This is a genomic window from Salmonella sp. 2020_1459, from assembly GCF_043847915.1.
Lineage (GTDB): Bacteria > Pseudomonadota > Gammaproteobacteria > Enterobacterales > Enterobacteriaceae > Salmonella > Salmonella enterica.
Genome location: NZ_JBCMFA010000001.1, coordinates 283,611 through 398,953, shown reverse-complemented (window position 1 = coordinate 398,953; position 115,343 = coordinate 283,611). Strand labels below are relative to the sequence as shown.

Genomic DNA, 115,343 nt, shown 5'->3' with positions numbered 1-115,343 from the left:
ATAATGGTGTCGTCATAATCCAGGGAAATGAGCGACAAAATGGCATCTTTTGCCAACGGGTGCGCAGAGCGAATGAAAGATTCGGTACAGCAGGTACATTCAAGACCATGCAGCCATATCACTGGCGTACGCGGTTTATTCTCCAGGGCATAAGCTATCTGAGGAATCATCGAACTGCTCAGGCCTAAAGACGTTGCGGTAAGGCTGCAAAACTTGAGGAAGCTACGCCTTGTCACGCCGTGTCTACGCATAACTTGATAAAATGTATCTTGTGTTTGCATAACGTTTATCCCAAACCACTATAGTTAGTGTGGGCATCATATGTTGCATTTCTTGTCTTTCTCAACGTGTTTTAGTAGCAATTATGTTTCTAATTCGTAACAACTGATTACATGTGTGCTACTCACATTACTCAAAAACATAAATTAATTTAATGTTATTGGTGATGTGGAGTAAATATAGCGTTGTGAAGATATCTCTTAATGTTGATAAGAAACCGTGTTTTTTATTTATAACATGATGGGATTTTTTTAAATGGTCACACGGATAACGCGTTTCATGTTAGTTCGCTGTGTTTAACTCTCCTTTAAACCCGTCAGTTAAATTTATTAGCTTGTAAAATAAGATCACAATTAATTACGTGCTGCATAACCATTGATAGGTTTAATTTAATATATTCATCCAATCCATTTTACAAACAAGGAGAGCATGATGAAAAAAAGTAAAGCAATTTTATTTATCGCTCCGGCGCTGTTTTCATACGCCATGGCTGCACAGGCCTGCACAACCCTTGCTATTCAGGATAAACAAGGCGATATTTTTCATGGGCGTACGCTGGAATATATGCAGGATTTACCCTCATGGTTAACGTATTACCCGGCGGGAACACAGTTTGATAAAAAAACGCCGGATGGCAGCCAGGGGATAAGCTATCAGGCGAAGTATCCGATACTGGCCATTACTTCCACCATTACTGATGGCGATAGCAGAGACATACTTGAAGGCATGAATAGCGCGGGATTGTCATTTAGTGAAAACATGATCATGAATGCGCAGTTGCCGCCATTGCCTGCGAGTGAATATAAACAGGCAATTCCTGTCACCTCGTTGGGAGAATGGGCGCTGGCCCGTTTTGCTACTGTCGGCGAGGTAAAACAGGCAATAAAAGAGGGCAAATTCTGGTCACCGGAACTGCATCGGTTTGGCGATCTGAAATCGCCATTTCATTATGCGTTTTACGACAAGAAAGGAGGAAGCATTGTCGTTGAAGTGGAAAATAGCAAATTCCATGTCTATGACAATCCCACTCGCGTGATGACAAATGGTCCCGCATTCCCCTGGCATCTGACAAATCTGAATAATTATACGCAATTAACCAATGTGGACCGCTCTTCAGGCACACTGGGCGGGATAAAAGTGATGCAGCCTGATAGCGGGATTGCTATTGCAGACTTGCCATCGTCCGATACGTCGGTTTCCCGTTTTATACGCGGCGTTTATTACACCACATATGCGCCGCAAGCGACATCCGCCCACGATGCAATGAATACGCTTGCGCATATTATGAGCCGTTTCGATCGTCCGAAAAATATTACGGTTGATTATATGGGGAGTGAAGGGGAAGGCAACGCCACCCGCAAACCGGTCTCAGAATATACGGTCTGGACAACGCTGTCTGACTTAACGCACGGTGAGATGATGGTGCGCGGCTACAATGATATCAACTATAAAACTTGGTCTCTTTCTCAGTTTAAGAACGCGACAGCGCCCGTGTTCGAGAAAATCAACGTCAAAGGATAAATAGCTCATCTCGGTTTAGTTTCCCCGGTAGTCTCGGCGAAGGTAATGGAGGCTACCGGCGGTTGCTTCTCTTTATCATGCACGGTAATTAATTATCACGATCACCAGCGCCAGGATGGTATGCTAAATCCATTCAAAATCCCCTGGATATGGATTGGAGGGCGCATGGTTATACCTGAGGTCAGGCAGGAGAGGCTCTATCAGAAGATAGCCAACCTCATCATTAAGCTGATCAATGATAATATTTTTCCACCGGGAACTTTTTTACCGCCAGAACGCGAACTGGCAAAACAGCTTGGCGTGAGCCGCGCCTCCTTGCGAGAAGCCCTTATTGTACTGGAGATCTCGGGATGGATCGTGATTCAGTCCGGTAATGGGGTTATCGTTTCAGATAAAAAACACCTTGCCAGCGACTATACCATTGAAGAAATTCTCTCTACTCGCGAGCTGGTCGATAGCCATTGTGCGCGCTTAGCCGCACAAAACGATAACGTTGACGTCATCAACCAAATAGAGGCGATTTATCATCGTATGGATCAAGCCATTAACGATAATAACGTCCACGGCTTTTACTCGCTGGATAAAGAGTTTCACCTTGCGATCTCTGAGGCCAGCCGTAACCGGGTGTTGTTCGATATGTCCCGTATGTTATGGGAACAACGGATTAATATCCCTTATGCCGGGCTTGATGAGCAGTCTGGAGACAGAAATGTTTTACTTAATCTCAACAAACAACATAAAGCGATAGTGGATGCGATGCGCCAGTCTGATGCTGACAGCGCCTATGAGGGATCTCTGGAACATTTACGCTATGTGAGAAAGATTGTCGGCGGCTAAGTTTGTCGGTAAATAACACCGCATGGCGGATATGCCATGCGGTGGAGCTTGCCGTAAATCAATGGAAAACAGCATTAATCTTTAAGTAGCGCTCCGGATAGCGATCAAGTTCTTTAACTGCATCAGGGATCTCATCAAGATTGACGACCTTACTGACAACATCTTGCGGATTAATCTCCAGCGTTGACAGCATGCGTAATGCCTCATCAAATTCACCGGCACTGGTGCGGGAACCGCGTAAATCCAGTTCTTTGTAGGTGATCAGGTTCGTCGGCAGCGACGTTTCCTGTTTTGGCCATCCGGTAAACGAAATACGACCAGCAAACGATGCTAAATCAAGCGTATTTCGAATAGCGCTATTTGCGCCGGAAGCTTCTATCACGACCTGCGCCATGGTGCCGTGGGTGATATTTTTAATAGCGTCGATAACCTGATCGTCAGCGGCGTTCAGAACATAAGGAACGCCAAGCTTTTGCGCATAGCGTAGCCTTTCTTCCACAATATCGATCAGAATAGGCGTTGCCTTGTAATGACGCGCGCTTAATGCCGCCATAAGACCAATGGCCCCCGCGCCGATGATGGCAACATATTCCCCAGCCTTAACGTTTGCCCGATGCAGCGCGTGCAGAGCGATGGTCAGCGGTTCTGCCAGCGGCGCCATTTCAGAAGGCACATTATCTGGTATTTTATGAATTAAATGTGCGGGATGAGTAACCACCTCCTGCATTGCGCCATCGACATGCACGCCAATGACGTTTAAATTTTCACAACAATTAGTTCTGCCGACAGAGCAAGGGTAGCAGTGACCACAATAAATATAGGGGTCAACAATTACGCGGTCACCTTCTTTAATATTGTCCGGCATTCCGGCGCCTTCCTGAAGAACAATTCCGGTCACTTCATGCCCAATAATTCTTGGGTAAGTAACCAGTGGGTTCGTTCCACGAAAAGCCCCGATATCCGATCCGCAAATGCCTGCAGCATCAACCTTAATTAATACTTCATTTTTTTTCTTATGGGGATAATCCACCCAGCGGGTTTCAACTTCACCAGGCTTATTAATGAACACAGCTTTGACTTTCATTGGCTTTGAATCCTTTACTTTTTACAAACACGAAGACCAACAGGCTTGAAACGATAGCGATAGCACCAGCCAGATAGAACGCATAGTCATATTTACCGCTAAATTGAACGATAAAACCGGTGACAAGCGGACCGATAATACCGGATATATTAGCCAGGCCATGCATGGCTCCTCCGACGCTCCCTACCTTATCTTTATGAACAACATCCTGAATAACCGCCCAATAAATTGGGCCTGTTAAATAGAGCAGAAAGAGTGAAACTGACATGAGCGTAATTGCGCTACCAATAGTGCTAACGGTACCGGAAACGGCAACACATACCGCCGCGCCTGCCAGACATACGCCCAGAATAAGTCGACGTGAGAGCAGAGCATTACCGGTAATCCGATAAATTACATCAGAACAGACGCCGCCGAGTACCATACCAATGGCGCCGATGACCCAGGGAATTACCGTGGCGATACTAATTTCTTTAATATCGAGATGTAACGAATGGTTCAGGTAACTTGGGAACCAGGTCAGGAAGAAAAAAAGAATATAGTTGTAGCTGAAAAAAGCCAGAGTTGTCGCCCATACCATTGGTTGTTTCATGTAATAGCCGAGTGAAGGCGTAGCCCGGCCATCATCAGATAAAATAACGTCCTCATGATTTTCAAAATCAATGCGTTCTTCCGGCGCCAGGCGTTTACTCATTGTTGGCTTATCGCTAACGATAAAGTACCACAGTAGTACCCAGACCAGGCCAAATAAGAAAATAATGCCAAATGCGGGGCGCCAGCCTAAGGATAACGCCAGCAGGCCCACTATCGGCCCGGACACCGCGCCGCCGAGCGGGGAACCGGCGCTAAAAATTCCGATCGCCGTGGCAGACTCCTTTCGGGAAATCCAGTTATTGATGATTTTATTTCCGGCAGCGCTGACCGGTCCTTCAGCCATACCGAAAAGAACGCGCACGATAAGCATTGTCCACAATCCGGTGACTAAACCAGTTAAGCCACAGAATACAGACCATAGTAACGCTGCGATGAGAAAAACCGTTTTTGGCCCAACTTTATCGCTGGCCCAGCCACCAATAAAATTAAACAGGGCGTATCCGATAAAAAATGCGCTGAAGATCATCCCCATCTCCGCGGCGTTAAATCCTAACTCCTTTTCGATCAAGGGGGCAGTTATCGACAATGCTGAACGATCCATATAGTTGAGCATGTAAACTATAAATAGAAGAAAAACGATAAACCATCCCATTGTTTTTCTTTTCATGATTAATCCTCTTATTGTGGTCTAGCGGCCTGACCACAATATTTTAAGGTTATTTTCAAATCACCTCTCTTGTGGTTAGAACGTGATCAATATAACAAAAATTTATCGCAGAGGATTTTTATCCATCGCAAGTGCGATGGATAAAGTTCTTTAAAATCATACAATTAATTGAAAATTCAATCGAGACTATCGTTTTCCCCTAATCCACGCCCCGGTAACGTTTGACATGCAGCGTTAACAGAAGGTGGCGCTGTCTGTGGGTATTTTTCATCGGGCGTAATATAAACCTGACTCGTGGCGACATAGCCATCATTAAAAGTGGCTTCGATATAGGTAGCTTCCCAACCTGTCTTCGGTTCATTTAACGTAATACTGATCTTATTGTTGGCGGGAATATCTATTGTAAGCGGCTGATAGCGGATGCCACAGGCATAACGAAAATCACGCGCATTTGGATTGTTGGCTGTCCAGCGAACGACTTTTACCGGCGCTTCTGAGAAATAGACCGTAAGAAGATGGTGGTGAATAAGGCCGATCAACTGTGGTAATGTTTTTTTACTTTGAAACCTATTAATAAATGGAACGAGGCTTTCTTCAGCGAACTGGTTAATTGAGTAGTGGTTCATATTAGGCACTATACGTAATGATTTTACGCCAGGAAGTTTGCTATAATAAAAGCGAGTGTTGTCTGGTACGAAAAAATCATCGCCACTTGCATTAATAATATATTTCGGTATTGCAAGGCGGGGTTGATAAATAGTATTGAGATATCTTAACGGATCTATTATTTGCCTTAGTTGGGTAAATGTGGGGGATTTTATTTTCTCATCTATGCCTTGCTGGTAGTAGGGGTAGAATGTAATGGGCCAATTTCCACCGTATGATTGATAAATATGCTCAAGTGAAGCATCAATATCAAGTAGATCAATGGCGAAGGGAACAATTGCTTCAACATCAGGATCGGCGATAGCTGACAACCAGGTGGTCCACCCACGCTTTGAAATACCTGTAATGATAAAGGAATTTATATTCCATTGCGTTAACTCCTTTTTTGCTAATCTCATCGCTTGCGATAGGGCAGTGACCATAGGAATATTTAAAGGCATTAACTTACGTTGCTCCGGCGCTTCCATAAATAATGCCCAGCTTCGGGAAACGCTTTCGTCCTCTTTCAGTGGTTTTTTATCATCCTGAAAGGTTAAATATTGGTTAGGTATATCACTCACTGATATTACGATGGTATTCGTATCACGGGAGATGCTTGCCAGTGTTTCCTGGGGGAAATCACCGGGTTTACCAGTGATTTGTACGCCTTTATCATAATTAATTCCGTTGTTTACAACCACCAAAGCATGGTGCTCTTTTGCCGTTTCAGGGATATAAATATCAACGTTATGTCGCCATTGCGCAGGGGTTACCATGTCATCTGGCGACCAGTGTTGCGATAATAATTCATAGTGTCTGACTACCACCTGTGCTAATGGAGCTGTATTAATCAAGGTATATTTTAGCGATGTGCCTGAAATCTGCTCCCGGTAGTCGGGGAGAACATGAGACAAATCACACTCCGGGCTGTTTCGACAAAAGAAGATGTTGTTATGAAGTAGTGTATAAACTTTTGTAGAAATGAAAAACAGTACGATAACAACGAGATATGTTTTTTTCATGCTTTCCCCGCGCTTTACAAGGGCAAATGCCAGCCAGCATAATTTCCATAAATACCTCTTAAACATTCAATATAAGTACAATACTTTTGATAAATAAGGGAAGAAGTGAACAATAATGTTTGTGACGTTGTCACATTATTCTGTTTCTGGTTTCACTATTAGCACTGAACTTTTTGAAAGGTAAATCATTGCCGTCACCAGACCAATAATGGCGACAGAGATAGCTATACCGATCCAGACGCCATACAGAGCATAACCCAGGACAAATCCGCCCAATACGGGGGATATAAAATCAGCGATTGCGATTAATGCCTGCGCCGTTCCGATGACGATACCTTGTCGGGCAGGCGATACATGGACGGACAAGGCGGCAAGATAAGTGGGTTTGGCTAGCGCATCAGCGATGCTAATACAAACGATAGCAAAAACAAGCACAGGTATGGTCGTGGCGATACCCGCAGTGAGAAATCCAGTACAAAGAAGGGCGAAGATGAGGATAATTAGCTTTCGCTCCGAAAAATATTGGCTCACCCAACCTAACAGAAATAGCTGAACGAAAATATTAATAACCCCGTCCGCCATTAACAGATAGCTTAACGCTTTTGGCCCAAAGGGAAGCCCATTCCAGATGAAGGTGTCAGAAAGAAAAACAGGTAATTGTGAAGAGTACATGCCATAGGCGAAGAAATGACAAAGCATTACGATGATTAAGACGCGAAGGACAGGCATCTTTAAAATAGCGCGGGCAGAGAACGCCGCTATTTTATCTGTGGTACGTGATGTTGTGGAAGGGTCTTTTAACCCCCAAATCGCGACCAGGGCAGACCCAAGGACAAGTATAAAGGCGGCGTAGATCGGCGCGCTCAGACTGATACGCGATAACCACCCGGAAACGCCTGCCCCGACAATACCGCCTAAACCAATGCAGCCTGTGAGGATACCGATTGCCTGACGCCGATTTCTGACGTGCGTACAATCGGCAATATAGGCTGCGGCGGCTGACAAATTCCCGGCGCTAATGCCAAAAAGCGTGCGGGCGAGCAGGATAAACAGGATACATTGCGCGTTGGCGAGTAATAGTAAACTTATCGCCGCAATAGCCAGCGTGACAATCAATATTCGCTTGCGGCCAACGCGATCGGAAAGGTGGCCAATCAGGGGCGCCGCACAAAATTGGCTAAAAGCTTCAGTGGCGATGATGATTCCAATGATAAGCGGCGAACCGCCCATCTCGCGGATATAAAAAGGCAGTACCGACATTACAGCCGCTGTACTGGCGGCGTAAAGGCCGACAAGCAGGAAAACAGGCAAAATACGCCGCTTGTTGAGCGGGGTGATAGTTTCGCTGTCGGTGTTCTCATAGACATTAGTATTCATCTTTAATCCCTATGGCAAAACGAGAGAGATAATTTTCAATATCGTTGCTCTGTTTGCCGTGAAAGAATGCGCCGACATAGCCATCGGGTCGAATCACCACGCATTGACCCGGCGCCAGATGATAGGATTCCCGGAAGTGCCCCAGGGTATCGATGAGCTCGTCCTGCTCGCCAATGTGATGAATACGCAGTCCTCGCCGCGCATCGATGACCTTACCGTGGGTTTCGTAGGCCAACAGATTCCAGTCCGGACCTTGTAGTAACTGAAATAATCGTAATGATTGGCCGCCGGCGCCCAAAAGAGGAGCATCCGGAGCTCTTTCTCCCGCTTGTAACCCATGCTGACGTTCGGGCAACGTGTGGGCTAAGGGGGAGTCGGTATACTGGATGTCAAGTTGTTGAACGTCGCGTTCTCGTTTGATGCCACCCTGTTTTTGAGAGTCAAGTAATCGGGTCGAAAGGTGGAGCAGTGATTCGGCTACCGGGCGGCGTTCCTGTTCATAGCTATCGAGAAGCTCTTCTCCTGCGCCCCGCAGCGAGGCTGCCATTTTCCACCCCAGGTTATAGGCATCCTGGATGCTGGTATTTAATCCTTGCCCACCCGTCGGCGGATGCACATGAGCGGCATCACCGGCTAAAAATACCTTACCCACACGGTAATGTTCCGCTATGCGCGCATTCATCTGGTACTTCGATACCCAGGGAATCGAATGGATGCGAACATCCGTCCGCCCGATTCGTTCAGTAAGAAAAGCCGTGAGCACGTCGGCTGAGAAATTCTGCGAGTCGTCCGGGGCCAACAACGCCTGGATTTGAAAGAGCTGCGTGCCGGCGAGAGGGCAAATCGTTATCATCCGCGCCATATCGCCATCGTTAAAATGGTGCCATATATCCCGGTTCAGACCGGAAAGCGAAGCGTCAGCCACAAGCGCATGGATTCCCAACGTACGGCCGGGGAAGCTGACGCCTAATTTTTTTCTGACAAAGCTTCCGCCGCCATCCGCGCCTATCAAATAATGCGCGATGATGACCTCTTCTCCAGCCGGCCCGGCAACATACGCGGTGACCGTGCGTGAGGTTTGCGCAAAATGTCGTAATTCGCAGCCGAACTCCACCCGATGTCCCCATGCTTTTAATTGCTCCCGCATAATCGTTTCTGTCACGTTCTGTGGAACCATCAATGGCAGATGGTAGGGTTCGGCGTGGGTCGGTTTTGTATGATGCGCAATATCTGAATCTACATAGCTTCCGTCATGACGGTAGGTTCGTAATCGGGGATAGAGCCCGCCGGCGGCGACCACTTTATTGAGTATCCCAATATCCTCGAAGATTTCTTGCGTTCGCGGCTGAATACCTTTACCGCGGGAACCGGTAAAAGGCGTCGTTCTTTTCTCAATCAGGCGAAATGAGACCCCGTGACGCGCCAGTTCGATGGCTAAAGTAAGCCCGGTAACGCCAGCGCCGCAGATCAGTACATCTGTAGTGGTGTATGTTGTCATCGTCTCTCCAATATGTGTATTATGCACATAAGAGGAGACATGCTATGTCAGAAAATAAAAATGTGCAAGATACACATATTTCCGAGCAAATGAAGGCGCTTCACGGTGCGTTGATTCGCGTGGTGAGCGCGCTCAACCGGCCTCGTAATGATGAGAAATTAATTGCAGAGGCGGGCATTCAACTCGATCGCGCGCTATTTTCGATCCTTATTAGTATCGAACGTTTAGGGCCGATTGGCGTTGTTGAGTTAGCCGAACGTGCCGGTCGTGATTATACGACGGTAAGCCGACAGATCGCCAAACTGGAGAAGCTGGGGTTGATAATACGGCAGCATAATGCCATCGATCGTCGTATACGCGAGGCCGTTATCTCCCGTACAGGAAAGGCGATGACGGAGCGTATAGACGCTGCGCGAGAGCAAATGGGCAAAGTTGTTTTTAAAGACTGGCCTCAGGATGAACTTGATGTCTTTGTTCGGCTAATGCAAAAGTTTGCCGATGCAATGGATAGCGATGCTTCAATGCCGGAATAAGCAAAAGAAAAGGGCGGTCAAATCCGATCGTCCAGGCTAATATCGGTATCTGACATTGATTAAATAGCCAGCAAAGTAAATATAACAACAACATTTATCGAGTTAATTTTCACCCTTTGAAAGGCCAACGTATACTGCAGAATACGGCTATATAACAATCGCCGTATCAATGGTTTTTCAAAGGGTAAATATATGCTTACCGAAAAATATGATTTTCGCATTACCGATCAGATGACTATCCCACTCAGACCTCATTGGATAGCCAATGATTCATACAGGGAAAAGTGTAAAATGCTTGTCCTCAACCGGAGTAAAGGGGAAATTCATAAGGTAGACTTTAGTAAATTAACAGATTATATCAAAGAAGGTGATGTAATCTGTTTTAACGACAGTACTATAATAAACCATATGTTTATCTGTAAAACAAGACAGAATAGGTTAATTAAAATTGTTTTAGAGGGATTTTTACCAAATAATAGAGTAATTATTTCCGGACTTTTAAAAGAAAGGCTTAACGCGAATGATGTTTTCTATTTGGTTGATAACCCTGAAATTTCCATTAAGATAGAGCAAAGGTTTAGCGAGGAGAGCCAGTACCGGGCCGTCGTGGAAAATCATGAGGCCTTAATTTGCTATTTAGCCAGTCATGGTGAGCGTCTTGATGAGTATGTGGACTCCAGCTTGTTTTATAAATATCCAGATGCTTACCGTTCCGTTTTTTCTAAAAAGTATGGTTCTTTGGAAATACCTTCTGCCGGCATTCATTTTACCTGGGATCTTATCCAAAGAATCAAAGATAAAGGTGGGTTAATATCCTTCATCACTTTACATGTTGCATCAACAGAAATGTTGTCCAACAGAAAAATACAAACAAAATGTGTAGAGGAAGTGACTATCCACGAAGAATACTACGAGGTTCCGCAAGCAACAGCGGATATCATTAATACTGCGAAGCAAAATGGCGGACGTATTTTTGCCGTAGGAACTACCGTTACACGATGCCTGGAGTCCGCGTATTCGAGGGAGCACAATTGCCTCAAAGCAAGTTCTGGCTGGACTGCGCTTTATATACATCCAGGTTATCAACTGAAAGTGGTTGACTGCCTGCTAACGAACTTACATCAGCCAAAAACGACGCATATGGTGTTAACCGGTCAGTTTGCTGGGGTTGATCTACTCATGAAGGCCTATGCCTCAGAAGATATCCAGTCATGTCAGTTCGATATGTTTGGTGATTGCATGTTAATCATACAGGATGAAGGGCAGGGATGAATAAAATAAAACCGGTACACATAATGCTACCGGTTTTACCGAGAATAAGCATCAGGGGATTCGGGCAATAACCTTTATTTCAAAATCAAAGCCGGCCAGCCAGGTAACGCCAACAGCGGTCCAGTTAGGATAAGGGGGAAGGGCAAATATCTCCTGTTTCACCGCCATCACGTCGTTAAGTTGTTGCTCTGGATCGGTATGGAATGTGGTGACATCCACTATGTCATCGAATGTGCACATAAAAGAACTGAGCCTGTTTGTCGTATCGCTTGACGGGAAAGAGAGCATTTCCTGAGTGATTAGCTTCTGTGCCGTGTCATTTTGTAGACGGCATCATTTTCACGCTTTCCAACACCAATGACAGTTACCGTGATAATTTCATCTTCGACGCTGTACACCAGCCTGTATCCTGCACCACGCAGCTTAATTTTGTACTGATCCTTTCTTCCATGTAATTGCGAAGCAGGAACCCGAGGGTTTTCGAGCCGTTCCCGTAGCTTTTTTTTAAACTGTTCCTGTATGGTATGACCCAGTTTTTTCCACTCTTTTAGTGCAGATTCGTTAAATGCCAGCTTATAAGTCATCAATGTTGACCTCAATGACGCGTTCATTCGCACGCTCATCGATAATACGACCGAGTTCTTCATCCTCAAGAATATCCATAAGATGAGCATAAAGTGCCGGAGGCACACAGTAGAAAGCCGGTTCATTACGGTTAAGAATGGCAACTGGAGCGCCATCTCCGGCATTGAAAGTTCCCATTGGATCACGTTTCAGTTCTGTAATGCTTGCTGCAGTAGTCGTTAAAATTTGAAATGCCATAATTTACCTCCTGGTTGATGACTAAATATAGCACCTTTAATAGTACTAATAAAAGCATCCTTCACGAAGGGGATTCAGCTCCAGCCCGGTCAGTGATGCGGGCAGCTGACGGTTTTTTCAAGGCTAAGTTCAGATGTCCAGAACCTAACTTATGACCACTGAAACCGGCGTCAATAACTCGCCAACCCTTATCAAGCGTGATGTAACAACCGAAGTCAGCCTTGCAGATGGTGATATTATTTTACTTGGTGGCCTTGCTGAACAGTCGGATGGATTATTCTGGCCTCTGACGTGTCGCAGATTGCAGATCGTACAGTCAGGGATTACAACCGTATTGCCAGAGGAAGCGATAAAATATGGTAAGTGATACTCTTGAACAGCGGATTTATGAACTGGTAAGAAGCCATGATGGAATTTACCTTTTTAAGAAAAAAGAACTGACACCGTCAACAGATTTGGATTCAGATCTACAGCTGGAAGATGATGAAGTACTGGCATTGATGGATGATTTTTTTACGACATTCAATGTAGATAAAGGGAATTTCTCGATCACAACATACTATCCGCCAGAACCACCGCTAAAACATTTGCTTAATCCGTTTCGCAAAAACGATATTCCTCAGGTGCCGGATTTCACGATAGGTATGCTCATTGCGTCTGCCAGGGCTGGTTGCTGGTTGTATGACTGATTCACGCTGGGGGCTGCTTTCCGCCCTCCGTCATTATTGTCAAGGCTAAGTAGAAATGTCCGCCTGCCAGCAAAGTTCAAATGTCCTCTAACAATCTTGGGAGCAGAATCACACAGGCGACAGTAGCTTGACGCTTATGTTCTGCTAGGGAAATATGTTAGTAAGTTATATTGTTAATATGCCCTAACAAGTTATAGAGCCTTACGCTCTATAAAGATATATATTGAACGCTAAAATAATGGACTATTAGGTGACACCATGCCCACTTATAAACAAGTTGTGAACCATGTTAAGAAACATGTACTGTGGAAAGATGAGTATTTTGAACGCTATTATCGGCTCAATCCTGAACTGGTTCAGAAGCGTTTGGATAAAATTTATCAAGCTGAAGATGATCTAATGGTGCTTATCAGTACTCAATTATTTTGTTTCTTGCAGGCTAATGACGCGCTCAATTTTGATGGTTGCTATAAAACAGGGAAAGCAGATAACTCATTGCTTTGTACTAATCTTGCTCTATGGAGTATCGGGCTAGCTTGTGATCATTTTGATATTCGGGAAGAGCGGGGACATACCACGAAGTTTAGCGAGCAGGGAGAGAGTTGGTTAACACTATTCGCCTGCAATCAATTCTCTTTAGTTCCCTATTGCTATCCGGCCATTCAGCGCGGGTTTCAAAGCGGCGTATTGAAAGAAATTGTTCCGTTTTATCGTGAACAGAAATTGGGCATCCTGGCGATGGAGATAATGGCGCGTGAACGGGGGGATACAATCAACTGGGAAGCAATGCAAGTGCGTGTTGATCCTGTCTATCTGGACTTTTGCCAAAACATTTTATTGTCATCAGATGATGAACTAGTCCGCACCGGATTGATTACGCTATGTGATAAGCATCTTGAGTGGACTGATTTTCATAATAGCGATAAGCGTTGTTGCTTGACTGGCTATGAAATTCAGCGTCAGGATCTATTACTCTGGCCATTTGAATATCAGGCGGTAAAAAACTGGCGAGCACGTCAAGGGTTAAGTACACCAATGATTGAACATCCATTAATGAATAGCCCGATGACGACAGCGAATTGTCCTGACTTTTCGCAGTGGCAGCGTCCAGAGTGGTTCAATCCGTTAGTTGATTTTTTGGCGCAGCGCAGGCCTGAGCTGGCATTTTTACGACATCTCTTTATTTAAGTGAGCGATTATTGTCCAGTTTTCTCTGGGCCTGGCGCACAACTCCAAGCACATGACCCAGTCTTTTATTATCAACAACTGCGACGGGGTCCACCTCCGACAACCGGTCGAAGGTGGAATAGGGGAGCAGAACGCCATTCAGCCGCAGTTCCTTATGCCCGTCAGGATAATGCCAGACTTCGATATATTTACCGATGGCCCGGCGACTGTGCTCGCTGTCCTCAATCTGTGGATTCAGATTTCACAAACAGCAGGTGCATCAGGCGACTGGTGGCATAGTCAACATAGACCAAAGCAGTACAGGGTCGACCCCGGCTTTCAAACCAGTGGTGGTCGCAGCCATCAATTTGTATCAGCTCGCCAGTACAAGGCCGCCTGTAACTAGGCTGATGAATTTTCGGCGCGCGTTATCTGCGAGGGATCCAGATTCCGGCTTTTATCATGAGGCGTCGGATAGTTTCCTTGCCAAGAACCAGACCGTGAACTTCCTCCAGATTTTCCAGCGCCAGCGTGGGGCCAAAATCACGGTAGTGCTCCCGGATTATACAGAGTGCCTGATCTATCAGTGAAGTTGGCAACAGACGGTTACCAACGCGGCCACGACTATGGTTGTTCATGCCAAGTGGTCCGAGTTGGCGATAACGTTTCAGCAGCCGTCTGCAATGGCGTGGCGTAATGCCGAGCATCTCAGCAGCCTGACCGGGATGTAAATTGCGGTCGATGGCATCCTGAAGGATTTTGAGGCGGTTGATTCCTTTCACGGTGAACATCCCGGCGTCATGTATAGCCATAGAAAACGCCTCATCAGGAAAATGCGAGTCGTTGTCTAGACATGCAGATCTGAGAACTATAGCCTGGACATTCCTATAAATGAGCCACAAATAGACATTAGCATTGAGCCTCTACAATGTTGATGCGCATAATGTATATTATGTTAAATACACCAGAACAATTAAAAGACATGTTAAGCCGGCTGGATTCGTGCATGTCAAAAAACTTCTGGCCCATAAGTTTGATCCCTTCCCTGCCGTGACGCTGCGCGAATTCTGTTGATTTGCACCCGCTATCCTGCACACTATTTCACGCAGCACACGCCGCGCAGGCATAAAAAAACCGGCCATTGTGTTCGGTTCGTCATTGTCAGTGTGTCAGTCCAGGATGAAATCGTCGCGCAGCGCATCAGCGAGCGCCCACGGCATTTCAGACGGAAAACTCTTTTCACGCGCTGCAGATAACACGGCATCGCCGTAGGACTCATTAGCGTCGCGCCTGGCATGACCTACACATGCGTAACCGTATCGCCTAGCCTGTTTGTTTTTGTATACGACGCCGCCGAACATCCAAAAAGGTTGCGAAGAATTAGTTCGCGTATTCATCGACTGGCTGTGCGAGGTTTTTGGTCCGGATGCACATCTCTGATAACGCTCTTTCGTGCATATCCGACCTGACTATTGTTACTTTATCAGTAATTCTGTTTTAAAGATTGGATGGTTTTTCGTAACAATAAAGAGGCTTAAGATCTTCTTCAGATTAATTAACTACCACAGTCGCCTAAAAGGCTGGCTGAAAATTTGTTCGAAGGAGATCACGTCATGAAGTACAACCGTATCTGCCAGATCCTGGGTATTGAAAAACCTGTTATACAAGGCCCATTGTCCTGGCTTACCGATGCAAGACTGGTTGCAGCCGTAAGCAACGCCGGTGGTTTGGGTGTGCTTGGCCCAAATGCGGGCTTAACAGCGGAAACTGCTGTATCAACGCCTGAAGAAACAGCAGAAAAGCTGCCTACTGCCCTACGCTTCTCTCCATAGAACACTTGTCTTCAGTATTTGGGCGCGAAAACTATATGATATTTACAGTTCCATCGGGTGTGCGCTAAGCTCTTTTCGTCCCCCATTGGGACCCCCTTTTGATTTCTTGTTGAACTTTTGCAGTTGCCAGACCGCAAGATGTTTTAACAAATCAAAAGGGGTTTTAATAACTGGCTAAAAGCTGAAAGCTTTCCAGAACCCCCAGCCTGGCTGGGGGGGTTCCATAGACAATAAAAAAGCCGCATGAGCGGCTTCTATCGTACGTACAGTCCAGTACTATGTCAGATCAGGATGAGGATTTAATTTTATTAAATTGCGTCTGGATACTGGTAACGACCCGATCCATCTGTTCTCTGAAATAGTCTGCTTCTTTCTTACTGCTGCTTTTATCCCGCACATAGGTCCTTGTTTCAAAGCTGCAACTCAGGTAATTATCCGCCTTACTCTTCCAGGGAGGGAGGCTTTCCCGCGTAAGATATAGCTTGATCCTTCTGTCATAACCCTCTCCCTCTATGCCTGTTTGAAGATAGAGCGGTGCCCAGTCTGTTGTGAAGTGCTTGTCATTACTCTCCACGAATTTTGCGTTGAGTCCGGCTTTCTTCAGCGCTGCCGGCAGATATGTCACATAAAGGTTATCGATAAACCCTATTTTTCCGACAATAATGATGTCGCTTATCTCCTTACGCTGGAGGTCCACCGTCTCCGGCTCAAAATCAGACGGGTGAAACAGCAGCCCCATCAGGGTGGTAAAGTCGGATGTAGTTTCGTACAGGATACCCTCCGGTTTTTGCTCCCGAGGAAGATAGGTCTTTTCCTTGAGCAGCCCCGCGTTCTGCAAGGCCCGTACTGCCTGCATCGCCATGCCGCTGTCCAGACCGGTCAGTGCCAGCTCCGCCTCCTCAAATGAGGCGGTACCGCGCACTGGTACCGTTTTTCGGATTTTAAGCTCCCGGGCAAACGCTATCTGATAGCAAGTTAGCGAGCTCACCAGACGGATAAAGTGGTAGCGCAGATCGTCCGGCATGACACTGAGGGGAGTACGGCCCAGTGATACGGTCAGGCGGGTATAGTATTCGGTTTTAGCGGTCTCATCGTCGGCCGCAAGTTTACGAATCACCGGGATCACGTCCTCCTCCCGGAATTCCACGGTGTCGTTGTACTGTTCGTCCCGGACCACACCCAGTACGTAATCCTGAAGGCGTCGCTGCCGTTCTCTGTTCTCACGATCTATCAATCCCTGCGACAGTTCCTTCGCCGCGTCGATGACAGGGCCAACAACAGGAATACCTTTTACCGCCAGCATGCCTAGCTTCCCGAATGCTTTCGTTACCGTCATCTCATGGCCAATAGTTCTTAACTCGCCAGTGCCGCGCTGTATAGCTGTGGCTAGTTCCCCGCGCTTTGCAGAGGGTAATTGATTGTCAGACGTTGTCATATATTTCCCCCGGAAAAACTGTCTTCCTTGTTTTCATCATGTTACTCCTCAGATAATTCGCCGGCGTCCAGGTCGTTATGATACTGACAATACACTGGAAAATCTGACGGTCAAAGCAGCAACCGGGGAAAAACAGTGGCCAGTTAGCACAGCGTTTGCATGAACTGGTGGATAGTTCGGGGAATCAGCGGAAGACCCCCTATTCTCAACCATCTCCTCATAGGCTTTCCTGAACAATGTGATTGTTTGAGTAACTTTACGACAATTGCTTCAAAAACTATCAAATGCCAGACTTCCGCTACCAGACGGTATACACAGTATTACTATTTCTTTTTATATGCCCCATACAAAAGCGATACGGGTGTTTTTTCTAATATCTGGATTTCATTTTTATGTGCTTTATGTTCACTAAAAATATCTGCCAGACTTTTACCTCCAAAGGCCAGGCCAATTCCCGTTGCTGCTGCTGAAAGTAATGTCAATTGCGGCATGGCAAGTGAAGCTATACCTAACGTGGCTGTTCCTGCAAAAATTAATCCAGATGAGATCTTTTTTTTCTTTGAATTCTTAATGGCTGATTCATGCGACTTTCCATACTCTTCGACCACATTGATTAAATGTTTTGAAAAATTATTTGCCGCATCTTGCATTTGATCTGGTGTTTTTCCTTGCAAGTCATGCCTTGAGATTCTTAGTTCATGCCTTAAGGATTCCAGTTGACCTCTTTCTCTAATCTTTTTTAATTCCAGATCGGAAAGCGCAGTAAGGAATTTTACTTCCGCGGCTGAAAGGCCCATTGTAATCGCTTGCTCTTCAGAAGAAAGAGGATTTAATTTACCATAATCCTTGACCAACTGCTCCGTAGTCCATTCATGTAAAAACATATGGTTACTATAAATAACCGGATCAATGCCTAATAGTGTTGCCGATAATTGAGTTGATCGTTGTGCATAAATTGCACCTTCAACCTTACCCAGTAAGGTTGCTATAGCTGACGGCAGATCGTAATCCAGAAGATCTACCTCTCTTGTTGTAAAACTCTTTAAATCTGTATCGTAAACCCAGACTTCTTTTTCGATGTTATTGAAATTATTAAGCAATGTTTTTAATAATTCTTTATTTGTTAGGATCTTCTGGAATGTTTCTTCATTTCTCCCAAAGTGCTCAAGAAACGCTAAATAAGTAGCGTAATCCATTTTTCTATCTTTAAAAAAGAGCTGGCTTAGAAAAGCGGCAGATTGTTCATGATTGCGTTCTTTATCAAAATCCAGTAATTCAGGAACGATTAGAAAAATTGGATAATCATCATCAATAGTCATAAACGGGATGGCGCGAAATAGATTAGAAACATGTTCAAGTAATACCAACCTGCGCATGCGGACATAACTATTATCTGGTGGCAATGACAAAAATGAATGCAGAGAGCTAAGAGAAGGAAAATGTAATGGATCAACCATTATGATGCTATCAAAATAAATCCCCAGAGATCTAAGGTGATTAGATATGTTATAACCAAAGCGTTGAATCGGAAGTAATAATCGATAACTTTTAGACGCCCGCACTTCTGTTATAAGCGCCGCGGCGTGAGTATCCCAAAATTTATTTAGCAACACGATTAGGTTTGTAAGTTGATTATCTAACTCGGGAGAGCTAATTAGCTCTTTCAGGATGAATCTACGTAATTCTTTTAGTTCTAAATTTCTAAATGCATATTTATATTTTTCAGAAAAAGCGTTTTCCATCAGTAAAACATATTCATTCTGTATGCTTTTTGTAATACTACTCATCATCTATCTCCGAACCACCACGCAACGATTTCCCAGTGTAGTGGTTCTTATCATGTGTATATTGTTAGCCATGTTATCGTAGAAAATTCAGTGGTCAATAACTCATTGAGGTAGCTACTAAAATTTGCAGTTACCAGGATTTAGGATGATTTTAAAAATGTTTATAAATTCAGGCTGCGCCGCAGTGATTGCACTGATTTCCACGTAACATGATAATCAATGGCTTTGATACCCTTTAAACGAACAAATATGAGCTTAACATGGCGACAATAAAGGATGTTGCATCCATGGCCGGTGTATCAACCGCGACTGTATCACGCGTCATTAACCAGACCGCGTGGGTTGAACCCGTCACGCGCGAACGTGTAGAGAAAGCCATGCGCGATCTCAATTATCGCCGGAATGCCGCCGCTATCGCGCTGGCGAAACGCAGCGGCGATATGCTCGGATTGTTAACCGGCAATCTGGCTGATCCTTTTTTTGCCCGCCTTGCTCGCGGCGTAGAAGATGTTTCTCGTAAGCAGCAGTATCGCTTGATGGTATGTAGCGGCGGCCACGACGAAGAAATGGAAAAAGCGGGACTGGATTTTCTGGTTAATCAAGGTTGTGAGGCTATTGTTGTACACGCCAGCCGATTACCGGATAAAGAGCTGCTGCGCTACGCAGCCCACTTTCCAGCGCTGGTTGTTGTGAATCGTTATATCGCCGGTATGGCCAACCGGTGTATCTGGCTGGAAAATCGCAGCGCCGCCAGGGAAGCGACCCGATATCTCCTGGCGAACGGGCATCGGCGCATTGCCTGTGTGACATCTGACTTGCCAATTATCGATCGTCAGGAACGCCTTGATGGTTACCGTGAAGCGCTGGAAGAATATGGTATTTCTCCAGACCCTCGCTGGGTGATTAGCGTTCCGTTTAACGAAGAAGGCGGCGAGCGGGCCGCGCATCAACTTATTAATAGCGGGCTTCCCCTTACGGCAGCGGTCACGTTTAACGATGTGATGGCCGCTGGCATTATGCGTATTCTTCATCAACGCGGCGTTCAGCTTCCGCAACAGCTCTCTATTGTCGGCTTTGATGATGTGGTGCTGGCCCGGTATCTTTATCCGGCGTTAACAACAATGCATTATCCGGTCGAACAAATGGCGCGTTGTGCCGCGCAACTGGCGATACAGTTATACTAGGGCATTACGCCGCCGCCCAGCAGCAATCATTTCAATGCCGAACTGGTGATCCGCGATTCTGTCGCGCCCTATTTTTCACGATGAATGCGTCGTCAACAGTAAAAACTGTGATGACTATCAAATTAACCCTTCTCATGTAATCGGTTACATGGACGAAAGTAATGGATCACAGTAGTGAGAAGCGTATCCCCCTACCCTTGAGCTACCTTACTGACCGGAGCTCCATTATGAGTGCATCACAAAACAAGAAGAAAACGCTGTCATTGGGTTTAGCGCTAATCCCAGTCATCTCCATGTTGTTATTGTTGATTATCGGTTACGGCATCATGGGGCTACGTATCGAACCGCTCCTTCTGTGCTCTGCGGCGGTAGCGGCAGGCATTGCATGGTGGCAAGGATACTGTTGGGAAGACATCATCAACTCAGTGGTGGATAAGCTGGCTAAAGCAATGCCGGTTATCATGATCCTGATCTGCGTGGGCGGTTTGATTGGCACTTGGATGTTTAGCGGCACCATTCCCTACATGGTGTACTGGGGGCTAAAACTCATAAGCCCGGAATATATTTTGATTGCAGCCTTCTTTTTAACCAGCGTGGTCTCCGTCTGTACCGGTACATCGTGGGGGTCCGCCGGGACGGTTGGCGTTGCGTTAATGGGGGTTGCCGCCGGGCTGGACGTGTCTCTTGCAGCAGCAGCTGGCGCCGTCGTTTCTGGCGCTTATTTCGGCGACAAAATCTCACCGTTGTCCGACTCGACTAACTTTGCCGCGATTGTCGCAGACACTACTCTGTTTGAGCATATTCAGCATTTACTTTGGACGACCCTGCCAAGTTTCCTGCTTGCCGCCGTGGTTTATCTTATCGCCGGACACAGTAATATGCTGGGCGAGGTGGCTACGCCGCAGCGCGTTACGGACATCATCCACTCGCTGGAGTCGCTATACCATTTTAATATTGTTCTTATTTTGCCGCCGGTGATCGTACTGTGGGGCGCAATTCGCAAGAAGCCTGTCATCCCATTAATGTTAAGCGCCTGCGTACTTGCCTTGTTCCTCGGCGTCATCATGCAGGGACTGAGCATCAAACAGGGACTGGACGCTTTCATTGATGGATTTGATATCGCCATGTTCCCACAAGGCGCAGAAGGTGTCGTGGCCGATGTTCCGCACCTGCTAAACCGGGGCGGAATGTTCTCGATGATGGGAACGATACTGTTAGTTTTCTGCGCTTTTTCATTTGCCGGAGCGCTAACGTTAACCGGCGCGTTAACGATCATCATTAACCGATTGCTGACCATTATTCATAGCGTTGGTCAACTCATTGCCGCCACTATCGGCACCACAATTTTGGTCACAGGAGCGACCAGCGACGGTAAACTGGCATTGTTAGTTCCCGCCGAACTGTTTAAAGATGCCTATCGTCGTATGGGGCTGGATACTAAAAACCTTTCACGGACGATAGAAGATGCCGGTACCGTTATCGAACCTCTCCTGCCGTGGACCTCGGCTGGCGTCTACATGGCAACCACGCTGGGCGTTAGCACGCTTGATCTTCTGCCCTGGGCTATCCAATGCTATGCGGCAATCTTCTTCGCATTAATTTATGGTTTTAGCGGAATTGGTATTGCCAGAACTGCCTCCGCCTCAGAAAAGTCGCCGCAATCGTCAGTGACGGAATAATAAGGAAACAAGATGGATTTTAACCAGATTATCAATCGCAACAATACTGGTTCGGTAAAGTGGGATTTTATTGAGCGTCACTTTGGCGATGGCGCAGGGAAACTGCTGCCGATGTGGGTTTCTGATTTTGATTTTGCCTGCCCGCCTGAGGTTCAGGCGGCATTGCATCAGCGAATCGAGCACGGCGTATTTGGCTATAGCGATCGTGATGAAGCCTATTTTAACGCCCTGCTTCACTGGTTTTCGTCACGCCACCAGCTCACGTTAAAACAGGAATGGGTATGCAGCGTGGAAGGCGTCGTACCAGGGTTGGCACTCTTGGTGCAAATGTTGACGCATCCAGGCGACGGCGTAGTGGTACAGGGACCATACTATGGCTCCTTCGCCAAAATAATCACGCTTAATGGTAGAAAACTGCTGGAGAATCCCCTTAGCGAGTCGCCGGACGACGGCTACCAGATGGATTTTTGCCAACTGGAAAGGCTGTTTCGCCATGAGCGCCCTCCGCTGATGATTTTGTGTAATCCACATAATCCAACCGGGCGTTGCTGGTCGGCCAACGAGCTGGAGCAACTGCTTTTATTATGTGAAGCTTATGATGTCACTCTCATCTCGGATGAAATATGGGCCGATCTATTGCTGCCCGGCGAAACCTTTACCTCGGTACTGCATTTAGGGGAGCGCTGGCATAAACGGGTCATCTCCGCCACTGCGGCCAGCAAAACGTTTGGCTTATCGTCGTTGCGAATTTCTAATTTTCTCATTCCCGATCCTACGCTTCGCCAGCGATTCCTGTCTCGTCTGGACGCTCATGGGCTGGACGTCTTTAACGCCCTCTCCGTTCAGGCGGCGACTATCGCATGGAATGAAAGCAGACAGTGGCTGGATTCGCTACTGGATTACCTGGCGGAAAACCGCCGCTGGTTTGTTGAACAGGCGACAGTGCACCTTCCCTGGGCAAGAATTGTCCCGGCGCAGGGAACCTATTTATTATGGATGGATTGTAAAAAACTGGGACTGGATGACGAACAGCTAAAATGGGTAATGGCGGATGTCGCGGGTATTGCTCCTTCAATGGGCAGCGGCTTTGGCCCGGCGGGCAGCGGATTTATCCGTTTAAATCTGGGATGTCCACGTACCTACCTTGAAATGGCAATAGACGGCCTGAAGCGAATATCGGTGAAGACAATCAAAGGAATACCAACAGGCGGATGAATTTTTCGGGCGGTAAACTGACAACGGTGTTATTTCTGCGACATGATATCGCCTGAGCGCCAGTAAAAAAACCGGCCATCAAGGCCGGTTGGGTCCGGAGCGCAGTTTTACTATCAGGGGCGTCTGAATAATACGATGCTGCGCCCGGCCAGATCGAAATCCATTTCTTCGGTAATCCGCATTCCCTGCTGCGCGTTATCGGCAGTCGTCAGTTCAAGTACCCAGCCGCCTTCTCCCCACATCGGAATACGGAACGGTACGCTGCCTTCAAACGGATTGAAAAGCAGTAAGGCGTCATGCCAGATCCCCGCTTCCGGCTGTAGATCGGGTCGACTAATGCATACGCCTATCGTCGATCCCTCATCCCATTGTTCGGATTGCTGCGCCCCTCCGCCGGCGTTAAACCAGCGGATCTCCAGACCGTCACGCCAGCTCTCCCGGCGCAGCAACGGTTGCGTGGCGCGCAGTTGAATCAGATGACGGGTAAACTCTCGTAGCGCATTGGCGGTTTCCGGCAAATTATCCCAGTGGACCCACGATATTTCACTGTCCTGACAGTAGCCATTGTTATTGCCCATCTGACTGCGGCCAAACTCATCGCCCGCTAATAACATCGGCGTGCCGTGCGAGAAAAGCAAGGTGGTCAGGAAATTGCGTTTCTGTTGCTCGCGTATCGCATTGATGCCCTCGTCGTCGGTTGGCCCTTCTGCGCCATAGTTACAGGAGCGGTTATCATTATGCCCGTCATTATTATCTTCGCCATTGGCTTCATTATGTTTGTCGTTATAAGACACCAGATCGTTCAGCGTGAAGCCGTCATGGGCTGTAATAAAGTTAACGCTTGACCAGGGGCGACGGCCGCGCAAATCATAGAGATCGCCGGAACCCAGCAGGCGTGCGGCGAAATCATTTGTGACGTTGTCACCTTTCCAGTATTCGCGTACCGTATCGCGGTATTTATCATTCCATTCGCCCCACCCTGGTGGAAAGCCGCCAACCTGATAGCCGCCCGGTCCGATATCCCAGGGTTCGCCAATCAGTTTCAGTTTTGCCAGCACCGGGTCTTGCGTTACCGCATCAAAAAAGCCGCCTCTCTGATCAAAGCCTTCCGGCTCACGACCAAGAATGGTGCCCAAATCAAAACGAAAGCCGTCGACATGCATTGACTCCGCCCAATAGCGAAGGGAATCCATCACCATTTGCAGTACCCGTGGATGAGAGGTATTGACGGTATTACCTGTCCCTGTATCGTTAATGTAATAGCGATGCTGATCGGGCATGGTGCGATAGTAAGAGAAGTTATCGATACCTTTAAATGACAGCGTGGGGCCAAGCTCATTCCCTTCTGCCGTATGGTTATAGACCACGTCCAGTATCACTTCGACGCCGGCATCATGGAAAGCGCGCACCATATCGCGGAATCCCTGAATACCTTTTGGACCATAGTAGCGCGTCGCCGGCGCAAAAAAGCCCAGCGAGTTGTATCCCCAGAAATTTTTCAGTCCTTTATCGAGCAGATGCTGATCGTCCGGGAACCAGTGAACGGGTAAAAGCTCGACGGAGGTAATACCCAGACTTTTAATGTAATCCACGCTGGCTTTATGTCCCATGCCCTCAAACGTACCGCGTAGAGGCTCAGGGATCGCGGAATTAAGCTGGGTAAAGCCTTTTACATGCGTTTCATAAATAATGGCGTTCGACCACGGTATGGAAGGCCGTTGTCTATCCTCCCAGTTAGCCTCAGCCGGATCAATCACCCGGCATTTAGGCGTAAATGGCGCGCTATCCTGGTCATCAAAGGTCAAATCTTTATCGTCATGAAGTAATTGATACGCGAAATGCGCATCGTTCCACTGAATATCGCCCACCAGCTCACGGGCATAAGGGTCAATAAGCAGCTTATTGGGGTTAAAACGATGACCATTTTCCGGGTCATAAGGACCGTAAACGCGGTACCCATACAGCGCGCCGGGCTGCAACTTCGGGACATAGCCGTGCCATATTTCGTCGGTATATTCCGGTAACTCCAGACGAGCGATTTCATGCTCCCCGCTCGGATCGTAAAGACAAAGCTCGACGCGTTCCGCATGGGCGGAAAAAATAGCGAAATTCACGCCTTCGCCGTCATAATTTGCGCCAAGCGTATGGCTGTATCCTGATCTGATTTCAAAAGCCCTGTTTGTTGTCATTCTCTTTCTCCACCCACGGTAAACGTTGTCCTGTCACGGCACATCAACACATAAACTCAGTCGCTCATTAAAACCAGTACGCCGCCCTGATGTGAGGCCAACGACAGGCGTTCACCAGGCATTAACCTCTCCTGGGTAAGCACATTGCGATAACGATGCTGATTAAGCTGTCCGGGTATAATAATGTCGGTTCCTGCCCAGAAACCGCTATGCGATTGTGGCAATAAGCCGTCACATTCGGCGAACACCAGTCGGGGCGCAACAACAATCAGCGCATCATCATGATTGACTCTGGCGTAAGCGATGACCTTGTCGGCACGCTGACCAACAGCCCGCAGCGGTATATAGTCGCCAAAACGGAAGAGCTCATGATTCTGCTGACGCAAACGCAGTAATGCAGCGGTGACATACTGATTCACCTGCCCGTTCAGCCAACTCTCTTCGCGCGAGAAAACTCCCGGCGTCAGTTGGTCTAACTGCTGCGCCAGCGTGGCGAAATCCGGTTCGCGGCGGTTGTCGGGATCGACAAGACTAAAATTCAACGCCTCGCTTCCCTGATAGATATCAGGTACTCCCGGCGCGGTTAATTTGATAACGGTCTGCGTCAGGCTGTTAACCAGCCCTGCGCGGATGAAGGGTTGCAAGGAACGATAAAAATCCTGCAAAAATGTCTGGTTATCCGGCGCCAGTAAATAACGGGCGTAATCAAGCATTGCCGTTTCGTAAGCCTCATTACTGTCCACCCAATCGGTACGCAGCTTCGCTTCGCGTAGCGCTTTCTCCACAAAGGCTTCAAAGCGTGTTTTCAGCGCGTTTAAACCTGTTTCGTCCTGTGGTTGTAGCGTCGGGGGCCAGACGCCGGTCAGCGCCTGATATAACATCCACGTATCCGCCGATTTTGGCGCAGTGCCATCATTCAAAAATTTGACATGGGTCTGGTTCATCTGCCGCCAGCGGGCAAGGCATTCGCTCCACTGCTCCGGCGCTTCGGTAAGCGTATACAGCCGTGCTCGCGCATCCTCGCCTCGCTTGGTATCGTGGGTCGACGTACCGGATAACGCATCAGGCTGTCGCGCCTGTCGGGTTTTCATCTCATGGTGAAAGCGTTCGATGGAGAAGTGATGCGTGACGGGCTCGGCGCCGACTTCATTTAACGCCAGTCCCATGTTTTGACGAAAGAAAAGCGTATCCTCTACCGATTTCGCCATCAGCGGACCGGTGAGTTGCTGGAACCGAACGCGAAACTGTGTCGCCTCCTCCTGGCTGGAGGCGGGAACATCGCCGGTAAGAAGACGGCTCAGAAATGTAAGCGCTTCTGGCTGCGGAGGGTTTTCAAGCGTTTTTACCCGTTCCACAATACGGTGTAACAGGCAAATATCGGTCGGCGGTAGCCCTTCTGCCGTGCCGTAAGTGCGATATACGGGAAAGGCAATTAATAACTCGCGTAACGCCTGCCGAACGACGCTCTCTTCCTGTGCGATCTGTAGCTCGCTGGCAATCGACAGCGCAAGCGCGAGCAGCCGGGTAAATTCCCCCTCGAAATTGCGATCGACCATCAGCAATTTAGCCGCCCGTAATTCCGCCCGCATATCCACTGGCGCGCCTTTAACGGTCTCGTAAGCCTGGCGCAGATTGTCTATCTGCTCATCGTCAACCAGCACCTCCGCCAGCGAGGCGATAAATTCATAGCCTGTGGTGCCGGAAACCGGCCAGTCATCAGGAAGTTGCTCGCCTTTAGCGAGAATTTTTTCCACGGTGATATAGCACGCCGGCCCCACTTCCTGACGTAAACGCGCAAGATAGGCTTTCGGATCGGCAAGGCCGTCGATATGATCGATACGTAAACCGTCAACCGCCCCCGTTCTGACCAGCTCCAGAATCAGCCGATGTGTATCGTCGAAGACGGTTTTATCTTCCACCCGCATTCCTACCAGCCCTGTGACCTCAAAGAAACGCCGATATGAAAGCGAGCGAGCGGCATCGCGCCAGGACATTAATTTCCACGGCTGGCGCTCATGCAAATCAGCAATAGCGGCTTTATCGGTAAGCGCCAGTATTTCGGCCTCGCGCCCCTGCCATGTCGCCGGCGCAAGCGGATAATAGTTATCATAATAGGCGAACGCGGGTTTACCCGTAGCGGGATCGGGCTTGATCGCAATTTCTCCGTTTTCCAGCACGGCGTCAAACGTGTCGCCTAAAAAAGGCAGCGTCAGTCGGCGCGACCAGTCAATATCGAAATGGCGCGCGTAACGGCTCTCCTTGCCATATTCAAGCACGTCGCGCCACCAGGCGTTTTCCAGCGAGCTGGCCATGTGATTAGGCACAATATCGATGATCAATCCCAGCCCTTGCGCTTTAAGTTCGGCCACCAGTCTTTCAAATCCTTCGCGCCCGCCAATAGAAGGCTCAATCTCATTCGCATCGGTGACATCATAACCATGCGTTGACGCTTTGGTGGCGGTAAAGATAGGTGAGGCATAAAGATGGCTGATACCCAGATTTTTAAGGTAAGGCACCAGCGCCGCAGCGCGGTCGAAGGTCATGCCATTGCGAAACTGAAGGCGATATGTTGCAGTTGGGATCATGATGCAGACTCTCCCTGGGCTAAGCGGACAATAAGAGAATGTTGGGAAAGCGACCCGGTGGATTCATTCGGCCAGGCGAAGAGAGTCTTACCCGGTAAATCGGGCAGCAATACCGTCGTGGCGCTAATATTCAGCGCCAGTGACAGTGTTCCTCCCGGAAAACGCCAGCTAACGGCAATAAACCCGGGCGCGGTTTGCAATACCGTTCCTGAGCTCTCACGGGCAGCGGACAACAGCGGCACGATATGCTTCTGGCGCAAAAGCAGTAGTTCGCGGGTAAATGCCAGCCACGCTTTACCCTCTTCACTGTGCTGTTGCTTCCAGTTAAGTTTTGAGCGTTGAAAGGTCTCTGGCGCATTCGGGTCCGGAACATTTTCCCCTGCATGATCGGCAAACTCTTTTGCGCGACCTTCACGAACGGCGCGGGCTAAATCCCCATGGAAATCGGTAAAAAAAAGAAAAGGACGGCTTTCGCCATACTCTTCGCCCATAAAAAGCAGCGGAATATGCGGTGAAAGCAGCAACGTGGCGAGCAATACTTTTGTTCGTTCAGCGCCCGCCAGGGTTATCAGTCTGTCGCCCTGGGCGCGGTTACCGACCTGATCGTGATTCTGAATAAAATCCACAAAGGTGACCGGGGGTTGTCCGGTACTTTTTACGCCGCGAGGTTCGCCGGTTTGCGGTGAAATTTCTCCCTGATAAGCGAATCCTTCGGCCAGCGCTCTTGCGAGGTGTTTTTCCGGGGCATCAGCAAAATCGTTGTAGTAGGCCTGGGTCTCTCCGGTCGCAAAAACGTGGACGGCATTATGAAAATCGTCATTCCATTCGGCGGTAAACAGCGGCGCATTGCCATCCTGATCTCGGGGATGCAGAGAAATAATATTGCGGCTATCTTCGGTGGTCAGATGAATGGGTCTGTCGGTAATGTCTTCCCGAATACGTTGTGCGATTTCAACCAGCACATGCCTGGCGCTACTGTCCTCAATCTGATCGATAGCGTCAAAGCGTAAGCCGTCGAGATGGTATTCTGTCAGCCAGTATAACGGCGCCTCGATGATATAGCGCCGCACGGCGTCGACATCATAGGCGATACCATTTCCCCACGGCGTCATGCGCTCTTTGTGGAAAAACGCCGGTGCCAATAGCGGTAAATAATTTCCTTCCGGGCCGAAATGGTTCAGCACAATATCCAGGACGACGGAAAGACCATACCCATGCGCGGCGTCAATAAACGCCTTGAAATCATCCGGCGTCCCATAGGCAGAATGCGGCGCGTAAAGCAGTACGCCGTCATAGCCCCAGCCACGCTCGCCGCCAAATTGCGCAACGGGCATCACTTCAATAACGGTAACGCCGAGTTCAGCGAGATAAGGCAGCTTCGCTATTGCGGCGCGGAAGGTGCCTTCCGGAGTGAACGTGCCTGTATGCATCTCATACACCACGGCCTGCTCCCAACGGCTACCTTTCCACCCGGTGTTGCGCCACGTGTAGCTGCCTGGATCAACCACATATGACGGACCGTTGACGTCAGTTTTTTGGGCGCGGGAAGCCGGATCGGGGACCACCATGCCATCGCTGAGTACAAAGTTATACTCCGTACCTGGCATCACCCCGGAGACGTCCAGCGTAAACCAGCCGTCACCGCTCGCCTGCATTTCCTGGTCTTTACCCGCAAGCCTGAGCATAACCTTTTGCTGACCGGTGGCCCAAAGACGAAAGCGGACAACATCAGCGGCGATATATTCAGCCCCCCAGCTTTTGCAAAAAATTTTTGAACTCATTTGTCGCTCCGTTTAACCCATAACCTCTACAACATCCGAAGAACAAGCATAGACTATGGGGCTAATCTTTACGTGACACTGTCACTTAACAGGCATTCTTTTTCGTATCTGCGTGTAAAATCGTGGAATTATTGTCGGGATTGCTCAGATGTACCGAAGTGCGCGGTATCGCCTCGCCCGTGTTCGCCAGAGCCCTGAACACGCTGTAGCTGGATAACCTCCCCCTGCTCCCAGGCGTTAGCCCCCTTAACAACGGGATGTTCAGGCAGATCCTGCCGCTCGCGTTTAATGGCCCGGGTATCAATTCCCAGACGGCGATCCCGATCGGCCAGCAGCGCGGGGTCAAGCTGCCCGTCGCCAGTAAAGCCCATCATCAGCGCAGGGATACCCATTGGCAGGGTTTTATCCCGGTCGGTATGCCAGGTGTGCCAGGTCTTGCCATAAGTATTAACAATCTTACTCATCAACGCCTTATCAGCGACCTGCGGTAAGCCAGGCGCCACCAGGCTACCGGATTTCACCTCGTACTGGTGGCTGTGCCACAGTTTTTTCTCCTCGGGAGGAAGCGTTTTAAATAAACGTTCGCTGATAATGTACTCCACCCCCATCAGGCGCGCGTTTTTCGTGTTGCCGTCGTAAATCACCGCCTGCATGACATCTTCGTTCAGGACGGTAACGTAATGGTGCGCTTCCATCTGTCCGTTTTTATCACCGCTATAAAAATGGAACCCGTCAAGGTAGGTACTGATGGCATCGACAGGTGGTCTGGATTGAATAGCCGCCGCGCCTGTTTCCAGGGTACGTAATTTGGCAGAGGTTTTTTCCCCAGGAATAGGCGTTTGCGGCGGCGTATTATTGGCGCCACATCCGGCCAGAAAAGGAATGATAAAGAGTGCCAGCGGTAAAATTTTCATTAGGTCTCCATATAGTGAAAGGGCTCTAATGAAAATAGTGCAATACCACGTGATTGGTAGAAGAAATGGAAGATGTTATTTGTGACGGTGTCACAAATAGTAAAACCCGACACACAGGCCGGGTTTTGATATCAGTTTACTCTTATTTTGAGAGTTCTTTCTTGATTTCGTCTTTTATTTTGCTTAATTCACTCTGCGGGTTTTTCTTACAAAGCTCAACGGCTAGCGGCACTGCTGTCGTCTCAGTTTCCTGGAAATCTACGTAGTCCCCGCCTTTAAAATCTTCATCTTCATTCAGCACCCAGAAAGCGACTGGCGCCATCGTCTGCGGATTGAGGTCAACAAACTCCTGGCAGCTCATACCTTTAGGCGTAACGTTTGTTTTAGTAGTATCTGTTGCCGCATTCACGCTAACACTGGTTACCAGCGCTGCCACGATAATACCTGCTGTAGCAAGGGAGAATTTATTCATTGTTGTTGCTCCAATAATTATATAAATAACCTCTACATCTGCGCGTTAACCCGTTAATGTAGAACACAGAAAATAATACCCCTCCTCTCTCAGGAATAAAGATCACCCTCCGTGATATGGCTATTATTGATATTTACGTTGACTGATTTTGATGTTTGATGAATAAAGCAACATGGCGAGCAGATTTTAGGGCGAAAAAGTAGGCCACGACAATAGCCACTGACGTGGTCTACGGCGCGTTGAGGTGATAGAAATGCGGCAGGCATTCAGATAGACCGGGAGCGGGCCCTCCGTCTGAATGTATATTCATCAGCCCGATCAACCCATCGTTACCGGGCTGGAGAGGTTATCAGGCGTTAAGCTGGTAGTCGAGGGTGATTTCCGCATTCAGAACCTGCGATACCGGGCACCCGGCTTTTGCTTTCTGGATGATTTGATCGAAAGTTGAAGCATCAATATCTGCTACCGCGACTTTGCTTTGTAGCGCAATTTTGGTAATGGCGAAGCCCGCCTCCACCTTATCAAGCGATACGTCAGCGGTGGTGTCAATGGATGTCGGCGTAAATCCAGCCTCTCCCAGCATGAGTGATAGCGCCATGGAGAAACAGGCCGCATGTGCGGCGCCAATTAACTCTTCCGGGTTGGTTCCCTGCGCGCCTTCGAACCGGGTATTGAATCCATACGGTTGTTGATTAAGCACGCCGCTTTCTGTTGATACAGTACCTTTACCCCGTTTGATGTCGCCTTCCCAGTGTGCCTGACCTTTCTTATGGATTGTCATTTTTGCTCTCCTGTTGGCTCAAAAAATAAAGTATAGACCATGCTGCTAATCTGCGTTGTCCATGCCGATGGAGGTAGCATGTAGTCGATTACCCGCACTTCAGATATAGAAAATAGTTGTATGCTTTTTCAGTGATGAATATTAAACCAACAGGGCTCCCTTTCTTTAAAGAATATATCCCTCCTTTTGTCCTTACTTTTTCTTCTGGAGGCGTATTCCATTATGTATATTTTATATGTATATTGAGATTTATCCTATCCCATTGTAATAAAGGATAAAAATCACAATAAGTAGCCTTTTAAATGTATATTAATTGACCACTATTTGTATGAGGATATGTAATTGGCAAACGTAATATATTTTCTTCAGGGGTAAACAATTAGAGTTCCGCCTTGCGTTAAAATAACTCCAGGACTAATCTTAACCACAGCCGCAAAAATATTTGCCATGCTGAATACGAATTAATTTTCTGCGAGCCGTACTAAATAAATACATGTTCACGGAGGCATTATATGTTTACTTATCACTCAGCAAATACCTCAGCAGCACAACCGGCCCTGGTCAACGCGATTGAACAAGGATTACGCGCGGAGTTAGGCGTTGTCACTGAAGATGATATTTTAATGGAGCTGACCAAATGGGTTGAGGCTTCCGACAATGACATCCTCAGTGACATCTACCAGCAGACCATCAACTATGTGGTAAGCGGGCAGCACCCGACTCTGTAGAACCTGCTATGCTGTATCGGCAACCTTAGGGGTTACGTTTCTTTCGCGTAAGCGAATTTGTCCTTAAAACTAGCAACAGGATTGAGGAGTTAACATGAAATCGAACCGTCAGGCTCGTCATATACTTGGACTGGATTACAGAATTTCCAACCAGCGTAAGGTTGTTACTGAAGGCGACACCAGCAGCGTGGTGAATAACCCAACCGGCAGAAAGCGCCGCGCCGACAGCCAAAAGTAATCGTACAGTCCTGAAATGACGTTAAACACCATTGCATCTGCAATGGTGTTTTTGTTTATAGGAATGACCTTAACGTCTCACAATGCTTTATACTCAGGGTCGGTTCCCTGGTGGAAGGCAATATATGATGATAAACGACGGTGCCAGGGACAGTTATTCGAAAAAGAGTGAGTAACATGGAAACTACAACCAAGAAAGCACGTTCCCTTTATATCCCTTACGCTGGCCCTGTATTGCTGGAATTCCCCCTGTTAAACAAAGGCAGCGCTTTTAGCGTAGAAGAGCGCCGCAACTTCAATTTGTCAGGGCTGCTGCCAGAGGTCGTCGAGTCGATTGAAGAACAGGCCGAACGCGCCTGGCTCCAGTATCAGGGGTTTAAAACAGAAATCGATAAGCATATTTACCTGCGTAACATCCAGGATACCAACGAAACGCTCTTTTATCGACTGGTGCAAAACCATCTTGAAGAGATGATGCCGGTTATCTATACCCCGACCGTGGGCGCGGCCTGTGAGCGCTTCTCTGAGATTTATCGCCGGGCGCGCGGCGTATTTATCTCTTATCCGAACCGTCACAATATGGACGACATTTTGCAGAATGTGCCTAACCACAACATTAAAGTTATTGTGGTGACGGATGGCGAGCGGATTCTGGGGCTTGGCGATCAGGGCATCGGCGGGATGGGGATCCCTATCGGTAAGCTGTCATTATACACCGCCTGCGGCGGCATTAGTCCGGCCTATACCCTTCCCGTTGTGCTGGATGTCGGCACCAACAATCAACAGTTACTCAACGATCCGCTTTACATGGGCTGGCGTCATCCGCGCATTACCGACGATGAGTATTATGCGTTTGTCGATGAGTTTATTCAGGCCGTTAAGCAGCGCTGGCCAGATATCCTGCTACAGTTTGAAGATTTCGCGCAGAAAAACGCAATGCCGCTGTTGACGCGCTATCGTGATGAGATTTGCTCCTTTAACGATGATATTCAGGGCACCGCAGCCGTGACCGTCGGTACGTTGATCGCCGCCAGCCGCGCTGCCGGCAGTCAGCTTAGCGAGCAGAAAATCGTTTTCCTCGGCGCGGGTTCCGCCGGATGTGGGATTGCTGAACAAATCATCGCGCAGACTCAGCGTGAAGGTTTAAGCGAAGATGCCGCTCGACAGAACGTTTTTATGGTCGATCGCTTCGGCCTGTTGACGGACCGGATGCCTAATTTATTGCCGTTCCAGGCAAAACTGGTGCAGAAATGCGACAATCTCCAGCACTGGGATACCGAAAATGACGTGTTGTCGCTGCTGGATGTGGTGCGTAACGTGAAGCCGGATATTCTGATCGGGGTTTCCGGCCAGACCGGGCTCTTTACTGAAGAGATCATCCGCGAGATGCATAAGCATTGCCCTCGCCCGATCGTCATGCCGCTCTCTAATCCCACCTCTCGCGTGGAGGCCACGCCACAGGACATTATCGCCTGGACGGAAGGCAACGCGCTGGTGGCAACCGGCAGCCCATTCTCGCCGGTCATCTGGAAAGATAAGGTTTATCCGATCGCACAATGTAATAACGCCTATATTTTCCCCGGCATCGGACTTGGGGTTATCGCTTCCGGCGCATCGCGCATTACTGATGAAATGCTGATGTCAGCCAGTGAGACGCTGGCGAAACATTCTCCGCTGGTGAATAACGGCGAAGGATTAGTGTTGCCAGCGCTTAAAGACATCCAGGTCGTGTCGCGCGCTATCGCTTTTGCCGTAGGTAAAATGGCGCAGCAACAAGGCGTAGCGGTGAAAACCTCTGCGGAAGCGCTGCAACAGGCGATTGACGATAACTTCTGGAAACCGGAATACCGCGACTACCGTCGGACTTCCATTTAATACGTACCCGGCGGTGAATGCCGCCGGATATCACTTTCTTCTTTAGTTTTGGTGAGTCTGTCGACACACCTGAATTCCTTTCCCTGCTTATTTGTCAAGCTACTAATATTAGCCACCTTTATGTATTGAACGGGGATTTATCAGGATAATCCTGGCTAAACTATTACATTGTATTTCTGCCGCCTTGCATAACTCATCAGAAATATTAATCCTAAAGAGGTAATAGCGCCTTACCTGCTATTACTTACCTGCTATGCAGTTCACTATTAATAAAAGGAGAAGGTTATGAAAGCTGCTGTTGTCACACAAGATCATCAGGTTGATGTTACTGAGAAAACGCTGCGTCCCCTTCGCCACGGTGAAGCTTTGCTAAAAATGGAGTGCTGCGGCGTATGCCATACCGATCTACACGTGAAAAACGGCGATTTCGGTGACAAAACCGGCGTTATTCTGGGACACGAAGGCATTGGCGTCGTGGCGGAAGTCGGTCCTGGTGTCACCTCGCTGAAACCCGGCGATCGCGCGAGTGTCGCGTGGTTTTATGAAGGATGCGGACACTGTGAGTATTGCAATACGGGCAATGAAACCTTATGCCGCAACGTGAAAAATGCCGGTTACACGGTAGATGGCGGCATGGCCGAAGAGTGTATTGTCGTCGCGGATTATGCGGTGAAAGTACCGGAAGGCTTGGACTCTGCGGCGGCAAGTAGTATTACCTGCGCGGGCGTTACCACCTATAAAGCGGTGAAGATTTCTCATATTAAACCTGGCCAGTGGATTGCCATCTACGGTCTGGGCGGTCTGGGTAATCTGGCCTTGCAGTACGCGAAAAACGTTTTCAATGCGAAAGTGATCGCCATTGATGTCAATGATGGACAGCTGAAACTGGCCGAGGAAATGGGCGCAGATCTGACCATTAATTCACGTACGGAAGATGCGGCTAAAATTGTGCAGGAAAAAACCGGTGGCGCGCACGCAGCGGTGGTTACCGCGGTCGCTAAGGCGGCGTTTAATTCCGCAGTAGATGCCGTTCGCGCCGGAGGCCGCGTGGTGGCAGTCGGGCTGCCGCCAGAAGCCATGAACCTTGATATCCCTCGCTTGGTGCTGGATGGCATTCAGGTTGTCGGTTCGTTGGTGGGGACACGCCAGGATCTGACCGAAGCCTTCCAGTTCGCGGCGGAAGGAAAAGTCGTACCAAAAGTCGCTTTACGTCCGCTTGAAGATATCAATGTTATTTTTAAAGAGATGGAACAGGGACAAATTCGTGGCCGTATGGTCATCGATTTCCGTCGTTAAACGATTTGCTGTGGTCGTCTGAGTATACAGACAGCAGATGAAAACAAGGCGCTACGAGGATAGCGCCTTGTTTATCAGATTGCGAAAGAATTACTGAATACCTTCTTCGCTCTCTTTTTTTGCTTCCGCCTTCTCGATTTCACGATACCAGCGTGGATGATGTTTCTTCGCCCAGCGACGGCTGACCTTCCCTTCGATCATGCCTTTAATCGAGCCCTTCACCCAAAACGCCATATACATATGGATGAGGATCGCGTGCATTAAAATAATGCCCGCCGCCGCATGAATTAACAGGCTATAACGCACCACCTGCATGGGGAAATACTGCGCGAAATACGGACGCCAGATAATCACGCCAGTCACCAGCAGCACAAAAATCATGCTCATAATGGACCAGAACATCATCTTCTGTCCGGCATTGTATTTGCCGACATCCGCCACCTTATGCTCATTGCCTTTCAATACTTCGACAATATTTTTCAGCCACGGAATGTCTTTTTTATCCGGGATGTTGTGGTGGACGAAACGCACGAACATAAACATCAGCGCGATGAAGATGGCAATACCGAAGAACGGGTGCAAAATACGTCCCATCTGCGGCGTGCCGAAAGTTTGCGTCAACCATTGTAGCGTCGGGAAGAAAAACGAAATCCCCGACAGCGCTACCAGGAAGAAGCAGATCACCACCGTCCAGTGACAGGCGCGGTCGACAAATTTCGTGCGCACAATCATTTTCGACTTACTCATGATGATCCTCCTCATCGTCGTCCGTTTCTTTATTCGGGCCAATACCGATGTAGTGGTAAATCAGACCGGCGAAAGTGGCGATAAAGCCCGCTGCGGCCAGCGGTTTTAGCGCCCCTTTCCACAGATTGATTGAGGTATCGATCTGCGGATCTTTCGGCAAGCCGTGGTACAACTCCGGCTGATTGGCATGGTGCAGCACATACATGACGTGCGTACCGCCAACGCCCTGCGGGTTGTAGATACCGGCATGTTCAAAGCCGCGCGCCTTTAACTTCTCCACGCGTTGCTCACCCAGTTCCAGCATCTCTTTTTTGGTGCCGAAGTGAATAGCCCCGGTCGGACAAGTTTTGACGCAGGCCGGTTCCTGGCCCACGCTGACGCGATCGACGCAGAGCGTACATTTATAAACGCGGTTGTCCTCTTTGTTGAGGCGCGGAATATTAAACGGACACCCGGCGATACAGTAACCACAGCCGATACAGTGTTCAGATTGAAAATCAACAATCCCGTTCGCGTACTGGATGATAGCCCCGGCAGATGGACAGGCTTTAAGACAGCCTGGATCTTCACAGTGCATACAACCATCTTTACGGATCAGCCACTCCAGCTTGCCGTTCTGCTCGGTTTCGGTAAAGCGCATCACCGTCCAGGACTTGGCGCTGAGATCGGCAGGGTTATCGTACACCCCGACACAATGGCCAACGTTATCGCGAATATCGTTCCATTCAGAACAGGCTACCTGGCAGGCTTTACAGCCGACACAGGAGGAGACGTCGATCAGTTTCGCGACTTCAGCTTTGTAATCACGCGCCTGCGGAGGCGGCGTGATGGCGTTTGTTGCGGACCGTTTAATAATGTCCTGCGTTTCCATAGACATATGTTCGCCTCCCTTACGCCTTCTCGATGTTAACTAAAAACGCTTTGTATTCCGGCGTTTGCGAGTTGGCATCACCGACATTTGGCGTCAGAGTATTGGCGATATAGCCTTTGCGCGCGACACCCTCAAAGCCCCAGTGAATCGGGATCCCCACCGTTTCAACCTGCTGACCGTTGACATGCAGGGTGCGAAGACGACGAGTTACCACCGCGACCGCGCGAATAAACCCGCGTTTACTGCTCACCTTCACATAGTCGCCGTTAGCGATACCTTTCGCTGCCGCCAGCGTCTCACTGATCTCCACAAACTGTTCCGGCTGAGCGATAGCGTTAAGTAGCGCATGTTTGGTCCAGGTATGGAAATGCTCTGTGAGACGGTAAGTCGTGCCCACGTACGGAAACTGCTCCTTCTTACCCATGCGCAGCGCATCTTCTTCATACAGACGCGCCGCCGGGTTCGAGACCACATTCGGGTGCAGCGGGTTAGTGCCCAGCGGCGTTTCCATCGGCTCGTAGTGTTCAGGGAACGGCCCTTCCGCCATTTTATCAATAGCAAACAGACGTCCCAGCCCTTCCGGCTGCATGATAAACGGATTGGTCCCGCTCCCCGGCGCCGCGTTGTTAAAGTCCGGAATATCGTTCCCTGTCCACTTCGCGCCGTTCCACTGGATCAGCATCCGTTTTGGATCCCACGGTTTACCCTGCGGATCCGCCGAAGCGCGGTTATACAATACGCGACGGTTTAGCGGCCACGCCCACGCCCAACCCAGTGTATTGCCAAGCCCTGACGGGTCGGCGTTATCACGTCTGGACATCTGGTTGCCCTGCTCCGTCCAGCTACCGGTATAAATCCAGCAGGAGGAGGATGTCGTACCGTCATCGCGCAGTAATGCAAAACTGCTCAACAACTGGCCTTTCCTGGCAAGCAGTGTACCGTTGGCGTCATAGAGATCTTCCAGCGCATAGCCGTTGTTCTCTTTCGCCACTTCTTCCGAATGCGGTTCATCCGGCTGCTTGTAGTTCCAGCTCATCTTCAATAGTGGTTCGGCGCCTTTACCGCCTTCTGCGCGATACATTTCACGCAGACGATGGTAAATACCGGCCAGAATCTCGCCGTCGTTACGCGCTTCGCCCGGCGCGTCCTGACCTTTCCAGTGCCACTGTAACCAGCGACCGGAGTTAGCGATAGAGCCATCCTCTTCCGCAAAACAGGTAGACGGCAGACGGAAGACTTCGGTCTGGATCGTTGTCGGATCGACATCATTAGATTCGCCGTGGTTCTGCCAGAACGTTGACGTTTCAGTCACCAGCGGATCGATAACGACCAGATACTTCAGTTTGCTTAAGCTTTGCACCACTTTGTTTTTGTCCGGGAAGGACGCCACCGGGTTAAAGCCCTGACAGAAATAGCCGGTGACTTTCCCGCTATCCATCATGTTGAAATATTTGATCACGTCATAGGACTGATCCCACTTAGGCAGCCAGGCAAAGCCCCAGTCATTCTCTTTCTGCGCCGCATCGCCATAGAAAGATTTCATCAGACTGACGAAGAACTTAGGATAATTACCCCAGTAGTTGACCTGATCGGCCAGCGTCGCTTTGGGGGTATTCGCTGCCAGATAAGTTTGCAGATCGGCCTGTTTTTCCGATGGCAGCGTCAGGTAGCCCGGCAGGCTGGTGGAGAGCAGTCCTAAATCCGTTAAACCCTGAATATTAGAGTGGCCGCGCAAGGCGTTCACACCGCCGCCAGCCATCCCCATATTGCCGAGCAGCAACTGGATCATCGCCATAGTACGGATGTTCTGCGCCCCGACGGTATGTTGCGTCCAGCCCAGCGCATACAGGAAGGTGGTAGTGCGATCCGGCGCGCTGGTAGAGGCCAACACCTCACACACCTTCAGGAAATCCGCTTTCGGCGTACCGCAGATGTTTTCCACGACGTCCGGCGTGTAGCGCGAAACGTGCTGCTTCAGCAGATTCCACACACAGCGTGGGTGCGTCAACGTTTCATCACGTTTGGCATAGCCGTTTTCATCGAACTGGTAGTTCCAGGAGGATTTATCGTACTGACGCTTTTGGGCGTCATAGCCGCTGAAAAGACCGTCTTCGAACGTAAAGTCTTCCCGCACCAGCAGGCTGGCGTTGGTGTAATGCTTAACGTATTCAGCGTTGATTTTGTTATTTTCGATCAGGTACAGCAAAACGCCGGACAGAAAGGTAATGTCTGTACCGGAACGTATTGGCGCATAGATATCCGCCACCGACGCCGTACGCGTAAAGCGTGGATCAACGACGATCAGCGTCGCATCGTTGTTGTTTTTCGCTTCCATCGCCCAGCGGAAACCCACCGGATGCGCTTCTGCGGCATTGCCGCCCATCACCATCACGACGTTGGCGTTTTTAATATCCACCCAGTGGTTGGTCATCGCACCGCGACCAAATGTTGGAGCAAGACTTGCTACCGTTGGTCCGTGTCAGACGCGCGCCTGGTTATCTACCGCCAGCATACCGAGAGAACGCGCAAACTTCTGCGTCAGCATACCCGTTTCATTGCTGGCCGCCGAGGCGCACAGCATTCCGGTAGAGAGCCAGCGGTTAACCGTGACGCCCTGCTCATTCTTTTCAATAAAGTTGGCGTCGCGGTCGGCTTTCATTAATTTAGCAATACGAGTGAAAGCGTCATCCCAGCTAATGCGCTGCCACTTGTCGGAACCCGGCGCGCGGTATTCCGGATAGCGTAGGCGATCTTCACTGTGAACATAGTCCAGCAAACCGGCCCCTTTCGGGCACAGCGCGCCACGGCTTACCGGATGATCCGGGTCGCCTTCAATATGGTAAATCGCTTCTTTCGCGTTTTTTGCCCCATCACCCAGGCTATACATTAATAGCCCGCAACCTACGGAACAGTATGTGCAGGAGTTACGGATCTCTTTTGCGCGCAACAGCTTATAGTTTCGCGCCTGAGCCAGGGCCATTTTAGGGGTAAAACCCAGTGCGGCCACCGTTGTTCCCGCCATACCGCCCGCGCAGATTTTAAAAAATTGTCTGCGGCTGACGTCCATTGCTTTCCTCTTTTTTCCACGGATGCACGCCTCCTTCGAACTGCAGCAAAACCTCAGCCCAGGATGCGTGTATAACTTCGCGAGGAAACTAACAGCAAAATCGATAACTTTTTTGCGTCAAATCAATATTGAAACGGTTCCGCTATTAAATAGCCCTATTTTTAAACCGCAATAACTCCAGGGAGGTACTAAAAAATGACACTGCATGGCATCGCCCTCGGAAAAAGTGCTATAAGTGGCAGTTTATTTTGCGCGGTATTCAGGACAGTCACAAAGCATGACATCACAAAAAGCAACGCTAATAGGGCTTGTTGCCATCGTTCTGTGGAGCACGATGGTTGGGTTAATTCGCGGCGTCAGCGAAGGTCTTGGACCGGTAGGCGGCGCAGCCATGATCTATTCATTAAGCGGCCTGCTGCTAATTTTTACCGTCGGATTACCTGATATCCGCCGTTTCCCGGGGCGATACCTCATCGCAGGCAGCGTACTGTTTGTCAGTTATGAAATATGCCTGGCGCTTTCTCTCGGTTATGCCGCCACTCGCCATCAGGCTATCGAAGTCGGCATGGTTAACTATTTATGGCCCAGCCTGACTATTCTGTTTGCCATTCTTTTTAATGGGCAAAAAACTAACTGGCTTATTGTTCCTGGATTGCTTATTGCACTTACTGGCGTTTGCTGGGTTCTGGGGGGCGAGAATGGTCTTAATCCCGGAGAAATTATCAGCAATGTCGCCACCAGTCCGCTAAGTTATTTCCTGGAATTTCTTGGGGCGTTTATATGGGCGACATACTGCACCGTCACAAATAAATATGCGCGTGGTTTTAACGGTATCACCGTCTTTGTGTTACTCACCGCCGTGGCGCTGTGGTTCCACTATTTTCTTACGCCGCAACCTGCCATGATATTTAGCCTACCGGTGATTGCTAAACTTTTTACCGCGGCATTAACGTTGGGGTTTGCCTACGCCGCATGGAATGTGGGCATACTTCATGGCAATGTGACTATCATGGCCGTAGGGTCTTATTTTACCCCCGTCATGTCCTCTGCTCTGGCAGCGCTGTTACTCAGCTCACCACTGTCATTCTCCTTCTGGCAAGGCGCAGTCATGGTTTGCGTAGGTTCACTACTTTGTTGGCTGGCAACGCGGCGGCGCTAATAGCGACGGGCGGGCCGATGTTGATATTAAATCGACCCGCTGCACCTTGACACTCTTCATAACACAACTACGCTTTTATCTATCGCCTGTGTGTATTTGACGATTTTTCATTTTCACGTGCTCCCCCTGCGCCATACCAGGATTGCGCTGATAAAAATGGATTTTATAAAATCGTTAAATATGTTAATGCAATGATATAATCATATTAACAAATATATAATTAACGCTAGCTGGCAACTGTATTAGTGCATATAATAATCAGTCGTTACTACCAAAAATAAAACCATAAACAGCCCAATAGTCCCCTCCGAAAATATATCTTATTAGACAGTCCCTATTTGAATTAATACTCTCAAATGTATTAAGGAGATCTCGATCACACAAATTAAAATAATTTGTAATCTTATGAAACTTATTATTGAACTTATGCCACTCCGTCATTTAAAAATAGTCTGCCATTGACAAACGCCTCGTTTAACAATGGTTGAGGAAACACGCTAAGAAAATTATAAGGATTATTAAAATGAAACTTAAGTTAGTGGCAGTGGCAGTGACTTCCCTGTTGGCAGCAGGCGTTGTAAATGCAGCCGAGGTATATAACAAAGACGGCAATAAACTGGATCTGTACGGTAAAGTTCACGCTCAGCATTATTTCTCTGATGATAACGGAAGTGATGGTGACAAAACTTACGCGCGTCTGGGCTTTAAAGGCGAAACGCAGATCAACGATCAGTTAACCGGTTTTGGCCAGTGGGAATATGAATTCAAAGGCAACCGTACTGAAAGCCAGGGCGCTGACAAAGACAAAACCCGTCTGGCGTTTGCTGGTCTGAAATTCGCTGACTACGGTTCTTTCGACTACGGTCGTAACTACGGCGTTGCTTACGACATCGGCGCATGGACCGACGTTCTGCCAGAGTTCGGTGGCGATACCTGGACTCAGACTGACGTCTTCATGACTGGCCGTACTACTGGTGTTGCCACCTACCGTAACACTGACTTCTTTGGCCTGGTTGAAGGTCTGAACTTTGCCGCGCAGTACCAGGGCAAAAACGACCGTGAAGGCGCGTACGAGTCTAACGGCGACGGTTTCGGTCTGTCCGCAACGTATGAGTACGAAGGTTTTGGCGTAGGTGCGGCCTATGCGAAGTCTGACCGTACTAACAACCAGGTGAAAGCAGCGAGCAACCTGAATGCTGCGGGTAAAAACGCTGAAGTCTGGGCTGCTGGTCTGAAATATGATGCGAACAACATCTACCTGGCGACCACCTACTCCGAAACGCTGAACATGACCACCTTTGGTGAAGATGCAGCGGGTGATGCGTTTATCGCGAATAAAACCCAGAACTTTGAAGCAGTTGCTCAGTATCAGTTCGACTTCGGTCTGCGTCCGTCCATCGCTTACCTGAAATCCAAAGGTAAAAACCTGGGTACTTACGGTGACCAGGATCTGGTTGAGTACATCGATGTCGGTGCTACCTACTACTTCAACAAAAACATGTCCACCTTCGTTGATTACAAAATCAACCTGCTGGACGACAGCGACTTCACCAAAGCGGCTAAAGTGTCTACCGACAACATCGTTGCTGTTGGTCTGAACTACCAGTTCTAATTTTGTTGTAGTCTGAATACAAAGCCAGTCCTTTCAGGGCTGGCTTTTTCTCTTGATGTAGACTCGGTCATAAGGAGTATGCCGTGCAGACGTTCACTGGTCGTTGTCTTTGCGGACAGAGCCATTTTACCGTTGACGTCGAAATGCTGGATGTCTATGCCTGCCATTGTACGCTGTGTCAAAAATGGTCGGGTGGAATAGCCATGTATCTGGAAGCCTGCGGGCAACCACAGCTAGCCCCCCTTGCCCCGGAACCGCCATACTTTTCATCCTCTTCGCGCGGCGAACGCTACTTCTGTTCCGGCTGCGGGTGTCCGCTGTGGTTTCGGCTTACCGATACCGATCGCTATTTTATTCCCTGGACCTTACTGGAACTGAACGAAGTTGATCGCCGTCGGCTGATTCTGGCTGCGGAAATCTATACCGAAACCCAGCCTGCCTTCTGGCGACTGACGGGGCAATACGCACGCCTCAGCGGTAAAGAGGTTGAGGAAATGGACTCCCCCTGCCAGCTAGCGCATTAAGCGCTTATCTCATCAGGCGTTATGTTATCGGCGTTGGGCTTTTGCCAGGCTGAACCACATCCCGTGCAGTTGGCGAATAGCCTGCCGCCCACGCAGGGGCAGGCAATACTGGACGCCGCCAGACATGCCTTTATCTGGTCGCATAGCGTGGCGTTAAGCAGCGCCGGGAGTATGCTTCTTTTGCTGGCGGTAGGGATCTCCCATTGAAGATGACGCTCTGGCAATCTCTTGCGCCTCAAGCCCGGCAGGCAGACGGATAGACGCGGAGAAGCTACGGCTTAACAACAGACCGAAAATGGCAATGCCCAGTCCCGCGCCCAGTTCATAAGCCATCGTTTCTATCGCGCCGGCCGCCGCCGCTTTTTCTGCCGGCGCAGCGGCCATAATTGCCGACGTGGAAGCCAGCAATGCGCTGGCGGCGCTAAATCCCAGCAGCGCCATCAGCCCCCAGGCCTGCCATTGCTGGGTGCTGAAATCCGTCATCGCCAGGCCATAAAAACTCAGCGCGCTTAACGCCATGCCGCCCGTCGCGACCAGCCGTAGTCCCAGACGCGAGACCAGCGCGCCCGCAATTGGCCCGCTGAATCCACTGGCGACCATCACCGGCAGCATAAATACCCCGGCCTCATAAGGCGATAGCCCGTGAACAAACTGTAGCTCTTGCGCCATCAGCAGCTCAAAGCCCACCAGAGTGATCATCGCGGTCATCGCCATCACGACGCCGCTCAGGATAATGCGATGGGTAAATAGTCGCATATCAATCATCGGACGCGATGTCGCAAGCTGTGTGCGGATAAAGAGTCCCAGGAGCAGCGCGCCGGTAAGCAGGGTAAGCGAGATGACCCACAGCGACAGATGCCCTTTCAGCGCGGTTTTAGCGCTATAGACCAACAGCAAAATGGCAATAATCAGCATCACCGCATGGCCAAGATTGAGCGGTTGATCGCGACGGCCCGCCTGGCGAGGAACATAGCGGGCGGTTAAGCCCATGACGACCAGCACAATCGGCACGTTGATCAGGAAAACCGATCCCCAGTAAAAATGCTCTAATAATATGCCGCCGATGAGCGGCCCAAACGCCGCTCCGCCCGAACCTACCGCTGCCCAGACGCCCAGCGCCATGTTGCGATGCTTCTCTTCACAAAAGGTAGCGCGTATTCCGGCCAGCGTCGCCGGTACAATCATCGCCGCGCCAATAGCCAGTAATACCCTGGTGGCGATAAGCCAACTGGCGGTATGCGAAAACGCTGCCGCCAATGACGCCAGGCCAAAGAGCGTCCCGCCCAGCATCAGCAGGCGTTTAAAACCGATACGATCGCCAAGTGCGCCCATCGGCAACACCATGCCAGCCATGACCAAAGAATAAATATCAATGATCCACAGCAGCTCGTTGCCGCTGGCCCCCAGTGTCATACTCAGTGTCGGCGCGGCGACATGCAAGACCGTGGCATCAATGGCGACAGGAATATAGACCAGCACAATAATGACTAACGTTAACCACTGACGAAACATAACTCTCCCTTCAAAAACTCAAATTTGGACGCTTGTCCAGTTTCAGGATCCTACGGTAAGTTGAACGAATGTCCAGCTTTTTGTTACACTGCGCGCATTGGCTAATGTGGGGAAAATATGAGTTACCTTAACCGGGATGAACGCCGCGAAGTGATCCTGCAAGCGGCGATGCGCGTGGCGCTGGCAGAGGGGTTTGCCGCCATGACGGTGCGACGAATCGCATCAGAAGCCGATGTCGCCGCCGGACAGGTGCATCACCACTTCAGCTCGGCGGGTGAGCTCAAAGCGCTGGCCTTTGTCCATTTGATCCGTACCCTGCTTGATGCCGGGCAAGTTCCGCCGCCTGCCACCTGGCGTGCACGGCTTCACGCTATGTTGGGTAGCGAAGACGGCGGCTTTGAGCCTTACATAAAATTGTGGCGAGAGGCGCAAATTCTGGCCGATCGGGATCCGCACATCAGAGATGCTTATCTCCTCACGATGCAGATGTGGCATGAGGAAACGGTCACAATTATCGAGCAGGGCAAACAGGCAGGAGAATTTACGTTTACTGCTAACGCCACGGATATCGCCTGGCGGCTTATCGCACTGGTGTGCGGGCTGGACGGTATGTATGTGCTGGGTATTCCGGAAATGGCCGATCCCGCGTTTAAATACCATCTGGATCGTATGATTACGCTTGAACTCTTTGCGTAAAGTTACAAATAATTTAATAAAAATCACTTTTAGTTTACAAATAGTAACAATTAAGAAACATTATATCTCCTCTTCGCGCCGCGCTGGCCTGGTTTTTTATCTATTCTTTCACTCAATATTCTAAAAAAACTTCAATAAGTTCTCAAAAGAGCGCGTGACGCTCTGTCTCTTTTTTGTGTTTTTTTCAAATGATATGCGCATGTGAGGGGTAAAATGACACGACAAAACGAGAATTATAACCGTTATCTCTTGAGTGACTGGCGACCCGAAAATCCAGCCTTCTGGGAGAATAAAGGGAAAGGCATCGCCAGAAGAAACTTATGGATTTCAGTAAGTTGTTTGCTCCTGGCATTTTGCGTCTGGATGTTGTTTAGCGCTGTTGCCGTCAACCTCAATAAAATTGGATTTAATTTTACCACCGACCAACTCTTTTTATTAACCGCATTACCTTCTCTTTCCGGCGCAATATTACGCGTCCCCTACTCCTTTATGGTGCCACTGTTTGGTGGCCGTAAATGGACCATATTAAGTACCGTAATATTGATTATTCCCTGCGCCTGGCTGGGATTCGCCGTGCAAAATCCCGCCACCCCTTTCGGGGTATTTATGCTCATCGCTCTGTTGTGCGGTTTTGCGGGGGCAAACTTCGCGTCCAGTATGGGCAACATCAGTTTTTTCTTTCCAAAAGCCAGACAAGGTAGCGCGTTGGGTATTAACGGCGGACTGGGAAATCTTGGCGTCAGTGTGATGCAGTTGATTGCGCCGCTGGTTATTTTTCTGCCGATATTTACTTTTTTAGGCGTCCAGGGCGTGCCGCAGCCTGATGGCTCCCTGCTCGCCCTCACTAACGCCGCCTGGATCTGGGTGCCGTTACTGGCTGTCGCGACGCTTGCCGCCTGGTTTGGTATGAACGATATCGGCAGTTCAAAAGCGTCTGTCGCCTCGCAATTGCCGGTGCTAAAACGTCTGCACCTGTGGCTGCTTAGCCTGCTGTACCTGGCGACATTCGGGTCATTCATCGGCTTTTCCGCAGGTTTCGCCATGCTCGCCAAAACGCAATTTCCCGACGTAAACATTCTGCAACTGGCGTTCTTTGGCCCCTTTATCGGCGCGCTGGCGCGATCGGCAGGCGGCGTGATCTCCGATAAATTCGGCGGCGTTCGCGTAACGCTCATTAATTTTATCTTTATGGCGCTGTTTACCGCCCTGCTATTCCTCACGCTGCCAGGCTCCGGCGCAGGCAGCTTTAGCGCGTTCTATCTTGTTTTTATGGGCCTGTTTTTGACAGCGGGTCTCGGCAGCGGTTCTACCTTCCAGATGATTGCGGTGATCTTCCGTCAGATCACGCTCTACAACGTCAAACTGCGCGGCGGGAGCGATGAGCAGGCGCAGCGCGAAGCGGTGACGGATACCGCCGCCGCGCTCGGTTTTATCTCCGCTATTGGCGCTGTGGGCGGCTTCTTTATTCCAAAAGCGTTTGGCACCTCTTTGGCCTTGACCGGCTCGCCGGTGGGCGCCATGAAAATCTTTTTGCTGTTTTACCTCGCTTGCGTCCTGCTGACCTGGCTGGTCTACGGGCGTCGTAAGCCTAAACAACAATAACAACATACACACCTGTAGGACGGCCATCCGGCAATGGTTTAACGCCAAATAGACAGGATGGTGGAAAATTTATCGAAGCAGGAGAAATGTCATGAGTAAACTGTTGGATCGCTTTCGTTACTTTAAACAAAAAGGCGATACCTTTGCCGACGGCCATGGTCAGGTGATGTATACCAACCGCGACTGGGAAGACAGTTATCGCCAGCGCTGGCAGTTTGATAAGATCGTGCGCTCAACCCACGGCGTCAACTGCACGGGCTCCTGTAGCTGGAAAATTTATGTCAAAAACGGTCTGGTGACGTGGGAAACCCAGCAAACCGACTACCCGCGCACGCGTCCCGATTTACCGAACCATGAACCGCGCGGCTGCCCGCGCGGCGCCAGCTACTCCTGGTATCTCTATAGCGCCAATCGTCTGAAATACCCTCTGGTGCGTAAGCGGCTGATAGAACTGTGGCGCGAGGCTCTTTCCCGGCACAGCGATCCGGTGCTGGCATGGGAATCTATAATGAACGACCCGCAAAAATGCCAAAGTTACAAACAGGTGCGCGGACATGGCGGCTTTATTCGTTCGAACTGGAAAGAGCTGAATCAGCTCATTGCCGCCGCTAACGTCTGGACAATCAAAACCTATGGTCCGGATCGTGTGGCGGGGTTTTCACCTATTCCGGCGATGTCGATGGTTTCTTACGCCGCCGGAACACGTTATCTGTCATTGCTTGGCGGTACTTGTCTGAGCTTCTATGACTGGTATTGCGATCTTCCGCCCGCGTCGCCAATGACCTGGGGCGAGCAGACTGATGTGCCGGAGTCCGCCGACTGGTATAACTCAGCCTACATTATTGCCTGGGGCTCTAACGTGCCGCAGACGCGTACCCCGGACGCCCACTTCTTTACTGAAGTGCGCTACAAAGGCACTAAGACGATCGCCATCACCCCGGACTATTCCGAAGTCGCTAAACTGTGCGATCAGTGGCTGGCGCCAAAGCAAGGTACCGACAGCGCGCTGGCGATGGCCATGGGTCACGTTATTTTAAAAGAGTTTCATCTCGATAATCCCAGCGACTATTTCCTTAACTATTGCCGCCGTTATACCGACATGCCAATGCTGGTCCTGTTGGATGAGCGCGCAGACGGCAGTTATGTACCGGGGCGTATGATGCGCGCGTCGGATCTGGTGGATGGACTGGGAGAAGCCAATAATCCGGAATGGAAAACCGTCGCGCTCAACAGTACGGGCGAACTGGTCGCGCCCAACGGTTCTATCGGTTTTCGCTGGGGCGAAAAGGGAAAATGGAACCTGGAACCGGTGGCGGCGGGCGTCGAAACTGAACTGTCGCTCTCTTTACTCGGTCAGCATGATGACGTGGCGGGTGTCGCCTTCCCCTATTTTGGCGGTAACGAAAACCCACATTTTCGCAGCGTACGGCAGGAACCGGTGCTGGTACGTCAGTTACCGGTGAAATGCCTGGATCTGGCGGACGGTAGCGAGCGGATGGTCGTCAGCGTTTACGATCTGGTGCTGGCTAATTATGGGCTGGATCGTGGTCTGGATGACTGCCATAGCGCCAATAATTATAACGACGTAAAAGCCTACACGCCGGCCTGGGGCGAACAGATTACCGGCGTGCCGCGTCGACATATCGAAACTATTGCACGTGAATTTGCCGAGACCGCCCATAAAACTCACGGTCGTTCGATGATCATCCTCGGCGCGGGAGTGAATCACTGGTATCACATGGATATGAATTACCGTGGGATGATTAACATGCTGGTGTTCTGCGGCTGTGTTGGACAAACTGGCGGCGGCTGGGCGCACTATGTCGGCCAGGAGAAGCTGCGGCCGCAAACCGGCTGGCTGCCGCTGGCCTTCGCGCTGGACTGGAATCGCCCGCCGCGTCAGATGAACAGTACCTCGTTTTTCTACAACCATGCCAGCCAGTGGCGCTATGAAAAACTGACTGCGCAAGAGTTGCTGTCGCCGTTGGCCGATCCGGCTAAATTTTCCGGACACCTGATCGATTTCAACGTGCGCGCGGAACGTATGGGCTGGCTACCCTCGGCGCCGCAGCTTAATCTTAACCCGCTCAGCGTGAAAGCGAGCGCCGATAAAGTCGGGCTGTCTGCGGCGGATTATACCGTGCAGGCATTGAAATCAGGCGCTATCCGTTTTGCCTGCGAACAGCCTGACAGTGGTCATAATCACCCGCGAAATTTATTTGTCTGGCGCTCTAACCTGCTCGGCTCCTCCGGGAAAGGTCATGAGTACATGCTCAAATATCTGCTGGGCACCGACAGCGGTATCCAGGGCGAAGCGCTGGGTTCCAGCGAAGGAATTAAGCCTGAAGAGGTGGAATGGCAGTCCGCCGCGATTGAGGGCAAGCTCGATCTGTTGGTCACGCTTGATTTCCGTATGTCCAGTACCTGTCTGTTTTCCGATATCGTTTTGCCGACCGCCACCTGGTATGAAAAAGACGATATGAATACCTCGGATATGCATCCGTTTATCCACCCCCTTTCCGCCGCGGTCGATCCTGCCTGGGAATCCAAAAGCGACTGGGAGATCTACAAAGGTATCGCCAGCGTCTTTTCTGAGGTGTGTGTCGGACATCTCGGACAGGAAACCGATGTGGTGTTACACCCGCTCCAGCATGATTCCCCGGCGGAACTGGCGCAGCCATTTGATATTCTCGACTGGCGTAAAGGCGAGTGCGAACTTATTCCGGGCAAAACCGCCCCCAATATCGTCGTGATTGAACGCGATTATCCGGCCATCTATGAACGGTTTACCTCGCTGGGTCCCCTGCTGGATAAATTAGGCAACGGCGGTAAGGGTATTGCCTGGAATACGCAAGATGAAGTCGATTTCCTCGGTAAGCTCAATTACACCAAACACGATGGTCCGGCGAAAGGACGTCCGCGAATAGACACCGCGCTGGATGCTTCGGAAGTGATTCTTGCCTTAGCGCCGGAAACCAACGGCCAGGTGGCGGTGAAAGCCTGGCAGGCGTTGGGCGAGATGACCGGGCGCGAGCACACCCATCTGGCCATCAATAAAGAAGATGAGAAAATTCGCTTTCGTGATATCCAGGCGCAACCGCGCAAAATTATCTCCAGCCCGACCTGGTCAGGGCTGGAAAGCGAGCATGTCTCTTATAACGCCGGCTATACCAACGTACATGAACTGATCCCGTGGCGCACGTTGTCGGGGCGGCAACAACTCTATCAGGATCATGCGTGGATGCGCGCTTTTGGCGAAAGCCTGGTGGCATATCGTCCGCCGATTGATACCCGCAGCGTCAGCGAAATGCGAGAAATTCCGCCCAACGGTTTTCCGGAAAAAGCGCTTAACTTCCTGACGCCGCACCAGAAATGGGGAATTCACTCCACCTACAGCGAAAACCTGCTGATGCTGACCTTGTCGCGCGGCGGGCCGATTGTCTGGATCAGCGAAGCCGATGCCCGTGAACTGGGTATTGAAGATAACGACTGGATTGAAGCCTTCAACGCTAATGGCGCCCTTACCGCTCGTGCGGTGGTCAGCCAGCGCGTCCCGCCGGGTATGACCATGATGTACCACGCCCAGGAGCGGATTATGAACATTCCGGGTTCGGAAGTCACCGGGATGCGCGGCGGGATCCATAACTCCGTGACCCGGGTCTGTCCAAAACCGACGCATATGATCGGCGGCTATGCGCAACTGGCTTACGGCTTCAACTATTACGGAACCGTGGGTTCGAATCGCGATGAATTCATCATGATCAGGAAGATGAAAAACATTAACTGGCTGGATGATGAGGGCCGGGATCAGGTACAGGAGGCGAAAAAATGAAAATACGCTCACAGGTTGGGATGGTACTGAATCTCGATAAATGTATTGGCTGTCACACCTGCTCCGTCACCTGTAAAAACGTCTGGACCGGACGTGAAGGGATGGAATACGCATGGTTCAATAACGTCGAAACTAAACCGGGTATCGGCTATCCCAAAAACTGGGAAGACCAGCAGGAGTGGCAAGGCGGTTGGGTTCGTGATGTTAATGGCAAGATAAGGCCCCGTCTGGGCGGCAAAATGGGGGTAATTAGCAAAATTTTCGCCAACCCGGTGATTCCGCAAATCGATGATTACTATGAACCCTTTACCTTCGATTATCAGCATTTACATAATGCGCCGGAGAGTAAGCATCAGCCCACTGCCCGTCCGCGTTCACTGATCGACGGAAAACGGATGGACAAGGTGATCTGGGGGCCAAACTGGGAAGAGCCGCTCGGCGGCGAGTTTGAAAAACGCGCCCGCGACCGCAACTTCGACAACATACAAAAGGAGATGTACGGTCAGTTCGAAAACACCTTCATGATGTACCTGCCGCGCCTGTGCGAACACTGCCTCAACCCCAGTTGTGTCGCCACCTGCCCAAGTGGCGCTATTTATAAGCGTGAAGAAGACGGCATCGTGCTAATCGACCAGGATAAATGCCGGGGCTGGCGTTTGTGTATCAGCGGCTGCCCGTACAAAAAAATCTACTTTAACTGGAAAAGCGGCAAGTCTGAGAAATGCATATTTTGCTATCCGCGTATTGAATCCGGCCAGCCGACCGTTTGCTCGGAAACCTGCGTCGGGCGCATTCGTTATCTTGGCGTTCTGCTCTACGACGCCGACAGGATTGAAGAAGCGGCCAGTACCGAACACGAGACAGATTTGTATGAACGTCAGTGCGATGTGTTTCTCAATCCGCACGATCCGGCGGTCATCGAAGAGGCGCTTAAACAAGGCATCCCGCAAAACGTCATCGACGCCGCCCAACGGTCGCCGGTGTACAAAATGGCGATGGACTGGAAGCTGGCGCTTCCGCTGCACCCGGAATATCGTACCCTGCCGATGGTCTGGTACGTACCGCCGCTGTCGCCCATCCAGTCATACGCCGACGCGGGCGGGTTACCGCACAATGGCAATATTCTGCCGGCGGTGGAGACGCTGCGTATTCCGGTCCAGTACCTGGCCAATATGCTCAGCGCGGGCGATACCGGTCCGGTCATTCGGGCTCTAAAGCGGATGATGGCGATGCGCCACTACATGCGCTCGCAGACGGTTGAAGGCGTGACGGATACCCGCGCGATTGACGAAGTCGGTCTGAGCGTACAACAGGTTGAAGAGATGTATCGCTACCTGGCGATTGCCAATTATGAAGATCGTTTTGTCATTCCCACCAGCCACCGGGAAATGGCGCGCGATGCCTTTCCGGAGCGCAACGGCTGCGGCTTTACTTTTGGCGACGGTTGTCACGGCTCGGATACCAAATTCAACCTGTTCAACAGTAGCCGTATTGATGCCATCAATATCACCGAAGTACGTGATAAAGCGGAGGGGGAATAATGCAAATCCTCAAAGCGATTGGCCTGTTGATGGAGTATCCGGACGACGAGTTGTGGGAATGTCGGGATGAAGCGCTTGCCCTAATCCAACACGATGCGCCAATGCTGGCCAACTTCACTCGCGAGCTGCTTTATGCGCCGTTACTGGATAAACAAGCAGAATGGTGTGAAGTGTTTGACCGAGGGCGCGCCACTTCATTGCTGTTATTCGAGCATGTTCATGCGGAGTCCCGCGATCGCGGCCAGGCGATGGTCAATTTGTTAAGCCAGTATGAAACCGTGGGCCTCCAGCTCAACTGCCGCGAACTGCCGGATCACCTGCCGCTCTATCTGGAGTACTTAAGCGTGTTGCCGGAAGCGGAAGCTCGCGAGGGATTACAGAATATTGCCCCTATTCTGGCGCTGCTGGGCGGTCGTCTGAAACAGCGAGGAGCGCCGTGGTATCAACTGTTTGACGCCCTGCTGACGCTGGCGGGCAGTACGCTTACAAGTGACAGTGTCACCAAGCAAATTATTCAGGAGTCGCGGGATGATACCCGTCAGGCACTGGATGCCGTCTGGGAAGAAGAACAGGTGAAGTTTATCGAAGATAACGCCACGACCTGTGACAGTTCACCGTTACACCATTATCAACGACGCTTTAGCCAGGACGCGGCGCCGCAGTACGTCGACGTCAGCGCGGGAGGCCCGAAATGATACAGTACCTGAACGTCTTTTTTTACGACATCTACCCCTATATTTGCGCCACGGTATTCTTCCTCGGCAGTTGGCTGCGCTATGACTACGGACAATATACCTGGCGCGCGTCGTCCAGCCAGATGCTGGATAAGCGTGGGATGGTGATATGGTCGAATCTGTTCCATATTGGCATTCTGGGGATCTTTTTTGGCCATCTGTTCGGGATGCTGACGCCACACTGGATGTATGCCTGGTTCCTGCCGATTGCGGTAAAACAGCAGATGGCGATGATCCTCGGCGGCGTGTGCGGCGTATTAACGTTGATCGGCGGCGCGGGATTGCTGTGGCGTCGTCTGACCAATCAGCGTGTGCGGGCGACATCCACTACACCTGATATTATCATCATGAGCATTTTGCTGATTCAGTGCCTGCTTGGCCTGAGCACCATTCCGTTTTCGGCGCAATATCCGGATGGCAGCGAAATGATGAAGTTGGTGGGCTGGGCGCAAAGTATTGTCACCTTCCGCGGCGGGTCTTCGGAAATGCTGAGCGGTGTGGCGTTTGTTTTCCGCGTTCATCTGGTGCTGGGAATGACTATTTTCCTGCTCTTCCCGTTCACCCGTCTGGTTCATGTCTGGAGCGCGCCGTTTGAGTATTTCACCCGTCGCTACCAGATTGTTCGTACCCGCCGCTAATTCTCTTTGCCCGGGGGTACGCTTACCGGGCAAAGAAAAACGCCTGGGCGTCGTCATTCGGCAACGCACAGGCTATGATGATTCTTCAGCCAAAGGAGAACATCAATGAAACCGCAGATTTACCATGTTGACGCCTTCACCAGCGAACCTTTTCGCGGCAACTCTGCTGGCGTTGTCTTACATGCGGATACGCTAAGCGACGCACAGATGCAGCTGATTGCCCGTGAACTTCGTCACTCGGAAACCGCCTTTTTGCTAAAAAGCGAAGAAAGTGATGTGCGCATACGCTACTTTACACCGACAGTAGAAGTCCCCATCTGTGGTCATGCCACCGTGGCCGCGCATTATGTTCGGGCAACGGTACTGGGGTTGGGAAACACCACCGTCTGGCAAACCTCGTTAGCGGGCCGTCATCGCGTTGAAATTCATGCCGAACACAACGACTATCGCATCACGCTGGAACAAGGTCAGCCCTCTTTTGAACCACCGCTAGTCGGAGAGATTCGGGCTGCCATCATCACCGCACTGAACCTGACTGAAGATGATATCGTGCCGGGAGCGCCAATTCAGGTGGCTTCAACAGGACATGCAAAAGTGATGATCCTGCTCAAACCAGACGTTGATATTGATGCCCTTTCTCCTAATCTGGCAGCCCTGACGGCAATCAGCCAGCAAATTGGCTGTAACGGCTTTTTTCCTTTCCAGATTCGTCCGGGAAAAAACGAAACCGATGGGCGAATGTTTTCCCCGGCGATAGGGATTGTGGAAGATCCGGTAACGGGAAACGCCAATGGCCCGATGGGTGCATGGCTCGTCCATCATGGTCTGATGGCGCATGACGGTAAAACGCTGCAGATTCAAGGCCATCAGGGGCGCGCTTTAGGCAAAGAGGGTACTGTTGATGTTACCGTCACCATTCGCGATAACCAGCCGGAAAACGTCACCATCTCCGGCCAGGCGGTCATTCTGTTTCATGCCGAATGGGCCATTACTTTTTAATCTTTGTCAGGCCCGCAAATCCTCGCGGCAAAAAATTATTTTCCCGCCTCCGGATGGGTATCAAATGCAGCCATTACCGCGGCCAGCTCCGCCTCGGTAAAACCGTGCTTTACATCATTTACGCCGAGACCAAACTGCTGCTGAAGTAACTGATACAACGACGGTACATCCGGTACATTGACCTGTTCAACGGCATGTCCCTGGTGGTAACGCGTAAAGTGGAAATTCGTTAATGTCAGCTTGCCGCCATCAGGCAAATGGCGGCACATCAACAAATGATGACGAAAATGGGATTGCGGCCAGTGAGCCGACCAGAAATTGCCCATTACATGATCGCTCTGCTGCTGCACCCCCAGATCAAAACAGTACATCGACTGCCAGTGCTCATGGTGGCGGAATTGTAAAATCCATGTGCTCCCCTCCTGCATCAGGCGGTATTCGCCATGCGGCGTTTGCTGAGCAATTTCAGCCTGCAGACGAAGCGGCGCGGTTAGCGTTTGGCCGCCAAACCCCACGTCAGCGATCCACTGCTCATCCTCAACATCAACCAGCAGCAAACGGTGCGTGCGCGGCGGTAAACTGGCGGGATGAGACAGAATGACCCGCCCCAATAAGCTTCGGACGTTAAAACCGATGTCGCGTAACGCGCGTTCAAACAGGCCATTCAGTTCAAAACAGTATCCACCGCGTCGGGCATAAAGCAGTTTCTCCTCTAATGCCGTCTCATCGAGCTGTATTTCACGAGGCAGTAGCACATCCAGATTTTCAAAAGGAATCGCGCAGTTGTGCGCTAAGTGAAGCGTTCTGAGCGCTTCAACCGTAGGAACCCCCAACGGCTGACAATGTAATCGCGTAAAATAAGCATGTAAAAAAGAGGTCATCTGAGGCTTCCATTAACATTAATGCTTGCGTTCGGCACACAGGCTGAGGCGGATATCGCTGCGCAACAGGATACCCTATCCGTGGAATAGCGTTGGATACTTTTGAAAAAAATAAGACAGGCCGACTGTCGCGCCGGAGGTACGTGGAATTTTGGCGTACAAACGGAAATCGGGTTCTGAGAATCTCTTTGTAACACGCCGCCAAAATAGCGGCGTGTTAAAATTTTTAACGCCAGCTCAGCGAGTCTGATTTCTAACAAAACTGGCTAAACATAAACGCTTTTTAATAAGTGTCCAAATAGTTACGGTAACGCTCTTTTATGTCGGCCGCCCGTTGTGCTTCCGCCTCCTGCATGTTGCTGGCCCGAGCGATATAATGTTCTAAACTCGGAATGGCGCCTAATGCCTGAGGTAAGGCATTATATGCTGCTATTCGTTCTCTAACGGTTTTATGGTCTTTATCAATACTATAATTATAGTACGCTGGCGCCTCAAAAAAGCCCTCTTCCAGTCTCATACAAATCTCTTCAAAGGACCCCTCAACCTCAACGGTATGCTTGCCATCCGATATCCTGACGATTGGCTCACGTCCAGCCATCAGCGAGAGTTGTTCGAATGTTAACCTCCGACCATCAGGAAGCTCGACATCTATAGTATACAGCCCATCACACACAGCATCAGCAAGGTGATTATGGATATGCCCTGCATTAGCACAGAACTCCTCAACTTTAGGCGTAACATTGCAATAATGTTCAATTACTCGCGTAAATCCGTAGGCCAGTCCTGCGGTAAGCACCCACAAGATGCCTTTCATGATTTTTGTTGATAATTTATTTTCATAATCTCCTGCTGCAACATGAGGTAGCTTATTTCCTGATAAAGCTCTGGCATAGGTAGAAACTGATGTATGTGGCATATCCTGCTCCTTCAAATTTTGCTCAATAGCTTTATATGTCCTACTCCTCCCTCATTATGACGATATGTCAATCAACAAAATTGCTCAAAGGCATACATTTTCAGGAGAAAAGGAGAATAACAGGCGCAACGGCCTTATCTTATGCTGCTTCAATATCGTCAGGTAGTTTACCGTTCGAGGTTATATATATGACCATAAATCCCACCAGTGATTAGCACTGGTTAATTATTGCGCAACGCAATCACTGAAGATTTGTGCTGGCGTCTTATCTGGCTGAATCGTGACCACGCCGCACCACATCTGACCACACAAATAAACTCGACATCCTCATTTTGTTCTTTCCGTATGTTTTGCGTCATTTAACAATTGCAGGTAGGATGCTCCGCCGGCGGTTTTATCCCTGTCACAGAATCAGGGAAAAGCGGCATTCGCCATTGCAGGCAATCGATTGGTGAGCGCCCGTCGCGGCATAAGGAATTTTTCTGTCAGGACAGGCTATAACAGGTAACGTAATGAAAACACAGACTACGCACGCCGCAGAACAACATGCGGCGAAACGACGCTGGCTGAACGCCCATGAAGAGGGGTATCACAAAGCGATGGGGAATCGTCAGGTTCAGATGATTGCTATCGGCGGCGCGATTGGCACCGGTTTATTTTTAGGTGCAGGCGCCCGATTGCAAATGGCCGGACCGGCACTGGCGCTGGTCTATCTGATATGCGGCATTTTTTCTTTTTTCATTTTACGCGCGCTGGGCGAACTGGTATTGCACCGTCCTTCCAGCGGGAGTTTCGTCTCCTACGCCCGTGAATTTTTGGGTGAAAAAGCGGCCTACGTCGCAGGCTGGATGTACTTTATTAACTGGGCGATGACCGGGATCGTCGATATCACCGCAGTGGCGTTATATATGCACTACTGGGGCGCATTTGGCGACGTTCCGCAATGGGTGTTCGCGCTCGGCGCGTTAACCATTGTCGGTACCATGAACATGATCGGCGTAAAATGGTTTGCCGAAATGGAGTTCTGGTTCGCGCTGATAAAAGTACTCGCCATTGTTATCTTCCTGGTGGTAGGCACGATTTTTCTCGGTACCGGTCAACCGCTTGAGGGTAATGCCACCGGTTTTCACCTGATTACAGATAATGGCGGCTTTTTCCCGCACGGCCTGTTGCCCGCGCTGGTACTGATTCAGGGCGTGGTGTTCGCTTTTGCTTCGATTGAACTGGTCGGTACCGCCGCTGGGGAGTGCAAAGATCCACAGACGATGGTGCCAAAAGCCATCAATAGCGTGATCTGGCGTATTGGTCTTTTCTATGTAGGATCGGTCGTATTGCTGGTTTTGCTGCTGCCGTGGAACGCCTACCAGGCGGGGCAAAGTCCGTTTGTCACCTTCTTTTCTAAACTTGGCGTGCCTTATATCGGCAGTATTATGAATATCGTGGTGTTAACCGCCGCGCTTTCCAGCCTGAACTCCGGGCTTTACTGTACGGGGAGAATTTTACGTTCAATGTCGATGGGGGGTTCCGCGCCGAAATTCATGGCGAAAATGAGCCGTCAGCATGTGCCCTATGCGGGTATTCTGGCGACTCTGGTGGTTTACGTGGTCGGCGTGTTCCTGAATTACCTGGTCCCCTCCCGCGTGTTTGAGATCGTTCTTAATTTTGCCTCGCTCGGCATTATCGCGTCGTGGGCGTTTATCATGGTGTGCCAGATGCGTTTACGCCAGGCGATAAAAGAAGGCAAAGCCGCAGACGTCAGTTTTAAACTGCCCGGCGCGCCTTTTACCTCCTGGCTAACGCTGCTGTTTTTACTAAGCGTGCTGGTACTCATGGCGTTTGACTACCCGAATGGAACTTACACTATCGCCTCGTTGCCGCTGATCGCCATTCTGCTGGTTGCCGGCTGGTTTGGCGTGCGACGTCGCGTGGCGGAGATCCATCGAACTGCGCCAGTGACGGCGGATTCGACAGAGAGTGTCGTATTGAAAGAAGAAGCAGCGACATAACATTCCCCTTCCCCGGCAGCCCCAGGCCTGCCGGGTTTAATGCGCGTTACCGCCAACACCGCATCGCGCCCAATGCTTAGTCAGCCTTAATCAACTGCGCCACATCATTGCTGTTAATTTCCCGCTGGTTGCCTTCCTGATCGGTATAACTGGTCATCCCCGTCTCTTTATCTAACTGCGGCTTACCCTGAGTTACGATCGTTTGCCCATTCTTCGTCGTCATCACATAGTTGGTTGTACAACCCGCAAGCATAAAAAACATCATGCCCAAACCTGAGCATATAAATAACTTTTTCATATTTTCCCCGTGAATATAATGAGTTAACTACAGCAAAAAGGTAGTGTAATTCTCACAGAATCATCAGGCTATCGGCGGGATGTAACGAGGCGTATCGGTGCGTTTAAAGAGATGACTGGAGGGGTTTCCCCCTCCATACCCTATTTACAGAGCAATGCGAATAACATCATCCGGCTGCGTCGCTTCCTGTTCACGTGTCGATTTCTGCTTCACGCTGACGTAGAGCGTTTTACCGTCTGCCGATAGCGCCAGACTATTCGGGTACGTCGGCGTATCGAACGTTTTAACAACGTTATAGGTCTTCGCATCGATCACGCTGACCTGCCCTGCCTGACGGTGCGTCACATACGCCTCGTTACGTGTCGGGTTAAACAGGACGGCCAAAGAAGCAGGCGCCGCGATTTTGGCAAGAATATTGCCATTACGGGTATCGACAACCAGAACCTCAGTCGCCTTCGAGTCGGTGATAAACGCGCGATGACCTGCGGTATCGAGACTCAGGTTAATAAAGAAGTGTTCTTTACCGTCATCCAGCAACTTCTTACGACTGAGAATTTTATTGCTGGCGGTATCGATAGTGATAAATTCGCCATCCGCATTGGTGGTGTACAGGCGTTGCGCTTTACTGTCGAGCGCCAGACCCGTACTCATTTTGCCGGTATTTTCGATCGTCGTTTTCAGTTTGATGGTTTCGCCATCCACTACCCAAATAGCACTCTCTTTACCAACACCGCTAATGTAGATCGTGTTGGTAGACGCATCGGCAACCAGCTCACGGGGCTGTAACGGACGAACCTCTTCAGTACGTTTGCGCGCATCAAGTACCAGACGACCTTTTACATCACCCGTTTTGGCATCAATCGCGGTAACAGCGCTGTTAATGGTATTGCCAAACCACAGCGTTTGGGTCGCGGCATTGATGGTGGCGCCGAACGGCTTGAGATCGTTATGAATCGCTTGCGTGATTTCCAGCGTCACCGGGTCGAGACGATAAACTACGCCGCCTTTATCCAGTTTACGGCTTTGCGATGTAGCCAGCCAGAGCGCGTTTTCTTGCTGACTCCAGGCCATCTCATAAGCGCCTTTGCCTACCGCTTTACGCAGCATGTCTTCCGCCGCCAGCGTGCTAAATGAGGATGCGACGAGGAGCGAACCTAACAATAAAGAACCACGCAGGCGCGGCGAAAAAAGATGACGTAAGTGCATGACGACTCCCTTTGATAAAAACGTGTATAGCTGCTTCACACTACTTCGCTGCGCGGGATCTTCGTTCCGCACTTATTATAAGTTGAGAATAATAATCATTATTTATCAGAAAGTGGAGCTTTTCCTCGCCTGCGAATGTCATGGCTCTTAAATACCGCACATTTTCTTAACTTAATGTGCGATTAAAATTTCAAAACTTTACATATTGACTACCCTTAATGTCACGTTTTCCGTTGATACGCTTACATTTATCCGGCATTTTCATGAAAATTATTTCCGTTAGACAGCGACTTTATCCCGCCCTCTTATTGCCTCTGACCTTCTCCCCGGTCCTTCAGGCCGCCAGCGCGCCCAATGAACAAACCATGATAGTCACCGCAACGCCGCAAACCGTATCCGAACTGGATACACCTGCCGCCGTTAGCGTCATTGAGGGAGAAGACATGCGTCTGGCGACGCCGCGCGTCAATTTATCTGAGTCTTTAACCAGCGTCCCGGGATTGCAGGTGCAGAACCGGCAGAACTACGCGCAGGATCTGCAAATCTCTATCCGTGGATTTGGCTCGCGTTCCGCCTTTGGCGTGCGCGGCATTCGTCTGTATGTTGATGGCATTCCCGCCACCATGCCGGATGGACAAGGCCAAATTTCGAATATTGATATTAACAGCATACAAGACGTTGAAGTGTTACGCGGCCCCTTCTCAGCACTATACGGCAATGCTTCCGGCGGCGTAATAAATGTCACCACCGAAACCGGGAGACAGCCGCCAACCCTTGAGGCCAGCAGCTACTACGGCAGTTATGGAAGCTGGCGCTATGGGCTAAAAGCCACGGGCGCGATGGGTGACGGCACACAGCCAGGCGACGTGGATTACACGGTATCGACTACCCGTTTCACCACCCACGGCTACCGCGATCACAGCGGCGCGCGAAAAAATCTGGCTAATGCCAAACTGGGCGTGCGCCTTGACGATGTCAGTAAACTCTCGCTGATTTTTAATAGTGTGGACATTAAGGCGGACGATCCCGGCGGACTTACCGAATCTGAATGGAAAGCCGATCCGCAACAGGCGCCGCGCGCTGAACAGTACAATACGCGTAAAACCATCAAACAAACTCAGGCAGGATTGCGTTATGAACGTCAGCTCAGCGCGCAGGATGATATCAGCGTGATGGCCTACGCCGGAGAGCGGGAAACCACGCAATACCAGTCTATTCCCCTGGTGGCACAGCTAAAACCAGCCCAGGCTGGCGGCGTAATTACACTGCAACGCCACTATCAGGGCATTGATTCCCGCTGGACTCACCGGGGAGAATTAGGTGTGCCGGTCACCTTCACTGGCGGAGTAAACTATGAAAACATGAGCGAAAACCGCAAGGGTTACAATAACTTCCGCCTCAACAACGGCACCCCTGAGTTTGGGCATAAAGGCGATTTACGGCGGGATGAGCGTAACCTGATGTGGAATGTCGATCCTTATCTGCAAACCCAGTGGCAGCTTACGCAAAAACTCTCGCTGGATGCTGGCGTGCGCTACAGTTCCGTGTGGTTCGATTCTAACGATCACTATATCGCGCCCGGCAATGGCGATGACAGCGGCGACGCCAGCTATCACCACTGGCTACCCGCCGGATCGCTAAAATATGCGTTAACTGACGCCTGGAATCTCTATCTTGCTGCCGGTCGCGGATTTGAAACTCCCACAATCAATGAGCTTTCTTATCGCGCTGACGGCCAAAGCGGGTTCAACTTTGACCTCAAACCGTCGACCAATGATACGGTGGAAGTCGGCAGTAAAACGCGGATTGGCAACGGCTTGTTGACCGCCGCGTTATTTCAAACCGATACCGATGATGAAATTGTCGTCGCCAGTAGTATGGGAGGACGCACTACCTACAAAAACGCGGGCAAAACTCGCCGCCAGGGCGCAGAACTCGCGTTGGACCAGCGCTTCGCCGGCGACTGGCGGGTGAAAGCATCATGGACCTGGCTGGATGCGACCTATCGCAGTAACGTTTGTCAGGGGCAAAACTGTGATGGAAACCGAATGCCCGGCATCGCCCGTAATATGGGATTCGCCTCATTAGGTTTTATCCCGGATGAGGGGTGGTACGCCGGAACAGATGTTCGGTATATGGGCGATATCATGGCCAATGATGAAAATACCGCCAAAGCGCCTTCGTATACCGTTGTTGGACTAAATACAGGGTATAAATTTAATTACAGCCAGCTTACCGTCGATATTTTTGGGCGGGTAGATAATCTATTTGATAAAGAATATATCGGTTCGGTGATCGTTAATGAATCTAATGGCCGATATTATGAGCCAGCGCCAGGGCGTAACTATGGCGTGGGGATTAATCTGACATGGCGATTTGAATAAATATCCGGCAATAGCGGGGAATCCCCGCTATTGATAAGCCATAGTTACATGAAGGTTACATGAAATACTGATTTTTAATCGTCGCTACGTTTTGTTGCAAAACGTTCTGTAGGCAGTGGCGACTGGCTTCTTTATCACCAGTCACTAACGCATTAAGCAATTTTCTGTACAGATTAACGCCATTTTGATAATCATCAAGTTTAAAATTATCATATAAAAAATGCAGGCTTGGCCCCAGGCGTACCCATAATTGCTCGATCATGGCATACAGCGTTGGCATATCCGCGTAGTGGTAGATCTCAAAGCGGAATGCGCGGTTGGCCAAAAGAATTTTCTCCATAACGCCACTTTCCAGCGCCTGTTGAAATTCATCTAATAGCGCATTCAGCGTCTGCTCGCGATCCGGGGTAATCTTACCCGCAGCGGCGACCACCGCCATCTCCTCCAGGGCAGTACGAATCGTATTAATTTCCAGCAAACTTTCCAGCGAGATCTCCGGCACCATAAACGCCTGTGCTGGCGCCACCGCCAAAGCACTGGAAGAGACCAGCCTTAACAGGGCCTCACGCACCGGCGTAATACTGACGCCTAACTCTTGAGCGATATTTTTAGTGATAAGCCTTGCGCCTGGTTTTAATGCGCCAATAGACAATTGATGCTTTAACCGATTTTCAACCTGTGTGGTCAGGCTTATATGTTGTGTTTTTTCCGTACCCGGCATTTTCCTTCCTTCACCTCTTGGCAGAACAACATCGCAATCGAGTCCCGAAGAAGTTTCGGAACTTAATTGTAAAAAAGATAATCCAGGCCTGAACGGCCAAATAAATAAAAGTGATAATTTACTTGCGTGATATTCTCATCTTTTACAACAATACAGGTTTCTTTATGGCAACCGTTTTATCTCCGTCATTCCTTCATGTATCGAGATTTTTGACCGGTTCAGGCCGCTGAGGGAGATAAGCTGCCCCACCGCGATCTGAATGATGAATATAAGTAAAGCCGGAATTTTAAAATTTGCACATTTTTATGGCGACATAATGCCGCCATTTTTTCTTTACGCATCGTCCGCTAAACGTATCACGACTTTGCCAAAGTTCTTCCCCGCCAGCAGCCCCATAAACGCTTCTGGCGCATTTTCCAGCCCATCAGTAATCTGCTCCCGGTAATGTATTTTCCCTTCTTTGATCCAACGCCCCATTTCTTGCTGAAACTCATGTATCCGGTGACCATAGTCCTGGTTGATGATAAAACCTTGCAGGCGAATACGCTTTTTAAGTAATGTTGCCATCAGCAGAGGCAGTCTGTCTGGACCGTCCGGCAACGCTGTCGCATTGTAGCCGCTGACCAGACCGCAGAGCGGAATCCGCGCCGACGTATTCAGTAGCGGTAAGACGGCGTCAAAGACTTTACCACCGACATTCTCATAATAGATATCGATACCCTGCGGGCAGGCCTGCGCAAGCTGTTGTGGGAAATTATCAGCGTGATGATCAAGGCACAGATCAAATCCCAAAACGTCTGTCGCATGACGGCATTTTTCCGCGCCGCCAGCAATACCCACGACCCGGCAGCCCTTCAGCTTGCCAATTTGCCCAACCGTTGCGCCTACGGGGCCGGTGGCGGCGGCGACAACCAGCGTTTCGCCCTCTTTCGGCTGGCCGATATCCAGTAACCCCATATAGGCGGTAAACCCCGGCATTCCTAAAATACCCAGCGACCAGGAAGGATGTTGCGGATTATCACCCAGCTTTACCAACCCTTCGCCATCTGAAATGTCATAATCCTGCCAACCATTGTAACTCAACACCCATTCGTCTGGTCGGTAATCAGGATGGTTTGACGCGACAACGCGACTGACCGTACCGCCAACCATAACGCAGTCAGGTTCAACAGGCGGCGCATAAGAGGGTTCATCGCTCATGCGGCCACGCATATAAGGGTCGAGTGATAAAAAAACGGTACGCAATAGCACCTGCCCTTCACCGGGCGTCGCGATGTCATCTTCTTCGAGGCGGAAGTTATCCATCTGCGGCGCGCCGTGGGGACGCGAGGCCAAAACCCAACGACGATTTCGGTTGGTCTGTTGCTTCATTCTATTCTCCTCATGCCTGGCATAATCCATCAATAATAGTCGAACATTAGCTTTCTGAGGGAGTTAAACACTCTCAGATATCAGGCTGTGCGCTTTTGTGAACGACTTTCTTTCCCCTCTCGCTAAATATGAATTCTTGCGCTAATTCGTTGATTTATGCCGCCTTCAATAGTATTTCTAACACTATCGTAAACATTCCCTGGGGTTCCCTATGACGATTCGCTTTGCCGATAAAGCAGACTGCGCCGCGATTACCGAAATCTATAACCATGCGGTATTACATACTGCGGCCATCTGGAACGATCGGACGGTCGATACGGATAATCGCCTTGCCTGGTATGAGGCCCGTCAATTACTGGGCTATCCGGTGCTGGTAAGCGAAGAAAATGGCGTGGTGACTGGCTATGCATCATTTGGCGACTGGCGCAGTTTCGACGGTTTTCGCTATACCGTCGAGCACTCGGTTTATGTTCATCCGGCGCACCAGGGGAAAGGACTGGGGCGAAAACTGCTCAGCAGACTGATCGACGAAGCCCGACGCTGCGGCAAGCATGTGATGGTGGCCGGTATTGAGTCACAGAATGCCGCCTCGATACGCCTGCATCATTCGCTGGGATTTACCGTTACCGCGCAAATGCCGCAGGTCGGCGTAAAATTTGGCCGTTGGTTAGATCTTACGTTTATGCAGCTCCAGCTTGATGAACACGCCGCGCCGGACGCCTGCTGATGAACCAGTCGCTGACGCTTATCTTTTTGATCGCCGCCGGCGTCGGGCTGGTGGTACAGAACAGTATTATGGTGCGTATTACGCAGACATCATCGACGATTCTGATCGCTATGCTGTTGAACTCGCTGGTAGGGATCGTTTTATTTGTGACGATATTGTGGTTTAAGCAAGGCGCTACGGGCTTCGGCGAGCTGGTCGCCAGCGTTCGCTGGTGGACATTGATCCCCGGTCTGCTGGGGTCATTTTTTGTATTTGCCAGCATTAGCGGGTATCAGAACGTTGGCGCCGCGACGACTATCGCGGTACTGGTCGCCAGCCAGTTAATCGGCGGACTGGCGCTGGATATCGCGCGTAGCCACGGCGTCACGTTACGCGCAATGGTCGGGCCGGCGTTTGGCGCGCTGTTGCTGGTCATTGGCGCATGGCTGATTGCGAAGCGCCAGTTTTAATGGGTTACAGGATCGTGCCGCCTTTTGTGAGCTGTTCGCGGCGCGCGTCCCGATCTTCTTGATATTGCCTGCCGTGATGCGCGATAGCCGTGCGTAAGCGCTGCTGCTGCGCATAACGATCTTCGCGACGTAATTCAGCGTCATCGCTCAAGGCAATCAGCAATTCATTCATATGGGCAATTACGCTCTCCGCGATGGCGGCATCCACGCGAGCGCTCACTTCCTCCAGGTGCGACATAAGCTCTCCTACTCTTTATTCTGTAACAGCATGATTCGCCTATTATACGCGTTATTGTCGCCCGATGCGGTAATTCGCCGCCGCCCCCCTGATTTAACTTACGTCAAGTGAAAACACGGGGCTTAATAGACCGAGAATTCGCGCCTTTTTGCCTTTCTTCCGCCGTTTGCTTGCGTATAGACCCCGTAAAGTAGACGCGTGAAGAAGTCTAAGGGATAACAACGTGGCAAAATCTCTCTTGCGCAGCGGCAATCTGGATGATTATCAGGCCGTGGGTGGCGGCGGTCAGGCCGTATTTGAATCAGCATTGCAAATTCGCGAAACGCTTCGTCTGCGTAAACAGCAGGCGATGGTTGACTGTCTGGCGATTCCGCAACTTAACGATAATGGCGATCGGGTTGACTGGTATTCGCCGATTGAAGGTCAGGCGATAGCGTGGAAAGCGGCTGACGAAGAGACACGTTCTCGGGCTTTACGTTATTTAGCCAGCACTTTTGAAAGCGCGGCTGCACTCAGTCGCAAAAGTCTGCAATCCGGTAAAACAGCGCTTCAGCTATTTGGTTCGCTACTTGAGAAAGCGACGCAATTTCCCGGCGAAAATCATGTTTTCCTGGTTAACGGCAAACCGGTTATAACCTTCTGGGGATTCGTTAATCTCAACGAAAATACACGCAATGATGTGCTGGACTGCCTGCGGATAACCGAGGCAATCCCCGACATCCCTCTGGTCGAGCCGGAGCCGGAGCCCGAAGAAAAGCCGCTGGTAGAGGCGGCGTTTAGTCAGGCGGATGAACCTTTGTTAACGTCTGTCATTGAGCCGCCGAAAATGCCGGAGGAACCTGTTGCGCCACCCGTTATCGTTAGCGAGCCGAAGCCGGCCACACCCATCCCGGTTGCTGAGGCGAAAAGAGCTCGCCGTCTACCGCTGTGGAGCTTACCTGTCGCTGCCGTGGTTATCGCCGCCGTCGCCACGCCTTTTTTCTGGCCATCTTCATCCGTTGACGGGGCCTCTCCTGTTCGCGCCGCGCCTGTCGCTACCGCGAAAACCGACGTTACCCCATTGCCTGAACTCACCGCGCATTTGCCGCTGCATCGCGCTGAGGTGACGCCCGCCCCCAAAGCGGCGCCGCTGCCGGAAGCGCCTGTTATCATTGCCGCTATCCCCAAAGACGCGCTGGTGATGGACAGTACGCAGATGAAGCTTGGAACCACGCGCTTTTTAAACGGTAGCTGGCGGGTCAGCGTGGATGTCAAAGATCCGATTACCGGCAAGCCGCCCTCTCTGCGTTATCAGATCCAAAATAACAAAGGTATCGCGCGCGTAGTACATGGCGATAACGTGGTTTGTCGGGCGGAAATTTTCTCTGGTCTGCATCAAACGGGCGAGCTGATGATTAAAAGTCGCGGCAATGCGCGCTGCACCGACGGCTCACGTTATCCGATGCCGGAAATTACCTGTAAAGCAGGCGTCAATGACGTCGCAACCTGTACCGCCCGTTATGGCGATCACGCGGCAATTCCGTTGACGTTTAAAAAGATAGGTGCCTGATTTTATGTTGGTCAATCTGTGTGATTACAAACAGAGCGTCACGCTCATTGCAAACAGCGGCGTCCAGTTTCTTGATTTTGGCTTAACGCCGCAAGAGTCGGCCCACTACGGACGTTTTGTGCGCAAAACGGCAAACGGCCCGCTACTGCGCCTCGATTTTGATCTGACCAGCGGGCGCTACACGTTGCCTGGACGTGCTGGCGGCCAACCCGAAGTCGTGAAACCGGAAAGCACTCAGACGCTGCACTATTCTCTGGATGTACTCGACGGAATCTGGCTCCCCCTGCCGTTCCTGCGTTTTAATCCGCCGCGTACCTTTATTGACGGGCCGGATAACTGGGCGCGCATTCAGGTACGTAAACTCAGCGAGCCAGATAGCGTCGGAAACACACACCGCATCACCCTCGCCTTCGACAGTCAACTGGCCAAAAATATGCCTGCGGCGTTGGCGCCTTGCGAAAACGATCTGCTCAATGGCACACGTTTTGCGCTCGCCTGGCGCGATGAAGAAGTTGCCGATTTTCTTGACCAGACATGGATTGACGGCTGGCTGCGCGAGTCGTTTCTTCAGTATGCCTCACAGGTGGAAAACCGTCCGGAACAGGCCATACAACAAGCGCTGCGTAGCTTTGAGTATCAGGCGCACTGGTTGAATTTACTGACGCTGTTAGGCGAACAGCTTACGGTGCCGGAAGTGAAGTTTGTGACACATACGTTAAGCACGCCCGCAATCCCGGTCGATCTGATTCTGGATGTCGGCAATACGCATACCTGCGGCGTCTTGATCGAGGATCATGGCGACGCGAATGACGGCTTACGCCAGACGGCAGAGCTTCAGGTGCGTTCTTTAAGCGAGCCGCAGTATCTGAACGATCCTTTATTTACCAGCCGGGTAGAATTCTCGGAAGCACGCTTTGGCAAGCAACACTTTTCTGTCGAAAGCGGACGAGACGACGCCTTTGTCTGGCCTTCCATTGTGCGTGTGGGCGACGAGGCTCGCGCCCTTGCTATGCAGCGTGTGGGCACCGAAGGCAGCAGCGGTATCTCCAGCCCGCGCCGCTACCTGTGGGATGAAACCCCCGCCTTGCAGGACTGGCGTTTTAGCCAGATCCACGGTAAAACGCAGCGCGAACCGCTTGCCACCGCGTTTCCGCTGATGAATCTGATGAACGACGACGGACAGCCGTTATTCCGCCTGCCGCATGAAGAAAGGCTACCGGTTTTTTCGCCGCAATACAGCCGTAGCACCTTGATGACACATATGTTGTGCGAAATTCTGGCTCAGGCGCTGGGGCAAATTAACAGCGTCGCCACCCGGCTGCGGCTCGGCTTTCCCGCCTCGCCGCGCCAGCTACGCACCCTGATTTTAACGCTGCCTTCCGCCATGCCGAAACAGGAGCGAGAAATTTTCCGCCAGCGAATGTTTGAAGCGCTGGCGCTGGTCTGGAAAGCCATGGGCTGGCATCCGCAGGATGAGGATTTCACCACGCCTAAGCAGCGTGAAAAAAGCGTGGTGCCGGTACCAGAAATACAGATGGAATGGGACGAAGCAAGTTGCGGCCAACTGGTATGGCTTTATAACGAAGCCATTTCGCATTACGCCGGGCGTACCGAATCCTTTTTTAATGCACTCGCCAGACCGGATCGCCAGCCTGAACCCGGAGTCGTCCCCGGACGCGCGTTGCGCGTGGCATCGATTGATATCGGCGGCGGCACGACGGATATGGCGATCGTTCACTATCAGTTAGATGACGGCGTGGGGGCCAATGTAAAAATTACGCCTCATCTCCTGTTTCGCGAAGGTTTTAAAGTCGCCGGGGACGATCTGCTATTGGATATCATTCAGCGCTGTGTACTCCCTTCCCTGCAAACGGCGTTGCAACGGGCAGGCGTTACGGATGCCGCCGCCCTGCTGGCGACCTTATTTGGCGATTCGGGACGAATTGATACTCAGGCCATTTTGCGCCAGCAAACGGCGCTGCAATTATTTATGCCGCTGGGCCATGCGGTACTTTCCGCCTGGGAGCAAAGCGACATTAACGATCCGTTTGCCGGTTTACATGCGACATTTGGCGATCTGCTGATCCGCCGCCCAACGAGCAACGTGATGAACTATATCCAGCAGGCGATCGATCATGCCTTACCGTCTGGTTCGCCGACATTTGATATATTCAATGTGCCGTTGCAAATCCAGTTTAGCCAGCTTCAGGAGGCGCTGCTGGCCGGCCAGTTTACGCTGACAACGCCGCTTCATGCGGTCTGCGAAGCGATATCCCACTATCACTGCGATATCTTGCTGGTGACGGGGAGACCGACCTGCTTACCCGGCGTACAGGCGCTCATCCGGCACTTACAACCGGTGCCGGTTAATCGCATTGTGTGGATGGATAAGTATCAGGTACATGAATGGTATCCCTTCAGTCAACAAGGGCGTATCGGTAATCCAAAATCCACTGCTGCGGTGGGTGCGATGTTATGCAGCCTGGCGCTGGACTTACGTCTGCCGCGTTTCAATTTTAAAGCGGCTGATATCGGCGCGTATTCGACTGTGCGTTATCTCGGCGTACTGGATAATACCGTTAATACCCTTCGCGATGAAAATATCTGGTATCACGAGATCGATTTGGATAAACCCGGCGCAACGCTGGACGCACGCCTGCATTTTCCGCTACGCGGCAACGTGACGTTGGGCTTTCGTCAACTGGCGAACAGTCGCTGGCCGGCAACCCCACTCTATTGCCTGAGCATTAATTCCGCCGAACTGGCGAAAACCATCGCTGGCGACGGCGTACTGAATGTGCGACTGAAATTACGCGGCAGTAGCAAAGATAGCGCCCCGGAATCGTTCATATTAAGTGATGCCTGGCTCCAGGACGGGACGCCGGTCGCCGCCGATGCGCTGACATTAAAATTGAATACGCTGGCTGACCGCCGCCACAGCGGCAGCCACTACTGGATAGATAGCGGGAGTGTATACCTGAAATGACAAAACCGTTAAACGCCACCCAGGCTGTTATCGAGTGGGTTAACAACACGCGCCGTTACGCAACGCGACTGGATGACGAAGCCGACGCTCTGCTGGCGCAACTTACGCTTGCCGCGGCGGATGAGTCAGCGCTCAACGCCGCCTGCGCGTCACATGGCTGCGTTGGTCTGTACGGGTATGCGCAATCCGCAAAAGCGCATCTGTTAACGACGCTATGCGGTAACGAGAATGGCAAGCTGGAAATTATCACGCCGGACCGTGACTATGATTATTTCAGCCACATCAATCCGGGTCATGCGCCAGCGAATATGGCTATTCGCTTTACGCGCGACATTTTTTCAAACGAGAACGGCTGGCCGTTGCGCCTGCGCTTGATCAGTGAAGCCGAACTGGTGCAGATCTTTATTGCCTGGACCAGCGCGTCCCCCGTTTGTCGCCAGGTCGAAAAATCCATTATCACATCACGCCTGGAGAAATGGCAATCGCTTCGCCAACCGCAGCCCGTCCCCGGCGTTACCGCTGAAGAGGTAGCGACCATCGCGAGTTTCTGGCGCTCTTGCCTGCCGTCCGCCAGACAACATATTGATGATGCGACATGGCAACACTTTGCCTCGCTCTTGCCTGCACTGGATCTCACGACACGGGCGCACGCCTGGGCATTACTGTGGGGAGAGCAGCCGGAGATCACCCAGCAATGGCTGGCGCTGGCGCATATGTTGCAACAAACCGGCCATGCCGGGGAACTGGCGGCGCCGCTCAGCCTGCTGGTCGATCATTTTGGCTTACCGGCGGAAAACTTCCTGACGCAAATGGCGCTAACCGCCAGCGATACGCAAAGCGATGTGGTGGTGCATCCGGTTAAGGAAGGCCGACTGCTCAATGCGGTCAGCCTTTCGCTTGATTCTCTGGCGCTGCTTACCCGCGAACTGGTGCTAAGCGTTGAAAACAGCGTACTGGATAACGTTGATTTACTGGATATTCCGGTCGCGCCAGACAGTCATCCTCATCCGTTATGGCGGGCGAAATTAGGCTGGATGCTGGCCCATTACCGTCAGCAGATACAGCCCGATGTTCTGGTGATTTGCAATGCTCTGGCATCTCGCTCGCAAACGTCCACTGCCGCCCGTCACTTACTGGAGTGGGTTAACGCCACGCAGCCGCAGCATGAATCAGCGTTACCCGGCGTCGTCTGGGCTATTACTCCACAGGATGCCCGTTTTGCCACCCAGCAAAATCTGGATGAAGCCGTCCAGCAGTTGATGGGTAAACCTGGCGTGCATTGGGGAACGTTGCAGGCGCTGGATAAACACAGTATGCAGCGTTTGGTGGAGTGGTTATCGCAGGCGACATCGGCACCACAGCGACAGGCGCGCTTACAGGCGTTACGCGCACAACTGCGAGGCCGCGTGCGCGATCTGTTACCGATGTTTGATGACGCCCGGCTACCGGTTGAAACCGTGATCCGGCGTCTTCAGGCCCAGGCCGCCAGACATGGCGACCTGCTGGCCGGGCTGTTACCGCCGGTACAGAACTTCGAAGCGTTGCTGCGCACCCGACAGTCGCGAGAAGAACAGGTCAGCGGTTTATTTAATGACGCGATCGATCTCTTTGCCGACGAACCAACGCGCGCTTCAGCGTCAGAAGGTCATGAAACAGGCTACCAGGCGCACAAAATGTGGATCAATCATCTGCGCCAGTGGGCCCATTGCCGGGATAATGCGCAGCGTCTGGGACTGGAACCGCAGATGCTCAACGCCGTGGCGGAGATTTTAATTACCGCCAGCTATCGCCTCGGTTTACCTCAGCAGTTACAGAAAACCATGCAGCGCGAGGAGGTGAGCGGCGCGCAGCTTCATGCCATCATTGGTAACTTCATCGCCTGGCTCGGCTACGCCAATATCGAGGAGGCCCAACGCCCGGCCAGCCGCGTTCAGAAAGGCGCAGCCATTTTCGCCGCAACGCCGCGTTCGACAATGTTGCGTCTAACAAAGCTTGACGAACAGCCCGTTCACGCCGCCAGCCGCTATGTCTATGACTGGCTTGTTGCGCTGTATACCCTGGCCAATGAGAACGCAGGATATCGGCATCCGCAGGACGTTACCGACGTAGACAGAGCGCAATTAATTGCCCTGATAGCCTGACCTGGCGGAAAAACCATGCCCGGTAACCTGTATCGGGCTTGAGGTCAGAAAAGCGAAAACAGCAATGCGACGGGGAAACTTATCGGCCATGTCGCGCCAACCAAAAAGGCGCTCAGGAAACGAATTCGTTTTTTGTCATGAGTCAAAAACCAGGTGATCAGGGATGATATCACCGCCATGACGGCGTAAAAAATTAATATCTTTTGAAAGAGGGTCATATCAGGCATCCGCGCCAACCAGAGGAAAAAACGCGCGCAATATGCTCTTTTTATTTGACACACATCAAGGTTTATCAGCCTTAACAGCAAAACGTTCTCAATGCACGGCTCCGCTCACAGAATATCCTGTTTACGTATTATTGCGGATCTCGCCAACCCGTACTATACCCATAGGGGTTATGATGAAAGGTGGCGAAAATGAATGTTTCCAGTAAAACCGTCGTGCTGATTAATGTCTTTGCTGCTGCAGGACTTTTGGGTCTGATCTCGTTGAGATTCGGCTGGTTTGCTTGAGGTGTTCAACCTTTGAGTACTTGCTGCGCATGTTGGCGGGGAGGTCCCCCTCTCCGCCGACACCCGCCTATTTTTTCACGATTTTTCTGAACAGTAAATGATCCTTAATGCTTAACCATGATGTGGCGGACAAGGGTGTAGTCTTCCAGACCATACAATGACATATCTTTGCCGTATCCCGACTGTTTTTGCCCTCCATGCGGCATTTCGCTAACCAACATGAAATGGGTATTAATCCAGGTACAGCCATACTGCAATCTGGCGCTAAGCCGGTGCGCCCGCCCGACGTCCTGAGTCCAGACGGAGGATGCCAGACCATAGCGAGAATCGTTGGCCCACCTCAGAACCTGATCTTCATCATCAAAGACGGTTATACTGACCACCGGGCCGAAGACCTCGCGTTGCACGATGGCATCTTCCTGTTTTGCGTCTGCCAGCAACGTCGGAGCGAAATAGTAACCTTTACCTTCCGTTTGACTTCCACCAGTAATCACACGGATATGGCTGAGGGCCTTCGCCTCCTCTACAGCCGCTGTGACGCGCTTCAGGTGCGCCAGCGAACTTAACGGCCCCAGCTCTGTCGACTCATCCTCCGGCGCGCCCATTTTCAGGCTGCTCACCGCGTTCCCCAGCTTTTCGACCAGCGCATCATAGATACCGCGCTGCGCGTATATACGGCACGCCGCAGTACAATCCTGTCCGGCATTATAGAAACCGAAAGTCCGGACGCCCTGCGCCACCGCATCCAGATCGGCGTCATCAAAAACAATCACCGGGGCTTTACCACCGAGTTCCATATGCGTACGTTTTATCGCTGGCGCAGTATGGCGCAGAATATGCTCCCCGGTCGCGATAGAACCGGTTAAAGAGACCATGCGTACTTTTTCATGACCGGTCAATACATCGCCAACAGTCTGCCCTAGTCCGAACAGGACATTGAGCACCCCCGGCGGAAAGATATCCTTCGCCAGCGCGGCAAGTTTAAGCGCCGTCAGCGGCGTGATTTCAGAAGGCTTAATCACCACGCAGTTACCTGCCGCCAGCGCTGGCGCCAGCTTCCAGGCCGCCATCATGAGCGGATAATTCCACGGCGCGATAGAGGCAACCACGCCAATCGGATCCCGGCGGATCATCGACGTATGTCCTTCCAGATATTCGCCCGCCGCCAGCCCACTCAAACAACGGGCCGCGCCGGCAAAAAAGCGAAAGACATCCACGATTGCCGGAATTTCATCATTAATTACGCAGTGCAAAGGCTTACCGCAGTTTTGCGATTCAAGCCGGGCGAACTCAAGGGCGTTTTGCTCGATGCTGTCCGCCAGTTTTAACAGACATTCCGCCCGTGCTTTGGGTGTGGTCTGCCCCCATTCGGCAAACGCGCTATCGGCGGCCAGCACTGCGGCGTCAACCTGCGCGGGCGACGCTTCCGCAATCTCAAGTATGACCTCGCCTGTCGCCGGGTTATAAACAGACTGCCTTTCTCCCTCGCCGTCCACCAGCACGCCATTAATCAGTAATTGATATTGCATAGCATTTTCCCATATCGTCATTAATCGATTTCCGGCGAACGGGCCGCCGCTTTCCTAAAAATAGACGGCGCGCCAGATGCTCACCCGGCACACTCGGGAAATTTAGTCAGGTTGTGAGCTGACACGCATTCCACCTCACACAAGGCTTTTAGCGCTCAGCATCTCGCGAATCAGGCTGCCAAGCTGTTTTACGGCCTGTTCTTCCCGTTCTCCCCAATGCCATGCGGTGTTAAAACGAAAGAAACGCGTCCAGGCGCCGGACGTTGAAAACATTTTCCCCGGCGCGATACTGATAAGGTGTTCAAGCGCTTTGGCGCTAAGTTCACCGGCATCAAGCTGCTCAGGTAGCTCCAGCCAAAGAAAATAACCGCTATCGTTATGGTGAATTTTTACTTCCGCCGGGAGATGGCGCAAAAGGGTTTGCCAGGCTTGCTGTTTACGTTCGGCAAGCTGCCTTCGCAATCGACGCAGATGCGCGTCATATCGACGTGTCGAGAGATAATCCACTAACGCCAATTGCATGGGGGAACTGGTGGATAATGTGCTCATTAACTGCAAACGCTGAATTTGTCTGGCATGGCTTCCTCCCGCAACCCAGCCAATGCGAAAACCGGGAACCAGACATTTGGAAAAAGACGAACAATGCAACACGGTATCGTCACGATCCCATGCTTTGGCAGGCAGAGGTTTCTCGCGGCCAAAGTAGAGTTCGCTATAAACATCGTCTTCAATTAGCGTCACGTTATGGTGCGTGAGTAACGCGACCAGCCGCGCTTTTTTCTCAGCACTCAGCGTGAATCCTAGCGGATTCTGGCTGTTGGTCATTAACCAGCACGCTTTCACCGGATATTCCTGTAACGCCTGTTCCAGCGCCATAAGATCGATACCTTCTTTAACATCGGTGGGTATCGACAACGCTTTCAGGCGCAATCGCTCCAGGGCCTGTAGCGCACCGTAGAAACAGGGGTTCTCCACCACCACCCAGTCTCCCGGCACCGTCACTGCCTGTAAACTAAGATTCAACGCTTCCAGCGCGCCGGCGGTAATGACAATCTCGTCAGGAGAAACGGTAATCCCCTGCTGCGCGTAACGGCGTGCTATCGCATAGCGCAATTCTGCATTACCTGGCGGCAAGTTTTCGATGACGCTCATTGCCGTCGCGGTTTTACTGACCTGCGCCAGAGAGCGGTTCAATTGCGGCAAGGGAAACAGGCGCGGATCGGGAAACGCTGAAGCAAAAGGCACCACTGAGGTATCACGGCTGGCCTGCAGCATCTCAAAAATATAGGTATTGATATCTACGGCTTCATCCCGAATAACGTGCGCTGCCGTCGCGACTGACCGACAAACCGGATGCGGCGCGACATAATAACCGGATTGCGGACGGGCGATAATCCGTCCCTGACTTTCCAGCAACTGGTACGCATGACCGACAGTCATAAAACTCATGCCGCTACTGGCGACCTGCTCCCTCAGCGAGGGTAATCGATCGCCGGGCTGCCAAACGCCAGAGGCGATTTGTTCTCTAATTTGCTCCGCCAGACGTTGATATTTTTTCATTATTCGTTCTCATTGAGCGCTGCTTGCAGGTGGCAACCGCAGTGTATATCAGTTGTTAAAATTAACAATGATTTGCTAACTGTTATGGTGCTTTCCAACAGGCGTAATGATTAGATTTCGCAACAAAACGCCGTTTCAGGGTCTCTGCTTAACGGGAAAGTCAAACCAGGTGTTCGGGTATGGTTCATGAGTAAGGGAGAAGTGCCACCATTCGGTATCCAGTGGCGTAAAGCCAGCATCACGCATCAACGTTTGTAATAACAACCTATTTGCGCGTTGCTGAGCGGTAAGCATGACATTATCGGGATGGGATAACGGACTAAAACAGTCAAAGCCGGTACCAAAATCCAGACTATTATCTGGCGAGCGTTGCGCCGCGGACGCAGTACAATTCACCAGTGGTCGTCCGGGATCGTATATTGGTATTTTACTGTCGAGTGGAACAATCGTTAGATCAAGCGTACTTCCCCGACTGTGGCCGGATCTGGCGGCAAGATAACCTTCCTCAAACAGACGATTTTTCTCTACCTGCGGATAAAATTCGTTTTTCATTTGGTTTTGAGAAGGATCTTTGGCCCAGGCGATAAAGTCGTTCACTGCGCTTTGCGGACGGTAGCAATCATATATTTTTAAGGTAAGTCCGAAGGGGCGTAAACGATCGGCGACCTGCTTTAGTGCGTTCGCGGCTGGTCGTGTTAACAGGCAAACAGGCGCGTTATAGCCTTTAATGGGGCGACCAATAAAGTTATGGGAAGTGAAGTATCGCATGTCTACCTGTACGTCGGGGGCGACCGTAGTAATATCGACAAAGTCTTTTGGCTGGTGGAGATCAATATGGTTTTCAGCTGACATTGCCTGAACGGACAACAGGCTGAACAGGAGGAAAGAAAATACGCATTTTACCATATGTTACACCTCGCGAGAGTCACAGGGGCGATTATGTATTTGAGCAGGTAAAGATTAGCGGACAGCGCTTAAACAGATGGTTAAAATAAACATCATTCCCCCTGTAATCTGTGCCTTATCACAAACGGAGAGTTTATATTTTGCTTATACGACCATGACGCCGCCTGTTCTATACCCAAAATAATTCGAGTTGCTTAAAGGCGGCAAGGGAGTGTGTCCCAGGAACACAGATAACGATGTGTTTTCACAAAGGCGAGTCTACCTGACCAGAAAGGTTATTTGATAATCAGTAGTACAGTTGTTGTCGCCTTCCATAACTAAATAACATTGTTTCGCCAAAGATAAGACCACTATATAGTCAGGAAGGCAATTAGTGAGGAACGCGTCAATTGTCGGCGATAATGCATCTGAAATTACGATTCACCGCAGTTGTGCAAACACATAGAATCCCCCTCGAACCGAGATAATTCGGTCTGCTGGTCATAGCCATTATTCAGTAAGACCGCAGGTTGCAGCGGCGGATCACGGGCGTGAAGAAAAATCCTGTGCCCCAAATTTTTTGGACAAGCGCTGAACCTGCCGTATACTTTTACTTAACGTACACTCCGCCATAAAAATAAACCCTGCGATGATACCGTAATGCCATAGGCATAACTTAAGGATATGCCATAAATCAAGCGAAGCATGATTTAACTTCTCAGTAATTGCGATAGTCTGTACAAATATTATGGGATGAAATAATAAGATGCCTAACAAAAATATCCCTGCCACGATCATGGCAAGTAACTGAAAAAAAGCCCATCCGATAACGAAACGGTAAAGTAACAGCAATAATAGCCGTCCACATTTCCTTAGCCATTCTGACTGCAAAATGCCCCAGGATGCTGTCTTTTCGTGAATTTCACCATCTGATTTCTTCATTTTGAGCCTCCTCGCAGGTTTTTATAATTTTATCGCCCAATTGGAAATAAAGCCGTCAGCTAATCGTTACAACAAATATAATTAAGACAAAAACTAAAGAGTAAGGTATTTATATCATAAGCACTATCAGTATTGGCCTTCTGCCCTACCGCTAAACATCTCATTGTTGTTAGCCTAATAATACTTTTAGTTTAACTTCTTATAAGACAATTTCTACACGGTTGAGCAACTATTTACTTTCTCTAAAAATAATATAGTGCGTAATTAATCATTACTCATAGTACATGATGATGTGAGAATTAAGAAAACCGTTTTACTTTCATTCGTTTTATCTGACATATTTCATGGCCAGGAGGCGTGGGCATGACTAAAGCTACGGGTCGATTTGAACAATTGAACAATAATGTTGACGGTTCAGGACAAAGCAAAAATCAGGTGTTTCACCGATAGGCAAACCGATGGGCAACATGGGATAATATTTCGAATACCACCTATTCCAGTAATGAAGTATCATATAATCACTTGTGGTCTACATTATGCCAATTACTATCGGGAGAGGATTTTTAAAGAGTGAGATGTTTTCTCAAAGTGCCATCTCTCAACGCTCTTTCTTTACGTTACTATGGGAAAAGATTAAAGATTTTTTTTGTGACACGCGAAGATCCGCTGCCGATCAATATATAAAGGAATTATGTGATGTTGCCTCTCCGCCTGACGCGCAACGTTTATTTGATTTATTTTGCAAGTTATATGAATTATCATCACCGTCATGCAGAGGAAATTTCCATTTTCAGCACTATAAAGATGCTGAGTGTCAATATACAAATCTCTGTATTAAAGATGGCGAAGATATTCCGTTATGCATTATGATACGTCAGGATCACTACTATTATGAGATAATGAATAGAACAGTGCTCTGTGTTGATACTCAGTCTGCCCACCTGAAAAGATATTCTGATATTAATATAAAAGCTAGCACTTATGTTTGTGAACCGCTATGTTGCTTGTTCCCTGAGCGGTTACAACTCTCGCTATCCGGCGGTATAACATTTCCCGTTGACCTGAAAAATATAGAAGAGACGCTTATCGCCATGGCAGAAAAGGGTAATTTATGTGACTGGAAGGAACAGGAAAGAAAAGCCGCCATCTCCTCCAGGATTAATCTGGGCATCGCCCAGGCAGGTGTAACAGCTATTGACGACGCTATCAAAAACAAAATAGCCGCAAAGGTTATTGAGAATACTAACTTAAAGAATGCAGCGTTTGAACCAAATTATGCACAAAGCTCAGTTACTCAAATTGTTTATTCATGTTTGTTTAAGAATGAGATACTAATGAATATGCTGGAAGAAAGTTCCTCTCATGGCCTGCTATGTTTAAACGAGCTTACTGAATATGTAGCGCTACAAGTTCATAACAGCCTTTTTTCTGAAGATTTATCTTCACTCGTTGAAACAACAAAAAATGAGGCTCATCACCAGAGTTGATCACACCATAAATAGTATGGATTTACAATCCCCTGGCAATACCAAAACCATCTAATACAATAACTTTAAATATATACTCCCAGGGAATAATGGATTTACTATGGAACGAATTGGCTCGTTATTTTTATAATTGACATACTGAGTATAAGTATATTTTCTCATACAACTTATCGCACTTATTGACAAACCGTTTTCGCTAATTTGAAGTGTGGAATAATAACTCAAAGAAATTATTGGCATCATAGCCTCACGACGTAACTGGAAGGTGGCATGATGCTTACAAAAACGTTATCAGTAGTTTTACTGACCTGTGCGCTGTTTTCAGGCCAGTTACTGGCGAAACAGCAAGACCACGCGTTCGTATGGTTTGCGACGGGAGGGCACCAGCTTAGACACGAAGCCGACAGCGATGAATTACGGGCGGCAGCGGAAGAATCAGCGGAAGGCTTGCGCGAGCACCACAACTGGCAGAAATCGCGCAAACCAGAGAGCTATTTTCGTTAATTAAACGCCCCTACGCTTCGGCAGCGTTTTCATCAGCGCTTCAGGGCTCACTGAAGCGACAACGCTGCCGGGCTGGGGCATTTTTAAGATGTGGTTTTTAATTTTGCCAATGACATGCATTTCGCAAGGGCGGCAGTCGAATTTTAGCGTCAGTACTTCATCGCCATGCACCAACTGCATCGGCGTGGCTTTCCAGCTCTTAATATTTCCTTTCGCCTGCTTAGGACAAAGGTTGAACGCAAAACGCAGGCAGTGTTTGGTGATCATGACCGGTACCTCGCCCTTCTCCTGATGCGCCTCATAGGCCGCATCAATCAATTGTACGCCGTAACGGTGATAAAATTCCCGCGCTTTGTGGTTGTAGACATTAGCGAGAAAGCTGAGATGCGTTTGCGGATAGACCGGCGCAGGCTGCGCCACGGGTTTCCGACGACCTCGTTGATAATGGGCCAGCCGCGCCGCGTCAAGCATATCAATCGCCTCCCGACGGAACTGATTGAGCAGGCTATTTGGCACGAACAACGCCGCCGGTAATGTCACCTGCATATCACGCGCGTAGTAAGGCGTCTGTCCCAGCTTCGCCAGTCCGGCTTTTAGGTTATTCAACGCTTTTTCAGAGTTGTTGGCTTCCTCAAATACCCCGTCAAGCGTATGCGTGATGCAGACACCGTCTTCACTGGTCAGCGTCAGAATAAGCTGTTCCTGCCAGCCGCCCAGCATGATATCAACCGCCACACGGCGCTCACTGGAGGTTTTTGTCAGCGCTTGCTGCCAGTTATGATCCAGATTACGATTCAACGGATGATGCGGACGGACTTTATGCAGGTCGGCAGGCATATCATTTGGCCAAACGCGGTAGCGGTTATGACCGGTTTTCTCCACCGTATTGGCGCGAAAACCTACCACTTCACGCTTAATCAACACGTTCAGACCATCGCCATTCGCCAACGGCTCCGTAGCTTCTACGTCGAGATAATCCTTCGCCACATTCAGCACCTCACCTACCGGCAAGCCAATAAATTTTGGTGAATCAAATGCGCCAATATCACCTTTACGCGCGTTAACAAAATAGTCGGTGCTGCCGCGATGGAAGGTTTTCTCCGTGGAGGGAACAAAAAAGTGTTCGGTCCGACCAACCGACGCACGCGCCAGATCGCCACGTTGCTCGATAATCGCGTCCAGCATCTGACGATAATGCGCGGTGATGTTTTTGACATAGCTCATGTCTTTATAGCGCCCTTCAATCTTGAAGGAACGTACGCCTGCATCGATCAACGCGCCGAGGTTAGCCGTTTGGTCGTTATCTTTCATCGATAGCAAATGTTTTTCGTAAGAGACCACCCGCCCCTGATCGTCTTTTAACGTATACGGTAAACGACAGGCCTGCGAACAGTCGCCCCGATTGGCGCTGCGCCCGGTTTGCGCATGAGAGATATAACACTGCCCAGAATAAGCGACACACAGCGCGCCATGAATGAAGAACTCAATCGTGGCGTCAGTAGCCTGATGAATAGCCGCTATCTGACTCAAAGTAAGCTCGCGCGCCAGTACAATCTGTGAAAAACCGACATCGGCAAGAAACTTCGCTTTTTCCACGCTGCGAATATCACACTGTGTACTGGCGTGAAGCTCAATCGGCGGGATATCCAGTTCCAGAATGCCCATATCCTGCACAATCAGCGCATCTACCCCGGTGTTGTACAAATCGGTGATTAACCGCTGCGCGGGCTCCAGCTCATCATCATGCAGGATAGTATTCAGCGTGACAAAAATCCTGGCGCCGTAACGGTGAGCAAACGGGACCAGATCGGCGATATCGCGCAGACTGTTACTGGCGTTATGACGTGCGCCAAAACCGGGTCCGCCGATGTAGACGGCATCTGCGCCATGCAAAATCGCTTCGCGAGCAATTGCGGCGTCACGGGCCGGACTTAACAATTCGAGATAGTGAGGTTGCTGGCGCATACAGTCTTTCTTATCCAATAGCAGCGAAATGGCGGCTATTGTAGTCAGAAGCGCAAACTAACGAAATAGTTTTCCCGCTTAATCACGCGGGTAATGGATCAGCGAGTGAAAATGAACCGTCTGGTCACTGCTGTTGCGATAGGTATGCGCCATATCACCGGCAAAACGCAATCCTTTACCGGCGTCTATGGTTTGCCATACCCCACCAGTACACATGTCCAGCCGACCCTGAATCACCACCACATGTTCGACAACGCCGGCTTTATGCGGCGTTGATTCGCTGACCGCGCCAGGCGCCAGCAATAGAGAAAAATAGTCAAAACAGAGTTCAGGGTCCCACGGAAACAGCGGTGTGATTACCATCGCTTGCTGCTGGGGATCGAAGGTCGGAGGAAATTCGGCCTGCGGAGGCGAAATAAACACTGAGAATGGAACGTTCAGGCCCGTCGCAATTTTCCACAGCGTTGCGACTGTCGGGCTGGATTCATTACGCTCTATCTGCCCCAACATGGCTTTTGAGACGCCGGAGATCTCCGCCAGACGCGATAAACTCCAGCCTCGCTGATGGCGTAACATTCTTAACGTGGTCGCCAGATAGTGTGTCAGGTTATCCATTTTCCCCCCCTGTAAGACCATAGCGTATCACTTGTACGCTATAACGCACAATGCTACATTGACTGACCGTTATAACGCACAAGAGGCGATCATGCGTCTGTTATCACTGCCGTTACCTACTGTATTATCTGGTCTGGTCGCCGTTTTGGTCGGCTATGCAAGTTCCGCCGCCATTATCTGGCAGGCGGCGATTGCCGCTGGCGCAACACCCGCAGAGATCGCCGGCTGGATGACTGCCCTCGGTATAGCCATGGGCATAAGCACACTAACGTTAACCTTGTGGTATCGTGCGCCGGTTTTAACCGCCTGGTCAACGCCTGGCGCCGCTCTGTTGGTGACAGGGCTTCAGGGATTATCGTTGCCAGACGCCGTGGGCATATTCATTGTCGCCAATGCCCTGATTGTGCTGTGCGGCGTCACGGGATTGTTTGCGCGTTTGATGCGGATAATCCCCCATTCTCTTGCCGCCGCAATGCTGGCGGGAATACTGCTACGCTTCGGCCTGCAGGCGTTCGGGACGCTCAACGGAGAGTTTGTCATGTGCGGCGGTATGCTATTGGCGTGGCTACTCTTTAAAGTATTCGCGCCCCGCTATGCCATTATTGCTGCCATGGTGATGGGAATAACGGTGGCGCTCATCCAGGGTAAGGTGGCGATGAGCGGTATTCATTTCGCGCCGGTGTGGCCCACCTTCGTTCCCCCCCACTTTTCATTCGCTCAAAGCCTGAGCGTCGCGGTACCGCTCTTCCTGGTGACGATGGCATCGCAAAACGCCCCCGGCGTCGCCACAATGAAGGCGTCTGGCTATCAGCTTCCTGTCTCTCCGTTAATGATTTTTACCGGGTTGCTGGCGCTGCTGCTTTCGCCATTTGGCGTTTATTCTATCTGCATTGCCGCCATTACAGCCGCCATTTGTCAAAGCCCGGACGCACACCCCGATCCAACGCGTCGCTGGTTAGCGGCCGCCGCCGCAGGCGTTTTTTATTTACTTGCCGGGTGGTTTGGCGGTTCGATAACCGCGCTGATGGTCGCCCTGCCGGTTAGCTGGGTGCAAATGCTGGCTGGTCTGGCACTGTTAAGTACGATTAGCGGTAGCCTGTATCAGGCGCTTACCCACGAAAGTGAGCGTGACGCGGCAGTTATCGCATTTCTCGTCACCGCCAGCGGGCTAACGCTGATGGGCATCGGATCGGCATTCTGGGGGTTGATCGTTGGCGGAATAGGCTACGCAGTATTAACGAGAACGCGCCGCCCATCGTTGTCTGGCTGATGGTGACCGCTAATCTGCCGGGGTTTGCGCCATCTTGCGATGGCGCCGCAGAATTATTTTTTGTTAACGTCAAACATAGAGGTATCCGTCGCCATATCATCCACGACCTGTTTCAACGTCTCAAACGCCATTGGCGTACTGGAATTGCTCAGGTCTTTACCTTCACCCTGACGTACTACCTTGACGACCGGCTTGTTGGTCACGGCATCTATCAGCTCACCCTCAAAATAGAGGTGGGTATCCATGGTCCGGTGGCCTGTCGCCATTTGCGTGCCCGCCACAATCAGCGCTACAGGGATCACCTCATAGAATTGCAGCCCTTCTTTGCTGGTATCCACGCCCGTAATCGCCCCGCGGAAAATCAAACTGCGCGGCCCTGGCGTCGTGACCAGCGGTTTGCGCTGTTCAATTGCTGATTTTACTTTAGTGTTCGTATAAGCCAGCAGTTTATCAAGAACTTGCTGCCCGACCTGGGTCGTTGGTTTGGGGACGGGATAGTATGTTATCGGATTGTAAACAATACTATCATAGTTAGAGTCATTGAAATGTGGATCTACCCAGCGCAACACCGGTTTTCCCGTGGCGGAGGTAGTTTCCTGCAGGTCCGAATAATTTTTTAAGAATCCAGAATACTTATCCGGCTGTGTGACTTTAGACGCACAGCCGGATAACGCCAGCAAGCCAGTAAGCACTGCAACTTTAAATAAAGTATGAGTACGCATGAAACGATCCCTTTAGTCTTCGCAATGATGCAAAGGAAATAATAGCAAAACGAAATCATTCTGGATGCACTAAAAATGGTAACGACAGCACAATTTGAACGCGGCGCCCGACAAAAAAATGCCGAACGCTGCGAGACTTACAGAACTTGCATCGCTCAGGCCGTTTTTCTCGCCAGCATCGTAGCAAAGCGCAGTTTGATACGGTTGCCGTTTTCGTCCGTGCGGTGAAGCTCGCCGACATCTTCGTTGTATTTCAGCATGTCCCATCCTTCGTAATAGCGGCGTAATTCGCCTTCTTTAAAAGCGAACGGGAATCCCACCGTACAGGGAAAGTCCGGCGTATCCATTGCCGCAACAATCAAATTATACCCGCCGGTTTTTGTGCAGCGTTGCATATTGGCAATTAAACCGGGAATGGTTTGCGCCTCAAGAAACATCATAACCACCGTCGAGAGAATAAAATCGTACTCGCCGTCAAAGGTCAATGTATTCAGATCGACAATGTCGGTTTGCAGATTATCCAGCCCCTCTGCCGCTTTAATACGCTCAAGGTTAGCCATACTGGCCGGATTTTTATCCCACGCGGTAACGTCATAACCGTTCGCGGCCAGATACAGACTATTGCGGCCATTGCCACATCCCAAATCCAGCGTTCGGCCCGGCGCGACAACCTTTGCCGCCGCCAGCACATCCGAATGCGTGCGGGTTAATCCGTATTTCTCAGTAAAATAATTTTCGTCACGAACGGTCATTTTTTTCCTCCGTTTTCAACAGTGCAGCGCGCTCAGTGCGAATAAGCAACGTCCCCTGCACCAGCAATAGAAATGTACGAACCAGCAATAAGGCGATAATAGCGTTAGTGAAAATAAACAGCGGGACGGCCAGAATATGGAAAAGCCCTGATTCACTACCGTGACCAAGATGTAACCCCGTGGTCGCCAGCGCGGAAACGCCGAACGAAAAACTCCAGAAGGAAGCATTAAACGGTTGTGATAAATACCAGGGCATTAATCGCAGCATAAATAAAAGTTGTAACAGACCGTAGCCGAATAGCATTTTCGCCAGCGTGTCGCCCTCCCCGCCATTGACGCTCAGCCAGGCGCTACAGGCGACCAGCGCGGGCGCCAGTTGGATACCCAGCGACGTACGCAGCACCGCCGGTAATTCGCCGCAGCTACGCAGTCGCTGCAAAATAACCGGCTCCAGACTTAACCACGAAAAGACGCCTGCGCCTAAAAACACCAGTCCGGCATCATTGTAACCGAGCGCTCCACAGGCCATAGCGCTGATAAAATTATTCGCTACCGTGGGCAGATAAAGTCCTGGGGTTGTCGCTTCTTCCGGATGCGCTCCGCGCCAAAGCCCCGCCGTCTGCCAGGCGGCATACGCCAGTTGTATGACGACCCCCACGCTGAATAGCGCAACGGCCAACGGGCGATACCAGGGAACGAAACCGATCGAGACCAGCATCGTGGTGGCGGGAAACAGGCTGACAAAACTGCTCATTACCGGATGTCGCACTTCAGCCATCACGCTATGGGGAAAGCGCACCAGACGGCTAAGGAACGCCAGGGTCAAGAGTGCCCAAATAATCATCGCCAGGATCACCATGATGTCGCCGGGCCAGTGGCTTATTGCCCATATCTGGCTGGCATAACGCCAGGCGAATCCCATACCGATAGTGCCAAGGACGATGCCAAAATAGCCCGCAGGCAAATTGAGCACGCGATCGCTCTGCTTGTGATTACGCATTTTGTTTAATTTATAAAGTATATTTGAAATGCATTTTATGGAATTTCTGGTTGTTTCGCCAGTACCTTTGCTACGGTTATCTTAATCGTTCACACGGAATTTCCCTATGACCAAATATCGACTGAGTGAAGAACCTTGTGCTTTTACTTATCAGGTAGACGGTGAGAAGAAAAGCGTCTTATTACGACAAGTTATTGCCGTAACGGATTTTAACGATGTTAAAGCCGGAACCTCCGGCGGCTGGGTTGATGCCGATAATGTGCTGTCACAACAGGGGGATTGCTGGATTTATGATGAAAACACGATGGCCTTTGCGGGCACGGAAATTACGGGTAACGCGCGTATCACGCAGCCATGCACGCTCTACAATAACGTGCGAATAGGCGATAACGTCTGGATTGATCGCGCTGATATAAGCGATGGCGCGCGGATAAGTGACAACGTCACCATTCAGTCCTCTTCCGTGCGCGGAGAGTGTGCGATTTATGGCGATGCCCGCGTGTTAAACCAGTCAGAAATTCTCGCCATTCAGGGACTAACGCATGAACATGCGCAGATTTTACAAATTTACGATCGCGCCACTGTGAACCATTCGCGGATTGTCCATCAGGTACAGCTTTATGGCGACGCCACTATCACACACGCTTTTATTGAGCACCGGGCGGAGGTCTTTGATTTCGCGCTCATCGAAGGCAACAAAGACAATAATGTCTGGATCTGTGACTGCGCCAAAGTCTATGGCCATGCGCGGGTTATCGCCGGTACAGAGGAAGATGCGATCCCTACCCTTCGCTACAGCTCGCAGGTAGCGGAACATGCGTTAATCGAAGGCAACTGTGTGTTAAAACATCATGTGCTGGTAGGCGGACATGCTGAGGTACGCGGAGGCCCGATTTTACTGGACGACCGCGTGCTGATTGAAGGCCATGCCTGTATACAGGGCGAAATTCTGATTGAGCACCAGGTCGAGATTAGCGGACGGGCGGCGGTGATAGCGTTTGACGGCAATACTATTCACCTGCGCGGCCCAAAAGTGATCAATGGCGAGGATCGTATTACGCGTACCCCCTTAGTCGGTTCCCTTTAATCCGCATCAATAATGCGGGCATACATATTAACGTCGTGATAGTCGCCGTTAAGATACTCGGCCTGTTTCATACAGCCTTCCAGCGTAAAATGGTTGCGCCGTGCGACCGCATTACTGGCTTGATTATCAACGCGGCATTTAATGACGAAGCGCCGAATATCGCCGCGCCGGGCATAATGTGTCATCAGCGCCTGTAATGATTGCGACATTATCCCTTGTCCCTGGAGGGACTCATCCAGCCAGTAACCGATATAGGCGGCTTTGTTTACCGGTTCGATGGCATTAAATGAGAGTACGCCCGCCATCTCATTCTGGCAGAAAATCAGGTACATTTTGGCGTAACCACGCTGGTGCAACAGTATATTACCCTGCACATGCTTACGCGTTTCCTCCTGCGACGTGACATATTGCGGCCAGTCGAGCGACTGTTGTAGCCACGTTTTGTTTTTGAGTACCAGTTGGTGCAGCGCCGGAACATGACTTTCATCTGCCGCTTGCAGTTCCAGCGTCGTGCTAACAGGAATAATTTCCACCATCGCGTTGCCCTTCTTCGTTGTTGGTCGTGATCACATAAATAGCCTGGTTTACCGATAACCCGCAGGTGATATGAGCGTTTTTATTGTATCGCCATCACATTATTTTTTATTGGCCCTATTTAGCGTATTTCCGCGTGACACATTTCACACTTATCCAACCATTCTCCGCCTATAAAACGCTCAACGACTGATTGTTTTATCACCACGGAGACGCCAATGACCTTTTCTGTGCAGGAAACGCTTTTTTCTTTACTGCGGCTAAACGGGATTTCAGGACATGAAAGCAGTATTGCAAACGTTATGCAGCACGCGTTTGAACAGCAGGCCAAAGACGTCTGGCGGGATCGCCTGGGCAATGTCGTCGCCCGTTATGGCAGCGATAAATCCGACGCGCTTCGCCTGATGATTTTTGCGCATATGGATGAAGTGGGTTTTATGGTACGCAAGATCGAACCCTCCGGTTTTTTACGTTTTGAACGCGTGGGCGGCCCGGCGCAAATTACTATGCCCGGTTCGATTGTGACGCTTGCCGGACGTTCAGGCGATATCATGGGCTGTATCGGTATTAAAGCATATCACTTCGCGAAGGGTGACGAGCGCACCCAGCCACCCGCGCTCGATAAACTCTGGATTGATATCGGCGCAAAAGATAAAGCGGATGCCGAACGAATGGGTATTCAGGTGGGGACGCCAGTAACCCTTTACAACCCGCCGCACTGTCTGGGCAACGACCTGGTATGCAGTAAGGCGCTGGATGACAGGCTGGGGTGTACGGCGCTACTGGGCGTCGCCGAGGCCCTCGCCTCCACACCGCTTGATATCGCGGTATTCCTGGTCGCGTCGGTACAGGAAGAGTTCAATATTCGCGGTATTATTCCCGTTTTACGACGCGTGCGCCCCGACCTGGCGATTGGTATTGATATCACCCCATCCTGCGACACGCCTGACCTGCAGGATTACTCAGATGTGCGGGTCAACCACGGCGTCGGCATCACCTGTCTGAACTATCACGGACGCGGTACGTTGGCGGGACTGATTACGCCGCCGCGTTTGCTGCGGATGCTGGAGACCACCGCGCACGAAAATAATATTCCCGTACAGCGAGAAGTCGCGCCAGGCGTCATCACCGAAACCGGCTACATTCAGGTTGAACTGGACGGTATTCCCTGCGCCAGTCTTTCTATTCCCTGCCGCTATACCCACTCGCCAGCCGAAGTCGCCAGCCTGCGCGACCTGGCTGATTGTATCCGTTTACTGACTGCGCTGGCCAATATGTCGCCAGAACAGTTTCCCATTGAGCCTGAAACAGGCGCTACACAAGAGGCACGACCATGATGAAAAAGATCCTTGTGGCATGTGGTACCGGCATGTCGACATCAACCATGATTGCACAAAAACTGCAGGACTTTCTTGCGGAGCAAGGCATTGCGGCAACCACGGCGCAATGTTGTCTGAATGAGATCCCGTTGAACTGTAACGGTATGGATCTCATCGTAACGTCCATGCGTACGCACAGTGACTATGGCATCCCGACGCTCAACGGCGCCGCCCTGCTGACAGGCATCAACGACGACGCATTAAAACAAGAAATCAAGGCGCTGTTAACACAATAAAGGGGGCATTATGTTTGATTACATCCTGTCTCTCGGCGGCACCGTCTTTGTGCCCATCATTATGATTATCATCGGCTTAATCTTTCGTATTCCCTGGCTGCAGGCGGTGAAAGCCGGGGTGACGGTCGGCATCGGTTTTGTCGGCATGGGGTTGGTGATCGTCATGGCGATCGACAGTCTCAGTCCGCCGATTAAAGTGATGATTGAGCGTTTTGGCCTGACGCTGCATGTGTTTGACGTCGGCGCCGGGCCCGCGTCCGGCGTCGGCTATGCGACGGCCATCGGCGCTATGATCATTCCCGTTATCTTTCTGCTCAACGTCGGTATGTTGGTGACTCGTCTGACCAAAACCATGAACGTTGATATTTATAACTACTGGCACTACGCCATTACCGGAACGGTCGTCCAGTTGATGACCGGCAGTCTGATTTATGGCGTACTGGGCGCGATTTGTCACGCCGCCTTGTCGTTGAAAATGGCCGACTGGACGGCGAAACGAGTACAGAACATTGTGGGTCTGGAAGGGATTTCTATTCCGCAAGGGTATGGCTCCAGTTCCGTGCCGTTGTTCGTATTGCTGGATGCGATATACGAAAAAATACCGTTTATGAAAGGACGCAATATTGACGCTCAGGAGATCCAAAAACGGTATGGGATGGTCGGCGACCCGGTGATCATTGGCGTTGTTCTCGGTCTGATCTTCGGACTTGCCGCAGGCGAAGGCTTTAAAGGGTGCGCAACCTTAATGATTACCGTGGCGGCGATTATGGTGCTGTTTCCGCGCATGATTCGCCTTATCGTTGAGGGGTTAATGCCCATTTCCGACGGCGCGCGTAAGTTCTTCCAGAAACACTTTAAAGGGCGCGAAGTCTTTATCGGTCTGGATACCGCAGTGACGTTAGGCCACCCGACCACCATCGCGGTTGGGCTGCTGTTAATTCCCATCATGTTAATTCTGGCGAGCATACTGCCGGGCAATAAAGTCCTGCCGCTGGCTGATTTACCGGTCGCGCCATTTTTTATCTGCATGGCCACGGTTATTCATCGCGGCGATCTGATTCGTACTCTGCTCAGCGGCATCATTGTCATGATTACCGTTTTGCTGATCGCCACCCAGTTCGCACCGTACTTTACCGACATGGCGCTCAAAGGCGGCTTTAGTTTCGCCACTGAAAACGCGCAAATTACCGCGCTGTCGGTGGGAAATATGTTTGGCTGGTCAATATCTGAATTGATGTCGCTGGGCATGATTGGCGTGGTTATTGTGGTCGGCATTGTCGCCAGCATCATACTTGTCTTACGTAAACGTGAACTACCGGAATAAGGAGCAACCCAGAATGAGTTGGCTAAAAGAGGTAATAGGAACAGAAAAAGCCGTTATCGCCATGTGCCATTTACGGGCGTTGCCGGGCGATCCCGGGTTCGATACCAGGAAAGGCATGAACTGGGTAATTGACCGCGCCCATGACGATTTAATGGCGCTACAAAATGGCGGCGTGGATGCGGTGATGTTCTCCAACGAATTTAGTCTGCCTTATTTAACGAAAGTCAGACCGGAAACGACCACCGCGATGGCAAGAATCATCGGTCAGTTAATGAGTGAAATCCGCGTACCGTTTGGGGTAAACGTGTTGTGGGACCCTGTGGCCTCGTTTGATTTGGCGATGGCGACCGACGCAAAATTTATCCGCGAAATTTTCACCGGCGCTTACGCCAGCGATTTTGGCGTCTGGGATACGAATGTCGGCGAAACCATTCGCCATCAGCATCGCATCGGCGCAGGCCACGTGAAAACGTTGTTTAACATCGTGCCGGAAGCGGCGGTGTATCTGGGAAACCGCGATGTCTGTTCAATTGCGAAATCGACCGTATTTAATAATAACCCCGATGCTCTGTGCGTCTCAGGGCTGACGGCGGGCGCTCGCACGGATAGCGCCATACTGAAGCGGGTAAAAGAGACCGTCCCCGACACGGTCGTGCTGGCGAATACCGGGGTGTGTCTGGAAAACGTCGAGGAGCAGCTCTGCATTGCCGACGGATGCGTAACGGCAACCACGTTTAAAAAAGACGGCGTCTTCGCCAACTTTGTTGACCAGGCGCGCGTGGCGAAGTTTATGGAGAAAGTACGCCATATCCGACAATAAAATGGGGATAAGCAAAACGCTTATCCCCTGCAGAGAGCGATAACTCTTCTGCCGATCTCCGTCGCCTTCGCCAAAAGACACGCCGGGGATCGGTTTCAGAGTAACCCGAACCGGCAAGGAGTCAACGATCGATGATTAATGATGTTAAGTGGGTTCAGGCGCAACGCCATGCCAGCGACTGGCGACACGCGCTGGATATCGCCGTTCGTCCGCTGATTACCTTCGGCGCGGCGGCCCCCTGCTACCTGGACGGTATTATTGAGAACACCCTTAAATGGGGGCCATATTATCTTATCGCGCCGGGGATTGCGCTGCCCCATGCCAGACCGGAGCAAGGCGCTAACCATAATCAAATCAGCGTCACTACGTTAGCAACGCCGGTCGCTTTCGGCAATGCGGATTGCGATCCCATCTGGCTGTTGCTTTGCGCCAGCGCCACGGATGCCGAAGCACATATTCGCACCATTCAACGCATCAGCCAGTGGCTCGACTCGCCGGAAAGCGTCGCGATGCTGCAAGATGCGCCAAATGACGCCGCGCTTTTCGCGCAATTAACCGCATTGCGCTGATGGAGGTTCCGATGATCCTGCACCCTTCACTGGCCTCCGCCGATCCGCTGCGCTATGCCGAGGCGTTGACCGCTTTACACGATGCGCCTCTCGGCTCGCTGCATCTGGATATCGAAGATACCAGTTTCATCAACAATATTACCTTCGGTATGAAAACCATTCAGGCAGTCGCACAACACACTCGCCATCCGCTCTCATTTCACCTGATGGTCTCATCACCGCAACGCTGGCTACCCTGGCTTGCAGCTATCCGCCCCGGCTGGATTTTCATTCATGCCGAAAGCGTGCAAAACCCCTCGGAGATTCTGGCGGATATTCGCGCTATCGGGGCGAAAGCAGGACTGGCGCTTAACCCGGCAACGCCGCTATTGCCTTATCGTTATCTGGCATTGCAACTGGATGCGCTGATGATCATGACCAGCGAACCCGACGGGCGCGGGCAGCAATTTATCGCCGCGATGTGTGAAAAAGTGAGTCAGAGCAGAGAGCATTTCCCTGCTGCGGAATGCTGGGCGGACGGCGGTATTACACTTCGCGCCGCACGGCTGCTTGCCGCCGCAGGCGCACAGCATCTGGTGATTGGCCGGGCGTTGTTCACGACGGCGAACTATGATGTGACGTTGTCACAATTCACCGCGCTATAAAGGAGTCATATGCTGATGAGCCAACAGCGCCCCGACCGTATCAAACAGATGTTGCATTACCTTTGGCAACACAGGCACCTCTCAACACAACAAGCTATTGAACTTTTTGGCTATGCAGAGGCAACCGTGCGCCGGGATTTTCACTATATCGCCAGCCGTTATCCCGGTATGGTTCGCGGCCATGGTTGTATTGACTTCGACGACAGTACGGAAGATAAAGAATATGTTTTCGACGTTAAGCGAACGTTACAAAGTGAGGCGAAACGCGAAATCGCCGCCCTCGCCCGCACGTTCATCAAAGATGGAGACTGCTTTTTTCTCGACTCCGGCTCCACCTGTCTGGAACTGGCAAAATGTCTGGTTGACGCCAAAGTAAAAGTCATTTGCAATGACATCAAAATCGCTAATGAACTGGGTGGCTTCCCACACGTAGAGAGCTACATTATCGGCGGACTGATCCGCCCCGGTTACTTTTCGGTGGGCGAGAGTCTGGCGCTGGAGATGATTAACGCCTTTGCCGTTGAACGCGCCTTTATCTCCTGCGATGCGCTGTCGATTGAAACGGGCATCACCAACGCTACCATGTTTGAAGTGGGCGTTAAAACGCGCATTATTCAGCGCTCACGCGAGGTCATATTGATGGCCGATCACTCAAAGTTTGATACTGTAGAACCCCATGCGGTGGCGACGCTGTCCTGTATTACTACCATTCTTAGCGACAGTGCGCTCCCGTCTGCTATCGCCCGACGTTATCAGCAAGCGGGATGCCGTCTCATCATGTCAGACCCCTCATCAGGAGCGCGTTAATGGACATCAGGCAAATGAACAAAACCCATCTGGAGCACTGGCGCGGATTGCGAAAACAGCTCTGGCCTGGTCACCCGGACGACGCCCATCTGGCGGACGGCGAAGAAATTCTGCAAGCCGATCATCTGGCATCATTTATTGCGATGGCAGACGGGGTGGCGATTGGCTTTGCGGATGCCTCAATCCGCCACGATTATGTCAATGGCTGTGACAGTTCGCCCGTGGCTTTCCTTGAAGGTATTTTTGTTCTCCCCTCATTCCGTCAACGCGGCGTAGCGAAACAATTGATTGCAGCGGTGCAACGATGGGGAACGAATAAAGGGTGTCGGGAAATGGCCTCTGATACCACGCCGGAAAATACAATTTCCCAGAAAGTTCACCAGGCGTTAGGATTTGAGGAAACAGAGCGCGTCATTTTCTACCGAAAGCGTTGTTGAGGGAAAAATTCAGGCTCTTTATAGAGAAGTAGTCACTGATTAAAAAGCAGCCTCAGTATACAATAATTCCTGTTTCTAAAACGGAGTCCATCAGGACGGCGGAAATACGACCCGGCAGATGCAAGCCGGGCCTTCATTGCTTACGGTCTTGAGGCTGTACCGTCTGGTGTGCGCGCCATTGTCCAGGATGGGATTCCCCCCTCGCACGGATATTTCGCCGCTTTGGCTTCATCAATGTCAATACCCAGACCCGGCTTATCGTTCAGATAGGCATAACCGTGGTCAATCTCAGGGCAGCCCGGGAAAACATCACGCAGCGCGTCGTTCATTGGCGTGTATTCCTGAATGCCAAAGTTCGGTGAACTCAAATCCAAATGCATATTGGCGCAAACCCCGACTGGAGAAATGTCGCCCGGCCCGTGCCATGCGGTGCGCACACCGTTCAGTTCGCTGTAGACAGCAAGTTTCTTCGCCGGCGTAATGCCGCCGATGGTACTCACGTGGCAGCGAATGTAGTCGATGAGCCTGTTGTCGATGAGCGGCTTCCACTCATTCACATTCACAAACAGCTCACCCATGGATATCGGAGTGGAAGACTGCTGGCGCAGCATTTTCAGCCAGTCGATGTTTTCCGGTGCCACCGGATCCTCAAGATAAAATAGTTGATACTGTTCAAGCGTTTTGGCCAGATTAATGGCAGTCACCGGGGTCACGCGCTCATGTACATCATGAATAAATTCGATGCCAAAACCGAGCTTGTTACGCAGGTGGTCGAACAGACGCGGAACGCTTTTGGCGTAGGCGTCCGGGTCAAAGTAGATGCCGGGCGTTTTGCTGCGCGGTGAACGTTTCGGCTGAATGTTCTTCGCACGTGCCAGCTGCGTGGCGATCAGTTTAAGGTCATCGGTCCCCGCACCGCCATACATTCCCATCTGGCAGCGAACGTACTGGTAACCCTCTTCCATTCTGGCTCGGATGTTATCTTCCACTTCAACTTCATCACCACCATCGGTGTGGCAGTACAGTGGGATCCCATCACGACATTTGCCGCCCAGCAGATCATAAACTGGCATCCCCGCTAGCTTACCTTTGATATCCCACAGTGCCATGTCCACGCCGGACAATGCATTGTTCATGATCGGGCCATTGCGCCAGTAGCCGCTCACCACGCCTGACTGCCAGATGTCCTCAATACGGGTCGGATCTTTGCCAACCAGAAAAGGCGCCATGTACTCATCGATCGCGCTTTTTACCGCGAAGATACGCTGGGTAAATGTCGCACATCCCAGCCCATACAGCCCTGGCTCGTTGGTTTCTATCTTAACGACTGCCAAATCAATGCCGCCCGGCGCCGTCAGAATCGTTTTCACGTTGGTAATTTTCAGGTTACTCACTTTCACTCCTTAACTCAGCGAATTTACCGCATGTCATACCGTTGTGGATGATACAACAGATATACGTAAGTTGTCCTACAACTTTACACTGTTATATCACGCTTCTTTTACAGCGGATCGCTGCGAGTGCCATTCTGTGACAGCGATCAAACTGCGTTAAATTTAAACCAAATATATACATATAATTCAATTAATTAATATTAATTACGCGGTCGGAATGTGGAGCTGTTTGTGATCCTTGTTGCAAATTCATGGGTGAACTGTTGATTTTATCAGGGCGAAAATCCAACCTAAAAAAAGGATAGTCGTCATACAAATTAAACAAGTGAGGAAACAACATGACCGCTTTATTTGATTTAACTGGGAAAACGGCGCTGGTAACGGGTTCTGCACGAGGACTGGGCTTTGCCTACGCAGAGGGTCTTGCCGCTGCGGGTGCACGGGTTATCCTGAATGATATTCGCGCCACGCTGTTGGCCGAATCAGTGGATACGCTGACCAGAAAAGGCTACGACGCGCATGGCGTGGCTTTTGACGTCACCGATGAACTGGCGATTGAGGCAGCTTTTAGCAAACTTGATGCAGAAGGGATTCATGTTGATATCCTGATCAATAACGCCGGTATTCAGTACCGCAAACCAATGGTCGAGCTGGAGCTGGAAAACTGGCAGAAGGTGATCGACACTAACCTGACCAGCGCATTTTTAGTCTCCCGCTCGGCGGCAAAACGGATGATCGCCCGCAACAGCGGCGGCAAAATTATTAATATCGGCTCGCTTACCAGCCAGGCGGCCCGCCCGACTGTTGCCCCGTACACGGCAGCAAAAGGCGGCATCAAAATGCTCACCTGCTCGATGGCTGCTGAATGGGCGCAGTTTAATATCCAGACCAACGCCATTGGACCTGGCTACATTCTGACCGACATGAACACCGCGCTTATTGAAGACAAGCAGTTCGATAGCTGGGTGAAAAGCAGCACCCCTTCTCAACGTTGGGGTCGTCCGGAAGAGCTCATCGGCACCGCCATCTTCTTATCATCCAGAGCATCAGATTATATCAACGGGCAGATTATTTACGTCGATGGTGGCTGGCTCGCAGTTTTATAAGTCGCCCGCACTCTACCTACTCGCCTTTAAAATTGATGGCATGTGTTTACCCCGATGCATGCCGATATAACACAGGTATTATTATGAAGGCTTCAAGACAACGACTCTTTATTCTCACATTGCTGTTTATTGTGACTGCAATTAATTATATGGATCGCGCCAATCTTGCCGTTGCTGGTTCGAATATCCAGAATGATTTCAGTCTGACGCCAACACAACTGGGTTTGCTTTTCTCCATGTTTACCTGGGCCTACGCTGCCAGTCAAATTCCTGTCGGCTATGTTCTTGATCGCATTGGCTCACGTATTCTTTATGGTGGTGCGATTATTCTGTGGAGTATTTTTACCTTTATGATGGGGTTCGCCTCACACCATTTATTCGCGACGGCAACCGCTTCATTTGCAATGCTTCTGGCCTGCCGCGCATTAATTGGTGTTGCCGAAGCGCCATCCTTCCCGTCTAACACAAAAATAATCGCCACCTGGTTCCCGGACCATGAACGTGCCCGTGCGACCGCGATTTATTCCAGTGCACAATATATCGGTCTCGCGCTGCTGACGCCTGCCCTCGCCTTTATTGTGGCTAACTACGGTTGGGAAATGTCGTTTTATCTGTCCGGTGGCGCCGGTATTCTGTTTGGCATCTACTGGCTTATGTATTACCGCGATCCACAGCACAGCACTGCTGTGAACCAGGCCGAACTGGATTATATCAAAGCAGGCGGCGGCTATGGCTCGGAGAACCAATCCTCCGTGAGTGCAAAAATCAGCTGGCAAAATATTAAATTCTTCCTCAGCAAAAAAACGATTTGGGGTTTGTTCATCACCCAGTTTGCCTGCTCGTCTACGCTCTATTTTTTCCTGACCTGGTTTATTGTTTACCTGGAAAAAGGACTGCATCTCTCTATTTCCAAAGCCGGGATAGGCGCCATGCTGCCCTATATTATGGCGATGCTTGGGGTGCTCTGTGGCGGTACGCTAAGCGACATGCTGCTGAAAAAAGGAAAATCCCGAACGCTGGCAAGAAAATTACCCGTTATGACTGGCCTGTGCGTCACCATGATTATTGGCCTGGTCAATTTCTTTGAAAACCAGCCGGTTATTGCGATTGTCATTCTGTCTGTTGCGTTCTTTGCCAACGCCTTTTCAAACCTGGGCTGGGTGGTCTGGAGCGATGTAATTCCCCGTAATTTTCTTGGCACTATGGGTGGCTTTTTAAATATTTGCGGCAACCTTTCGGGGATCGTTAGCCCAATTGTTATTGGGGTTATTCTCCAGCGCACGCAAAACTTCCAGTATGCCATGTGGTATATCGCAGGCGTCGCCGGACTGGGCTTATTAGCCTACATATTCCTGGTGGGCAAAATTGAAGTGATCCTGCCTGAAAAAAAGAATGCCGACACTGTGGATAAGAATGCCATTAACCCGGCAACTGCCAACAAATAATGAGGTCATTATCAAAATGGAAAAAATAACCTGTAACGCTTGTCTGGCCCATGCGGAAAAAGACGTACGCTTTGAATCACGTGAAATCGAGCACAGTGAACATGACGTCGTCGTGAAGGTCGCCTGCGGCGGCATCTGTGGCTCTGATATTCACTACTATCAGCATGGCCGCGCGGGGATGTCTGTCCTCAAGCATCCGATGGTGATTGGCCATGAGTTTGTTGGCGTGATCAGCAAAGTGCCAGCAGGCAGCGACCTGGAAGTGGGCCAGACGGTTGCGGTGAACCCGTCCAGCCCCTGCAATCAGTGTGAGATGTGCCTTTCCGGCCATCAAAATCTGTGCGGCTCCATGCGCTTTATGGGCAGCGCGCAGTTCAATCCGCATGTGAATGGCGGTTTTTCTGAATACGTGGTGGTAAAACCGGAGCAATGCATTCCTTATGACAGGCGCGTGCCCGCAAACGTAATGGCCTTTTCGGAACCGCTAGCGGTCGCCATTCATGCAGTAAAAAAGGCGGGCCAGTTGACCGGCAAACGCGTACTGGTGATTGGCGCAGGCCCCATTGGTTGTCTGATCCTCGCGGCGGCACGCAGTGCCGGAGCATCTGAACTGGTGGCATCCGATCTCAGCCCACGCTGTCTGGAACTGGCACGCCAGATGGGGGCCACAGCGGTGATGGATCCGCGCGATGAAGAACAGGTTGCCCATTATCAGCAGCATAAAGGCTACTTTGATGTCGTGTTTGAGGCCTCCGGCGCGCCGATTGCCGTGGCATCCAGCGTCGACTTCACCCGCCCTGCCGGCACTATCGTTCAGGTGGGGATGGGCGCCAGCCCGGTAAGCTGGCCGGTGTCAACGATGCTGGTTAAAGAACTCAACTGGGTCGGCTCATTCCGTTTTATCGGTGAGTTCATCACCGCGGTACGCTGGCTGGAAGATGGGCGTGTCGATCCTCACCCGCTTATCAGCGCCGAGTTCCCGCCCCAGCAAATTGAAGACGCGCTGATTACCGCCACAGACAAAAATGTCTCTGCTAAGGTACTCATTCGTTTCGATTAACAGTGTAAAGCGCCCGGCCGGGCGCTTTGTTCTTAAAAGAGAATTGTTATATAATAAAGCACTTCGGCGACATCTTAACGGATACCCATCTTGAGCATAAAATCCATTCAAAAACAGAATGTTGTAAATGAAATTTATGATCAGATAAGCAGCAAACTGCTGGACGGCAGTTGGGCGCCGGGTAGCCGTTTGCCCTCAGAAGCGGAACTGACCGCCTCATTTAACGTCAGCCGGGTCAGCGTTCGCAGCGCAGTACAGCGTTTTCGTGACCTGGGGATTGTGGTGACGCGTCAGGGCAGCGGCAGCTACGTGAGCGAAAACTTCACCCCGCAGATGTTGAGTAACGATCCCCGCCCAATCATGCACCTTAGCCGCGAAGAGTTTCACGATATGATGATTTTTCGTCAGACCGTGGAGTTCAAATGCGTGGAGCTCGCCGTCACACACGCCACCGATGATGACATTCGCCAGCTCGAGGAAGCATTGAACAACATGCTGATCCACAAAGGTGATTATAAAAAATACTCGGAAGCGGACTACGAGTTCCATCTGGCGATTGTCAGGGCATCGCACAACAGCGTGTTCTACAACGTGATGAGCTCGATTAAAGACATCTATTACTACTATCTTGAAGAGCTTAACCGTGCGCTGGGTATTACCCTTGAAAGTGTGGAAGCCCATATCAAGGTCTACATGTCGATAAAGAATCGCGATGCCAGCACGGCCGTCGAAGTGCTCAATGAAGCGATGTCAGGCAATATTATTGCGATCGAAAAAATCAAATCTACAGAGACATCAGGGACAAAATAACCGTTGGTTACAAGCTCAAGTAGTAGAACAATTTAACATATCTGAATCCGAAATAGTTGCCATCAACTATTTAGTGACATAGTCCCACTTTAAAATCGTGGCAGTGCGGCCTGAAATCAGCGAAGCTTCAAATAGCCAATCCCCCTTAACATACAATAATTTTCATCATCATTCCCTTTATTGCTTAACCGCTTCTGCCTGGATTTTTATATCGACAACTTTCGTCATCCCCATATCGACCAGATAATCTACCCCCCACTGGGTGCGATCTATTTGCGTGACAAAATCACCGCCGCAAACCTGCGCCTTGAATATCGGGCTCATATAACAGCCAAACTTGGTGGTGGTTAAGGTGACGGGCTTAGTTACCCCCTTCATTGTTAACAAACCGTCAATAGAAACCGGTTTATTATCTTCAAAATGCCATTTTGTCGATTTAAATACTATTTCTGGATATTTTTCCGCATCCAGAATATCGCTACTGCGGATATGGTTATCAAACGCATCCACCCCGGTATTTAAGGCGCTTACGGGAATCGTCACGCGCATCTCTGCGACTTGCTTTTCCGGCTGATATTTCAGTTCGCCGCTAATAGCATAAAACCCGCCATGATTGGTTGAGGTCTGGAAATGATCGATATTAAATACCGCATTGGTATGCGTATTATCAAATTTATATACATCTGCATGAGCAGCACTTAATAAACCCAGAGACAGGACAGCACCAAGAAAACTCTTTTTCATTATATTCACTTTATATCTTAAATAAGGTGAAGCTATCTTAATGTTCCCTGTCCGCAGGATCGAGAGGGATAAACAGGAAGGACTGTTGCAAAAATAGAACGATGAAAAGGCCGTGTTACAAAAACAGCGGCTCACGAATGGGTTTATGCCAGGGCAATTTCCGCAACCTGTACCGCCTTTGTGGCGGTACAGAAGGCAAACTGACTAACGCATGATACGATCGTCGACATAACGGCGCTTATCCGGCGCGGGCGGGAAATACTGATACAGCCAGGTTTCGCTGATAGCCTCCCCCTGGCAGCGCAGGAACATACGCATATCCACCGGTGCCGTAGAATCCGAGGTCGGATACCAGTCAAACTGGATACGATAACCGTCGAAAGGCTCAACGTAGAGGATCTCAATCTGCTTCGCCTCACCGCTGGAGAGCGTAATTACCGGTTCAATGCCTTTTGGCGCGGCCGCTTTCAGATCGCCGCCGACAAAATCAATAGCAAAACGGCGCGCCCATTTATCCGGGTAATGTTCGCCCGGCGCCCAACCTTCGGGAAAGCCGCCCATCCCTGTACGGGTCGCCATGACCCGCGCAAGCGGCGATTGTACCGGCGGCTGCGCGCTCCAGTACAAACGATAATTGAACACCAGCGTATCCCCGGCTTTGATCGCTTTTTCCGGCTGCCAGAAACAGACCACATTATCCAGAGTTTCACCAGTGGTTGGGATCTCCATCAGGCTAACCGCGCCTTTCCCCCACTTACTGCGCGGCTCCACCCACAGGCTCGGACGTTTGTTGTACCAGCCCATCACATCCTGATAATGCGAGAAATCGCGATCGAGTTGCAGCAGGCCGAACCCTTTTGGGTTATCGTCCATATATGCATTGAACTGCAATTTCTGCGGATTATTCAGCGGGCGGCAAATCCACTCGCCGTTACCCCGCCACATCGCCAGCCGATCGGAATCGTGAATTTGTGGATGAATGGTGTCGCATACCCGGCGTTCATTATTCCCACAGCTAAACATACTGGTCATCGGCGCAATGCCAAGTTGCTTAATATCTTTACGGGCGTAGAGATGGTTTTCTACATCCATGATCACCTGCGTTTTTTCGCAATGGATCACAAACTTATACGCGCCCGTCACGCTGGCGCTGTCCAGCAGAGCGTAAACGGTAAACGTAGTATCGCCCGGCTTCGCGGTGTCAAACCAGAATGCGGTGAAGTCAGGGAACTCTTCCTGACCGTCAGTATAGGTATCTATCGCCAGCCCGCGAGCCGACAGGCCATACTGATAAGTATCATCTACCGCCCGGAAATAACTGGCGCCCAGGAAGGAGACGACATCGCGCCGCGCCAGTTCCGGCGCTTTAAAGACACGGAAACCGGCGAAACCGAGATCGCTCTGCCCTTCCAGTTGCGTCGTATCGACGCCGGCATCGTTGTATTTAAACAGTTCCGGGCGAAAATGAATCTCGCGAGCAAGATGCGTCGTCGTATCAACGGAAAACATGCGTACGCGACGACGAAAGCCCATCCCTACGTGGAAAAACTGAATATCGAGCTGCCGGTTGGCAACACCGTTCCAGAGTGAATGCGCCGCGTCATACTGAATGCTGTTATAGGCCTGCGGCGTCAGATTGGCGAGCGTATCCGGCAAGGGTCCCGGCGCGCCGCCCCAGGGCTTTTTCGCTAACGCCAGGGCCATTGATTGCAGACCAGCAAAATCAAAACGGACAATTTTACCATCCGCAATATCGGATTCCGCGGCAAACGCCGCCTGAGAAAAGAGGGAAGCAATACCGCTGGAACCGCACACGGCGGCCATTGCCATTGAACCTTTAATAAATCGTCTACGATTCATACCTGAAAATGAGTCCTTCTGGTCTTGTGAATGGTCCCGCGCTGGTTTTTTCAGCAGCAAGAATGTGCCCGTTTCTGACCGCTCACTCTAGACAAAATTCATTAATAATCCAATTGTTGGTCGCCTGGAAACTGTGCAAAAGCGTAAATATTTTATGTCGATAAGAACCGACCTAATCGGATGTAAACCTCACGCAGCATTCTTCAGGTTATGAAAAGTTTATTCCAGACTAACGTGATGTTTCATGACTCGTTTAAACAGCGCCAGACGCGCACGCATAAAGCGGTTTTCCACTTTAAAACCGGCAAGTTTGTTCAGTCCAATCCGCAACAGACGATCTCGCCCCCGAATGCTGGCGGGCCAGCGAACCGGGCCGTGCAGCACGTCGCGCGTGCGGCTGGCATGACGAGCGAAATTCACCCAGTAATCCGCCACCTGCGAGGCAAAGGCCAGGTCATTCTCATTCACATAATGGCATGTGGGCTCAGCCCGCGTTAACGTATCGAATACATACGGTATTTCATTGCCATGACAGGCACCATTCGCGTAGGTGTTATGCTCCGCTTCGGCGACATAATCAAACCAGTAACGCCAGCACGGTTCGCCGATCCGCTGCTGCGCTTGCATGACGACATAACCCAACGTGGTAAATACCATATCCCGACAGACCTGCCGCCCTAGCGCTTCGTCGCCTTTCACTCCAGGATAAAGCAGCCGGATTAACCCCAGGCCAACACGCCGCTCACGGCGCATTTTTTGAATTTGACCGGCAATATCGACGCCAAAAACTGCCAATACGCTGGCTTCATCGCTATTCGAGCCGATCATCACCGGTATCGGATGCTGTTTCGCCGCAAAGAAGGTTTCCAGCATCGGATGCGGCAGCACGACGTCGCCGGAAATCGGCGTCGGCGCAATTTTAAAAGGCGCGTCCAACGGCCAAAACGTCTCTGCCGGTAAAGCGCGTAGCTGCTCGGCAGTGGCATGGGCTAAGCCAAGATGTTCCGCCAGCGCAACGCCTTTTTTTAGCGCCACCTCGCGGGGCGTATCCGGCAGCGTATAACCACTCTGAATAATCGCTTTATGAAAAAGCCCCTTCGCCAACGGCGAAGCCATCAACGACAGCACGCTGCGGGCGCCGGCGGATTCGCCAAATAACGTCACATTCTGCGTATCGCCGCCAAATGCGGCAATATTGTCCTGCACCCAACGCAGCGCAGCGATTTGATCGAGTAAAGCGAAATTATGAATACACTCCGCCTCTTCGCCTTCCAGCGCCGGATGCGCGAAAAAGCCCAGATGGCCAAGCCGATAATTGACCGTCACCACGATCGCGCCGCGCTTCGCCAGCGCTTGACCGTCATAGGGCGGCAAACTTCCCGCGCCAATAGTGTAACCGCCGCCGTGTAGCCAGACCATGACCGGCAACGGTTCATGACGTACGGCGGGAGCCCAGACGTTCAGATAGAGACAGTCTTCGGAAAAATTTCCCGGATCACCGCCGCCGAGTTCACGACACCAGGTAATATCCTGCCAACTGGCGCAGGAGAAACAATCCGCCTGGCGCACATCCTGCCAGGGCGTAACAGGCTGCGGCGCACGCCAGCGTAGCTCCCCTGTTGGCGGCGCGGCATAAGGTATACCGCGCCAGATATGGATTTCTTCCTGTACGACGCCCACGATTTTACCGTGACGCGTCGCCACCAGCGGGATGGAGGGATTCAACATAACGCCTTCCTTTTACAGTATCCTCACAGCCTGTGAAGCTTACCGCTTTTAAAGCAGACCGCAACGGCGTTTACTGCGTTCTTCCGCTTCCTGATATAACGAAAATTCATCCCGTACTGCACATCCCAGCGCCTGTTCAAAGGCGTCGCGGCTGGCATTGCCGTGGCTTCTGGCCAGCATTTCATTTCCCAAATTCGACTGAAAAATGCCGGCTGCGCTGACCGGAAGAAAATCTTCATAGATAATCGGCTGCGCGATTACCCAACCGCGCTCAATAAGCGGCTGCGGATCGTCGCCAGGATGGATCGCCTGACGATGCGCCTCGCCGGAAGGCGTTAAGCGATAGCGGAACCAGGCAAGCCCCTGCTGGCGAAGCAGAAATTCGCTATCCGGAAAGGCGTTAAAGACCTCCCGCAAATGGAGTTGATGCGTGAAGTTATCCTTACCCGTTCCCGCCTTGTGCAACAGTTCGTCATATAATCGACGACCTTTTGGCGTCAGCGCGACGCCACGTTGCTCAATTTCGCCGAAGCGCGCCGTGTGCGTACCCTGCTTTTCATCAACGAAGAGCACCTGCTCTTCCAGGGCTTTGAAACTGGTTTGCCGCAACAGAATAGGCACTTCGCGGCGAGGCGGACCTTCGATAAGAATTTTAGGCGTAATGCCGCACTCCGGCATCATGGCCTGTACCCGGTCGATATCCAGAGTACGCGGCGTCAGATGGTTAATGTGACATCCCGGAAAACAGACCACGTCGGCAATTAAACGATGCTCACGATGCAGGCTGCGGTACGTTTCTTCATCAACGGTAGCCTGACGATGCCAGCGAAAAGTCTCCAGCGTTTCACGGACGAACTCTTCGGCCTGAGCAGCACTAAAACCGCCCTGCTCGTCGTACTCATCCAGCAATTGTCGGCAGCGCGATGTAAAAATATCCCGCTGCGATAAGATTTCCGCCGCCCGCTGGCGTAATGCCGCGTTTTCAATGAGCTCCAGGCGTAATAGCGAAGTGAACATGCGAAAGGGATTACGCGAGAGCGAAGCCTCGTCAATGGGACGAAATGCCGTGGAGTGCACAGGCACGCCCGCCTGAGAGAGATCGTAATAACTTACTGGGTACATCCCCATGATGGCGAATATCCGACGCAAGGTAGAAAGTTCTTCTGCGGTGCCAACACGAATGGCGCCATGTCGTTCCACGTTCAATCGCGCCAGTTCATCGGCATTAGCCAACTGCTCATGCAGTTTGGGATTATTTTCCAGCACCGCCAGATTCACGTCAGCCACAAGTTCCAGTAACGTACCGTACTGCGGAACTTCCTGCTGGTACATTGCCGACATTGCCTGCGAAAAGTGTTCCCGAATCTCATCTGCCGTGATGGTGTTCGCCATAATGTCATGCCTCCAGTGAATGTTACCTGGAGTGTAGAAAACCTCATCCATTCCGGGGAGAAGAATTTATAAAGTGTGATCCGGTCTGAATTCATTATGCAGAACGGATTGACATGAGCTGGCATATCCCCGACCACATCGCGGCTTAACACGCTTAACGGCAGTTGAATCATCAGTAAAATAAAATAGTTGTAACTTGAAATGGTAAAATGTTAATAATATTTTGCTATCAGGTTATCAAAAACAAACAACTTTACTTGTCACCCGCACGGCTCTGTTTTTAACATCGCTTATGGAAAAAAATGGTCTGTTTAGTCAGCGCATTCGGTTGCGCCACCTTCATACATTTGTCGCCGTTGCGCAACAGGGAACTCTGGGGCGCGCGGCTGAAACCCTTAACCTGAGCCAGCCAGCGCTTTCTAAAACGCTGAACGAACTGGAACAACTCACCGGAACCCGGCTGTTTGAACGCGGGCGACTGGGCGCGCAATTAACGGTTCCTGGCGAACAATTTTTGACTCATGCGGTAAAAGTATTAGATGCATTAAATACCGCCGGGCAGGCGCTGAATCGCAAAGAGGACGCCAGCGCCGATGTGGTACGTATTGGCGCGCTCCCCACCGCTGCGCTGGGTATACTCCCGGCGGCTATTGGGCGGTTCCATCAACAGCAAAAATCGACCTCGTTACAGGTCGCGACCATGAACAATACGATGTTGCTTGCAGGTCTGAAATCAGGCGAGATCGATCTGGGTATTGGCCGTATGTCGGACCCGGAATTAATGGGCGGTTTAAATTACGAACTGCTGTTTTTAGAATCGCTTAAATTAGTGGTACGCCCCGGCCATCCCCTGTTACAGGAGACGATCACGCTCAGTCGGGTTATGGAGTGGCCGGTAGTCGTCTCGCCAAAAGGCACGGTACCGCGCCAGAATGCGGAAGCCCTGTTGCAAAGCCAGGGGTGTAAAATGCCTGCCGGATGTATCGAAACGCTATCCGCATCGTTATCACGACAACTGACCGTAGATTACGATTACGTCTGGTTCGTCCCCTCTGGCGCGGTTAAAGAAGATCTTCGCCAGGCGACGCTGGTCTCATTACCCGTGCCGACCCAGAGCGCGGGCGAGCCGATAGGTATTCTTACGCGAGTTGATATCCCGCTCTCAACCGGGGCGCAAATGCTGATTGCGGCGATCCGTAAATCGATGCCGCTGTGATAGCGGCTGTCGGAGAATAAACGCGCCCGCGGCTAAAATAGCCCGCTGGCGCGACGCTTACTAAAGGAAGGATGATCGCATCGTCGCGCCAGTATCCTGTAAATGAAACGCATCAACGGCTTGCGTCAAGCGGGCGGCCTGTTCTTCAAGCGAAGCCGCCGCCGCGGACGCCTCTTCGACCAGCGACGCGTTTTGTTGCGTAACCTTGTCCATCTCAGAAATCGCCTGACTGACCTGAACAATACCGCGACTTTGCTCATCAGAGGCTGCCGCGATATCGAGCATAATATCGGTGACGCGTTTGACGGCATCCACAATCTCATTCATGGTGCTCCCCGCAGCGATAACCTCTTCAGATCCTTGTTCAATCAGGCTGACCGATGCGCCGATCAAGCCTTCAATCTCTTTTGCCGCCTGCGCGCTGCGACTGGCGAGGGTACGAACCTCACTGGCGACCACCGCAAAACCGCGTCCTTGTTCCCCGGCGCGTGCCGCCTCGACCGCCGCGTTTAGCGCCAGGATGTTGGTCTGGAAAGCGATACTGTTAATGACGGCGGTAATTTCCGAGATTTTTTTCGAGCTGGTGGAAATATTCCCCATCGTTTGTACGACCCCGGAAACCATCTGGCCTCCGCGACTGGCTTTACCGGAAGCATCTTCCGCTAGTTTGCTGGCGTGATGCGCATTATCCGCATTCTGTTTAACGGTTGCCGTCAACTGTTCCATACTGGCCGCAGTTTGTTCAATGGCGGCAGCCTGCTGTTCAGTACGAGAAGATAAATCCGTATTACCAGCAGTAATTTCGCTGGTGCCTCGATAAATTTCCTCCGCCCCCTGACGCACCGCCCCTACCGTTTGTTGCAACGCATGCTGCATCTGCTGAAGATGATGACTCAGGCGACCAATTTCACTGCGTCCTGTGGGCTCGTCAGCCATGGTCAGATCGCCGGCCGCAATGCGTTCGATACGTGACGCAGACTGCTGCAAGGGTTGTATCACCGTGCGACGCAGCACCATGAAGGTCATTAACGTCAATACCAGCGCCAACGTAAATGCGCCAATCATAAACATCATACCGAGCCGGGTACGTTGGTAAGCCTGCTCGCTAAGTAGTCTTGCCCGCTCGGTGCGCAGTTCAATCGCTTTCAACAGGACATGGTTATATGCGGCATCCAGTTGTTTTGCCTGCTCGTTTTCATGATTAATGATCGCTTCGAACATGCCATTTTTGGCAAATTTCAGCATCGGTTGCAGGCCGTTGATATAGGCGGTGTAGCGGGCGTTTAACTCGTTATCTAACGCGTCATCGGCGGGTGTTTTCACCGCTCTGGACATATAAGCGTTAAAGCCGTCCTGAGACTGCTTGATCCGCGTTTCCGCAGCGGCAATATTGGCTTTCATTTCATCCATTTCAGCAATCCGGCTCGCCGCGCCAGCGTGGATCATATTGATACGTGCGGTACGTAAGTGGTTAGCGCTGTTGGATAATCCCATCCGTACCTGAATCTCGTCCGTGACATCACGCTGATCGCGATCGGCCTGTAACAGAAAATAGCCTGCCAGCCCGGCGCTCAAAGCAAAAAGAAGAAGGATGCCACCGAGAATGGAGGAAAACAGCGGAACCAGCCGAATATGATGCAGGAAGCCCAGTTTATGCGAGGCTTGCATCGAGAATGTGTTGCCCATGACCGTCGACTCTCTTGTAAGTTTTATGCGTAAAACACGCCCGTTAGATAGTCATCGGCACTTCGTGACGTTTGCTTATCGCGAAAAGCATCGCCTTCGTCACATTTTCACAACATTCATTCCAGAAAATTCAGAAAAGCGCCAGCGGAAAATCCGCTGGCGGATGAATCAGTTATCGCCAAAATGGATAACAGTACGGATGGATTTACCCTGATGCATCAGTTCAAAGGCATCGTTAATCTGCTCCAGCGGCAGGCGGTGAGTAATAAAAGGATCTAAACGGATTTTACCGTTCATCGCATCTTCGACCATCCCTGGCAGCTGCGTGCGCCCTTTCACGCCGCCAAAGGCGGAGCCACGCCAGACGCGACCGGTCACTAGCTGGAAGGGACGGGTTTTGATTTCCTGCCCTGCTCCCGCTACGCCAATAATAATGCTTTCGCCCCAACCTTTATGACAACATTCCAGCGCTGCTCGCATCACGTTAACGTTGCCGATACATTCAAAACTGAAATCTACGCCGCCATCAGTAAGCTCAACAATAACGTCCTGGATCGGTTTGTCGTAATCATTCGGATTAATAAAGTCCGTGGCCCCCATTTCGCCCGCCAGCGTAAATTTTTCCGGATTCGTGTCGACAGCTAAAATACGCCCGGCTTTAGCCTGAACCGCGCCCTGAATAACCGCCAGCCCAATACCGCCTAAACCAAAAACGGCAACGGTGTCGCCCGCTTTCACTTTAGCGGTGTTATGGACGGCGCCAATACCCGTCGTCACGCCGCAGCCCAACAGACACACTTTATCCAGCGGTGCCTGCGGGTTCACTTTCGCCAGAGAAATTTCCGCGCAAACGGTATATTCGCTGAACGTGCTGGTTCCCATATAGTGATAAACGGGTTCGCCGTTATAAGAAAAGCGTGTAGTGCCATCCGGCATCAGCCCTTTTCCCTGAGTGGCGCGTACGGCCTGACAAAGGTTAGTTTTACCGGACTTACAGAACTTACACTCGCCGCATTCCGCCGTATACAGTGGAATAACATGGTCGCCGGGTTTCAGGCTGGCGACCCCCTCGCCGACCTCAACTACCACGCCGCCGCCTTCGTGACCCAGTACTGCCGGGAATACGCCTTCCGGATCATCGCCGGAAAGGGTAAAAGCATCGGTATGGCAAACGCCGGTATGGGTGATTTTGACCAGAACTTCGCCTTTTTTCGGCGGCGCAACGTCAATCTCGACAATTTTTAGCGGCTGACCGGGACCAAAAGCAACTGCTGCACGTGATTTCATATATCTCTTCCTGTTACGGTGAGGGAAATTGTTATTTTAGATAAGCGCGAAGAAGATGGCCGATTTCCGCCATCCGAACCGCGCGCTGATCTGGCGTAGTTTCCCCGCTGACCAGCTCATCTTTCAGATGGATTTCAACCATTTCACTCATCAGGCCATTAGACGCGCCGCGCACGGCGGCAATCTGTTGCAGAATCGCCAGACAAGGTTCGCCAGACTCAAGCGCCCGCTCCAGCGCTTCGACCTGCCCGCGTATGCGACGAACACGGGTAAGGATACGTTTTTTATCTTCAGGTGAATGCGGCATTCGACCTCCATATACTATAGGGGGGTATACTATCAGAATTTTATGTTTATGTAATTGTAAAATTACGCACAATATAAAAATCAATAGCTTATAGATTTCCGGCATAGACCATCAAGAATCAGTTCACATTCAGCATATTCAGCTCATGGGAACTTTTTCAGGCCACAGACAATAAACACCAAAGCTTTCTTTCTAAGCTGCAATGTTCTGCCCGACTGGGGCACAGAGGTAATGCCGGTAAATCCAGTCCCATTACCCAGAAGTAAATATTTGCTTAATAGTTTTTATTTACTCACCAGGTGGTAATGAATAAAGGTTATGATATGCAGATGTCAGTCTTGTAAGAACGTAACATCACAACTGCGATACACCGCCGACGGGTAGCGAAAATATCTCAACCCTGTGTCTTTCCAGGCTTAGTCAATGTGGACAAAAAATCAAATGAGCGTTATTTGAAAGATTTTTAATACCCAAAAGCGTCATCATTATTGTTAATTTGAAATCAATCTCAGGTAATAATCCATGCCTATTTCGATTTGTAAACATGGTGCTCCTTTTGTTGTTCAACATGAAAATCGGTACGGTTCCGGTGCAAGTCAGTCATCATCACTTTCAAAATCAATCCGCCATATTAGCAACTCTCATGAGGAAATAAAATTTATAAGTTGCTATAGTGCAAATGGAGCCTGTTTTTCCAATGCACAGATGCTAGCCAATGCCTCAGGGAGGCCTGTTATAGGTTACTATGGGAAAATAAATAAGTTAACAGCCAGTCTGGATAATAGCGGTCGTATATTCCGCCCACAGCATAAGCTTGCGGCCAATATTTGTTATGTAGGTAATCGGCTTCTGAGCGCTCCAGTTCAACTTGGGTTTGGCCTGAAACATCTGCTAACCTGTCACTCAAATGGTAATGTCAGATAAAGTGTTATGCCATGTCCTTCCCGGCATTGCTATTCCACAGCCTACAGATATGGGCGCTCAGTTCTTTCCTCAATCGTTGCTATGGGAAGTTCTGCCGTCATTTCACGCTCTTGCCAACCAGCATTTTATTAAAGCCTGACTTTTACCAGAGTAATTTCATAAGAGTGCCCATCTTCTGGTCTAAAAATAATAAATCTATTGTTATTTTTAGTAAAGGATTTCGACAAAATAAAACTATCATGATATCTGGCCAGGACGTAGTACCAGCCTCCATCATACAATATCATTTCGTATTCTTTCTTTAATTGTGGTTTATAGATCCCAACAAAAAAAGAAAATATAAAAAAATATATAATAAAACCAAGCATAACTATAGTGAAACAATGCCTTCGCACCCAACTGAGTTGCGTAAAACAAATCACTGGCATCAATTTACTATAAAAACGCATCCCCACCGATAAGCATAAAGCTACCAGTAAAATGATAAAAAAAAGCTCCCACAAAAACGATTCTGTTAAGAGAGAAAACTCGATAACAATTGGAATAAAGAACAAAACCGCTGCCAAAAAAAGACGTAAAAAGCTAATGTCGTGGATACGTGCTTTTTGCTTTACTAGAAAAAATAATAGAATACCCACTCCCCACGCTATTATGAATATAGCCATCAGGCTAATCGCATGGAATAGACTTCGGGCAATGTTGTCAGGGCCGACGCCTACATACCACCACGGGAAACCATAGTACGCGGAGACGCCCCAGCCATAAAAATAGGCGCTTCCCCATCCCAAACCACCTAAATAGGCCAAAAGCATCGAAGAGTTTTTAATAATTGAATCATCATTCATTATAGTTAACTCACTTAAGAAATATTTAATATGAAAATAGAAATCAAAATGTCACATAAAACACTAGCACTTTAGCAATAATAGTCGGATGATAAGTTTGTCTGTTTTTCCTGAGTATCAAGCCAGCTCATACTCACGCCAGCACACTAAAATCAGGAGTGGCTTCTTTTTTAGATCTTTGCCTTAGCCAGGCGCACACTCAATAATGATAGCAGTCAGATAATATGTACCAGGCATTAACCTCACGTTGTTGATGATATATTTACTTCGTTGAAAAACAATAAACATTGTATGTATTTTATTGGCGACGAAAAACTGTTAAAGAAGCGTAATTCCATATACACCATTTACCTGATTACTTTTCTTGCTAATATTTGCTAATTAATTATTTGCTAAAGCGTGTTTAATAAAGTAAGGAGGACACTATGCCATTGAGTGTTGGACAGGGTTATTTCACATCATCTATCAGTTCTGAAAAATTTAATGCGATAAAAGAAAGCGCACGCCTTCCGGAATTAAGTTTATGGGAGAAAATCAAAGCATATTTCTTTACCACCCACCATGCAGAGGCGCTCGAATGTATCTTTAATCTTTACCACCATCAGGAACTGAATCTAACACCGGTACAGGTTCGCGGAGCCTACATCAAACTTCGAGCCTTAGCGTCTCAGGGATGTAAAGAACAGTTTATTATAGAATCACAGGCACACGCCGATAAGTTGATTATTAAAGATGATAATGGTGAAAATATTTTATCTATTGAGGTTGAATGTCATCCGGAAGCTTTTGGTCTTGCCAAAGAAATCAATAAATCACATCCCAAGCCCAAAAATATTTCTTTGGGTGATATTACCAGACTGGTATTTTTTGGCGACAGCTTGTCTGACTCCTTAGGGCGTATGTTTGAAAAAACACATCATATCTTACCCTCCTATGGTCAATACTTTGGCGGAAGGTTTACTAATGGATTTACCTGGACTGAGTTTTTATCATCTCCACACTTCTTAGGTAAAGAGATGCTTAATTTTGCTGAAGGGGGAAGTACATCGGCAAGCTATTCCTGCTTTAATTGCATCGGTGACTTTGTATCAAATACGGACATACAAGTCGCATCTTACACCCCTTCTCACCAGGACCTGGCGATATTTTTATTGGGGGCTAATGACTATATGACACTACACAAAGATAATGTAATAATGGTCGTTGAGCAACAAATTGATGATATTGAAAAAATAATTTCCGGTGGAGTTAATAATGTTCTGGTCATGGGGATTCCCGATTTGTCTTTAACACCTTATGGCAAACATTCTGATGAAAAAAGAAAGCTTAAGGATGAAAGCATCGCTCACAATGCCCTGTTAAAAACTAATGTTGAAGAATTAAAAGAAAAATACCCCCAGCATAAAATATGCTATTACGAGACTGCCGATGCATTTAAGGTGATAATGGAGGCGGCCAGTAATATTGGTTATGATACGGAAAACCCTTATACTCACCACGGCTATGTACATGTTCCCGGGGCTAAAGACCCTCAGCTAGATATATGTCCGCAATACGTCTTCAACGACCTTGTCCATCCAACCCAGGAAGTCCATCATTGTTTTGCCATAATGTTAGAAAGTTTTATAGCTCATCATTATTCCACTGAATAAAGTTCCATCGGCTGCGGTACGCCTTGAGCAAAACACAACTCAATATCATAGTGCCGGTGGCATGAAAATATGATGCTATCTTTGCTGCCGATTGGTCAATAAGTGATACATAGTCTATGTTCAGTAAGACAAAAATGGATAGAGTCGATAAATCGCCACCGTAACTAAAATACTCACTATCACACTGACAATAAAGTATGTTTTGAATGGCTGCTTTTGCGTTTTATGACGGAAGAGTTGTTGACCAACAATCGCCCCAGGCCACCCACCGACAACCCCAAACACCAACAAAGTGGATTCCGGCACTCTGCGCCAGGTTTTACGTGCCGCCGTTTTGTCTATACCGTAGATCGCCAGCGTTAGCACATTGGCGAGCAGGAACCACATCGCGACGGGATGCGATGTAAAAATGCTTCCGACCGCAGCGAAGATCAGGAGTAAATAACAAAAGCGGTTAAGATACATATCATTATGTCATAGCAATAATTAGGGGCATCGGAGCCCATTATACGCGATACATGCGCCTATGTGATGTAGAATTTTTTTCACTCAGCCAACGAGTCATTAAGGATTCATTTTTAATTACCATGGTAATCATAAGGTAATTAACGGCTGTGAACACGATTAAAATGGGTAAAGCCACCGAAAATGTTATCACCTTAATCGTTGCCAGGATAACTTAATGAAGAACCCTCTTTATTGCTGTTTGTTATCCGGTTGGCAGTCTCAGTTTTGGATTTATTAATCGTATTTATATTTATTACATAAGATGTACGATGTTAATTTGAGAATTTTATCTCAACAACCGTATATATTCAGATATTTCTGAATTAAGATTATCATCGATTAAAACAAGTTAACGTTTTGATAAACATAACAACATCGTCAAAAATCCTGATTTGT

At 50.3% G+C, this 115,343-nt stretch carries 96 protein-coding genes and 9 pseudogenes (1 of these 105 only partly in view); 53 read left to right on the top strand and 52 right to left on the bottom strand.

From position 1 onward, the window contains the following. Positions 1 to 281, bottom strand: the beginning of a protein-coding gene (locus ACH0VJ_RS02015) for a hydrogenase small subunit (RefSeq protein WP_001194448.1). 823 nt of this gene lie to the left of the window's left edge; only the first 281 of its 1,104 coding nucleotides appear in the window; it begins with the start codon at positions 279 to 281; its stop codon lies off the left edge, out of view. Positions 282 to 708: 427 nt separating this feature from the next. Here ACH0VJ_RS02015 and ACH0VJ_RS02010 point away from each other — a divergent pair, with 427 nt between their 5' ends. After that, on the top strand, positions 709 to 1,800 hold the full coding sequence (locus ACH0VJ_RS02010) for a choloylglycine hydrolase family protein (RefSeq protein ID WP_000976496.1): 1,092 nt from the start codon (positions 709 to 711) through the stop codon (positions 1,798 to 1,800). A gap of 45 nt (positions 1,801 to 1,845) precedes the next feature. Then, on the top strand, positions 1,846 to 2,637 hold the full coding sequence (locus ACH0VJ_RS02005; protein ID WP_000388417.1) for a FadR/GntR family transcriptional regulator: 792 nt from the start codon (positions 1,846 to 1,848) through the stop codon (positions 2,635 to 2,637). A gap of 58 nt (positions 2,638 to 2,695) precedes the next feature. Here ACH0VJ_RS02005 and ACH0VJ_RS02000 read toward each other — a convergent pair whose 3' ends face one another. From ACH0VJ_RS02000 to ACH0VJ_RS01980, 5 genes are all read right to left on the bottom strand, one after another. Next, positions 2,696 to 3,721, bottom strand: a complete 1,026-nt coding sequence (locus tag ACH0VJ_RS02000) for a zinc-binding alcohol dehydrogenase family protein (RefSeq protein WP_000864938.1) — start codon at positions 3,719 to 3,721, stop codon at positions 2,696 to 2,698. Beyond that, positions 3,696 to 4,982 carry an MFS transporter gene (locus ACH0VJ_RS01995; protein WP_000824227.1) on the bottom strand — a complete coding sequence of 429 codons (1,287 nt, stop codon included), beginning with the start codon at positions 4,980 to 4,982 and terminating at the stop codon, positions 3,696 to 3,698. Before ACH0VJ_RS01995 ends, ACH0VJ_RS02000 begins: the two co-directional genes overlap by 26 nt. A 176-nt stretch (positions 4,983 to 5,158) precedes the next feature. Further along, positions 5,159 to 6,715, bottom strand: coding sequence for a PhoPQ-activated pathogenicity-related family protein (locus tag ACH0VJ_RS01990; RefSeq protein WP_000476921.1), 1,557 nt, complete (start codon positions 6,713 to 6,715; stop codon positions 5,159 to 5,161). Between the two features lie 69 nt (positions 6,716 to 6,784). Continuing rightward, complete coding sequence (locus ACH0VJ_RS01985) at positions 6,785 to 8,026, bottom strand: MFS transporter (RefSeq protein ID WP_001095738.1); 1,242 nt, start codon at positions 8,024 to 8,026, stop codon at positions 6,785 to 6,787. Next, positions 8,016 to 9,524, bottom strand: coding sequence for an FAD-dependent oxidoreductase (locus ACH0VJ_RS01980; protein ID WP_000214836.1), 1,509 nt, complete (start codon positions 9,522 to 9,524; stop codon positions 8,016 to 8,018). The genes ACH0VJ_RS01985 and ACH0VJ_RS01980 overlap by 11 nt, the downstream gene beginning before the upstream one ends. Before the next feature lie 44 nt (positions 9,525 to 9,568). On the opposite strand from ACH0VJ_RS01980, the gene ACH0VJ_RS01975 reads away from it, so the two are divergent. Both ACH0VJ_RS01975 and ACH0VJ_RS01970 read left to right on the top strand, forming a co-directional pair. Then, positions 9,569 to 10,057 carry a MarR family winged helix-turn-helix transcriptional regulator gene (locus ACH0VJ_RS01975; protein WP_001293630.1) on the top strand — a complete coding sequence of 163 codons (489 nt, stop codon included), beginning with the start codon at positions 9,569 to 9,571 and terminating at the stop codon, positions 10,055 to 10,057. Between the two features lie 192 nt (positions 10,058 to 10,249). Next, positions 10,250 to 11,329 carry an S-adenosylmethionine:tRNA ribosyltransferase-isomerase gene (locus ACH0VJ_RS01970; RefSeq protein ID WP_000954687.1) on the top strand — a complete coding sequence of 360 codons (1,080 nt, stop codon included), beginning with the start codon at positions 10,250 to 10,252 and terminating at the stop codon, positions 11,327 to 11,329. Positions 11,330 to 11,380: 51 nt separating this feature from the next. Here ACH0VJ_RS01970 and ACH0VJ_RS01965 read toward each other — a convergent pair. From ACH0VJ_RS01965 to ACH0VJ_RS01955, 3 genes and pseudogenes are all read right to left on the bottom strand, one after another. Beyond that, positions 11,381 to 11,572, bottom strand: a pseudogene (locus tag ACH0VJ_RS01965) (Rid family hydrolase); the annotation flags it as partial. A 56-nt stretch (positions 11,573 to 11,628) separates the two neighbouring features. After that, positions 11,629 to 11,913 carry a type II toxin-antitoxin system RelE/ParE family toxin gene (locus ACH0VJ_RS01960; protein WP_000221343.1) on the bottom strand — a complete coding sequence of 95 codons (285 nt, stop codon included), beginning with the start codon at positions 11,911 to 11,913 and terminating at the stop codon, positions 11,629 to 11,631. Beyond that, positions 11,903 to 12,151 (bottom strand): type II toxin-antitoxin system Phd/YefM family antitoxin, encoded by a 249-nt coding sequence (locus ACH0VJ_RS01955; RefSeq protein WP_000885424.1) that lies wholly within the window; start codon positions 12,149 to 12,151, stop codon positions 11,903 to 11,905. The genes ACH0VJ_RS01960 and ACH0VJ_RS01955 overlap by 11 nt, the downstream gene beginning before the upstream one ends. A gap of 264 nt (positions 12,152 to 12,415) precedes the next feature. On the opposite strand from ACH0VJ_RS01955, the pseudogene ACH0VJ_RS01950 reads away from it, so the two are divergent. From ACH0VJ_RS01950 to ACH0VJ_RS01940, 3 genes and pseudogenes are all read left to right on the top strand, one after another. Then, positions 12,416 to 12,514, top strand: a pseudogene (locus tag ACH0VJ_RS01950) (STM2901 family protein); the annotation flags it as partial. Further along, a complete protein-coding gene (locus ACH0VJ_RS01945; protein ID WP_000253154.1) occupies positions 12,508 to 12,840 on the top strand; it encodes a DUF1493 family protein in 333 nt (110 codons plus the stop codon). The pseudogene ACH0VJ_RS01950 and the gene ACH0VJ_RS01945, both read left to right, overlap by 7 nt. A gap of 279 nt (positions 12,841 to 13,119) precedes the next feature. Then, the gene (locus tag ACH0VJ_RS01940; RefSeq protein ID WP_077907594.1) at positions 13,120 to 14,028 is read left to right on the top strand and encodes a hypothetical protein; all 909 of its coding nucleotides are present in this window, start codon (positions 13,120 to 13,122) and stop codon (positions 14,026 to 14,028) included. A gap of 1 nt (position 14,029) precedes the next feature. Here the strand turns inward: ACH0VJ_RS01940 and ACH0VJ_RS01935 are convergent. Beyond that, positions 14,030 to 14,819, bottom strand: a pseudogene (locus tag ACH0VJ_RS01935) (helix-turn-helix domain-containing protein); the annotation flags it as partial. A gap of 801 nt (positions 14,820 to 15,620) precedes the next feature. Between ACH0VJ_RS01935 and ACH0VJ_RS01930 the strand changes: the two are divergent. Further along, positions 15,621 to 15,827: pseudogene (locus tag ACH0VJ_RS01930) on the top strand (nitronate monooxygenase); the annotation flags it as partial. 26 nt (positions 15,828 to 15,853) lie between these two features. Here ACH0VJ_RS01930 and ACH0VJ_RS01925 read toward each other — a convergent pair. The 3 genes and pseudogenes from ACH0VJ_RS01925 to ACH0VJ_RS01915 all read right to left on the bottom strand — a co-directional run. Next, positions 15,854 to 15,925 (bottom strand): annotated as a pseudogene (locus ACH0VJ_RS01925) (IS200/IS605 family transposase); the annotation flags it as partial. Positions 15,926 to 16,125: 200 nt separating this feature from the next. Then, positions 16,126 to 17,274, bottom strand: coding sequence for a hypothetical protein (locus ACH0VJ_RS01920; RefSeq protein ID WP_000213485.1), 1,149 nt, complete (start codon positions 17,272 to 17,274; stop codon positions 16,126 to 16,128). Between the two features lie 323 nt (positions 17,275 to 17,597). Then, complete coding sequence (locus ACH0VJ_RS01915; RefSeq protein ID WP_000987828.1) at positions 17,598 to 19,064, bottom strand: hypothetical protein; 1,467 nt, start codon at positions 19,062 to 19,064, stop codon at positions 17,598 to 17,600. Between the two features lie 257 nt (positions 19,065 to 19,321). Here ACH0VJ_RS01915 and ACH0VJ_RS01910 point away from each other — a divergent pair. From ACH0VJ_RS01910 to ACH0VJ_RS01900, 3 genes and pseudogenes are all read left to right on the top strand, one after another. Beyond that, positions 19,322 to 20,329: pseudogene (locus ACH0VJ_RS01910) on the top strand (LacI family DNA-binding transcriptional regulator). Between the two features lie 143 nt (positions 20,330 to 20,472). Continuing rightward, positions 20,473 to 21,924, top strand: coding sequence for a Na+/H+ antiporter NhaC (gene nhaC, locus ACH0VJ_RS01905; protein ID WP_001276628.1), 1,452 nt, complete (start codon positions 20,473 to 20,475; stop codon positions 21,922 to 21,924). A 12-nt stretch (positions 21,925 to 21,936) separates the two neighbouring features. Then, entirely contained in the window at positions 21,937 to 23,139 is a 1,203-nt protein-coding gene (locus tag ACH0VJ_RS01900; protein ID WP_000347147.1) for a MalY/PatB family protein, read from the top strand. Between the two features lie 113 nt (positions 23,140 to 23,252). On the opposite strand, the gene glgX is transcribed toward ACH0VJ_RS01900, so the two are convergent. From glgX to ACH0VJ_RS01870, 6 genes are all read right to left on the bottom strand, one after another. Beyond that, positions 23,253 to 25,328 carry a glycogen debranching protein GlgX gene (gene glgX, locus ACH0VJ_RS01895; RefSeq protein ID WP_000210594.1) on the bottom strand — a complete coding sequence of 692 codons (2,076 nt, stop codon included), beginning with the start codon at positions 25,326 to 25,328 and terminating at the stop codon, positions 23,253 to 23,255. 56 nt (positions 25,329 to 25,384) lie between these two features. After that, positions 25,385 to 27,913, bottom strand: coding sequence for a malto-oligosyltrehalose synthase (gene treY, locus ACH0VJ_RS01890; protein ID WP_000613141.1), 2,529 nt, complete (start codon positions 27,911 to 27,913; stop codon positions 25,385 to 25,387). Then, positions 27,910 to 29,694 (bottom strand): malto-oligosyltrehalose trehalohydrolase, encoded by a 1,785-nt coding sequence (gene treZ, locus ACH0VJ_RS01885; protein ID WP_000095541.1) that lies wholly within the window; start codon positions 29,692 to 29,694, stop codon positions 27,910 to 27,912. Before treZ ends, treY begins: the two co-directional genes overlap by 4 nt. Positions 29,695 to 29,822: 128 nt before the next feature. Beyond that, on the bottom strand, positions 29,823 to 30,608 hold the full coding sequence (locus tag ACH0VJ_RS01880; RefSeq protein WP_000698599.1) for an OBAP family protein: 786 nt from the start codon (positions 30,606 to 30,608) through the stop codon (positions 29,823 to 29,825). A 142-nt stretch (positions 30,609 to 30,750) separates the two neighbouring features. After that, positions 30,751 to 31,080: an acid-activated periplasmic chaperone HdeB gene (gene hdeB / locus ACH0VJ_RS01875; protein ID WP_001032161.1), complete on the bottom strand. Its 330-nt coding sequence runs from the start codon at positions 31,078 to 31,080 to the stop codon at positions 30,751 to 30,753. Positions 31,081 to 31,429: 349 nt separating this feature from the next. Continuing rightward, positions 31,430 to 31,861, bottom strand: coding sequence for an OsmC family protein (locus ACH0VJ_RS01870; protein WP_000152297.1), 432 nt, complete (start codon positions 31,859 to 31,861; stop codon positions 31,430 to 31,432). Positions 31,862 to 32,373: 512 nt separating this feature from the next. Here ACH0VJ_RS01870 and bdm point away from each other — a divergent pair. The 4 genes from bdm (at position 32,374) to adhP (ending at position 35,997) form a co-directional block, all read left to right on the top strand. After that, complete coding sequence (gene bdm, locus ACH0VJ_RS01865; protein WP_000495700.1) at positions 32,374 to 32,589, top strand: biofilm-dependent modulation protein; 216 nt, start codon at positions 32,374 to 32,376, stop codon at positions 32,587 to 32,589. A 94-nt stretch (positions 32,590 to 32,683) separates the two neighbouring features. Next, positions 32,684 to 32,827: a stationary-phase-induced ribosome-associated protein gene (sra, locus tag ACH0VJ_RS01860; protein ID WP_000841559.1), complete on the top strand. Its 144-nt coding sequence runs from the start codon at positions 32,684 to 32,686 to the stop codon at positions 32,825 to 32,827. Positions 32,828 to 33,003: 176 nt separating this feature from the next. Then, a complete protein-coding gene (locus ACH0VJ_RS01855) occupies positions 33,004 to 34,701 on the top strand; it encodes an NAD-dependent malic enzyme (protein ID WP_000450511.1) in 1,698 nt (565 codons plus the stop codon). Between the two features lie 285 nt (positions 34,702 to 34,986). Next, the gene (gene adhP, locus ACH0VJ_RS01850; protein WP_000642447.1) at positions 34,987 to 35,997 is read left to right on the top strand and encodes an alcohol dehydrogenase AdhP; all 1,011 of its coding nucleotides are present in this window, start codon (positions 34,987 to 34,989) and stop codon (positions 35,995 to 35,997) included. A 90-nt stretch (positions 35,998 to 36,087) separates the two neighbouring features. Here the strand turns inward: adhP and fdnI are convergent, their stop codons facing one another. Genes fdnI through fdnG form a run of 3 tightly spaced genes read right to left on the bottom strand, consistent with a single transcriptional unit; the run spans position 36,088 to position 40,682 of the window. Beyond that, entirely contained in the window at positions 36,088 to 36,744 is a 657-nt protein-coding gene (fdnI, locus tag ACH0VJ_RS01845) for a formate dehydrogenase-N subunit gamma (RefSeq protein ID WP_000045657.1), read from the bottom strand. Continuing rightward, the gene (fdxH, locus tag ACH0VJ_RS01840) at positions 36,737 to 37,621 is read right to left on the bottom strand and encodes a formate dehydrogenase subunit beta (protein ID WP_000061599.1); all 885 of its coding nucleotides are present in this window, start codon (positions 37,619 to 37,621) and stop codon (positions 36,737 to 36,739) included. The genes fdnI and fdxH overlap by 8 nt, the downstream gene beginning before the upstream one ends. A 13-nt stretch (positions 37,622 to 37,634) precedes the next feature. After that, positions 37,635 to 40,682 carry a formate dehydrogenase-N subunit alpha gene (gene fdnG, locus ACH0VJ_RS01835; RefSeq protein WP_001540039.1) on the bottom strand — a complete coding sequence of 1,016 codons (3,048 nt, stop codon included), beginning with the start codon at positions 40,680 to 40,682 and terminating at the stop codon, positions 37,635 to 37,637. 277 nt (positions 40,683 to 40,959) lie between these two features. Here fdnG and yddG point away from each other — a divergent pair, with 277 nt between their 5' ends. From yddG to ACH0VJ_RS01815, 4 genes and pseudogenes are all read left to right on the top strand, one after another. Beyond that, positions 40,960 to 41,841 (top strand): aromatic amino acid efflux DMT transporter YddG, encoded by an 882-nt coding sequence (gene yddG, locus ACH0VJ_RS01830; RefSeq protein ID WP_000203792.1) that lies wholly within the window; start codon positions 40,960 to 40,962, stop codon positions 41,839 to 41,841. Between the two features lie 523 nt (positions 41,842 to 42,364). Continuing rightward, positions 42,365 to 43,453, top strand: coding sequence for a porin OmpD (gene ompD / locus ACH0VJ_RS01825; RefSeq protein ID WP_000769039.1), 1,089 nt, complete (start codon positions 42,365 to 42,367; stop codon positions 43,451 to 43,453). Between the two features lie 143 nt (positions 43,454 to 43,596). After that, positions 43,597 to 43,977, top strand: a complete 381-nt coding sequence (locus ACH0VJ_RS01820) for a GFA family protein (RefSeq protein ID WP_077907593.1) — start codon at positions 43,597 to 43,599, stop codon at positions 43,975 to 43,977. 63 nt (positions 43,978 to 44,040) lie between these two features. Continuing rightward, a pseudogene (locus ACH0VJ_RS01815) lies at positions 44,041 to 44,184 on the top strand (methyl viologen resistance protein SmvA); the annotation flags it as partial. Here the strand turns inward: ACH0VJ_RS01815 and smvA are convergent. Continuing rightward, positions 44,172 to 45,489, bottom strand: a pseudogene (gene smvA, locus ACH0VJ_RS01810) (methyl viologen efflux MFS transporter SmvA); the annotation flags it as partial. The pseudogenes ACH0VJ_RS01815 and smvA sit on opposite strands and share 13 nt — an antisense overlap. A gap of 117 nt (positions 45,490 to 45,606) precedes the next feature. Here smvA and ACH0VJ_RS01805 point away from each other — a divergent pair. The 7 genes from ACH0VJ_RS01805 to ACH0VJ_RS01775 all read left to right on the top strand — a co-directional run bounded on the left by ACH0VJ_RS01805 (position 45,607) and on the right by ACH0VJ_RS01775 (position 55,531). Continuing rightward, a complete protein-coding gene (locus tag ACH0VJ_RS01805) occupies positions 45,607 to 46,185 on the top strand; it encodes a TetR family transcriptional regulator (RefSeq protein WP_000121044.1) in 579 nt (192 codons plus the stop codon). Between the two features lie 213 nt (positions 46,186 to 46,398). Beyond that, complete coding sequence (locus ACH0VJ_RS01800; protein WP_000198247.1) at positions 46,399 to 47,787, top strand: NarK family nitrate/nitrite MFS transporter; 1,389 nt, start codon at positions 46,399 to 46,401, stop codon at positions 47,785 to 47,787. A 91-nt stretch (positions 47,788 to 47,878) separates the two neighbouring features. Then, on the top strand, positions 47,879 to 51,619 hold the full coding sequence (locus ACH0VJ_RS01795; protein ID WP_031622134.1) for a nitrate reductase subunit alpha: 3,741 nt from the start codon (positions 47,879 to 47,881) through the stop codon (positions 51,617 to 51,619). Next, a complete protein-coding gene (gene narH / locus ACH0VJ_RS01790) occupies positions 51,616 to 53,160 on the top strand; it encodes a nitrate reductase subunit beta (RefSeq protein WP_079833524.1) in 1,545 nt (514 codons plus the stop codon). The genes ACH0VJ_RS01795 and narH overlap by 4 nt, the downstream gene beginning before the upstream one ends. After that, entirely contained in the window at positions 53,160 to 53,855 is a 696-nt protein-coding gene (gene narW / locus ACH0VJ_RS01785) for a nitrate reductase molybdenum cofactor assembly chaperone (RefSeq protein ID WP_001166291.1), read from the top strand. The genes narH and narW overlap by 1 nt, the downstream gene beginning before the upstream one ends. Then, the gene (gene narI, locus ACH0VJ_RS01780; RefSeq protein ID WP_000617106.1) at positions 53,852 to 54,532 is read left to right on the top strand and encodes a respiratory nitrate reductase subunit gamma; all 681 of its coding nucleotides are present in this window, start codon (positions 53,852 to 53,854) and stop codon (positions 54,530 to 54,532) included. Before narW ends, narI begins: the two co-directional genes overlap by 4 nt. A 105-nt stretch (positions 54,533 to 54,637) precedes the next feature. Continuing rightward, on the top strand, positions 54,638 to 55,531 hold the full coding sequence (locus ACH0VJ_RS01775; protein ID WP_000804298.1) for a PhzF family isomerase: 894 nt from the start codon (positions 54,638 to 54,640) through the stop codon (positions 55,529 to 55,531). Between the two features lie 35 nt (positions 55,532 to 55,566). Here ACH0VJ_RS01775 and nhoA read toward each other — a convergent pair whose 3' ends face one another. Together nhoA and ACH0VJ_RS01765 are read right to left on the bottom strand one after the other, a co-directional pair. After that, entirely contained in the window at positions 55,567 to 56,412 is an 846-nt protein-coding gene (gene nhoA, locus ACH0VJ_RS01770; protein WP_000200329.1) for an N-hydroxyarylamine O-acetyltransferase, read from the bottom strand. Between the two features lie 283 nt (positions 56,413 to 56,695). Beyond that, the gene (locus tag ACH0VJ_RS01765; RefSeq protein ID WP_001120854.1) at positions 56,696 to 57,328 is read right to left on the bottom strand and encodes a hypothetical protein; all 633 of its coding nucleotides are present in this window, start codon (positions 57,326 to 57,328) and stop codon (positions 56,696 to 56,698) included. 512 nt (positions 57,329 to 57,840) lie between these two features. Here ACH0VJ_RS01765 and ansP point away from each other — a divergent pair. Then, positions 57,841 to 59,334 carry an L-asparagine permease gene (gene ansP / locus ACH0VJ_RS01760; RefSeq protein WP_000857112.1) on the top strand — a complete coding sequence of 498 codons (1,494 nt, stop codon included), beginning with the start codon at positions 57,841 to 57,843 and terminating at the stop codon, positions 59,332 to 59,334. A 76-nt stretch (positions 59,335 to 59,410) separates the two neighbouring features. Here the strand turns inward: ansP and ACH0VJ_RS01755 are convergent, their stop codons facing one another. After that, positions 59,411 to 59,632, bottom strand: coding sequence for a YgdI/YgdR family lipoprotein (locus ACH0VJ_RS01755; RefSeq protein ID WP_000732362.1), 222 nt, complete (start codon positions 59,630 to 59,632; stop codon positions 59,411 to 59,413). A gap of 144 nt (positions 59,633 to 59,776) precedes the next feature. After that, the gene (locus ACH0VJ_RS01750; RefSeq protein WP_000550641.1) at positions 59,777 to 60,838 is read right to left on the bottom strand and encodes a YncE family protein; all 1,062 of its coding nucleotides are present in this window, start codon (positions 60,836 to 60,838) and stop codon (positions 59,777 to 59,779) included. Positions 60,839 to 61,101: 263 nt separating this feature from the next. Here ACH0VJ_RS01750 and pqqU point away from each other — a divergent pair, with 263 nt between their 5' ends. Further along, positions 61,102 to 63,222: a TonB-dependent receptor PqqU gene (pqqU, locus tag ACH0VJ_RS01745; protein WP_000692038.1), complete on the top strand. Its 2,121-nt coding sequence runs from the start codon at positions 61,102 to 61,104 to the stop codon at positions 63,220 to 63,222. A gap of 55 nt (positions 63,223 to 63,277) precedes the next feature. Here the strand turns inward: pqqU and mcbR are convergent, their stop codons facing one another. Together mcbR and ACH0VJ_RS01735 are read right to left on the bottom strand one after the other, a co-directional pair. After that, positions 63,278 to 63,943 (bottom strand): colanic acid/biofilm transcriptional regulator McbR, encoded by a 666-nt coding sequence (gene mcbR / locus ACH0VJ_RS01740; protein ID WP_001119592.1) that lies wholly within the window; start codon positions 63,941 to 63,943, stop codon positions 63,278 to 63,280. 333 nt (positions 63,944 to 64,276) lie between these two features. Beyond that, the gene (locus tag ACH0VJ_RS01735; protein ID WP_001537345.1) at positions 64,277 to 65,314 is read right to left on the bottom strand and encodes an NADP-dependent oxidoreductase; all 1,038 of its coding nucleotides are present in this window, start codon (positions 65,312 to 65,314) and stop codon (positions 64,277 to 64,279) included. Positions 65,315 to 65,525: 211 nt separating this feature from the next. Between ACH0VJ_RS01735 and mddA the strand changes: the two genes are divergently transcribed. After that, complete coding sequence (gene mddA / locus ACH0VJ_RS01730) at positions 65,526 to 66,041, top strand: L-methionine sulfoximine/L-methionine sulfone acetyltransferase (RefSeq protein ID WP_000155373.1); 516 nt, start codon at positions 65,526 to 65,528, stop codon at positions 66,039 to 66,041. After that, positions 66,041 to 66,490 (top strand): DMT family transporter, encoded by a 450-nt coding sequence (locus tag ACH0VJ_RS01725; protein WP_001076571.1) that lies wholly within the window; start codon positions 66,041 to 66,043, stop codon positions 66,488 to 66,490. The genes mddA and ACH0VJ_RS01725 overlap by 1 nt, the downstream gene beginning before the upstream one ends. A 4-nt stretch (positions 66,491 to 66,494) precedes the next feature. Here the strand turns inward: ACH0VJ_RS01725 and ACH0VJ_RS01720 are convergent, their stop codons facing one another. Then, entirely contained in the window at positions 66,495 to 66,728 is a 234-nt protein-coding gene (locus ACH0VJ_RS01720; RefSeq protein ID WP_000018718.1) for a YdcY family protein, read from the bottom strand. Positions 66,729 to 66,951: 223 nt separating this feature from the next. On the opposite strand from ACH0VJ_RS01720, the gene srfA reads away from it, so the two are divergent. From srfA to srfC, 3 genes are read left to right on the top strand one after another with little or no spacing between them, the layout of a single operon-like run. Further along, positions 66,952 to 68,277: a virulence-associated effector SrfA gene (gene srfA, locus ACH0VJ_RS01715; protein ID WP_001129965.1), complete on the top strand. Its 1,326-nt coding sequence runs from the start codon at positions 66,952 to 66,954 to the stop codon at positions 68,275 to 68,277. Positions 68,278 to 68,281: 4 nt separating this feature from the next. Beyond that, positions 68,282 to 71,263 (top strand): virulence factor SrfB, encoded by a 2,982-nt coding sequence (locus tag ACH0VJ_RS01710; protein ID WP_000960837.1) that lies wholly within the window; start codon positions 68,282 to 68,284, stop codon positions 71,261 to 71,263. After that, on the top strand, positions 71,260 to 73,404 hold the full coding sequence (gene srfC, locus ACH0VJ_RS01705; RefSeq protein WP_000165620.1) for a virulence-associated effector SrfC: 2,145 nt from the start codon (positions 71,260 to 71,262) through the stop codon (positions 73,402 to 73,404). Before ACH0VJ_RS01710 ends, srfC begins: the two co-directional genes overlap by 4 nt. A gap of 44 nt (positions 73,405 to 73,448) precedes the next feature. Here the strand turns inward: srfC and ACH0VJ_RS01700 are convergent, their stop codons facing one another. Beyond that, positions 73,449 to 73,622 (bottom strand): GhoT/OrtT family toxin, encoded by a 174-nt coding sequence (locus tag ACH0VJ_RS01700; protein WP_000171943.1) that lies wholly within the window; start codon positions 73,620 to 73,622, stop codon positions 73,449 to 73,451. Positions 73,623 to 73,820: 198 nt separating this feature from the next. On the opposite strand from ACH0VJ_RS01700, the gene yncL reads away from it, so the two are divergent. After that, on the top strand, positions 73,821 to 73,916 hold the full coding sequence (gene yncL, locus ACH0VJ_RS01695) for a stress response membrane protein YncL (protein ID WP_001103198.1): 96 nt from the start codon (positions 73,821 to 73,823) through the stop codon (positions 73,914 to 73,916). 104 nt (positions 73,917 to 74,020) lie between these two features. On the opposite strand, the gene patD is transcribed toward yncL, so the two are convergent. From patD to ACH0VJ_RS01670, 5 genes and pseudogenes are all read right to left on the bottom strand, one after another. Then, a complete protein-coding gene (gene patD / locus ACH0VJ_RS01690) occupies positions 74,021 to 75,466 on the bottom strand; it encodes an aminobutyraldehyde dehydrogenase (protein WP_000158088.1) in 1,446 nt (481 codons plus the stop codon). A 114-nt stretch (positions 75,467 to 75,580) separates the two neighbouring features. Further along, positions 75,581 to 77,005: a GntR family transcriptional regulator YdcR gene (gene ycdR / locus ACH0VJ_RS01685; RefSeq protein WP_000760698.1), complete on the bottom strand. Its 1,425-nt coding sequence runs from the start codon at positions 77,003 to 77,005 to the stop codon at positions 75,581 to 75,583. 135 nt (positions 77,006 to 77,140) lie between these two features. Further along, entirely contained in the window at positions 77,141 to 77,911 is a 771-nt protein-coding gene (locus tag ACH0VJ_RS01680; protein ID WP_000237706.1) for a M15 family metallopeptidase, read from the bottom strand. 258 nt (positions 77,912 to 78,169) lie between these two features. Next, a pseudogene (locus ACH0VJ_RS01675) lies at positions 78,170 to 78,401 on the bottom strand (hypothetical protein). A 32-nt stretch (positions 78,402 to 78,433) separates the two neighbouring features. Then, positions 78,434 to 78,832 (bottom strand): hypothetical protein, encoded by a 399-nt coding sequence (locus ACH0VJ_RS01670; protein ID WP_000747895.1) that lies wholly within the window; start codon positions 78,830 to 78,832, stop codon positions 78,434 to 78,436. 536 nt (positions 78,833 to 79,368) lie between these two features. On the opposite strand from ACH0VJ_RS01670, the gene sifB reads away from it, so the two are divergent. Both sifB and ACH0VJ_RS01660 read left to right on the top strand, forming a co-directional pair. Next, entirely contained in the window at positions 79,369 to 80,319 is a 951-nt protein-coding gene (gene sifB, locus ACH0VJ_RS01665) for an SPI-2 type III secretion system effector SifB (RefSeq protein ID WP_001122930.1), read from the top strand. A gap of 273 nt (positions 80,320 to 80,592) precedes the next feature. Then, positions 80,593 to 80,823, top strand: coding sequence for a DUF2554 family protein (locus ACH0VJ_RS01660; RefSeq protein ID WP_000956438.1), 231 nt, complete (start codon positions 80,593 to 80,595; stop codon positions 80,821 to 80,823). On the opposite strand, the gene ACH0VJ_RS01655 is transcribed toward ACH0VJ_RS01660, so the two are convergent. Both ACH0VJ_RS01655 and ACH0VJ_RS01650 read right to left on the bottom strand, forming a co-directional pair. Beyond that, positions 80,824 to 82,788, bottom strand: a complete 1,965-nt coding sequence (locus ACH0VJ_RS01655) for a U32 family peptidase (RefSeq protein ID WP_001249764.1) — start codon at positions 82,786 to 82,788, stop codon at positions 80,824 to 80,826. A 78-nt stretch (positions 82,789 to 82,866) separates the two neighbouring features. Next, positions 82,867 to 83,403, bottom strand: coding sequence for a helix-turn-helix domain-containing protein (locus ACH0VJ_RS01650; RefSeq protein WP_000369538.1), 537 nt, complete (start codon positions 83,401 to 83,403; stop codon positions 82,867 to 82,869). Positions 83,404 to 83,494: 91 nt separating this feature from the next. Between ACH0VJ_RS01650 and ACH0VJ_RS01645 the strand changes: the two genes are divergently transcribed. Beyond that, positions 83,495 to 84,673: a benzoate/H(+) symporter BenE family transporter gene (locus ACH0VJ_RS01645; RefSeq protein WP_001238490.1), complete on the top strand. Its 1,179-nt coding sequence runs from the start codon at positions 83,495 to 83,497 to the stop codon at positions 84,671 to 84,673. Positions 84,674 to 84,726: 53 nt separating this feature from the next. Here the strand turns inward: ACH0VJ_RS01645 and ACH0VJ_RS01640 are convergent, their stop codons facing one another. The 3 genes from ACH0VJ_RS01640 to tehA form a co-directional block, all read right to left on the bottom strand. After that, positions 84,727 to 85,395: a DUF3313 domain-containing protein gene (locus ACH0VJ_RS01640; RefSeq protein WP_001259027.1), complete on the bottom strand. Its 669-nt coding sequence runs from the start codon at positions 85,393 to 85,395 to the stop codon at positions 84,727 to 84,729. A gap of 155 nt (positions 85,396 to 85,550) precedes the next feature. Beyond that, positions 85,551 to 86,147, bottom strand: coding sequence for a tellurite resistance methyltransferase TehB (gene tehB / locus ACH0VJ_RS01635; RefSeq protein WP_000218277.1), 597 nt, complete (start codon positions 86,145 to 86,147; stop codon positions 85,551 to 85,553). Next, positions 86,134 to 87,147, bottom strand: a complete 1,014-nt coding sequence (gene tehA / locus ACH0VJ_RS01630; protein ID WP_001243999.1) for a dicarboxylate transporter/tellurite-resistance protein TehA — start codon at positions 87,145 to 87,147, stop codon at positions 86,134 to 86,136. The genes tehB and tehA overlap by 14 nt, the downstream gene beginning before the upstream one ends. A gap of 106 nt (positions 87,148 to 87,253) precedes the next feature. Here tehA and ydcK point away from each other — a divergent pair, with 106 nt between their 5' ends. Continuing rightward, on the top strand, positions 87,254 to 88,234 hold the full coding sequence (gene ydcK, locus ACH0VJ_RS01625; RefSeq protein ID WP_000170574.1) for a YdcK family protein: 981 nt from the start codon (positions 87,254 to 87,256) through the stop codon (positions 88,232 to 88,234). On the opposite strand, the gene rimL is transcribed toward ydcK, so the two are convergent. Next, entirely contained in the window at positions 88,231 to 88,770 is a 540-nt protein-coding gene (gene rimL, locus ACH0VJ_RS01620; RefSeq protein WP_000229299.1) for a 50S ribosomal protein L7/L12-serine acetyltransferase, read from the bottom strand. The two genes, ydcK and rimL, sit on opposite strands and share 4 nt — an antisense overlap. A gap of 216 nt (positions 88,771 to 88,986) precedes the next feature. Here rimL and ACH0VJ_RS01615 point away from each other — a divergent pair, with 216 nt between their 5' ends. The 8 genes from ACH0VJ_RS01615 (at position 88,987) to aac(6') (ending at position 94,984) form a co-directional block, all read left to right on the top strand. Next, a complete protein-coding gene (locus tag ACH0VJ_RS01615) occupies positions 88,987 to 90,105 on the top strand; it encodes a M42 family metallopeptidase (protein ID WP_000144623.1) in 1,119 nt (372 codons plus the stop codon). Next, the gene (gene sgcB / locus ACH0VJ_RS01610) at positions 90,102 to 90,383 is read left to right on the top strand and encodes a PTS sugar transporter subunit IIB SgcB (protein WP_000976132.1); all 282 of its coding nucleotides are present in this window, start codon (positions 90,102 to 90,104) and stop codon (positions 90,381 to 90,383) included. Before ACH0VJ_RS01615 ends, sgcB begins: the two co-directional genes overlap by 4 nt. 10 nt (positions 90,384 to 90,393) lie before the next feature. Next, positions 90,394 to 91,707, top strand: a complete 1,314-nt coding sequence (gene sgcC, locus ACH0VJ_RS01605) for a PTS sugar transporter subunit IIC SgcC (protein ID WP_000460836.1) — start codon at positions 90,394 to 90,396, stop codon at positions 91,705 to 91,707. Between the two features lie 13 nt (positions 91,708 to 91,720). Continuing rightward, entirely contained in the window at positions 91,721 to 92,527 is an 807-nt protein-coding gene (gene sgcQ / locus ACH0VJ_RS01600) for a BtpA family protein SgcQ (protein ID WP_000118619.1), read from the top strand. Positions 92,528 to 92,658: 131 nt separating this feature from the next. After that, complete coding sequence (gene sgcA / locus ACH0VJ_RS01595; RefSeq protein WP_000606454.1) at positions 92,659 to 93,096, top strand: SgcA family PTS sugar transporter subunit IIA; 438 nt, start codon at positions 92,659 to 92,661, stop codon at positions 93,094 to 93,096. Positions 93,097 to 93,107: 11 nt separating this feature from the next. Then, entirely contained in the window at positions 93,108 to 93,740 is a 633-nt protein-coding gene (locus ACH0VJ_RS01590) for a ribulose-phosphate 3 epimerase family protein (protein ID WP_000600602.1), read from the top strand. A gap of 15 nt (positions 93,741 to 93,755) precedes the next feature. Beyond that, positions 93,756 to 94,547 carry a DeoR/GlpR family DNA-binding transcription regulator gene (locus ACH0VJ_RS01585; protein WP_001670738.1) on the top strand — a complete coding sequence of 264 codons (792 nt, stop codon included), beginning with the start codon at positions 93,756 to 93,758 and terminating at the stop codon, positions 94,545 to 94,547. Further along, positions 94,547 to 94,984 (top strand): cryptic aminoglycoside N-acetyltransferase AAC(6')-Iy/Iaa, encoded by a 438-nt coding sequence (gene aac(6'), locus ACH0VJ_RS01580; RefSeq protein ID WP_000354851.1) that lies wholly within the window; start codon positions 94,547 to 94,549, stop codon positions 94,982 to 94,984. The genes ACH0VJ_RS01585 and aac(6') overlap by 1 nt, the downstream gene beginning before the upstream one ends. Before the next feature lie 140 nt (positions 94,985 to 95,124). Here the strand turns inward: aac(6') and ACH0VJ_RS01575 are convergent, their stop codons facing one another. After that, positions 95,125 to 96,378, bottom strand: a complete 1,254-nt coding sequence (locus tag ACH0VJ_RS01575) for a D-galactonate dehydratase (RefSeq protein WP_000067285.1) — start codon at positions 96,376 to 96,378, stop codon at positions 95,125 to 95,127. 338 nt (positions 96,379 to 96,716) lie between these two features. Between ACH0VJ_RS01575 and ACH0VJ_RS01570 the strand changes: the two genes are divergently transcribed. From ACH0VJ_RS01570 to ACH0VJ_RS01555, 4 genes are all read left to right on the top strand, one after another. Continuing rightward, positions 96,717 to 97,484 carry an SDR family oxidoreductase gene (locus tag ACH0VJ_RS01570; protein WP_000125687.1) on the top strand — a complete coding sequence of 256 codons (768 nt, stop codon included), beginning with the start codon at positions 96,717 to 96,719 and terminating at the stop codon, positions 97,482 to 97,484. Positions 97,485 to 97,567: 83 nt separating this feature from the next. Beyond that, a complete protein-coding gene (locus ACH0VJ_RS01565; RefSeq protein WP_000648131.1) occupies positions 97,568 to 98,929 on the top strand; it encodes an MFS transporter in 1,362 nt (453 codons plus the stop codon). Continuing rightward, on the top strand, positions 98,898 to 99,989 hold the full coding sequence (gene idnD, locus ACH0VJ_RS01560) for an L-idonate 5-dehydrogenase (RefSeq protein WP_001131633.1): 1,092 nt from the start codon (positions 98,898 to 98,900) through the stop codon (positions 99,987 to 99,989). The genes ACH0VJ_RS01565 and idnD overlap by 32 nt, the downstream gene beginning before the upstream one ends. Before the next feature lie 90 nt (positions 99,990 to 100,079). After that, on the top strand, positions 100,080 to 100,799 hold the full coding sequence (locus tag ACH0VJ_RS01555; RefSeq protein WP_000023779.1) for a FadR/GntR family transcriptional regulator: 720 nt from the start codon (positions 100,080 to 100,082) through the stop codon (positions 100,797 to 100,799). 177 nt (positions 100,800 to 100,976) lie between these two features. Here ACH0VJ_RS01555 and ACH0VJ_RS01550 read toward each other — a convergent pair whose 3' ends face one another. The 4 genes from ACH0VJ_RS01550 to ACH0VJ_RS01535 all read right to left on the bottom strand — a co-directional run bounded on the left by ACH0VJ_RS01550 (position 100,977) and on the right by ACH0VJ_RS01535 (position 106,523). After that, on the bottom strand, positions 100,977 to 101,552 hold the full coding sequence (locus tag ACH0VJ_RS01550; protein WP_001024319.1) for a YceI family protein: 576 nt from the start codon (positions 101,550 to 101,552) through the stop codon (positions 100,977 to 100,979). Between the two features lie 195 nt (positions 101,553 to 101,747). Beyond that, positions 101,748 to 103,403 carry a glucan biosynthesis protein D gene (locus tag ACH0VJ_RS01545; RefSeq protein ID WP_001081938.1) on the bottom strand — a complete coding sequence of 552 codons (1,656 nt, stop codon included), beginning with the start codon at positions 103,401 to 103,403 and terminating at the stop codon, positions 101,748 to 101,750. 219 nt (positions 103,404 to 103,622) lie between these two features. Further along, complete coding sequence (locus tag ACH0VJ_RS01540; protein ID WP_000933978.1) at positions 103,623 to 105,131, bottom strand: carboxylesterase/lipase family protein; 1,509 nt, start codon at positions 105,129 to 105,131, stop codon at positions 103,623 to 103,625. A 48-nt stretch (positions 105,132 to 105,179) separates the two neighbouring features. Then, positions 105,180 to 106,523, bottom strand: a complete 1,344-nt coding sequence (locus ACH0VJ_RS01535) for a VOC family protein (protein ID WP_023196265.1) — start codon at positions 106,521 to 106,523, stop codon at positions 105,180 to 105,182. A gap of 292 nt (positions 106,524 to 106,815) precedes the next feature. On the opposite strand from ACH0VJ_RS01535, the gene ACH0VJ_RS01530 reads away from it, so the two are divergent. Further along, positions 106,816 to 107,739: a LysR substrate-binding domain-containing protein gene (locus tag ACH0VJ_RS01530; RefSeq protein WP_000414251.1), complete on the top strand. Its 924-nt coding sequence runs from the start codon at positions 106,816 to 106,818 to the stop codon at positions 107,737 to 107,739. A 60-nt stretch (positions 107,740 to 107,799) separates the two neighbouring features. Here ACH0VJ_RS01530 and ACH0VJ_RS01525 read toward each other — a convergent pair whose 3' ends face one another. The 3 genes from ACH0VJ_RS01525 to ACH0VJ_RS01515 form a co-directional block, all read right to left on the bottom strand. Further along, positions 107,800 to 109,425, bottom strand: coding sequence for a methyl-accepting chemotaxis protein (locus ACH0VJ_RS01525; RefSeq protein ID WP_000528480.1), 1,626 nt, complete (start codon positions 109,423 to 109,425; stop codon positions 107,800 to 107,802). A gap of 168 nt (positions 109,426 to 109,593) precedes the next feature. Further along, a complete protein-coding gene (locus ACH0VJ_RS01520) occupies positions 109,594 to 110,712 on the bottom strand; it encodes an S-(hydroxymethyl)glutathione dehydrogenase/class III alcohol dehydrogenase (protein ID WP_000842135.1) in 1,119 nt (372 codons plus the stop codon). Positions 110,713 to 110,743: 31 nt separating this feature from the next. Beyond that, a complete protein-coding gene (locus ACH0VJ_RS01515) occupies positions 110,744 to 111,019 on the bottom strand; it encodes a metal/formaldehyde-sensitive transcriptional repressor (protein ID WP_001120770.1) in 276 nt (91 codons plus the stop codon). Positions 111,020 to 111,541: 522 nt separating this feature from the next. Here ACH0VJ_RS01515 and steB point away from each other — a divergent pair. Continuing rightward, on the top strand, positions 111,542 to 111,943 hold the full coding sequence (steB, locus tag ACH0VJ_RS01510) for a type III secretion system effector SteB (RefSeq protein WP_001540100.1): 402 nt from the start codon (positions 111,542 to 111,544) through the stop codon (positions 111,941 to 111,943). Between the two features lie 128 nt (positions 111,944 to 112,071). On the opposite strand, the gene ACH0VJ_RS01505 is transcribed toward steB, so the two are convergent. Next, positions 112,072 to 112,788 carry a membrane protein gene (locus ACH0VJ_RS01505; protein ID WP_000997195.1) on the bottom strand — a complete coding sequence of 239 codons (717 nt, stop codon included), beginning with the start codon at positions 112,786 to 112,788 and terminating at the stop codon, positions 112,072 to 112,074. A gap of 425 nt (positions 112,789 to 113,213) precedes the next feature. Between ACH0VJ_RS01505 and sseJ the strand changes: the two genes are divergently transcribed. Beyond that, positions 113,214 to 114,440: an SPI-2 type III secretion system effector SseJ gene (gene sseJ, locus ACH0VJ_RS01500; protein ID WP_001131423.1), complete on the top strand. Its 1,227-nt coding sequence runs from the start codon at positions 113,214 to 113,216 to the stop codon at positions 114,438 to 114,440. 120 nt (positions 114,441 to 114,560) lie between these two features. On the opposite strand, the gene ACH0VJ_RS01495 is transcribed toward sseJ, so the two are convergent. Next, the gene (locus ACH0VJ_RS01495) at positions 114,561 to 114,905 is read right to left on the bottom strand and encodes a DUF1294 domain-containing protein (RefSeq protein ID WP_000281185.1); all 345 of its coding nucleotides are present in this window, start codon (positions 114,903 to 114,905) and stop codon (positions 114,561 to 114,563) included. Between the last annotated feature and the right edge of the window lie 438 nt (positions 114,906 to 115,343).

Bases quoted from the DNA above. Each gene is read 5' to 3' on its own strand.
- ACH0VJ_RS02010 (WP_000976496.1), top strand. From the start codon at position 709: ATGATGAAAAAAAGTAAAGCAATTTTATTTATCGCTCCGGCGCTGTTT.
- ACH0VJ_RS02005 (WP_000388417.1), top strand. From the start codon at position 1,846: ATGGAGGCTACCGGCGGTTGCTTCTCTTTATCATGCACGGTAATTAAT.
- ACH0VJ_RS02000 (WP_000864938.1), bottom strand. From the start codon at position 3,721: ATGAAAGTCAAAGCTGTGTTCATTAATAAGCCTGGTGAAGTTGAAACC.
- ACH0VJ_RS01995 (WP_000824227.1), bottom strand. From the start codon at position 4,982: ATGAAAAGAAAAACAATGGGATGGTTTATCGTTTTTCTTCTATTTATA.
- ACH0VJ_RS01990 (WP_000476921.1), bottom strand. From the start codon at position 6,715: ATGTTTAAGAGGTATTTATGGAAATTATGCTGGCTGGCATTTGCCCTT.
- ACH0VJ_RS01985 (WP_001095738.1), bottom strand. From the start codon at position 8,026: ATGAATACTAATGTCTATGAGAACACCGACAGCGAAACTATCACCCCG.
- ACH0VJ_RS01980 (WP_000214836.1), bottom strand. From the start codon at position 9,524: ATGACAACATACACCACTACAGATGTACTGATCTGCGGCGCTGGCGTT.
- ACH0VJ_RS01975 (WP_001293630.1), top strand. From the start codon at position 9,569: ATGTCAGAAAATAAAAATGTGCAAGATACACATATTTCCGAGCAAATG.
- ACH0VJ_RS01970 (WP_000954687.1), top strand. From the start codon at position 10,250: ATGCTTACCGAAAAATATGATTTTCGCATTACCGATCAGATGACTATC.
- ACH0VJ_RS01960 (WP_000221343.1), bottom strand. From the start codon at position 11,913: ATGACTTATAAGCTGGCATTTAACGAATCTGCACTAAAAGAGTGGAAA.
- ACH0VJ_RS01955 (WP_000885424.1), bottom strand. From the start codon at position 12,151: ATGGCATTTCAAATTTTAACGACTACTGCAGCAAGCATTACAGAACTG.
- ACH0VJ_RS01945 (WP_000253154.1), top strand. From the start codon at position 12,508: ATGGTAAGTGATACTCTTGAACAGCGGATTTATGAACTGGTAAGAAGC.
- ACH0VJ_RS01920 (WP_000213485.1), bottom strand. From the start codon at position 17,274: ATGACAACGTCTGACAATCAATTACCCTCTGCAAAGCGCGGGGAACTA.
- ACH0VJ_RS01915 (WP_000987828.1), bottom strand. From the start codon at position 19,064: ATGATGAGTAGTATTACAAAAAGCATACAGAATGAATATGTTTTACTG.
- nhaC (WP_001276628.1), top strand. From the start codon at position 20,473: ATGAGTGCATCACAAAACAAGAAGAAAACGCTGTCATTGGGTTTAGCG.
- ACH0VJ_RS01900 (WP_000347147.1), top strand. From the start codon at position 21,937: ATGGATTTTAACCAGATTATCAATCGCAACAATACTGGTTCGGTAAAG.
- glgX (WP_000210594.1), bottom strand. From the start codon at position 25,328: ATGACAACAAACAGGGCTTTTGAAATCAGATCAGGATACAGCCATACG.
- treY (WP_000613141.1), bottom strand. From the start codon at position 27,913: ATGATCCCAACTGCAACATATCGCCTTCAGTTTCGCAATGGCATGACC.
- treZ (WP_000095541.1), bottom strand. From the start codon at position 29,694: ATGAGTTCAAAAATTTTTTGCAAAAGCTGGGGGGCTGAATATATCGCC.
- ACH0VJ_RS01880 (WP_000698599.1), bottom strand. From the start codon at position 30,608: ATGAAAATTTTACCGCTGGCACTCTTTATCATTCCTTTTCTGGCCGGA.
- hdeB (WP_001032161.1), bottom strand. From the start codon at position 31,080: ATGAATAAATTCTCCCTTGCTACAGCAGGTATTATCGTGGCAGCGCTG.
- ACH0VJ_RS01870 (WP_000152297.1), bottom strand. From the start codon at position 31,861: ATGACAATCCATAAGAAAGGTCAGGCACACTGGGAAGGCGACATCAAA.
- bdm (WP_000495700.1), top strand. From the start codon at position 32,374: ATGTTTACTTATCACTCAGCAAATACCTCAGCAGCACAACCGGCCCTG.
- sra (WP_000841559.1), top strand. From the start codon at position 32,684: ATGAAATCGAACCGTCAGGCTCGTCATATACTTGGACTGGATTACAGA.
- ACH0VJ_RS01855 (WP_000450511.1), top strand. From the start codon at position 33,004: ATGGAAACTACAACCAAGAAAGCACGTTCCCTTTATATCCCTTACGCT.
- adhP (WP_000642447.1), top strand. From the start codon at position 34,987: ATGAAAGCTGCTGTTGTCACACAAGATCATCAGGTTGATGTTACTGAG.
- fdnI (WP_000045657.1), bottom strand. From the start codon at position 36,744: ATGAGTAAGTCGAAAATGATTGTGCGCACGAAATTTGTCGACCGCGCC.
- fdxH (WP_000061599.1), bottom strand. From the start codon at position 37,621: ATGTCTATGGAAACGCAGGACATTATTAAACGGTCCGCAACAAACGCC.
- yddG (WP_000203792.1), top strand. From the start codon at position 40,960: ATGACATCACAAAAAGCAACGCTAATAGGGCTTGTTGCCATCGTTCTG.
- ompD (WP_000769039.1), top strand. From the start codon at position 42,365: ATGAAACTTAAGTTAGTGGCAGTGGCAGTGACTTCCCTGTTGGCAGCA.
- ACH0VJ_RS01820 (WP_077907593.1), top strand. From the start codon at position 43,597: ATGCTGGATGTCTATGCCTGCCATTGTACGCTGTGTCAAAAATGGTCG.
- ACH0VJ_RS01805 (WP_000121044.1), top strand. From the start codon at position 45,607: ATGAGTTACCTTAACCGGGATGAACGCCGCGAAGTGATCCTGCAAGCG.
- ACH0VJ_RS01800 (WP_000198247.1), top strand. From the start codon at position 46,399: ATGACACGACAAAACGAGAATTATAACCGTTATCTCTTGAGTGACTGG.
- ACH0VJ_RS01795 (WP_031622134.1), top strand. From the start codon at position 47,879: ATGAGTAAACTGTTGGATCGCTTTCGTTACTTTAAACAAAAAGGCGAT.
- narH (WP_079833524.1), top strand. From the start codon at position 51,616: ATGAAAATACGCTCACAGGTTGGGATGGTACTGAATCTCGATAAATGT.
- narW (WP_001166291.1), top strand. From the start codon at position 53,160: ATGCAAATCCTCAAAGCGATTGGCCTGTTGATGGAGTATCCGGACGAC.
- narI (WP_000617106.1), top strand. From the start codon at position 53,852: ATGATACAGTACCTGAACGTCTTTTTTTACGACATCTACCCCTATATT.
- ACH0VJ_RS01775 (WP_000804298.1), top strand. From the start codon at position 54,638: ATGAAACCGCAGATTTACCATGTTGACGCCTTCACCAGCGAACCTTTT.
- nhoA (WP_000200329.1), bottom strand. From the start codon at position 56,412: ATGACCTCTTTTTTACATGCTTATTTTACGCGATTACATTGTCAGCCG.
- ACH0VJ_RS01765 (WP_001120854.1), bottom strand. From the start codon at position 57,328: ATGCCACATACATCAGTTTCTACCTATGCCAGAGCTTTATCAGGAAAT.
- ansP (WP_000857112.1), top strand. From the start codon at position 57,841: ATGAAAACACAGACTACGCACGCCGCAGAACAACATGCGGCGAAACGA.
- ACH0VJ_RS01755 (WP_000732362.1), bottom strand. From the start codon at position 59,632: ATGAAAAAGTTATTTATATGCTCAGGTTTGGGCATGATGTTTTTTATG.
- ACH0VJ_RS01750 (WP_000550641.1), bottom strand. From the start codon at position 60,838: ATGCACTTACGTCATCTTTTTTCGCCGCGCCTGCGTGGTTCTTTATTG.
- pqqU (WP_000692038.1), top strand. From the start codon at position 61,102: ATGAAAATTATTTCCGTTAGACAGCGACTTTATCCCGCCCTCTTATTG.
- mcbR (WP_001119592.1), bottom strand. From the start codon at position 63,943: ATGCCGGGTACGGAAAAAACACAACATATAAGCCTGACCACACAGGTT.
- ACH0VJ_RS01735 (WP_001537345.1), bottom strand. From the start codon at position 65,314: ATGAAGCAACAGACCAACCGAAATCGTCGTTGGGTTTTGGCCTCGCGT.
- mddA (WP_000155373.1), top strand. From the start codon at position 65,526: ATGACGATTCGCTTTGCCGATAAAGCAGACTGCGCCGCGATTACCGAA.
- ACH0VJ_RS01725 (WP_001076571.1), top strand. From the start codon at position 66,041: ATGAACCAGTCGCTGACGCTTATCTTTTTGATCGCCGCCGGCGTCGGG.
- ACH0VJ_RS01720 (WP_000018718.1), bottom strand. From the start codon at position 66,728: ATGTCGCACCTGGAGGAAGTGAGCGCTCGCGTGGATGCCGCCATCGCG.
- ACH0VJ_RS01710 (WP_000960837.1), top strand. From the start codon at position 68,282: ATGTTGGTCAATCTGTGTGATTACAAACAGAGCGTCACGCTCATTGCA.
- srfC (WP_000165620.1), top strand. From the start codon at position 71,260: ATGACAAAACCGTTAAACGCCACCCAGGCTGTTATCGAGTGGGTTAAC.
- ACH0VJ_RS01700 (WP_000171943.1), bottom strand. From the start codon at position 73,622: ATGACCCTCTTTCAAAAGATATTAATTTTTTACGCCGTCATGGCGGTG.
- yncL (WP_001103198.1), top strand. From the start codon at position 73,821: ATGAATGTTTCCAGTAAAACCGTCGTGCTGATTAATGTCTTTGCTGCT.
- patD (WP_000158088.1), bottom strand. From the start codon at position 75,466: ATGACGATATGGGAAAATGCTATGCAATATCAATTACTGATTAATGGC.
- ycdR (WP_000760698.1), bottom strand. From the start codon at position 77,005: ATGAAAAAATATCAACGTCTGGCGGAGCAAATTAGAGAACAAATCGCC.
- ACH0VJ_RS01680 (WP_000237706.1), bottom strand. From the start codon at position 77,911: ATGGTAAAATGCGTATTTTCTTTCCTCCTGTTCAGCCTGTTGTCCGTT.
- ACH0VJ_RS01670 (WP_000747895.1), bottom strand. From the start codon at position 78,832: ATGAAGAAATCAGATGGTGAAATTCACGAAAAGACAGCATCCTGGGGC.
- sifB (WP_001122930.1), top strand. From the start codon at position 79,369: ATGCCAATTACTATCGGGAGAGGATTTTTAAAGAGTGAGATGTTTTCT.
- ACH0VJ_RS01660 (WP_000956438.1), top strand. From the start codon at position 80,593: ATGCTTACAAAAACGTTATCAGTAGTTTTACTGACCTGTGCGCTGTTT.
- ACH0VJ_RS01655 (WP_001249764.1), bottom strand. From the start codon at position 82,788: ATGCGCCAGCAACCTCACTATCTCGAATTGTTAAGTCCGGCCCGTGAC.
- ACH0VJ_RS01650 (WP_000369538.1), bottom strand. From the start codon at position 83,403: ATGGATAACCTGACACACTATCTGGCGACCACGTTAAGAATGTTACGC.
- ACH0VJ_RS01645 (WP_001238490.1), top strand. From the start codon at position 83,495: ATGCGTCTGTTATCACTGCCGTTACCTACTGTATTATCTGGTCTGGTC.
- ACH0VJ_RS01640 (WP_001259027.1), bottom strand. From the start codon at position 85,395: ATGCGTACTCATACTTTATTTAAAGTTGCAGTGCTTACTGGCTTGCTG.
- tehB (WP_000218277.1), bottom strand. From the start codon at position 86,147: ATGACCGTTCGTGACGAAAATTATTTTACTGAGAAATACGGATTAACC.
- tehA (WP_001243999.1), bottom strand. From the start codon at position 87,147: ATGCGTAATCACAAGCAGAGCGATCGCGTGCTCAATTTGCCTGCGGGC.
- ydcK (WP_000170574.1), top strand. From the start codon at position 87,254: ATGACCAAATATCGACTGAGTGAAGAACCTTGTGCTTTTACTTATCAG.
- rimL (WP_000229299.1), bottom strand. From the start codon at position 88,770: ATGGTGGAAATTATTCCTGTTAGCACGACGCTGGAACTGCAAGCGGCA.
- ACH0VJ_RS01615 (WP_000144623.1), top strand. From the start codon at position 88,987: ATGACCTTTTCTGTGCAGGAAACGCTTTTTTCTTTACTGCGGCTAAAC.
- sgcB (WP_000976132.1), top strand. From the start codon at position 90,102: ATGATGAAAAAGATCCTTGTGGCATGTGGTACCGGCATGTCGACATCA.
- sgcC (WP_000460836.1), top strand. From the start codon at position 90,394: ATGTTTGATTACATCCTGTCTCTCGGCGGCACCGTCTTTGTGCCCATC.
- sgcQ (WP_000118619.1), top strand. From the start codon at position 91,721: ATGAGTTGGCTAAAAGAGGTAATAGGAACAGAAAAAGCCGTTATCGCC.
- sgcA (WP_000606454.1), top strand. From the start codon at position 92,659: ATGATTAATGATGTTAAGTGGGTTCAGGCGCAACGCCATGCCAGCGAC.
- ACH0VJ_RS01590 (WP_000600602.1), top strand. From the start codon at position 93,108: ATGATCCTGCACCCTTCACTGGCCTCCGCCGATCCGCTGCGCTATGCC.
- ACH0VJ_RS01585 (WP_001670738.1), top strand. From the start codon at position 93,756: ATGAGCCAACAGCGCCCCGACCGTATCAAACAGATGTTGCATTACCTT.
- ACH0VJ_RS01570 (WP_000125687.1), top strand. From the start codon at position 96,717: ATGACCGCTTTATTTGATTTAACTGGGAAAACGGCGCTGGTAACGGGT.
- ACH0VJ_RS01565 (WP_000648131.1), top strand. From the start codon at position 97,568: ATGAAGGCTTCAAGACAACGACTCTTTATTCTCACATTGCTGTTTATT.
- idnD (WP_001131633.1), top strand. From the start codon at position 98,898: ATGCCATTAACCCGGCAACTGCCAACAAATAATGAGGTCATTATCAAA.
- ACH0VJ_RS01545 (WP_001081938.1), bottom strand. From the start codon at position 103,403: ATGAATCGTAGACGATTTATTAAAGGTTCAATGGCAATGGCCGCCGTG.
- ACH0VJ_RS01540 (WP_000933978.1), bottom strand. From the start codon at position 105,131: ATGTTGAATCCCTCCATCCCGCTGGTGGCGACGCGTCACGGTAAAATC.
- ACH0VJ_RS01535 (WP_023196265.1), bottom strand. From the start codon at position 106,523: ATGGCGAACACCATCACGGCAGATGAGATTCGGGAACACTTTTCGCAG.
- ACH0VJ_RS01530 (WP_000414251.1), top strand. From the start codon at position 106,816: ATGGAAAAAAATGGTCTGTTTAGTCAGCGCATTCGGTTGCGCCACCTT.
- ACH0VJ_RS01525 (WP_000528480.1), bottom strand. From the start codon at position 109,425: ATGGGCAACACATTCTCGATGCAAGCCTCGCATAAACTGGGCTTCCTG.
- ACH0VJ_RS01520 (WP_000842135.1), bottom strand. From the start codon at position 110,712: ATGAAATCACGTGCAGCAGTTGCTTTTGGTCCCGGTCAGCCGCTAAAA.
- ACH0VJ_RS01515 (WP_001120770.1), bottom strand. From the start codon at position 111,019: ATGCCGCATTCACCTGAAGATAAAAAACGTATCCTTACCCGTGTTCGT.
- steB (WP_001540100.1), top strand. From the start codon at position 111,542: ATGCCTATTTCGATTTGTAAACATGGTGCTCCTTTTGTTGTTCAACAT.
- ACH0VJ_RS01505 (WP_000997195.1), bottom strand. From the start codon at position 112,788: ATGAATGATGATTCAATTATTAAAAACTCTTCGATGCTTTTGGCCTAT.
- sseJ (WP_001131423.1), top strand. From the start codon at position 113,214: ATGCCATTGAGTGTTGGACAGGGTTATTTCACATCATCTATCAGTTCT.
- ACH0VJ_RS01495 (WP_000281185.1), bottom strand. From the start codon at position 114,905: ATGTATCTTAACCGCTTTTGTTATTTACTCCTGATCTTCGCTGCGGTC.